Source organism: Pseudoalteromonas sp. 1_2015MBL_MicDiv, assembly GCF_002407505.1.
In the GTDB taxonomy this organism is placed as follows: Bacteria; Pseudomonadota; Gammaproteobacteria; order Enterobacterales; family Alteromonadaceae; genus Pseudoalteromonas; species Pseudoalteromonas fuliginea.
This window is the reverse complement of sequence record NZ_CP012738.1, coordinates 57,672-173,014: the sequence shown is the minus strand read 5'-3', so window position 1 is coordinate 173,014 and position 115,343 is coordinate 57,672. Positions and strand designations below refer to the sequence as shown.

Annotated in this window: 90 protein-coding genes and 1 pseudogene (2 of these 91 cut by a window edge); 34 read left to right on the top strand and 57 right to left on the bottom strand. The window is 39.1% G+C overall.

Annotated elements, in window-relative coordinates:
* The 3 genes from AOR04_RS18305 to AOR04_RS18295 form a co-directional block, all read left to right on the top strand.
* Positions 1 to 134 carry the final stretch of an NADP-dependent oxidoreductase gene (locus AOR04_RS18305; protein WP_007377416.1) on the top strand. Its footprint begins 895 nt before the window's first position, so the window shows 134 of its 1,029 coding nt (coding positions 896–1,029); its start codon lies beyond the left edge, outside the window; the stop codon is at positions 132 to 134.
* A gap of 50 nt (positions 135 to 184) precedes the next feature.
* The gene (locus AOR04_RS18300; RefSeq protein ID WP_096794241.1) at positions 185 to 802 is read left to right on the top strand and encodes a glutathione S-transferase family protein; all 618 of its coding nucleotides are present in this window, start codon (positions 185 to 187) and stop codon (positions 800 to 802) included.
* A gap of 212 nt (positions 803 to 1,014) precedes the next feature.
* Positions 1,015 to 2,634, top strand: coding sequence for a methyl-accepting chemotaxis protein (locus tag AOR04_RS18295; protein ID WP_096794240.1), 1,620 nt, complete (start codon positions 1,015 to 1,017; stop codon positions 2,632 to 2,634).
* A 104-nt stretch (positions 2,635 to 2,738) separates the two neighbouring features.
* Here AOR04_RS18295 and AOR04_RS18290 read toward each other — a convergent pair whose 3' ends face one another.
* The 3 genes from AOR04_RS18290 to AOR04_RS18280 form a co-directional block, all read right to left on the bottom strand.
* A complete protein-coding gene (locus AOR04_RS18290) occupies positions 2,739 to 3,047 on the bottom strand; it encodes a YkgJ family cysteine cluster protein (protein ID WP_007377413.1) in 309 nt (102 codons plus the stop codon).
* A gap of 344 nt (positions 3,048 to 3,391) precedes the next feature.
* Entirely contained in the window at positions 3,392 to 3,799 is a 408-nt protein-coding gene (locus AOR04_RS18285; RefSeq protein ID WP_007377412.1) for a phosphate ABC transporter substrate-binding protein, read from the bottom strand.
* A 253-nt stretch (positions 3,800 to 4,052) separates the two neighbouring features.
* Complete coding sequence (locus AOR04_RS18280; protein WP_096794239.1) at positions 4,053 to 5,981, bottom strand: RecQ family ATP-dependent DNA helicase; 1,929 nt, start codon at positions 5,979 to 5,981, stop codon at positions 4,053 to 4,055.
* A 247-nt stretch (positions 5,982 to 6,228) separates the two neighbouring features.
* Here AOR04_RS18280 and AOR04_RS18275 point away from each other — a divergent pair, with 247 nt between their 5' ends.
* Positions 6,229 to 7,533 carry an NAD(P)/FAD-dependent oxidoreductase gene (locus AOR04_RS18275; protein ID WP_096794238.1) on the top strand — a complete coding sequence of 435 codons (1,305 nt, stop codon included), beginning with the start codon at positions 6,229 to 6,231 and terminating at the stop codon, positions 7,531 to 7,533.
* Positions 7,534 to 7,628: 95 nt separating this feature from the next.
* Complete coding sequence (locus AOR04_RS18270; protein WP_096794237.1) at positions 7,629 to 9,128, top strand: phospholipase effector Tle1 domain-containing protein; 1,500 nt, start codon at positions 7,629 to 7,631, stop codon at positions 9,126 to 9,128.
* 687 nt (positions 9,129 to 9,815) lie between these two features.
* Here the strand turns inward: AOR04_RS18270 and arfA are convergent.
* Entirely contained in the window at positions 9,816 to 10,016 is a 201-nt protein-coding gene (gene arfA, locus AOR04_RS18265) for a ribosome alternative rescue factor ArfA (protein ID WP_033028674.1), read from the bottom strand.
* A gap of 193 nt (positions 10,017 to 10,209) precedes the next feature.
* A pseudogene (locus AOR04_RS18260) lies at positions 10,210 to 12,749 on the bottom strand (TonB-dependent receptor plug domain-containing protein).
* A gap of 671 nt (positions 12,750 to 13,420) precedes the next feature.
* Here AOR04_RS18260 and AOR04_RS18255 point away from each other — a divergent pair.
* Together AOR04_RS18255 and hemH are read left to right on the top strand one after the other, a co-directional pair.
* Positions 13,421 to 14,749, top strand: coding sequence for an HD domain-containing phosphohydrolase (locus AOR04_RS18255; RefSeq protein WP_007377405.1), 1,329 nt, complete (start codon positions 13,421 to 13,423; stop codon positions 14,747 to 14,749).
* 74 nt (positions 14,750 to 14,823) lie between these two features.
* The gene (gene hemH / locus AOR04_RS18250) at positions 14,824 to 15,843 is read left to right on the top strand and encodes a ferrochelatase (protein WP_096794236.1); all 1,020 of its coding nucleotides are present in this window, start codon (positions 14,824 to 14,826) and stop codon (positions 15,841 to 15,843) included.
* 443 nt (positions 15,844 to 16,286) lie between these two features.
* Here the strand turns inward: hemH and AOR04_RS18245 are convergent, their stop codons facing one another.
* Positions 16,287 to 17,444, bottom strand: a complete 1,158-nt coding sequence (locus AOR04_RS18245) for a benzoate/H(+) symporter BenE family transporter (RefSeq protein WP_096794235.1) — start codon at positions 17,442 to 17,444, stop codon at positions 16,287 to 16,289.
* A 376-nt stretch (positions 17,445 to 17,820) separates the two neighbouring features.
* On the opposite strand from AOR04_RS18245, the gene AOR04_RS18240 reads away from it, so the two are divergent.
* Positions 17,821 to 18,525: a hypothetical protein gene (locus AOR04_RS18240; RefSeq protein ID WP_096794234.1), complete on the top strand. Its 705-nt coding sequence runs from the start codon at positions 17,821 to 17,823 to the stop codon at positions 18,523 to 18,525.
* Between the two features lie 88 nt (positions 18,526 to 18,613).
* Positions 18,614 to 19,357 (top strand): reprolysin-like metallopeptidase, encoded by a 744-nt coding sequence (locus AOR04_RS18235; RefSeq protein WP_007378991.1) that lies wholly within the window; start codon positions 18,614 to 18,616, stop codon positions 19,355 to 19,357.
* A 94-nt stretch (positions 19,358 to 19,451) separates the two neighbouring features.
* Here AOR04_RS18235 and AOR04_RS18230 read toward each other — a convergent pair whose 3' ends face one another.
* Complete coding sequence (locus AOR04_RS18230; RefSeq protein ID WP_096794233.1) at positions 19,452 to 20,675, bottom strand: alkaline phosphatase family protein; 1,224 nt, start codon at positions 20,673 to 20,675, stop codon at positions 19,452 to 19,454.
* Positions 20,676 to 20,865: 190 nt separating this feature from the next.
* On the opposite strand from AOR04_RS18230, the gene dgt reads away from it, so the two are divergent.
* Positions 20,866 to 22,332, top strand: a complete 1,467-nt coding sequence (gene dgt / locus AOR04_RS18225; RefSeq protein WP_096794232.1) for a dGTPase — start codon at positions 20,866 to 20,868, stop codon at positions 22,330 to 22,332.
* A gap of 238 nt (positions 22,333 to 22,570) precedes the next feature.
* A complete protein-coding gene (locus AOR04_RS18215) occupies positions 22,571 to 24,079 on the top strand; it encodes a cell wall anchor protein (protein WP_096794231.1) in 1,509 nt (502 codons plus the stop codon).
* Positions 24,080 to 24,202: 123 nt separating this feature from the next.
* Here AOR04_RS18215 and AOR04_RS18210 read toward each other — a convergent pair whose 3' ends face one another.
* From AOR04_RS18210 to AOR04_RS18200, 3 genes are all read right to left on the bottom strand, one after another.
* Complete coding sequence (locus AOR04_RS18210; protein ID WP_096794230.1) at positions 24,203 to 25,336, bottom strand: DUF1570 domain-containing protein; 1,134 nt, start codon at positions 25,334 to 25,336, stop codon at positions 24,203 to 24,205.
* 2 nt (positions 25,337 to 25,338) lie between these two features.
* The gene (locus AOR04_RS18205; protein ID WP_096794229.1) at positions 25,339 to 25,824 is read right to left on the bottom strand and encodes a hypothetical protein; all 486 of its coding nucleotides are present in this window, start codon (positions 25,822 to 25,824) and stop codon (positions 25,339 to 25,341) included.
* A 321-nt stretch (positions 25,825 to 26,145) separates the two neighbouring features.
* Positions 26,146 to 27,243 carry a Fic family protein gene (locus tag AOR04_RS18200; protein WP_096794228.1) on the bottom strand — a complete coding sequence of 366 codons (1,098 nt, stop codon included), beginning with the start codon at positions 27,241 to 27,243 and terminating at the stop codon, positions 26,146 to 26,148.
* Positions 27,244 to 28,903: 1,660 nt separating this feature from the next.
* On the opposite strand from AOR04_RS18200, the gene mntA reads away from it, so the two are divergent.
* The 5 genes from mntA to AOR04_RS18175 all read left to right on the top strand — a co-directional run bounded on the left by mntA (position 28,904) and on the right by AOR04_RS18175 (position 32,064).
* Positions 28,904 to 29,293, top strand: a complete 390-nt coding sequence (gene mntA / locus AOR04_RS18195) for a type VII toxin-antitoxin system MntA family adenylyltransferase antitoxin (protein WP_033037881.1) — start codon at positions 28,904 to 28,906, stop codon at positions 29,291 to 29,293.
* Complete coding sequence (hepT, locus tag AOR04_RS18190) at positions 29,286 to 29,711, top strand: type VII toxin-antitoxin system HepT family RNase toxin (protein ID WP_033037879.1); 426 nt, start codon at positions 29,286 to 29,288, stop codon at positions 29,709 to 29,711. Before mntA ends, hepT begins: the two co-directional genes overlap by 8 nt.
* A 992-nt stretch (positions 29,712 to 30,703) precedes the next feature.
* Positions 30,704 to 31,066, top strand: a complete 363-nt coding sequence (locus AOR04_RS18185; RefSeq protein WP_096794227.1) for a hypothetical protein — start codon at positions 30,704 to 30,706, stop codon at positions 31,064 to 31,066.
* 83 nt (positions 31,067 to 31,149) lie between these two features.
* Positions 31,150 to 31,722, top strand: a complete 573-nt coding sequence (locus AOR04_RS18180) for a hypothetical protein (RefSeq protein ID WP_096794226.1) — start codon at positions 31,150 to 31,152, stop codon at positions 31,720 to 31,722.
* On the top strand, positions 31,723 to 32,064 hold the full coding sequence (locus tag AOR04_RS18175; protein ID WP_096794225.1) for a hypothetical protein: 342 nt from the start codon (positions 31,723 to 31,725) through the stop codon (positions 32,062 to 32,064).
* A 393-nt stretch (positions 32,065 to 32,457) separates the two neighbouring features.
* Here AOR04_RS18175 and AOR04_RS18170 read toward each other — a convergent pair whose 3' ends face one another.
* The 12 genes from AOR04_RS18170 to AOR04_RS18115 form a co-directional block, all read right to left on the bottom strand.
* Positions 32,458 to 33,333 (bottom strand): nuclease-related domain-containing protein, encoded by an 876-nt coding sequence (locus tag AOR04_RS18170; RefSeq protein ID WP_096794224.1) that lies wholly within the window; start codon positions 33,331 to 33,333, stop codon positions 32,458 to 32,460.
* A gap of 996 nt (positions 33,334 to 34,329) precedes the next feature.
* Positions 34,330 to 35,067 (bottom strand): restriction endonuclease, encoded by a 738-nt coding sequence (locus tag AOR04_RS18165; RefSeq protein WP_096794223.1) that lies wholly within the window; start codon positions 35,065 to 35,067, stop codon positions 34,330 to 34,332.
* Positions 35,068 to 35,092: 25 nt separating this feature from the next.
* On the bottom strand, positions 35,093 to 35,542 hold the full coding sequence (locus tag AOR04_RS18160) for a phosphatase domain-containing protein (protein WP_096794222.1): 450 nt from the start codon (positions 35,540 to 35,542) through the stop codon (positions 35,093 to 35,095).
* Positions 35,543 to 35,548: 6 nt separating this feature from the next.
* The gene (locus AOR04_RS18155) at positions 35,549 to 36,451 is read right to left on the bottom strand and encodes a hypothetical protein (protein ID WP_096794221.1); all 903 of its coding nucleotides are present in this window, start codon (positions 36,449 to 36,451) and stop codon (positions 35,549 to 35,551) included.
* The gene (locus tag AOR04_RS18150; RefSeq protein WP_096794220.1) at positions 36,448 to 38,835 is read right to left on the bottom strand and encodes a sensor histidine kinase; all 2,388 of its coding nucleotides are present in this window, start codon (positions 38,833 to 38,835) and stop codon (positions 36,448 to 36,450) included. The genes AOR04_RS18155 and AOR04_RS18150 overlap by 4 nt, the downstream gene beginning before the upstream one ends.
* Before the next feature lie 7 nt (positions 38,836 to 38,842).
* On the bottom strand, positions 38,843 to 40,093 hold the full coding sequence (locus tag AOR04_RS18145; RefSeq protein ID WP_096794219.1) for a DNA cytosine methyltransferase: 1,251 nt from the start codon (positions 40,091 to 40,093) through the stop codon (positions 38,843 to 38,845).
* Between the two features lie 348 nt (positions 40,094 to 40,441).
* Complete coding sequence (locus AOR04_RS18140) at positions 40,442 to 40,960, bottom strand: HNH endonuclease (protein WP_198403037.1); 519 nt, start codon at positions 40,958 to 40,960, stop codon at positions 40,442 to 40,444.
* A gap of 203 nt (positions 40,961 to 41,163) precedes the next feature.
* Positions 41,164 to 41,889, bottom strand: a complete 726-nt coding sequence (locus AOR04_RS18135; RefSeq protein WP_096794218.1) for a hypothetical protein — start codon at positions 41,887 to 41,889, stop codon at positions 41,164 to 41,166.
* A 223-nt stretch (positions 41,890 to 42,112) separates the two neighbouring features.
* Positions 42,113 to 42,592, bottom strand: coding sequence for a hypothetical protein (locus tag AOR04_RS18130; RefSeq protein ID WP_096794217.1), 480 nt, complete (start codon positions 42,590 to 42,592; stop codon positions 42,113 to 42,115).
* Positions 42,593 to 43,782: 1,190 nt separating this feature from the next.
* Positions 43,783 to 44,883 carry an HNH endonuclease gene (locus AOR04_RS18125; RefSeq protein WP_096794216.1) on the bottom strand — a complete coding sequence of 367 codons (1,101 nt, stop codon included), beginning with the start codon at positions 44,881 to 44,883 and terminating at the stop codon, positions 43,783 to 43,785.
* Positions 44,880 to 45,476, bottom strand: coding sequence for a class I SAM-dependent methyltransferase (locus AOR04_RS18120; protein WP_008136844.1), 597 nt, complete (start codon positions 45,474 to 45,476; stop codon positions 44,880 to 44,882). Before AOR04_RS18120 ends, AOR04_RS18125 begins: the two co-directional genes overlap by 4 nt.
* Positions 45,477 to 45,683: 207 nt before the next feature.
* Entirely contained in the window at positions 45,684 to 46,928 is a 1,245-nt protein-coding gene (locus AOR04_RS18115; RefSeq protein WP_096794215.1) for a UPF0149 family protein, read from the bottom strand.
* A gap of 229 nt (positions 46,929 to 47,157) precedes the next feature.
* Here AOR04_RS18115 and AOR04_RS18110 point away from each other — a divergent pair, with 229 nt between their 5' ends.
* The 4 genes from AOR04_RS18110 to AOR04_RS18095 all read left to right on the top strand — a co-directional run bounded on the left by AOR04_RS18110 (position 47,158) and on the right by AOR04_RS18095 (position 51,636).
* Positions 47,158 to 47,895 (top strand): substrate-binding periplasmic protein, encoded by a 738-nt coding sequence (locus AOR04_RS18110; protein ID WP_033030064.1) that lies wholly within the window; start codon positions 47,158 to 47,160, stop codon positions 47,893 to 47,895.
* Between the two features lie 46 nt (positions 47,896 to 47,941).
* Positions 47,942 to 48,679, top strand: a complete 738-nt coding sequence (locus AOR04_RS18105) for a substrate-binding periplasmic protein (protein WP_096794650.1) — start codon at positions 47,942 to 47,944, stop codon at positions 48,677 to 48,679.
* 184 nt (positions 48,680 to 48,863) lie between these two features.
* Positions 48,864 to 50,462, top strand: coding sequence for an ABC-F family ATPase (locus AOR04_RS18100; RefSeq protein ID WP_081824564.1), 1,599 nt, complete (start codon positions 48,864 to 48,866; stop codon positions 50,460 to 50,462).
* Between the two features lie 730 nt (positions 50,463 to 51,192).
* Positions 51,193 to 51,636 carry an REP-associated tyrosine transposase gene (locus tag AOR04_RS18095; RefSeq protein WP_081824565.1) on the top strand — a complete coding sequence of 148 codons (444 nt, stop codon included), beginning with the start codon at positions 51,193 to 51,195 and terminating at the stop codon, positions 51,634 to 51,636.
* A 265-nt stretch (positions 51,637 to 51,901) separates the two neighbouring features.
* Here AOR04_RS18095 and katG read toward each other — a convergent pair whose 3' ends face one another.
* The gene (gene katG / locus AOR04_RS18090) at positions 51,902 to 54,082 is read right to left on the bottom strand and encodes a catalase/peroxidase HPI (RefSeq protein WP_096794214.1); all 2,181 of its coding nucleotides are present in this window, start codon (positions 54,080 to 54,082) and stop codon (positions 51,902 to 51,904) included.
* Between the two features lie 656 nt (positions 54,083 to 54,738).
* Between katG and AOR04_RS18085 the strand changes: the two genes are divergently transcribed.
* Positions 54,739 to 55,647: a tetratricopeptide repeat protein gene (locus tag AOR04_RS18085; RefSeq protein ID WP_033016400.1), complete on the top strand. Its 909-nt coding sequence runs from the start codon at positions 54,739 to 54,741 to the stop codon at positions 55,645 to 55,647.
* Positions 55,648 to 55,667: 20 nt separating this feature from the next.
* Here the strand turns inward: AOR04_RS18085 and AOR04_RS18080 are convergent, their stop codons facing one another.
* The 5 genes from AOR04_RS18080 to AOR04_RS18060 form a co-directional block, all read right to left on the bottom strand.
* Positions 55,668 to 55,988, bottom strand: a complete 321-nt coding sequence (locus AOR04_RS18080; protein ID WP_007379036.1) for a hypothetical protein — start codon at positions 55,986 to 55,988, stop codon at positions 55,668 to 55,670.
* A 9-nt stretch (positions 55,989 to 55,997) separates the two neighbouring features.
* Entirely contained in the window at positions 55,998 to 56,759 is a 762-nt protein-coding gene (locus tag AOR04_RS18075; protein ID WP_096794213.1) for a nuclear transport factor 2 family protein, read from the bottom strand.
* Positions 56,760 to 56,840: 81 nt separating this feature from the next.
* A complete protein-coding gene (locus tag AOR04_RS18070) occupies positions 56,841 to 57,584 on the bottom strand; it encodes a ferredoxin--NADP reductase (RefSeq protein WP_096794212.1) in 744 nt (247 codons plus the stop codon).
* 896 nt (positions 57,585 to 58,480) lie between these two features.
* Complete coding sequence (gene deoD / locus AOR04_RS18065) at positions 58,481 to 59,185, bottom strand: purine-nucleoside phosphorylase (protein WP_007376638.1); 705 nt, start codon at positions 59,183 to 59,185, stop codon at positions 58,481 to 58,483.
* The gene (locus tag AOR04_RS18060) at positions 59,185 to 60,417 is read right to left on the bottom strand and encodes a phosphopentomutase (RefSeq protein WP_033028666.1); all 1,233 of its coding nucleotides are present in this window, start codon (positions 60,415 to 60,417) and stop codon (positions 59,185 to 59,187) included. Before AOR04_RS18060 ends, deoD begins: the two co-directional genes overlap by 1 nt.
* Before the next feature lie 192 nt (positions 60,418 to 60,609).
* Between AOR04_RS18060 and udk the strand changes: the two genes are divergently transcribed.
* From udk to AOR04_RS18045, 3 genes are all read left to right on the top strand, one after another.
* Positions 60,610 to 61,242 (top strand): uridine kinase, encoded by a 633-nt coding sequence (udk, locus tag AOR04_RS18055; protein ID WP_096794211.1) that lies wholly within the window; start codon positions 60,610 to 60,612, stop codon positions 61,240 to 61,242.
* A gap of 17 nt (positions 61,243 to 61,259) precedes the next feature.
* Positions 61,260 to 62,486 carry a NupC/NupG family nucleoside CNT transporter gene (locus AOR04_RS18050; RefSeq protein ID WP_007376641.1) on the top strand — a complete coding sequence of 409 codons (1,227 nt, stop codon included), beginning with the start codon at positions 61,260 to 61,262 and terminating at the stop codon, positions 62,484 to 62,486.
* Positions 62,487 to 62,882: 396 nt separating this feature from the next.
* On the top strand, positions 62,883 to 63,602 hold the full coding sequence (locus AOR04_RS18045) for a substrate-binding periplasmic protein (RefSeq protein WP_232525560.1): 720 nt from the start codon (positions 62,883 to 62,885) through the stop codon (positions 63,600 to 63,602).
* Between the two features lie 262 nt (positions 63,603 to 63,864).
* Here the strand turns inward: AOR04_RS18045 and AOR04_RS18040 are convergent, their stop codons facing one another.
* The 12 genes from AOR04_RS18040 to AOR04_RS17985 form a co-directional block, all read right to left on the bottom strand.
* Entirely contained in the window at positions 63,865 to 64,074 is a 210-nt protein-coding gene (locus tag AOR04_RS18040; RefSeq protein ID WP_002959120.1) for a cold-shock protein, read from the bottom strand.
* 240 nt (positions 64,075 to 64,314) lie between these two features.
* The gene (locus AOR04_RS18035) at positions 64,315 to 65,031 is read right to left on the bottom strand and encodes a hypothetical protein (protein ID WP_096794210.1); all 717 of its coding nucleotides are present in this window, start codon (positions 65,029 to 65,031) and stop codon (positions 64,315 to 64,317) included.
* Positions 65,028 to 65,768: an iron transporter gene (locus tag AOR04_RS18030; protein WP_096794209.1), complete on the bottom strand. Its 741-nt coding sequence runs from the start codon at positions 65,766 to 65,768 to the stop codon at positions 65,028 to 65,030. Before AOR04_RS18030 ends, AOR04_RS18035 begins: the two co-directional genes overlap by 4 nt.
* Positions 65,755 to 66,108: a cupredoxin domain-containing protein gene (locus tag AOR04_RS18025; protein ID WP_096794208.1), complete on the bottom strand. Its 354-nt coding sequence runs from the start codon at positions 66,106 to 66,108 to the stop codon at positions 65,755 to 65,757. Before AOR04_RS18025 ends, AOR04_RS18030 begins: the two co-directional genes overlap by 14 nt.
* Positions 66,101 to 67,414: an ATP-binding protein gene (locus AOR04_RS18020; protein WP_096794207.1), complete on the bottom strand. Its 1,314-nt coding sequence runs from the start codon at positions 67,412 to 67,414 to the stop codon at positions 66,101 to 66,103. The genes AOR04_RS18025 and AOR04_RS18020 overlap by 8 nt, the downstream gene beginning before the upstream one ends.
* 26 nt (positions 67,415 to 67,440) lie before the next feature.
* Entirely contained in the window at positions 67,441 to 68,100 is a 660-nt protein-coding gene (locus AOR04_RS18015) for a response regulator (protein WP_024605199.1), read from the bottom strand.
* A 7-nt stretch (positions 68,101 to 68,107) separates the two neighbouring features.
* A complete protein-coding gene (locus tag AOR04_RS18010; protein ID WP_096794206.1) occupies positions 68,108 to 68,755 on the bottom strand; it encodes a tetratricopeptide repeat protein in 648 nt (215 codons plus the stop codon).
* A gap of 21 nt (positions 68,756 to 68,776) precedes the next feature.
* Positions 68,777 to 69,547, bottom strand: coding sequence for an SDR family oxidoreductase (locus AOR04_RS18005; RefSeq protein WP_096794205.1), 771 nt, complete (start codon positions 69,545 to 69,547; stop codon positions 68,777 to 68,779).
* Positions 69,544 to 70,233: a TenA family transcriptional regulator gene (locus tag AOR04_RS18000; RefSeq protein WP_096794204.1), complete on the bottom strand. Its 690-nt coding sequence runs from the start codon at positions 70,231 to 70,233 to the stop codon at positions 69,544 to 69,546. The genes AOR04_RS18005 and AOR04_RS18000 overlap by 4 nt, the downstream gene beginning before the upstream one ends.
* Positions 70,226 to 71,695, bottom strand: a complete 1,470-nt coding sequence (locus AOR04_RS17995) for an AMP-binding protein (RefSeq protein WP_096794203.1) — start codon at positions 71,693 to 71,695, stop codon at positions 70,226 to 70,228. The genes AOR04_RS18000 and AOR04_RS17995 overlap by 8 nt, the downstream gene beginning before the upstream one ends.
* Positions 71,692 to 72,357, bottom strand: a complete 666-nt coding sequence (locus AOR04_RS17990; RefSeq protein WP_096794202.1) for a thermostable hemolysin — start codon at positions 72,355 to 72,357, stop codon at positions 71,692 to 71,694. The genes AOR04_RS17995 and AOR04_RS17990 overlap by 4 nt, the downstream gene beginning before the upstream one ends.
* A 295-nt stretch (positions 72,358 to 72,652) precedes the next feature.
* Positions 72,653 to 76,672, bottom strand: a complete 4,020-nt coding sequence (locus AOR04_RS17985; RefSeq protein WP_096794201.1) for a rhombosortase-dependent M36 family metallopeptidase — start codon at positions 76,670 to 76,672, stop codon at positions 72,653 to 72,655.
* Positions 76,673 to 76,805: 133 nt separating this feature from the next.
* Here AOR04_RS17985 and AOR04_RS17980 point away from each other — a divergent pair, with 133 nt between their 5' ends.
* A complete protein-coding gene (locus AOR04_RS17980) occupies positions 76,806 to 77,306 on the top strand; it encodes a hypothetical protein (protein ID WP_096794200.1) in 501 nt (166 codons plus the stop codon).
* 22 nt (positions 77,307 to 77,328) lie between these two features.
* Here the strand turns inward: AOR04_RS17980 and AOR04_RS17975 are convergent, their stop codons facing one another.
* Positions 77,329 to 78,771 carry a sensor domain-containing diguanylate cyclase gene (locus AOR04_RS17975; protein WP_096794199.1) on the bottom strand — a complete coding sequence of 481 codons (1,443 nt, stop codon included), beginning with the start codon at positions 78,769 to 78,771 and terminating at the stop codon, positions 77,329 to 77,331.
* 453 nt (positions 78,772 to 79,224) lie between these two features.
* On the opposite strand from AOR04_RS17975, the gene AOR04_RS17970 reads away from it, so the two are divergent.
* The 5 genes from AOR04_RS17970 (at position 79,225) to AOR04_RS17950 (ending at position 85,811) form a co-directional block, all read left to right on the top strand.
* Complete coding sequence (locus AOR04_RS17970) at positions 79,225 to 81,036, top strand: glycoside hydrolase family 3 protein (RefSeq protein WP_096794198.1); 1,812 nt, start codon at positions 79,225 to 79,227, stop codon at positions 81,034 to 81,036.
* A gap of 1 nt (position 81,037) precedes the next feature.
* Positions 81,038 to 81,769: a 5-oxoprolinase subunit PxpA gene (locus AOR04_RS17965; RefSeq protein WP_007376657.1), complete on the top strand. Its 732-nt coding sequence runs from the start codon at positions 81,038 to 81,040 to the stop codon at positions 81,767 to 81,769.
* A gap of 299 nt (positions 81,770 to 82,068) precedes the next feature.
* Positions 82,069 to 82,755 carry a 4'-phosphopantetheinyl transferase family protein gene (locus tag AOR04_RS17960; RefSeq protein WP_007376658.1) on the top strand — a complete coding sequence of 229 codons (687 nt, stop codon included), beginning with the start codon at positions 82,069 to 82,071 and terminating at the stop codon, positions 82,753 to 82,755.
* 449 nt (positions 82,756 to 83,204) lie between these two features.
* The gene (locus AOR04_RS17955; protein WP_008139340.1) at positions 83,205 to 85,271 is read left to right on the top strand and encodes a TonB-dependent receptor; all 2,067 of its coding nucleotides are present in this window, start codon (positions 83,205 to 83,207) and stop codon (positions 85,269 to 85,271) included.
* A gap of 78 nt (positions 85,272 to 85,349) precedes the next feature.
* Positions 85,350 to 85,811 carry a hypothetical protein gene (locus AOR04_RS17950; protein ID WP_096794197.1) on the top strand — a complete coding sequence of 154 codons (462 nt, stop codon included), beginning with the start codon at positions 85,350 to 85,352 and terminating at the stop codon, positions 85,809 to 85,811.
* Between the two features lie 260 nt (positions 85,812 to 86,071).
* Here AOR04_RS17950 and AOR04_RS17945 read toward each other — a convergent pair whose 3' ends face one another.
* From AOR04_RS17945 to AOR04_RS17905, 11 genes are all read right to left on the bottom strand, one after another.
* On the bottom strand, positions 86,072 to 86,875 hold the full coding sequence (locus AOR04_RS17945) for a heme ABC transporter ATP-binding protein (protein ID WP_096794196.1): 804 nt from the start codon (positions 86,873 to 86,875) through the stop codon (positions 86,072 to 86,074).
* Between the two features lie 3 nt (positions 86,876 to 86,878).
* Complete coding sequence (locus AOR04_RS17940; protein WP_198403036.1) at positions 86,879 to 87,931, bottom strand: FecCD family ABC transporter permease; 1,053 nt, start codon at positions 87,929 to 87,931, stop codon at positions 86,879 to 86,881.
* 2 nt (positions 87,932 to 87,933) lie between these two features.
* Positions 87,934 to 88,899, bottom strand: coding sequence for a heme/hemin ABC transporter substrate-binding protein (locus tag AOR04_RS17935; protein WP_096794195.1), 966 nt, complete (start codon positions 88,897 to 88,899; stop codon positions 87,934 to 87,936).
* 570 nt (positions 88,900 to 89,469) lie between these two features.
* Positions 89,470 to 90,684, bottom strand: coding sequence for a succinyl-diaminopimelate desuccinylase (gene dapE, locus AOR04_RS17930; protein WP_096794194.1), 1,215 nt, complete (start codon positions 90,682 to 90,684; stop codon positions 89,470 to 89,472).
* 195 nt (positions 90,685 to 90,879) lie between these two features.
* Positions 90,880 to 92,592, bottom strand: a complete 1,713-nt coding sequence (locus tag AOR04_RS17925) for a (2,3-dihydroxybenzoyl)adenylate synthase (RefSeq protein ID WP_096794193.1) — start codon at positions 92,590 to 92,592, stop codon at positions 90,880 to 90,882.
* Complete coding sequence (locus AOR04_RS21925; protein ID WP_232525558.1) at positions 92,589 to 92,753, bottom strand: hypothetical protein; 165 nt, start codon at positions 92,751 to 92,753, stop codon at positions 92,589 to 92,591. Before AOR04_RS21925 ends, AOR04_RS17925 begins: the two co-directional genes overlap by 4 nt.
* 53 nt (positions 92,754 to 92,806) lie before the next feature.
* On the bottom strand, positions 92,807 to 94,207 hold the full coding sequence (locus tag AOR04_RS17920) for a condensation domain-containing protein (RefSeq protein ID WP_232525557.1): 1,401 nt from the start codon (positions 94,205 to 94,207) through the stop codon (positions 92,807 to 92,809).
* A complete protein-coding gene (locus AOR04_RS21915) occupies positions 94,174 to 94,623 on the bottom strand; it encodes a phosphopantetheine-binding protein (protein ID WP_232525556.1) in 450 nt (149 codons plus the stop codon). The genes AOR04_RS17920 and AOR04_RS21915 overlap by 34 nt, the downstream gene beginning before the upstream one ends.
* Before the next feature lie 38 nt (positions 94,624 to 94,661).
* The gene (locus AOR04_RS17915) at positions 94,662 to 96,332 is read right to left on the bottom strand and encodes an amino acid adenylation domain-containing protein (protein WP_157770565.1); all 1,671 of its coding nucleotides are present in this window, start codon (positions 96,330 to 96,332) and stop codon (positions 94,662 to 94,664) included.
* A 1-nt stretch (position 96,333) separates the two neighbouring features.
* Positions 96,334 to 96,546 (bottom strand): MbtH family protein, encoded by a 213-nt coding sequence (locus AOR04_RS17910; RefSeq protein WP_008139329.1) that lies wholly within the window; start codon positions 96,544 to 96,546, stop codon positions 96,334 to 96,336.
* The gene (locus AOR04_RS17905) at positions 96,539 to 102,745 is read right to left on the bottom strand and encodes a non-ribosomal peptide synthetase (protein ID WP_096794191.1); all 6,207 of its coding nucleotides are present in this window, start codon (positions 102,743 to 102,745) and stop codon (positions 96,539 to 96,541) included. The genes AOR04_RS17910 and AOR04_RS17905 overlap by 8 nt, the downstream gene beginning before the upstream one ends.
* A 130-nt stretch (positions 102,746 to 102,875) precedes the next feature.
* On the opposite strand from AOR04_RS17905, the gene AOR04_RS17900 reads away from it, so the two are divergent.
* From AOR04_RS17900 to AOR04_RS17890, 3 genes are all read left to right on the top strand, one after another.
* On the top strand, positions 102,876 to 104,213 hold the full coding sequence (locus tag AOR04_RS17900; RefSeq protein WP_033028646.1) for a salicylate synthase: 1,338 nt from the start codon (positions 102,876 to 102,878) through the stop codon (positions 104,211 to 104,213).
* A 130-nt stretch (positions 104,214 to 104,343) separates the two neighbouring features.
* Entirely contained in the window at positions 104,344 to 105,654 is a 1,311-nt protein-coding gene (locus AOR04_RS17895) for a lysine N(6)-hydroxylase/L-ornithine N(5)-oxygenase family protein (protein WP_096794190.1), read from the top strand.
* Between the two features lie 127 nt (positions 105,655 to 105,781).
* Positions 105,782 to 107,806 carry a S9 family peptidase gene (locus tag AOR04_RS17890; protein WP_096794189.1) on the top strand — a complete coding sequence of 675 codons (2,025 nt, stop codon included), beginning with the start codon at positions 105,782 to 105,784 and terminating at the stop codon, positions 107,804 to 107,806.
* Between the two features lie 805 nt (positions 107,807 to 108,611).
* On the opposite strand, the gene AOR04_RS17885 is transcribed toward AOR04_RS17890, so the two are convergent.
* Positions 108,612 to 110,213 carry an isocitrate lyase gene (locus AOR04_RS17885; RefSeq protein ID WP_096794188.1) on the bottom strand — a complete coding sequence of 534 codons (1,602 nt, stop codon included), beginning with the start codon at positions 110,211 to 110,213 and terminating at the stop codon, positions 108,612 to 108,614.
* 242 nt (positions 110,214 to 110,455) lie between these two features.
* On the opposite strand from AOR04_RS17885, the gene AOR04_RS17880 reads away from it, so the two are divergent.
* Complete coding sequence (locus AOR04_RS17880) at positions 110,456 to 112,636, top strand: malate synthase G (RefSeq protein WP_096794187.1); 2,181 nt, start codon at positions 110,456 to 110,458, stop codon at positions 112,634 to 112,636.
* Between the two features lie 226 nt (positions 112,637 to 112,862).
* Here the strand turns inward: AOR04_RS17880 and AOR04_RS17875 are convergent, their stop codons facing one another.
* The 4 genes from AOR04_RS17875 to AOR04_RS17860 all read right to left on the bottom strand — a co-directional run.
* Positions 112,863 to 113,588 (bottom strand): YebC/PmpR family DNA-binding transcriptional regulator, encoded by a 726-nt coding sequence (locus AOR04_RS17875; RefSeq protein WP_007376676.1) that lies wholly within the window; start codon positions 113,586 to 113,588, stop codon positions 112,863 to 112,865.
* A gap of 144 nt (positions 113,589 to 113,732) precedes the next feature.
* Positions 113,733 to 114,350: an HAD family hydrolase gene (locus tag AOR04_RS17870; protein WP_096794186.1), complete on the bottom strand. Its 618-nt coding sequence runs from the start codon at positions 114,348 to 114,350 to the stop codon at positions 113,733 to 113,735.
* A gap of 272 nt (positions 114,351 to 114,622) precedes the next feature.
* Complete coding sequence (locus AOR04_RS17865) at positions 114,623 to 115,117, bottom strand: DUF6702 family protein (protein ID WP_007376678.1); 495 nt, start codon at positions 115,115 to 115,117, stop codon at positions 114,623 to 114,625.
* Positions 115,117 to 115,343, bottom strand: the final stretch of a protein-coding gene (locus AOR04_RS17860) for a M1 family metallopeptidase (RefSeq protein ID WP_096794185.1). It continues 2,221 nt past the right edge of the window; the window shows 227 of its 2,448 coding nt (coding positions 2,222–2,448); its start codon lies off the right edge, out of view; the stop codon is at positions 115,117 to 115,119. The genes AOR04_RS17865 and AOR04_RS17860 overlap by 1 nt, the downstream gene beginning before the upstream one ends.

The following is a 115,343-nucleotide window of genomic DNA, read 5'->3' as shown; positions in this document are numbered from 1 at the left end:
GGCTACAAGACGGAAAAATTCAATACCGTGAGCACATGGTAGAAGGCATCGAAAATACAGTAGGCGCGTTCAACGATATGATTTGCGGCAAAAACTTTGGTAAAACAGTGGTTAAAATTAATAACCCACTTTAATTTTAAACGGCTTGTAAGGCCAAGCCCTTACAAGCTATAAAAGGACTGACATGATTAAACTACACCATTTAAATAAATCCCGTTCTAAACGTATAATTTGGCTTTTAGAAGAGCTAGATGTTGACTACGAAATTGTGGCTTATCAGCGCAATAAAGACACCTTCCTAGCCCCTGACGAATTAAAACATATTCATCAACTTGGTAAGTCGCCGGTAATTGAAGACGGCGGTTTAATTATTGCTGAATCAGGCGCTATTACCGACTACCTTATTTCTAAATACGGCAACGGTAAATTTGCTCCAAAAGTAGATACCGCTGAATATGTTGACTACCAGCAATGGCTGCACTTTGCAGAAAGTTCAGCAATTTTACCGCTTTTACTTAAAATGTTTGTACTAAAAGATGGCGCTAAAACACAGTTTTTAGAAGGCTATGCCGACGCTGAAACAGCTAAAGTAATTAGCTACTTTAACGACCGCCTTGAAAGTAAACGTTATTTAGTGGGCGATACCCTAACGGGCGCTGATTTTATGATGTCGTTTATTGTTGAAATTGTTAAAAACTCAGGCCAATTAGCGCACTTTAAAAACCTCGTTAAATACGACGAGCAATTACAAAGCCATGAAAAGTTTCATACAGCTAATGAGCTAGAAGCAAAGTACGACTAATAAATGATTTAATATAGATAAACTCAAGAGGCCTTAGGCCTCTTTTTTAGCTTTATAGCTTAACCATAAATTTTATATACATATTTTTTACAAAAAAAACTTATTATTGTGCTAAAACTAGTAGTCATGGTGCATAATGCATTCATTATTCTAAAATTTCTTAATTGTACTGGTAAGCTTAAAACGAGTACTTTTCATATTTGGGACAAACCATGACAATAAATATGCGCTTAGCTACTGGTTTCGGCGTGATCTTATCAATGATGCTTATTTTAACCATTATCGGAATTTCACGTGTTAGCCTCATTAACTCTAATATTACTCACATAACAGACGTAAATTCGGTAAAACAGCGATACGCTATTAATTTTAGAGGCAGTGTACACGACAGGGCTATTGCAGTTCGCGATGTTGTGTTAATAACAAGCCAGAGCGATTTAAATACTGTTTTTAATAATATAAAAGAACTCGACGCATTTTATCAAACATCGAGCCGCGCTATGGCCGAGTTAACTACAGATATGTCGAGTACAGAGCGCTCTCTTATAAATAAAATTAACCAAATAGAACGACGTACCCTCCCTTTTATACAAAATGTAATAAGCGCTAAAAATGCGGGTAATTTAAACGAGGCTTCGAATATTTTATTAAACGATGCCCGCCCTGCTTTTACTGAGTGGCTTAATACCATAAATCAATTTATAAACTTGCAAGAGCAAGCAAATCAAATAACAACTATCGATACCCGCGAAGTAGCCAGCTCATTTAAAATATGGATGATTTCGTTAACGGCACTCGCTATTATCATTGGTGCAAGCGTCGCTTATATTATTAGCCAGCTGATCAGAAACTCAGTCGGTGGAGAACCGCAAGAAGCCGCTGAAGTAATTGCACTTATCGCACAAGGCGATTTAAGAGGCGATGTACACTCGTGTTGCCCCAACAGCATGATGGCATCAGTAGGAGTAATGCAAACTAAGCTAAAAGCCATAGTAGATAGCATTATTAATTCATCTAAAGAGCTCTCAACACATTCGGCAAGTGTGGCATCAGGCTCACAACAAGCACTAAGCGCAGCCGATACACAAGTGACATATACCAATTCTGCTGTCAGTAGTTTAGAAGAAATGAGTCGCAGTATTCACTCTGTTGCCGATGCAGTAAGGCAAACTGAAGACAATTCAAAAATTACGGCCCAGTTATCGCAGCAAGGCAGTACGGCAGTGCAAAAAGTAGCAGCCGAAATTGAACAAATATCGGTAACAGTAAAAGCGACGGTTACTCAAGTAAATGTACTTCAAGAACATGTAAAGCACATTGGCGATATTTTAAGTGTGATACGCGGTATTTCTGATCAAACAAACTTGCTTGCACTAAATGCTGCAATAGAAGCCGCAAGAGCAGGCGAAACAGGCCGAGGGTTTGCCGTTGTTGCTGATGAGGTAAGACAACTTGCCCAGCGTACCGGTGATGCAACAGGCGATATTGAAAAGATGATTTTGCAAGTACAAGAAAACACGCAAGCATCGGTAACAGCAATGGAAACCACTGTACCGCAAGTCGAAAACGGCTTAACGCTTACTCACGAGGCAAACGAGTTACTACACCAAATACAGCAACAAGCTAACGACTCATTAAGTAACGTACTTGAAATTGTTGAAGCAACATCAAACCAAGTAGCCACCGTGGCGCAAATTAGTACCGGCGTTGAAGAAATTGCCAGTATGTCGAAAGAAACCAGTATGTCACTTAATAGTAACGCACAAGAAGCCGTTGCATTAGCTGACCTTTCAAACACACTTAAGAAATATATTAGTTACTTTAAAGTTTAAGTGTTTAGCGTTTTACAGTAATTAAAAAAGGGGCTTTAAGCCCCTTTGTTGTAGGTAGTAATAAGTTGTATGTAGGTATAATCTAGTTAACTAACTTGCTATCACTATATACCCGCTAAATCGCGCTCAGTAATACACTCACCCGACGCCATTTCAAACTCGCGGCATACCAATGGGCGGTTTTCGTAAATAGAGCACATAAGCGTATTTCTATCGAGCGCTTCGCACCAACCATCGTCTGCGCGCTTCATTACCTCGCTCCCCCATTTGTCGTATTCAATATAGTTAAAGGGCACGCCGGTATCGGTTACTATGCGCACTTCTAATTGGCAACAACAGGCTTGGCAGTTAGCACATGTAACTGGCTCTGAGATAGTAGAAATATTTTCAACGGGGATAACAATATGCGGCATAGTGGCTTAAATAAGAGAAACTCGTCAATTAGGATACACGAGCGGTCAAAACGTGCTAGTAAATTTTATTGTAGTTGATAAATATAATACTAATCCGAAATAATACTTAATCAATTTGATTAGTTAATCTGATACTAAAATTTCTTATATACGACTGTATGGGTGCAGGAGGTAGAGCAATGCAGGGAGCAATTATCGATAAAAACTAAATAACAAAATTTTTGTCTTGTTATAAACAATACTTTTTTATCTTAAAGTAGCTCATTTAATTAAACGAGCGGGTATGCCAATTAAAAATATTAAGCGTGCTATTACTTAGCACGCTTGTTTGGTGTTTTTTAATATTAAAAGTTTAAAACCACTTTAACATCGCCCGATACCGCAGAGGTAGAAACAAAACCAATGGTATTTGGGTTAGTTGCAACCATTTTAATGACCTCAGCGTCATTTTCGAGCGCTTTAGGTGGCGTGCCTTTGCCTGTAAAAATAAGTTTTGACCAATATGCTCTCAACTGTGAAGCGCTTTTATTGAGTAACTTGCTGTTAAACTGCTCTGTAGCGGTATTTTTTTCTTCTTGAGATACAGGAATAATTGTATTGCCATTACTAAACGACTTTTCTTTTCCGGTGTAAATTCGAGTAATAACAGACTCGTCAAAGCTGCTATCATTCGAGGGATGCACAATAATGGCAAAATCTGCAAAGGCAACATTACTAAACAAAAACAGAACACATAACACTAATTTTTTCATCTCTATCCCCTTAAAAAACAATACCAAACGTGGTTACTTTACTATTACTCATTACTGCTGATGAAAACGAGCCACTTTGTCTCTTTCTTGCAGCAGTTTTAAACACATCTAAAACAATCAATTTTGAAGTCTCGATGCTCACATCATCTATGTATGAACGAAATATCCACGTTGAGTATAGTTAAACCACGAGAAAATAAACAAAAATTTAACATTTTTTATCGTTATTCTGGTTTGGTAATTATTTAAATACCTATCTAGCAAGAAGTGTTGCTTTAATTTCGCTATAACGCATCTGCTCGCACAGTGCAAAACCACTCAGCTGGCGCACTTTATTACGCGCAAATAACGGCACACTCATCCCCGCTAAAAAGCGGCATTGGGTTTCAATACCCACATTATGATTACCCTTACCTGCCATATGCGCTAAAAACTCATCTACCTTTTGATAAATAAGTTGCTCGTCAATATAGGCAGGCTCTATAGAGTATTCAAGCTTAACCGCATGGCCTCTACACACACTACAATGCCCGCATTGCTCAGGTGCATTTTGATCGTCAAAATAGCGCGCTAAGTTATAGCTTAAGCAACTTTGTAGCTCAAAAAAGCGAACCAGTGCAGCAATACGTTTAATTTCGGCCTGTTCTTTATCGCTAAAGTAGTCGTGCAGTTGCTGGGCAAGTTCAGGGTTGTTTATAACCTCTCCATGCACTTTGTATACTTGGGTAATACGTTTAGTTTCAAGCGTTATTAGGTTTTTTTCGGCTAGGTAGTCAAGAGCAGCCACTACACGTTTTCGATCAACCTGCGCGGCTTGTGTAAGGGAGTCAAAATTTAGCGTACCCCATATTTTTTTAAAATCGGTATGGCTAAATATTTGTGTTAAAAATGCTTGGCGCTGCTGGTCAAACTGGCTTAGTAGCTCGTTTTTATCAACCAAAAATTTGTATTTAAAATCGGCATAGTAGGCATATTGTGGCGTTATTGCGCCTTGCATTTCTAGTTGTACTAGCAAGGTTTTAAGGGCCAGTTGCCTAATATTGCTTTCGCTTGAAAGGCTGTACTCTTGCATTTCCCATTGCTGGTGGCTTTGGCGAATATCGTTAATTACATATTCAATACCGCTAAGCTCTGGGGTGTCGCCATATACAAAGTTTTCAACCGTATTTAGCCCATCTAAATTGGCAAGGGTGTAGCAATTTGATGGATTGCCATCGCGCCCTGCACGGCCAATTTCTTGGCTGTAGTTTTCTATCGATTTAGGTAAGTCATAGTGTATAACAAAGCGAATGTCCGACTTATCAACGCCCATACCAAAGGCAATGGTAGCCACCACTACGTTAATTTTACCCGCCATAAAGTCATCTTGAATTTGCCAGCGTAGCGTATCTTCAAGCCCTGCATGGTAAGCAACAGCGTGAATACCTTGCGCGCTTAGCACATTAGCGACTTGCTCTGCGCTTTGCTGTAGCGTTACATACACAATACCAGGGCCACTTTGCGCGCGCACAATGTTGGTAAGCTCGGTATTTTTATCGGCTGTTTTAACACTCAACACGCTTAAATCTAAATTAGCGCGGTAAAAGCCCGTTTGTACAATGCACTCAGGCGATATAGCAAATCGCTCTGCCATATCGCGCTTTACTTTTTTTGTGGCCGTTGCAGTAAGCAACAACACTAAAGGAATATTAAGCTCTTCGCGGTAACGTGGCAGTTTAAGGTAGTCGGGTCTAAAGTTATGGCCCCATTCTGATATACAGTGCGCTTCGTCTACCACTAACATCGAAAGCGCCACTTGGCTTATAAATTCTCTAAAGCGTTCGTTTTTAAATCGCTCAACCGAGACCATTAATACTCTAATTTTACCGTTTCGCACGTCGTTCATTACAGTGCTGCTTTGCATTTGATCTTGGCTCGAATCAAGGCTGGCAGCATAAATGCCTTTGCTATTTAAAAAGCTAATTTGATCTTTCATCAACGCAAGTAAAGGCGAAACCACTAAGGTTAAATTAGGTAAGTGCAAAGCAGTGAGTTGGTAACACAACGATTTACCCGAGCCGGTCGGAAATATAGCCAACGACGATTGACCATTTAAAAGCTGCTCTATAGTTTGTTGCTGCCCTGTTCTAAATTGGCTAAAACCAAAATGTTGTTCAAGTGACTGAATTAATGGCGTGGTCATAAATACCCTTTTCGTTGTTTTTCAAACAGCGATTTAACTGCACAGCTAAGCGATAAAAAAGTGAGTATAACTTATATGCCTTTAATCATCATTTTTTGCTGACATATCCTTTATTTAAGCGCAAAATAACCTCACTAAAGAGTATGTTATTACGTTTGCCAAAAATAATTTTCATAATACCCAAATAACCTCAAAACACTAAAAATAATACAGATTATTTGGGTATATTATTTTTAAGGGCAACGTTATGAGTATTACAATACCTAAAATAGTCGTTATTGGCGGTGGTGCTGGCGGGCTAGAGCTTGCAACCCAACTAGGGCATAAACTAGGGAAAAAAAACCAAGCAGATATACTGTTAATAGACAAAAACCGTACCCACATATGGAAGCCGTTACTGCACGAAGTAGCGACAGGCTCTATTGACCCCGATTTAGATGGCGTTGTGTACTCAGCCCATGCCGCAAAACATCATTACCGTTTTCAACTTGGTACTTTTTGCAATATAGACCAAAGCAATAAAACAATTACTCTCTCCCCGCTCAACGACGAGTTAGGCCACACCATTTTACCTGGGCGCACGGTACGCTACGATCACCTTGTTATTGCCATTGGCAGCGTAAGTAACGACTTTAATACCCCAGGTATAAAAGAGCATTGTTACTTTTTAGACTCAAGCCAACAAGCAGAACGCTTTCAGCATTCATTACTCGACAGCTTTACGCGCCTTCATCAGGACGACAATCAACAACAATCGCTTAATATCGCCATTGTAGGCGGCGGTGCTACCGGTGTTGAGCTATCTGCCGAGCTTTACCATGTGTCTGAGCTATTAAAGCTATACGGCTTAACAAATATGTCCTCTAAACGTTTACATATACATTTAATAGAGGCAGGCCCGCGTATTCTACCTGCATTACCAGAGCGCATAGCCACCAGCGCCAAACGCGAACTATTAAAGCTTGGCGTAAACGTACGTGAGCAAACGCAAGTAAAAGAAGGCACCGCACAAGGCTTTATCACCAAAGATGAAGAACACATTGATGCCGATATTATGGTGTGGGCAGCAGGCGTAAAAGCGCCTGATTTTATAAAAGATTTAGGTGTTTTTGAGTTGACCCGCAGCAACCAAATTCAAGTAAACGAGTTTTTACAAAGCACCGTTGATGAAAGCATTTTTGTGTTAGGCGATTGCTGCGCATTTACGCAAGCAGATGGTAAGCAAGTACCACCACGCGCACAATCGGCGCACCAAATGGCGCAGTGCGTCGAAAAAAACCTTATCGCCACGCTAAAACAGCAACCACTACGCGGCTTTAAGTATAGCGACCATGGCTCACTTGTTAATTTATCAAGCTACAGTACTGTGGGTAATTTAATGGGTAACCTCACCAGTAATACCTTTTTTATTGAAGGTAAAATTGCCCGCTTTATGTATATATCGCTTTATAGAATGCATCAACGCGCTATTCACGGCAGTGCAAAAACCTTTGCATTATGGATAAGCGAAAAAGTACTGCGTGTAGTGCGCCCAAAAATGAAGTTACATTAAAGGCGATTTAAATTAAAGGCAGTGAGCGTTATCACTGTCTTTAATTTTTAACATTGTCTGTGTAGAGTATTTAAAACAACTAAGGAAATTGGGTTATGACGGGCAAAACGCTAATTTTCAACTTTGATGGCACAGGGAATGAGCCCCGTGACGCAGAGCAATTTAGCTCAGAACACTTTAAAGAAGACGCCAGTATTTCTAATATTCTAAAATTACACTTACTGCTTGGCGGTAAATTAGAAGACTCCCCCATTACCCCACAGTCAAACCAACTCAGTTTTTATTATCAAGGGATAGGCACTAAAGGTAGTCGCTTAAAGCGTGTATTAAACCAAACATTTGCACCTCGTGGTGACGATGTAGCCAGTATTTTAAATCAGGCTTTAACCGATTTTAAAACTCATTACCAACTAGGCGATTCACTACTTTTAGCAGGCTTTAGTCGAGGTGCAGCACTTGCCAGGCGCTTTGCAAAATGTTTGGAGTTATTAATATGTGAGCGAGTCTACCTTTGTGTATTTGATACAGTAGCCTCAATTGGCTTATCAAAAGTAAGTAAAGCAACGCGCGGCGCTGAACATGTTATTTTTGAAAACCACACCATAGCCACAAACGTATCTCAAGCTCTGCACTGTGTATCGCTTGACGAAAAACGCCGCGCCTTTGAACCCACACTAATGAACCATCAAAATAATATTACCGAGCTGTGGTTTGCTGGCGCGCATTCAGACATTGGCGGTGGTTACTACCGCGATGGCCTAGCCGATATTAGCTTACGTTATGCACTTGAGTGGTTAATAGAGCAACCGCTTAATATTTCGTTATTAACTAGCCGCGATATAGATTACACAACACTACTACCCGATAACAACTTAGTTGCGCAAGATGATGTGACGGTTATTCCTGATCCGCTCGCATTAAGCCATCAGCAAAATTACTTTTGGTTTAACCCCTTATTTAAACTGGTAGACAGAGAATGCTATGTACTTATAGATAACGAAGCTAGCAATCTTAAACCTTTAGTGCATCACAGCGTTGCAGAGCGTATTAACAAGCTAACCAGTTACCGCCCAGAATCGCTTAAAAAACTGCATTACAAAATTAGCTATAACGACAACACCACGCTTAGCTTTATTGGTTTAAGCCAACATATAGAACTGGCTAATCAAAACATGAATGTGCTGAGCGTTAACCAAAGCCAAGATGTAATAGTATTTGCTAGTGAGCAATACAATGCAACTGGCCTTATGCTAGAGCAAGGCGCTACTTACCGTTTTACCCCATATCCAAATCAATACTGGTTTGACGATGGTATAAAGTGCACACCAATAGGTTGGCATCGCGATAATGTGAAGCTTGGCGTAAAAGAAATCCCAATGGCAGTGCTTGAGCCATTTAGACGATTGCCTCATGCACAATGGTTTTCGTTGATAGGAGCGATTAATAAAAACGACGAGCACCTATTTAAAATAGCTAACGGCGCTGATATTAAAATTACTAAATCTGGTGAGTTTTGCCCATTTGCAAACGACTTAAGCCGCTTTTATGGTGCGAACGCAGGAAAAATAAAAGTAAAAGTAACAAGACTGGAATAGCCTGTAGACGCGCAGCTTGCTGGCGTGTAAAAACGCAGTTTTTAGGATATTAAGTAATGAGAAGCTTTGCTTCTAACGTGAGCAAGCTCTACGCCTACAAAAATCGTAACCACAGCTCAATGATCATTCCCTTGTAGACGCGCAGCTTGCTGGCGTAACGAGTGAAGCACGTCATATTTAAAATGAAAAACAGACTTTAGATTAGAAGCTGCGCTTCTCGCGTGAGCAAGCTCTACGCCTACAAGAAATCGTAACCGCAGCTCAATGATCATTACCTTGTAGACCCGCAGCTTGCTGGCGTAACGAGTGCAGCTCGTCATATTTTAAATGAAAAACAGACTTTAGATTAGAAGCTGCGCTTCTCGCGTGAGCAAGCTCTACGCCTACAAGAAATCATAACCGCAGCTCAATGATCATTCCCTTGTAGACGCGCAGCTTGCTGGCGTAACGAGTGAAGCACGTCATATTTAAAATGAAAAACAGACTTTAGATTAGAAGCTGCGCTTCTCGCGTGAGCAAGCTCTACGCCTACAAGAAATCGTAACCGCAGCTCAACAATCATTACCTTATAGCGTAACGAGTGCAGCTCGTCATATTTAAAATGGAAAACAGACTTTAAAATTAAAAACGATGCTTCTCGCGTGAGTTAGTTCTGCGCTGGCGAAAGCCCTATTTGATCGGTGCTATTTAAGCCGCGATTAAATAGGACTCTTGTCCTGAATGCTTGTTGCTACGTTTAAACGAACCTTTGCCTTTTTTAGCTTTAACTACTTGTGGTTTAAATAATTTAGAGGTTACCAACGCTGCTAGTGCATTGTGGTTTATAACGCCTCGTCCTGTGTCTACCGCGCTGGTGTTTGCGGTTTTTGCTTTAGATTTTTTAGTCATATATTTCCTATCAACTAAAGTTAAATAATAAAGAGGCTTTTATATTGGCCTATTTAAGAGATGGCGATTGTAGGCTTAATTTTCAACCGCGCAAGTATTTTTAATGCCCAACAGGTGCTTTTTTATAATCAAAAAGCATAAAAAAAGCGCAGTTAATAACTGCGCTTAATATTACTTTAGTTTACTTTATAAATTAAAAACTAAAGCTTACTTTTGCATAATACGTTCTGCCGTCAAAACCGTATGGCAATGCGCGTACAGGGTATTTAAATGCGCCGTTGGTGATAAAATTAAGTACTTCGTCATCACCTAATTCATCTGGCGTTTCGTCAAATACGTTATCGGCACCAACCGAAAGCGCAAACATGTCGTTAATTTGGTAGCTAACATTTAAATCAACTAACACTGCAGACTCAACTGTACTTGTTGGTTTAAATGAACCCGTAGGCGAAAGCTCACCTGGTAATGAAATATGGTCGTTACCAAAGTATTTTACGTCTGTTTCGCCAAAGTAGTTAAAGCGAATGGTTGATGTGTAGGCATCGCGTTCGTAGTCAAACGTAAGCGTTGCACGTTCGCTCGGTTGTCCGTCGGTAAAAAAGCTACGTTGTAAATCATCAAAAGCAACCGCTTCAGGAATACCGTCTTCTGCATTTACGCTGTCAATTTTAGTATCGTTTAGGTTACCTGCAAAGGTTACTCCTAAATTGCCGCCTTCAACTTCAGTGCGGTACGATGCAATAATATCAACACCTTGCGTAGTAGAATCAACCGAGTTTGAGAAGTAGTTAGCTTGCACAGCTCCCGTTGCTTGTAGCGCTGCAACCGCTTCAGAGCTAAACGATACGTCGTCAGCCGAAAGTAAGCTGCCAAGCGTAATACGGTCTTCAATTTCTACACGGTAAAAATCAACCGTTAACGAAAGCTCGCTTGTTACATCGTAAACAAAACCTGCACTGTAGTTTGTTGATGTTTCAAGCTCTAAGCTATCGACGCCTAACGCACTTGGGAAAGCGGTCCCAGTGTTTGCCGTGAACGACTGCGTTAAGGTACCGTCTGAGCCTAAGTTAGTTGTAAAAGCTGTATAACCACTTTGTTGAAGTGATGGCGCTCTAAAACCAGTAGACAGTGCACCACGTACTGCAAAGTCATCTGAAAATTCATAACGTGTTGCTAATTTACCAATTAAATCATCCCCAGCATCTGAGAAATCTTCATAGCGTAGTGCACCACTTACGTTCCATGCGTCGGTGATCATAGTTTCTACGTCTACATAAACTGCGTAGCTGTTACGGTCGCTGTCGTTAGCCGCTTCAGGGCGAAGGCCGTTATAAGCCTGAAAACCACACTGTGCAAATTGATCCGGATCGTTTACTGATGGGTACGAAGTATCCATATTTGCTAACCCACACGCGTATGATGCTTCATCGCCAGGCACTATTTCGTAGTTTTCTTTACGGTATTCGGCGCCTACTGTTACATATAAAGGCTCACTACGGCCAATATCTACAATACCGTTTACATCAAGGTTAACCGTTGTTTGATCAAATCTAAAACCACCTGAGTAACCGCCAGTAGGGCCTGAGTTTGCTGCAATATCGGCATCGCTTGCACTTGGGTTGTTAAATAAATACTCAGCCGCGTAAGAAGCATTTAATGTATTGCGTGATGTAAAATCGTATTGGTTTTCACCATAAACAGCCGATACATCGTAAGTCCAGTCTGTGTTTATATCGCCTTTAAAGCCAAGCGCGACTGAAATATCTTGTGCTTCGTTATATATGCGCGGTAAAAAACCATCACTATATACTTGGGTTACGTTTTTAGAGGCTTCGTTAAAGTTACGGTAAAAACCATTACCTAGTGCAGTGCGCTCAGAGTAGCCACCAAACGAGTAAAGCTCGCCGTCGCCCATTGGTAATGCCATGTTGTAAAATAACGACGTAAATTCACTTTCTGAGTTACCTTGGCCCCAACGTACATCTTCACTTAGCGTACCGGGTTCAACATTAAGCGAACCCCCGTATCGCGCTCGGCGCGGTTAGTGCCGTCGGCATCACGGTACTCAAGCGATAGGTTAATAAAGCCGCCTTCGTTACCTAATTCAAAACCACGATTTAAACCTGCTGAAATAGTGTCGCCGTCACCTTCACTTGTGCCGCCGTATTGTACAAAACCCGTTGTAATACCGGTTGAGTTATTAAGAGATAAGTTAATAACACCTGCAATCGCGTCAGAGCCATACTGCGCTGCAGCGCCGTCGCGTAATACTTCAACGCCTTTAAGCGCCGTTAACGGAATGGCATTCATATCAGTACCCGCAGCGCCTGCACCTACTGTACCGTTAAGGCCAAAAATTGATTGGTTATGACGACGTTTACCATTTACTAATACAAGGGTTTGATCTGGTTGTAAGCCACGAAGTGTTGCGGGTCTAAATAAATCTGAACCGTCTGATACTTGTGTACGCGAAAAGTTAAATGAAGGCGCTGTCGCTTGAAGGCTTTGGCCTAATTCGGTAAAACCACCTTTAGTTAAATCATCCGCGTCAATTAAATCAATAGGAGAAGAAGACTCTGTAGAGGTACGGTTAGATACACGCGATCCTAATACAGATATTTGCTCTATGTTTTTAGCAGCTTGCACTGGTGCTTCTTCAGCGTTAACAATGCTTGGTGCGCTAAACGCGAAAGCAACGGCTACAGCAAGTGTATTTAAACGGTATGTTGACATAGTGACGACCCTGTTTTTTTGTGTGTTCTTATAAATTATTTAAACCACTTTATTAGCAGCCTGTGCAAACATCCTAGCAACATATACAAATAAAAAGAAACAAAAAATGGTCTAATTATGCAAATATTTTATAACATAAGAAAAAAACACTTAAAAGTGTGTTAAATACATACAAAACAGGTATTAATTTTCAAACTGCTTATTTTAACGTTTTGTTTACAATGTAAATTATAATGGTTATTGTCTGTTTTGACGGGTAATGAACAAAAAATACTCGCAACTTAGTCTAAGGCACTATTTACTTTTATTTCTTCGTCGAAAATAGCATATAGCGTAAACAAGCATTTTTAACTTGCCGACTACTCAGCAATTAACTTTAAGCATAAACATTTAGGGCGTGTTGCTCTTTGGTGTTTGAATTTGCAGTAGGCTGCTTGGTTTTTAGGCAAGGCCATGTAGTGTGGTTATTATCCATAAGTAGGCGATAACGCAGCATAAATACCAAACATGCGCTGCCCGAAAGGTTCTTTCTAGGGACTAATTTTAATCCACAAAGATCAACGCGCCCTAATCATCTTTGACAATTATGTAACTGGAGTGATTTTTTGAGCTACGCTTTAATAAAGTAATCTTAAATAAAAAATACATTATTGACTTGTAAGGATAAAGCTATGACAGACACAGCTAAAAAAGCTGCCATGACTCACATTGATGTACTATGCGTTGACGATGATGAAATAGTATTGCGTTCACTCACCCGTTTACTAAAAACAAACAAACTAACGGCGATCGCGTGCAGTAACCCCGAAACAGCTTTAACACATTTAAAAAGCCACGAGTTTGGCTTAATCATCAGCGATATGCGCATGCCAAAAATGAATGGCGCACAGTTTTTAGAGCAAGCCCGTAAGCTTGCGCCTGACACACAGCGTATTTTATTAACAGGGTATGCCGACATAGAAACGACCTTAGCCGCAGTTAACCAAGGTCAAATAAGCGGTTATATCCAAAAGCCTTGGCAAAACGATCTGCTACTTGGCAGCATTAATAATAGCCTTGAAAAATTTCAGCTAAAAAAACAAAATCAAATACTTGAAGAACAAGTAAAAACTCAAAACTTGGAACTTATCGAATTAAACAATGATCTTGAACAACGTGTAGAAAAACGAACTAAACAAATCAAACAAGTTTTAAAACAATTAGAAGAAGCAAGTGAACGAGAAAAGATAGAGCATAAATCAACCGTCGAGCTTTTATATAACTTTATAAATGCAAACCCTTATCTCGATGGAAATAGGGCACAAAACATTGCCAATACCTGCACCCAAATAGCGCTTTATTTAAATTTATCGCAGAAAAGTATCGATCTTGCGCCGATGGCTGGCTACTTAGCGCAAATAGGGTTACTTGCCATGGATCCTGATCTTTATAAAAAACCAGTCAATAAATTAAGCGAGTCGCAGCGTAAAACATTTTATACGCACCCAAGCACAGCGCAATTAATGCTAATGCCAGCAACACATTTACATGATGTTTCTGACGCTATTTACCATCAGTTTGAGCGTTATAACGGGAATGGCATGCCAAAAGGCTTAGCCGGCAACGATATACCGATTGGCGCAATGGTGTTGGGTTTAGCGCGTGATTACTGGGATGCTTTTGAACAAAGTAATGCCGCAAATGAGCAAGACCGCCATGTACATGCGCTCGATACTGTAAAGCTTTATAGCGGTACATTTTATCACCCTAAAATTGTACGTGCTCTTGAGGCTAGTCAAACAAAAATGCGTGAGCAAAAAAGCTCAGCTGGTTCAATACTTATTTGTAATGCTAGCGAACTTAAAGAGAACATGATTTTAGGACACGCTCTGCATAGCCACACAGGCATAATGCTATTACCAAAAGGCCATATATTTAGCCGCAAATCAATCGAAAAACTGCAACAGCTTGAAGCCAAAAAGCCGACTCCATTTAGAATAATGGTTAAAACCGCTAAATGATTGATCTAAATCGCAGTTTTTTTCGTTACAATGTGTCTAAAATAAATTAATGACTTTGCTTGAAGGAGCACACCGTGTCGCGATTTTCTGCCGTTACCGACAATCCCCACGATCAGCGTTTTAACCAAAAAACGGGAATATTGCTTACCAACTTAGGTAGTCCTGATGCGCCGACGGCTGCAGCACTGCGTATTTACTTACGAGAGTTTTTATCAGACCCCCGTATTGTAGAAATACCACGCCTAATATGGATGATTATTTTGCATGGTATTATTTTACGAGTCCGCCCTAAGCGTTCAGCCAAATTATATGAAAGTATATGGACCGAAAACGGATCACCACTAACCCATATTACACGCCAGCAAAGTATTAAGTTAAATACCCTACTAAAAGAAAAAGGCTACACCAATACCGAAGTTGTTATGGCAATGCGCTACGGCAATCCATCTATTGAAGCTGGCCTTGAAGCCTTACGTGAAAAGGGGTTAACACGTATTGTTATAATGCCAATGTATCCACAATATTCGAGCCCAACTACGGGTTCTACGTTTGATGCTGTATCAAACGTACTCCGTAAATGGCGCTGGGTACCAGAGCTACATTTTATAAACGGCTATCATAAAAATACACGCTATATTGAATCGCTTGCAAACAGCATCAGTGAAGATTTAGAAGCCAACGGCGTGCCACAAAAATTGGTTTTTTCGTACCACGGCATGCCTAAACTATTCTTAGAACGAGGCGATCCGTATCATTGTTTGTGTTTACAAACGACCCGCTTAGTAGTAGAAAAGTTAGGCTTGGATAAAGATAAAGTAATTAGTACGTTTCAGAGCCGCTTTGGCAAAGCTGAATGGTTAAAACCTTATACCGATGCAACACTTCAAAGCCTACCAAGTGAGGGGATTAAAGACATAGCGATTATAAGCCCTGCTTTTAGTGCTGACTGCCTCGAAACACTTGAAGAACTTGAAGGCGAAAATCGTGAAATTTTTGAAGAGGCTGGTGGCGAAAAATACCGTTACATTGCGGCACTCAATGACCGGGACGACCACATTGAAGCCATATATGATGTACTAAAACCGATGTTATAAACGTTCATAACTGCGCGTAAATAGTGACTTTTAAGCGGTGTTAGCATTAACACCGCTTTTTATTTTATAAAACCTCACCTACAACAATTAAGCACCCAACTTATAGGTGCAAATTTACTTCGCGCTTGTAAAAAGTTAAAAATTAGCGAGGTATAAAACCTCACCTGCAACAATTAAGCACCCAACTTGTAGGTGCGAATTTACTTCGCGCTCGTAAAAATTTAAAAATTAGTGAGGTATAAAACCTCACCTACAACAATTAAGCACCCAACTTGTAGGTGCGAATTTACTTCGCGCATGTAAAAGCTTAAAAATTAGCGAGGTGTAAAACCTCACCTACAACAATTAAGCACCCAACTTGTAGGTGCGAATTTACTTCGCGCTTGTAAAAACTTAAAAATTAGCGAGGTATAAAACCTCACCTACAACAATTAAGTATTAACTCAATCCTTTCGGGTAATCATTACCGTGCACACACCTGCGATAATTCCCCAAAAAGCAGATCCGACCGAGAGCAGCGTTAAATCTGACGCTGTAACTAAAAATGTTACAATGGCAGCTTCAGTATATTGCGAGCCATTCAATGCTTGCTGCAAACTATTCGCAATAGTGCCAAACAGTGCAATACCTGCAAGTGCCAAAATAAGTGCTTGTGGTAAAGTTGCAACTAGCCCAACTAACGTTGCTGCACATAACGCCATTATTATATAAAAAACACCACCAGCAATACTTGCCCAATAACGCTTATCAGGGTTTTTATCCGCTTCTTCGCTCATGCAAATAGCGGCGGTTATTGCAGCTAAATTTATAGAATATGCCCCAAATGGTGCAGTTATAATATTAATGAAGCCTGTCACATTAAGTGATGCAGAAATAGGTGCTTTATAATTATGTGCTTTGAGGACGGCTATACCGGGCAAATTTTGCGACGTCATGGTGACAATATAAAGTGGTAAACCAATGCTAATACATGCTTGTAAGTTAAACATGGGAGCGGTGTAAGTAAATTGGCTCATTTTCCAATGCAATGCAGTCGTATCAATATTTCCCATACTCCACGCCAGTAACACACCCACAATAAGTACACTAAGCATTGCAAAGCGGGCAAAAAATCGCTTACCTACAAAGTACATAAGTACCATTAAGCCAATCACTAAAGGCATGTCGTTCATAAAATTAAACACGTCAATGCCAAACGTAACAAGTACACCAGCAAGCATGGCACATGCTAGTTCACTGGGAATACGGTTCATTATTTTTTCAAACCAGCCCGTTATGCCTGACAAAAAAACTAACAACGCCGATAACATAAATGCACCAATCGCTTCGTTCAAGTTATACCCTTGAGCGCTTGAAATAAGTAATGCAGCCCCAGTAGTAGACCATGCAATTAATACCGGCACTTTATAATAATACGATAAACCAATGGAACTAAGCCCCATAACCAAACCAAGCATTAAAATCCAGCTGGCAACTAAATCAGGAGTGCCCCCTAGGGTAATTACGACTTGATAAATCAACGCAATTGAACTCGAAAAACCAATAATAACCGCTACGAGTCCTGCTGTAATTCGATTAAGCAACTGATCAGAAACCGCCATAAATCCCTCTAATATTTATTTTTATGTACACAACATACGTGGCTAATATTTTCTTTGCAATTAACTATTACGCTACAAAAAGTGAAATAAATTCATTTTTATTTTTTACCTAAATTAATGACCAAACCAACATAAAACTATTGTATTAAACAGAATAAAAAAGTTATCACAAACAATCTAAAGCCCGCTAAAACACTGACAAAACCAGTACATAACCACTCAACATTTGTACCTATAAAAAATAACCATAAGTTTAATAAGGGATTTAAAAATAAAGTGCTTAACACTTTTTGATTACATTTATTCGCTTGATCTAATCTAATTTATGCTATAAAACGTAACAAATAGTTAACTTAAAACACCAAAAGAGAAACAGATGAAAAAAGTTGCAGCCTTAATTATTGCCATTCCCTTGTCGGCATTTGCACTTTATGAACTATTTATTCATACCGACCACACTGCAGAACCAATTGCACCTGTAGCAATTGACTTAGTGCCGGTTAGTACTCTTCGTACACAAAATACACATGCGCCAGCCCCTATTGATATGAGTAAAGATCCTATTAATGTCAAAGCGGTTTCAGCCCCAAAACAAAATATGACATTTAATGAATTCGATGCTGTAAACCGCATCTCAAATAAAGCAAAACAAGTACTTATAAATGCAAAAGTGTTACCAACTGACTTACATAATGAAGCTTACATTGAATTTGACTTAGCTTCATTGCAGGCATTAAAAGCGGGCGAAAACTTCGACTTAGCAATTCCTCAAACAGCCGAAACGTTCACAGCTGAGATCACTAATGTTATTGAATCAAGCAACGGTGATAAAAGTATATTTGGCCGCGTAGTTGGCGTAGATGGCGCAATGCACAACACAGTATTAACCGTAGGAAAAGACGCCGTATACGGGCAATTTACGGCACCTTCGGGGAATTACGTATTTGAAAGTAAAGGTAAGTATGGCTGGATAGCTGCAAAACGTGATTTATATAAAAATCATATAGAGCATGACGTAACGGCACCTAAACCTAAAATTGAAAAAGGTGTAGACATATTTGCACCAAAAATAGATGGCTAATTAACCAAATTAAAAATTTGAGCGCACCCGTTGCGACAATATTTTAAACACCAAAAATCAACCGCACTAAGAGTAAGGAAATACAATAATGAAAAAAGTAATCACTACAACCGCTGTTGCAGCAGCACTATGTGTAGCAAGTGTTGCACAAGCAGAGACTATTGATATCGGTATTTTATATACAGATCAGTCAGCAGCGGCTACTAGTAATATCAACACTAAAATCAATCAGCTAATTGCCTTCACAAATCAGGTTTATAGCCAAAATGGTGTAGGTATTACGCTGCGTTTAGCGGGTACACAAAACCTAGGTGACTATGCCATTACACCATCAGAGCAGTGGCTTGATTCGGTAACCGAAAGCAGCTATGTAGATGGTTTACGCAGCGATTGGAAAGCCGATATGATTGCCGTACTAGGTACTGGCGAAAGTGCTGGAAATGGACTTATTTCATGTGGTTTAGCATGGGTTGGACAAGGTACTAACGGCAACCTATACAACTCAATGAGCGACCGCATGTATTCAATTACAGCTATTGATTGTGGTGCAACTACGTTTGTACATGAACTTGGCCATAACCAAGGCTTAGCACATTCACGTAAACAGGGTGATACTTCTGGTGGTGTATACACTGACGGTATGGGTCACGGTGTACAAAATGAGTTTGCAAGTATTATGGCCTATCCACATGTATATGGAAGTGCAACACAATACGACTACTTCTCTAATCCTAATTGGAGTGTAAATAACATACCATTTGGTGTAACTAACCAGTCGTATGCTATTCGCACTGTAACAGCAACTAAAACAAGCATTGCCAATTTTAAATAAATGCTTATAAAAGTGGGTTATCCATTACCCACTTTTAAAAAATAAACATTATAACCTTCCCCCAAGAGCGCTTAGCGCTCTTTTTTGGTAAAGCTTAATGTACAACCATTTTTTGCTTTATAGCGGGCATTAACGTTTTACCGTCACCATCAACTTTGCTTAATAATTTAAGACCCATTACTTTTGCAAGCACAGGGTAAATATCAAGATTACTTACTTTATCTAAGCTAATTCCTTCTTTAAAAGCAGGGCCACTAGCTATAAACGTAGCAGCCATGTCATCGGTATAGGCATAGCCATGCGTACCTAAATACATCGGCTTTTTAGTATTAGTAAACACCGCAGGTGCTGTGGTTTGTACAACGATATCGCCCACACGCGTACCTTTATTATAATGATAGCCTGCTAATTGTTCATCAGTTAAAACGGTATAACGTCCTTTAGCCGCTTTTTCTAAACGCGCTTTATAGCCTGCTATATCAGCATATTTAGCATTCGGTTGTGTATAAATAAGTAAACGAGGGCCTGTATTTTTAACTAAAAAGTTTTCATCTTGAGGCAATGTTGTTACATCAATACTTTTATCTGGGTTTACGCTCGTCATACCGTGATCTGATACAATTACTAGGTTTACGTCTTGCTCTAATTTGCGTAGGCGAGTTTGTAATTGCCCCATCAACTCATCAAGCTGTTTAACTGCATCTCGAGTTTGTGGTGCGTCTGGCCCAAATTCATGACCCATGCTATCAACCAACGAAAAGTAACTTGCAATAAAACGCGGGCGCTGTGCTTTTGGTAAACTTAACCACTGAATAATTTGATCTACACGGCTTTGGTAATCGCTATATTTAGAATAATGGTAAAAGTAATCGGGGGTCATGCCGTTAAATAACGCATCCGACTCAGGCCAAAAGTACGTTGCTGATTTAAGCCCCTGCATTTTTGCTAAATTCCAAAGAGGGATACCTTTTACCCAAGTGCTATCGCCAAGTGCTTTACCCATACTGTAACACTCATTTTTGCGGGCTTTATCGCAAAAGTTATTATCAACAATACCGTGATTGACAGGAAGTAAGCCCGTAATAATAGAAATATGATTAGGAAACGTTTTAGTAGGATAAACAGGTATTAACTTTTGAGCGCGAACGCCGCGATCGGCCATTGCCTTTAAGTTTGGCGCACCGTGCTTTTCAATGTAATCCCAACGCAGACCATCAATTGATACAAGCACCACCGTTTGCTCTTTTGCTGCAAGTGCAACATTACTCATTCCTGTTAATAGGCAAATTGATATTACCTTTAAGATCCACTGCTGCATTATAAATACCCGCCTAGTTAAAAGTGCGCTAAATACTGAAAATAATGATTTGATAATACAATTGACTGCCCGCAAATGATACAAGCGCCTGTACCTAACTCATCTAGGTGTATATATTAACGTAAGTATATTAAAAAAGAATGACACCGCGCACTCACTTTGCCAGTCATCAACAATAAAAAGGACAACGATGACTATTGATTTTAGTAAAAAAATAACCCCTGCGCGCATGTATCGCACAACATCTAACTTGCAAATGGCGCTTGAAAGCGACCGAGGTCGTATAATAAACAGTGCTGCTATTCGTCGTTTGCAACAAAAAACACAAGTATTTCCACTTGAGCGTAATGCAGCCGTTCGTTCGCGCCTTACTCATTCGCTTGAAGTACAACAAGTTGGTCGTTTTATAGTGCAGCGTATTTTTGCTAATTTAAGCTACCAACAACAAAAAGACTACGGCCTAACAGGACTAGAACGCCCACTAGAAAGCCTAGTGGAAATGGCCTGCCTCATGCACGACATAGGCAATCCGCCATTTGGACATTTTGGCGAAGCAGCTATAAATCATTGGTTTAATAATAATTTGCTAAGCGTTACACCCGAACGTTGTAAAGAGCCAAATACAGGCATTGCCGTTGTTTTTAAACACCTTGCACTGGATATTTGTAACTTTGAAGGTAATGCGCAAGGCATACGTATTATTCACTCTTTGCAAACACTCAATCTAACCTACAGTCAAAGTGCGGGGATTTTAAAGTACACCCGCCCAGCAGGCCTTGATACAAAAGACATACCACAAAATAAAAACTACTTAATGAAAAAAGTTGGGTATTACTACAGCGAAAAAAGCTTCGTAGAAACACTACAAAAGGAATTAACCATAGAGCCTTATTGCCGTCATCCTGCCAGTTATATAATGGAAGCTGCTGATGATATTTCATATTGTCTTGCCGACATTGAAGACGCTGTAGAAAAAGATATTATAAGCACTGAGCTATTATGCATTCAGCTTAAAAGTCACTATAAAAAAGCACTTATAAATCTCACCATTGACGATTCTGAACACCTAGATTTTGTAGATAAAGCCGTAGACTACGCACTCGAACGCGCCAAAGCACAACCATATAACTTTAACAGTGAATTTTTTATATACTTGCGCGTTTCACTCCTGCACCCGCTGGTGAGTCATGCGGCAAAACGCTTTATCGAAAACATAGAGCCGATTTATCATGGCGACTTTAATCATGCCCTTTTAGAGGACAGAAGCCACCTGCATGCTGTTACCAAAGCATTAAAAAATGTAGCGCTTAAATATGTGTTTTCAAACAAAGAAGTCGAAAAGCTCGAACTGCAAGGCTATAGAATCATTAACGGCCTACTTGATTGCTATAAACCATTACTATTATTAAATAGCGACGATTTTAAACGTGCGCTCAATGGCGATTCACGATTGTTAATCGAGTCAAGATTAGTTAAAAAACTATCTAAAAAGCACTTAAACAGCTACTCACATGCCATTAACGCCATGCAAGAGGAACCTAATCACTTTGCCGCATACGAGTTTTATTACCGTTGTAGATTGATTCAAGATTACATAAGCGGCATGACCGACCAATTTGCCTACGACGAGTATCGTAGCTTAATGGTAATAGACTAATAACGCGGTAAGTTTTAGGCTCTGTCGCCTTTCAGGATTAAAATTTATTCAATTTAGGGGCAGCGCATGTTTGGCATTTATGCTGTGTTATTGCCTATTTATGGGGAGCAACCACACTGCATAGACTCTGCCTTGCCTAAATACCAGACATACAACCTCGAAAGATAACCAGCCCCTAGATAAATTTTAGTTTTGCGCTTAAAATCGAACTATTAATGTTTAAGCGCTATTTACCTTTATGATCACTTTACTAACACGCCTTACCTTTTGTTTTGCCCTATTTTATAGCGTTAACAGCGCAGCATATAACGAAGCCATGTGCATACTTATAAAACAAGAAATACAGCAAAATAGTGGTGATAAAACAAGTCGAAAATACAGAAACGCAATACGCGACTACAACAATAACTGTAACAAACCCAAACAAGCCCAAACATACCCAAAGCCGCCAATAGAAACAGCTCCGGTTATAACACCAGTGCAATCTCAAGTTGTGGAGCCAACACTTAACACGCCACAAAATCCAGCAACACTACAAACGCCACTGCCTGTTAGTATTGAAAATGAGCAAAAACAAAACACGATTGAACAGCCAAATATTAATAATGAAGTAATAATAAATGCAGAGCCTCAAGCCAAATCAGTTATTGATCAACAAAGTACACAGCCACTAAAAAGCAGTGTACCTGTAAAGGTTAAAACACCAGCAAATATAACTGCTCCCGTAGCAAAACCAGCACCGGTTATTGTACCTGTACCAATAGATCAAAGTTCGCTGCTTTTACCTAGCTTATTATTTGTAATAGTAATACTTATTGCTGTGATGGTATTAATACGTTTACGTCGCACTAAACAAAGTAAAACCGAAATTATTGCACCTGTGGTAGCTGAAACACAGGTACTTAAATCACAAAAAATAGCCCCACCATTAAACGTAACTACGAAAGATGCGCCAACCAAGCAAACACCAATCAATGCGCCTGAAATAATAGATGAAAATAAAACAATAAAGAGCAACCAGCCACAATTAAAAGCCAATAAAACACAAAAAATAAACGCCGACCACAACAATATTGACGAAGTCTTGCCTACAACATTAGCGCAAACAAACGAAGCAACGTTTACTGAAATAAAACCAAAATCAGAACCAAACTACACCGAATTTGCAGCAGCCGCTAAAACCACTGAAGCGCAAGTTAACAAGGCCAATCGCTTCACTGAGCCACAAGTACAAGAACTTGACCCCCATGCCCAGCCTATAAAAAAACAACCTAAACAAACAACACAATCTTCTGCAACCGTGCACAGTAATACACTCATAAATAATGAGATAAAACCGGTTATCGCAAGCCCAGAACCGTTAAAACCTAGCGAAACTACTGACGATTTACATACACCTAAAAAAGTAGCGACCCCAGAGTTTACCAACTTTAGTTCCGCGCACAATTTTAAAGAACCAGAAATACGCACCTTCGATCCAAATGCTCCGCTACCAGGCGAAAAAGTAATGCCTAAAGCAGCACCAAGGCCTATAAACGCAGAGCATGAAACAACAAAGAGTGCAGCTGAAAAAAAAGAAACAGTAAACAAAGCAAGCAGCAATCCATTTGCAAACTTATCGCTTGATGAAAGCTGGGATCCAAATTCGGCAGAAAAGCCAACTATAGAAGAAAAAAAACGCGCACCTAAATCACAAGCACTCATTGACGCAGAAGAACGCGCTAAAAAAATGCAAACCAAAGAATGATCTGCCTGCGATAAAAACGTAAGTGCGATTTTACATCGCGCTTTTGGTTTTAGTTTCAAATTACTATGAATAACGCATAAATAACCGTAATCCGCTCATTAACCTCATCAATATACAGACAGGTTAAAAATTATGAGCCCTGAAAGGCATTTTTAACCACTGAGAATACTCACGTTTAAGATTTGGTAATTGCGTATACAGCATTTTTTTTAACTTTTTTGCAGACAACTTACTACACGGTGATTGTTGCTCAGTAAGCATTATATTTTTTAGTAAAGCTCTACCTGCTTGTGTATCCATTAAAAAATAAATAGCAGCCCAACTACTTGCATAAAGTTTGCTGTTATCGCCTTTTTTCCACGTATCCTCTAAGCCGATTAACCAATTAATTGTAAATACACTTTTAGTAATATTGTTATTCTTTGTCCACGATCTATTTGGTTCAACAATACCTGTTTGCATATTATTTTTAGTCAGCTCAAAGTACTCCGCAAACCCTTCATTTAGCCATCTTGGTGTGTAGCCCAATACAGCCTTATTTATGGCGTGCACCGCTTCATGAACCGACGTACGCATTGCACTTTGTGCATTATCATAATGAATAAAAGCAGAATTACTCCCGTGAAAATACATACCCGCAGTGTTTTTAGGATCACCACCGCGATGCTTTATTACCGACTCGTAAGCACTGCGAGTAGCCAAAACCGTTAGGTTTAGTTTCACCTTTTTAAGCGCATGCACACCAATTACTTGGCCATACGCCTTAAATACCGTATTGATCTTAATGCGCAACTCTTGATTAAATGACGACGGTAAATTAGGTGTATTTAAAGTAAGATCAAAATAATCTAGCGATTCAACAAAACCAGGATTGTAAGTTGCTACTGCAAAGTCAGGCTTTTTATCACTAAAATGAGGAACGCCCTCACTGTCGGTCCACGTAAATATATCGCCATTACGTTTATATTTAACCTCACCTAACGATACATCTACGCAACGCGTATTGTTAACTTGTGATAAGTGATTATCGGCAGACACTAACGTATGTTGCAACGTCGTTGTGCTTACTTTTTCGGGCCGTTTTGTACTTAAAGGCTCAGTAACTATTTGCGATGCTAGATAGTTATATATGCGTTTAACCTCACCAATTGGGTCATTATAATTAAATACCCGTCCAGTAAAATGATTAGCAATAAGTGCCGACGCAATTAGCAGCACAAAAAATACAAACACCACGCGTAATTTAGTTTTAAACATATTTATGGGTGCTCTTTCCACTGTGCTTCAAAAAGATCTTTTTGCTTACCCCTATATTCGCTGCACCACACAAAGTCGGCCGACCCTATCCCTTTTTTACGGCAACGTTTAGGTAGTTTATAAAATGTTGACCAAGCATCAAGCTTAGCAGCATCTTTATAGCTATCGCTGTGCAAAGACATGTTTGATACTTTTTGATTGAGTAGCCAATTGCTATTAGGCGTACGAGTTGAGGTAGAAGAAGTAGCCTGATAAGCGCTACCACTCTTTTTAGGCTTACAGCAGTGATTAGCAAGTAATGTAAATAGCGCTTTATCGCGTGCAGTTAAACGCTCACCTTCTTTATTACTGTAGCCACTTCTAAATTGAGACCGAATAGCTTCGCGCTGCTTTTTAATGCTATCGCATTGGGCTTGTGTGTAAGCCTCACCAGCTTGAGGCAAAGTTGTAGATACGCTAATAAGTACCAGTAAAATCCATTTGATCATTATTCATTCCCTGAATTAAAACTTTAAAAGAGTGTACCTATAAATGTGAAAAAACACATCAACATTACTAATCCAAAAAGCAAAAATTAAAGCTATGGGTGGGAGTTCACATTAGCCTTGGCTTTAATAAAGCGCTCACGAGGTAAAAAACCTCACCTACAATAATTAAACCACCATATTCAACAAAACCGTAGGTGCGATTTTACATCGCGCTTTGGTCTTGGCTTTTACAAAAACACCATGCGAGGTATAAAACCGCACCTACAACAATTAAAACCCTTATTCGCCTCACATGGCGAGGTGAATAGGTATTTAATTGCCTCATTGGACAACCTTGTAACGTGTACTACGCCCACCTGCGGCAGTTTTTTTAATGAATCCAAGCGTTTGCAAGTCGGCTAAATGGCGTGTTGCGGTTGCACGGCTAACCTTAGCTACCTTTTGATACTGACTCGCACTAATACCCTGTTCAAATTGGCCATCAAGTAACTTATTAAGCACTTTTACTTGCTGCTCACCTAACTTTGTTTGATCTTTGCTTGCCCAGTAATTGGTTTTAAAAATTGTTTGCTCAATATTATTAAGCGTATGGTGTATCGCATTATTGAGCGTACGTAAAAACCACTTAATCCACTTTGTAATACAAAGCTCTCCACGCTGAGTTGCTTCAAGCACTTCGTAGTAGCTTTTTCTGTCTTCTAAAATAGCCACCGACATAGCGTAAAACCGAATTGACTCAGCATGTTCTTGCGCTAATGCCAGATCGGTTATAAGCCGTGTAATACGCCCATTACCATCCTCAAGTGGATGTATTGTTACAAACCATAAGTGTGCGATAGCTGCCCGAATAAAAGGGTCTATTTGAGGTTCATTTTGCGCTTTGTTAAACCAGTTAAAAAATAGCGAAAGCTCTTTATTTACTCGCTCTTTAGGAGGCGCTGTAAAATGTAATATCGGTTTATCTAAGCGCCCCGACACTACTTGCATAGGCTCGTCACCACGCAATTGCCCGCCTTCAATTTTAGTAAACAAGCTTTGCTCACCTGAAAACAATAAGCGATGCCAATTAAGCACTCGCTCTAAATTAAGCGCTGAGTCTGTGTTATTTATCGCATCAAGCATAATCTCTGCAAGATTATCGCTTTGCACAGTTGTTGGGTAAGGCTGCTCATCAATATTGAGCTTTTTTGCAAGTGAAGAGCGAACCGAAAATGCATTAAGTTTTTCTCCCTCAATCGCACTGGAGTGAATAATATTTGCAAGTAAGGTATCAAGGGCCTGCTGCTTTTGATGAGCAGTTTGCACGCCCATACGCCCTACTAATAAACCTTGATTATATGAAAGCTCCCTTAGTAAAGGAGCAAGCGCCGCATCATCCCACGTAAAGTTTGGCCAGTTTTGCTGTTGCCATATCCACATAGTCTTTATGTCCTAAAATTGATTAGCTTCAGTCTACGTCAATTATTCGCCTCATACAATGAGGCGAATAATTGAGTTAATTGCCTCATTACTTTTAAGCGCTACACAGAGAAGAAATAAACAAGCGATTTTACATCGCGCTTTGGCTTATATAACCTTAACGCTCACCTAACACCAGTAGACGCAAAGCTTGCTTGCGTGAAAAGCGCAGCTTTTAATTTATAAATGAGCTTTATCGCCACAACCTTGTACATGCCTAAACACAATGCGAGGTATAAAACCTCACCTACAACAATGCAAACACCGCGCTCAACAAAGCGTAGGTGCGATTTTACATCGCGCTTTGGCTTATATAACCTTAACGCTCACCTAACTCCTGTAGACGCAAAGCTTGCTTGCGTGAAAAGCACAGCTTTTAATTTGTAGATGGGTTTATTCGCTACAACCTTGTGCATGCCTAAACACCATGCAAGGTATAAAACCTCACCTACAACAATACAAACACCACTCTCAACAAAAGCGTAGGTGCGATTTTACATCGCGCTTTGGTTTATATAACCTTAACGCTCACCTAACACCTGTAGACGCAAAGCTTGCTTGCGTGAAAAGCGCAGCTTTTAATTTATAAATGGGCTTTATCGCCATAACCTTGTACATGCCTAAACACAATGCGAGGTATAAAACCTCACCTACAATAATGTAAACACCACATTAAACAAAACCGTAGGTGCGATTTTACATCGTGCTTTGGTCTTGGCTTTTACAAAAACACCATGCGAGGTATAAAACCGCACCTACAACAATACAAACACCACTCTCAACGAAACCGTAGGTGCGATTTTACATCGCGCTTTGGTCTTGGCTTTTACAAAAACACCATGCGAGGTATAAAACCTCACCTACAATAATTAAACCACCATATTCAACAAAACCGTAGGTGCGATTTTACATCGCGCTTTTGGTTTTAATTTATTTTTCGAACCTAAATAAACGCATCCATATTTGGTAATTATATTATTTGCTCACTTAGCTTATTTGCAACTTTATTAATTATTTTTATGCATAAATGAATGTGGGATAATTCAGAAGTAAATAAGTTATTTTTGAGTTTAAATGTATATTTATCGTCCACAAGTTAACTTTACCTTATTTATAAATAATAGAATCGAATCTAAAATATAAATTACTTAAGCTAAGTTAATGACACTTTGAGATTGATAGCTCACTTAAGCAACTGCAGAAGCCCAGCTTGCTATTAGGGCGTGTGACCTTTCGTGATTAATTTTGCAGCAGACTGTTTGGTATTCAGGCAAGGCAGAGTCTATGTGGTGTGGTGTGGTGTGGTTATTCCCCATAAATAGGCGATAACGCAGCATAAATACCAAACATGCACTGCCTTTTGGGTTTTTTTAGGGACAATTAACTCTTTGTTGCTCGGCTTTTACTTATTCTTGCATGGATGTAAGCCAGTAGGGTAAAGCAGAAGCAGTCACCGAGCCCACTAGGTTACAAACCTCGCGGCGCGATTTAATAGCCCCTAGATTGAACAAATTTCACCCCACAAAGGTCAACACGCCCTAAATAAAACAAATATCAATTTTAATGTTCACTAGAAAACTGATAGGTTATTATTACAGTTTTTATCAATGGTTAGTTTTTCGTGGCAAATGAAGTTATACAGAAAATAATTAAGTACTTGCAGCAAAACACCGACATTGACGTGGTTTGGTTATATGGCTCCCACGCAAAAGGGACAGCCCAACCCCATAGTGACATTGACTTAGCCGTAGCATTTAAAAACTTTGATCTGGAGTTCTTTGATAAGCGCCTTAGACCAAAAGAGCTTGAGCTTGAAATAAGTAATGCACTTAATCTTAACGAACAACTTATTTCGATTGTTGATATAAATATTATTCCAAGTTATTTAGCTTTCAACGTTATTGAGTATGGAAAAATAATTATAAGCAATAATAGTGTTAGAGCGATGAAAGAGCAGCAGCGTATATATAGCCAGTTCGAATTTGAAACCATAGCGAGTAAACATGACTGATACCGGAATTACACTTTATTTAAGTGAAGTAACACGCCATATTGACGAATATATGCAAGAACTCGACGAACTCAGTCAAATCGATTCACTTAATAGCAGAGATTACCGAGCTGCAGAGCGATTACTACAGTTAATGACCGAGGTGTGTATTGGTTTATCAAAGCATTGGCTTAAGCAGCACAAAAGTAGTACCAGTAGCAACGCCTATCAAACATTTAGCGAACTTACTAATTTAGGCTTTTTGAGCGAGGCAGAACTACTGTCATGGCGTAAAATTATAGGCTTACGAAATGCTCTTGTTCACGATTACTTAAATATTGATCAAAGTATCGTTAAAACAATCATTAAAAAGCAACACTACATAACTATGCACGCATTTAGTATTAAAGCGATTACAGAGCTAAACAAAGATTCATAGATAAAACCTCACCTACAATAATGTAAACACCGCACTCAACAAAAGCGTAGGTGCGATTTTACATCGCGCTTTGTTCTTGGTTTTAATAAAGCACCATGCGAGGTATAAAACCTCACCTACATTAATTTAAACACCACACTCAACAAAACCGTAGATGAGATTTTACATCGCGCTTTGTTCTTGGTTTTAATAAAATACCATGCGAGGTATAAAACCTCACCTACATTAATTTAAACACCACACTCAACAAAACCGTAGGTGCGATTTTACATCGCGCTTTGTTCTTGGTTTAAATAAAACACCATGCGAGGTATAAAGCCTCACCTACAACAATACAAACACCACACTCAACAAAGCGTAGGTGCGATTTTACATCGCGCTTTGGCTTTTAAACAAAGCTCACTCATACATCTGTAGGCGCAAAGCTTGCTCGCGCGAAAAGCGAAGCTTTTAAAATAATTTACTTATATCGCATTGGCGACGGCAACCAAAAAAAGACAAGCGCCGGTCTCTCTTTGGAATCACACAGCCCCCTCAATTTCACTTATCTTTAAACACAAAATTATTATGAGCGTAAACGCCATGAAAGCATCACTTTCACATCCCTGTACGCTGCCCAGTTCGGATATCTCTACCCTCTCGTTCAAAACTACGTTTTTCACCCATTTGCAAGCATCGCTTTCCTCGCATTGCCTAAAGGGATTTAGGCACTTGGAATTTGTCGGGAACAAAATTCCGCCATGCGAGGTAATTACTCATTAATTATGTGTTTGCAGGTGAAGTTGAAGGGGATGATTACCAGGGCATCAGTCTTTAAATATTTGCTGTAGGCACCCTACTTGCTCTCGTAGGAAGGGTAGCTTATTGAATTTCATATAACATTAGCAACCACAATTGCTTTACTCTTACTAAGTGAAAAGCAATTATGTATTGACTACTTAATTAAAAATCATTAGTCTTTTTTAAACAATTGAAAAGTAAGGATACTGATCATGGCTCTAGAAATTAGAATCTGCTTGGATGCAGTTACTGCAGAAGTAGTAAAATGTAAAACTGATAAAAACAATACTTTCTCACAAGATAACAATCACATAAAAAGTAAAGTAATCACCTCAGGTACACCATATATTTGGCGCAAAGAATACACTGACTCTTTAACCGCTCCTACAACAGAACAAAAAAATATAGTCAATCAATTTGCGCTTTTATCAGCACAATCAAGAAGAAACATAGCTGGAATGCTGCGAGATTTTGGCAGCGAAACATTACTTGCTATTTCTGACTTTCAAGCTCAAGTTATACTATTTTTAGCAAACAACACACATGGTATTGTTGGTTCAGGCCCACATCAATAGAAGCTCGCAGTTCAAAATTTGTTACTTTAGCGGGTAAATATGAAGCATCTTTAAAAGATATACGGGCCGCACATAAGTCAGGCATGCCTAAATACCATATGGTCGCTTTAGAGCAAAAAGCTCTTGGACTATTTAAAGAGCTTCAAGTTAAATATCAAGCTGAACTACAACGCTTTATGAATACTAACCGTGCAAGTCGCAGAGGTACGGTTTGGTCTAATCCTAATCGTGGTGTTCACATAGCTAAAAGTGCCAGACACTCCACTAAATTAGATATAAGTAGCACCGCAGAATTTAGAAAAATTAAATATATTGAAAACACAGGGCGTTGGCTTGGTAATGGAATGATCTTACTCGATGGCGCTTTTAGAGCAAACTCGGTTTACAACAATTACAAAAATGGTGGCGACTGGCAAAGAAGTCTATCAACTGAATTGGCCAGCTTTGGAGCTTCTACTGCATCTGGTATTTTTGTCGGTTCAATTACTACCACAGCACTAAGCTCTTTACTTATGTTAACTCCTTATGGATGGGTTATTGCTATAAGTGTAGGGTTATATGTCGGTTTTACAGCAAGTATTAAAATGAATAATTTTATGAAAAAAACTTCTGAAAACATATACGACAGAAAACCTATATTTGAAGGGACTTTTTAAATGCCCGCAGCTCATTTAGCTGGATATTCTCTGATCGTATTTATGATAGGTACTTTTGCCTCCGGCATTTTATTTTCGAGAATTTCAATCAAACATATTAATAAAAATATGGAAAAAGATGGTGTGCTTCCCCCCAGTTGGGATAAAGGCATTGGCGCTAGTGTGTCATTTTATATATTTTCGATGTTTTTTGAACGCTCCCGTATACCAACTCCGATGTTTGATGGACGTTTTGTAGCCAAGTACTCACGTCCAATTGACAAAGTAATAGGCGCAGTCCACTTGATTTCAGTCACAGGAATGATGCTTTGCCTTTGTATTGTTTCTTATTTTTCAAAGTAATTAATAGTAAGTTAAATTTACATATCCTAATGTTTTTGGGCATAAAAGCGTAGTCTTTAAATTATCGACAGAAACTTATCTCGCACCTTGATTTTTACTTACAAAATTGTAAATAATTCATTCGAGTGTTTGCCTGATTGCTAGCGGCAACCAAAAAAAGACAAGCGCCAGTCCCCCCTTGGAATCACACGCCCCCTCAATTTCACTTATCTTTAAACAAATAATTAATATGAACGTAAACGCCATGAAAGCATCACTTCCCTCGAATCCATGCGAGGTAATTACTCATTAATTATGTGTTTGCAGGTGAAGTCGAAAGGGGGAGAATTGCCTAAGCAGCAGCCTTAAAATTTGCTGTAGGCGCCCAACTTGCTCGCGCGAAAAGCGTAGCTTTTAAATTGCCTTACTATCGTTTAAGGCTCGCTGCACCACTTGATAGCAAATAGCACGCTGCTGCTCTTGATTTAAGCTAACTTGTCGCATTGAAAGGATCGTTTTAACTATTTGTTTATGAGAAACGATTGGAAAGATTGGTCTCTGCTTTAGTTCCACAAACCAACCAGGAAAGCATAAAACAGGTAAAACCGGAGTATTAAAACCGGTTGATTCATAAAGCCATTTATTCACCCAATTAGCTTGATTTTGAGCTTGCTCTAATGGCTTGCTTTCAAACCAAGAAGGAAATGCTAAATGATTATTCTCAAATTTAACTTTGTAATTTGTATCGTCTTTTATTCGTTTATGTCTGCCTTTGGTTTCAATAGCAAATATCCCATTTGGCCCAACAACTAAATGGTCAATATTAAAACCATCTGTTTGTATATCATGAAATACCTGATAACCGTGTGACTGTAATTCTATAAGCTCTGAAGCAACTGCTAATTCTGCATCACGTCCTAGTTTTAGCTTTATTAAGTCGTTAGATTTAACCCAAAGCTTTCGTGCCACATACGTTAGTCCCAATGCAATCACGATAATTAAAAAGTAATTGAGCTTGCCGCTGGCAAACATTTCAGCAATTCCTTTCAAAGCAAAAGGCATGGTGACTATCAAAGCAGACAAAAAGACTAAGCCTATTACATCTAAAACTTTATCATTAACTTGTTCATTGAGTGTTTGCGCTGCAACACGTTTAAGCTTTTTACGATCTACTGGTAGTTTTGCATTCTTCTGATGAAGCCATATTTTGATAAACAAAACACCTAATAGTGAATAAACACTACCAATAACAAATAAAAGGCTTAAACCTTGGTTTAATAAATCATCCATGATGAGTTCCTATAATCACAATGTTTACTTTATACCTTAAAAAAAGGTACATGTCGCATTATTCAAACTCACGCTACAAAGCTCACCCAAACACCTGTAGGCGCCCAGCTTGCTCGCGCGAAAAGCGTAGCTTTTAAAATAATTTACTTATATCGCGTTGGCGATGGCAACCAAAGAGAAGTAATCGCCGACTTCTCTTTGGAATCTCTCGGCGCCCCTCAATTTCACTTATCCTTAAACAAATAATTAATATGAACGTAAACGCGATGAACGCACATCCATGTGCAAGCATCCCTTTCCTCGAATCCATGCGAGATAATTACTCATTAATTATGTGTTTACAGGTGAAGTTGAAGGGGGTAATTTCTTAGCAGCGTTCTTAAAATTTGCTGTAGGCGCTAAGCTTGTTCGCGCGAAAAGCGAAGCTTTTAAAATAATTTACTTATATCGCGTTGGCGATGGCAACCAAGGGGCGGTCTTCTTCAAATAAGCTCTGCTGCTAATAATTCATCCCTGAAGTCGGGTTCCTGTCAGCATCCATGCTTCCACTTCCTCAAGCTGCAAAGCTAAGCTTTGGTCATTCGTCACCCACGGCGCCCCGAGGATCACACTACCTCCTCAATTTAAATTAATGATATGAACGTAACCAGCGTAGATAGGCCATCCATGACCAAGCTACGCTTTTAACAGCATCCATGCTGTTAATTACTCACCATAAATTAAATTTCGGATGTGATCACGCGGGAAGGTTAACTTACAACTGAGTCAATTATAAACCTGATTCCTTTAATGCAGTAAACGCTATTTAGTCCTTATAATTAATAGTAATTTTTGTTCATTTAAACTGACTTAATGCTTTTAAAATGCCTTTACTAGCTAATTGGGAAAAGTAGGTAGTGCTAAAGTTTAATCGGATCTGACAAAAAAATCATCACAGTCAAAATTTAGATTGACCGCTAACAAAACTATCAGCGGAATAACGATGTGTGGCTATGATTAAATACTCATCCTACTAACTGTAGTTATTAGCTCTTTCCCATAAACTGAGTGCAATTCAGCAGACTTTTTGTTGAAACTATCCTGTTCAACTGAAGTAATCCAGAACCAGGGGAGCTTGCATTGGCATTGTTTTCCGTAATCCTCACAGCTTGCATTTGGATCGAAAGAAAGAGTAGTTTTACAATTTAAGCAATATACGTGAAAGTAATAACATACATCGCACTTTCCTACATAATGTATATTTTGTTTAAACTCCAACTTACCACTATCAAGATTTTTCAAAGTTAAATTAAATGATGGAAAACCATCCCAAAATACGTACCCATTACAATTGTGTTTACCATTACATTTTGGCCAATCAGCTAAACTAAAACTCTTCAAATATTCGATTGGTAAGATTCTTAAGCTTACCAACTCTTCAGCTCTAACTTTTGCTCCTTTTGTAAAACCACTAGTAGCTATGAGATAACCATGCTTTGCTTCAACGTCATCCATCATTCCACGAAATGATTCAACATCATTAATATCAATTTTTCGGTTTCTTACTTTTGAATCAATTATAATTCTGTTTGTATTGACTGTATCAAACCTATAATCAATTAAAACGTCAACTTGTCTCCTAATACCACTAATAACTCCCGTAACTTTAGCGTTTGCTGATACAACATATGCAGTCGAAAGCTGCTCGCTTACGAGCCTCGCAATGAACCTCTCGTATAACCTCCATGTTTCCATTGATAACTATGCCCTAAAAAATGTCTTAGAAGTTACCTTCAGCAACTTGAAAACAAGCCAATCCAAGTGAACGCCACATTTTTACAACTTTATCCCTATCGTCAAAAACGCATAGTATATCTTTCTTATAATCAGGGTAATATTGCAATAACCAACTTTTCTTTAATTCTTCATCTGGTGTAAATGAATCCATATCTCTCATAGTCAATCGATCATAAGGCACTGAATGTGTTTCTAGCCAATTTATTGTCTTAGCCTTAACTATATCACCGCGCGCAGAAAATATATGAACTTGGTGACCTTGCTCCCTTAAAGCCCTAATAGTTTCAATTACAGATTTATTAGGTTGGTCTTTGTCACAAGCCTCAAAATAAGAAACCCAATCTACCTTTTTATTTAAGGACTTATCAATAAAGTGATAGCGGTGCAAATTTAGAGCTAAAGTACCATCTAGATCAACAATTATTTTTTTCAACCAACCTCACTCCCCTGTAGCCAATCTTTTAAAAAGTGCAGCGTATTTTGTTAATGAAACTCTGATAAGTTCACTTTCAACATCATCAAAAATATATTCTTTTCCCATATGATTGAACTTAAGAGATTTATCATCTTGTTTTATGGGGATACCATGAGCTAAAAAATTCCTCTTTTGCAAAACATCAGCCATATAATCCCCTTGGTCCTTAATCTTCAGGTCTGGGACGACCTTTGCGAGAGATTGACAAAAATTCCATTTTTTAGCACTATCAAACAGACAAAATAGTTCATCAAAATTTGATTTATTAACAGCATTTTCTAGCTTTTTTAGGTGATTATCACTTTGCTCTGAAATTTTATTAACGTAGCTTTGAAAAAGTTCCTTCTGACCTATTTCTGGAAGTCCTTCAAAGCTGTTTTTTGCTATTTTCTTTAAATACTCATCATTGTTACCTACTTCAGCCATAACAATTCCTCTTAAATTCTCTAAATCTAGAATTTTATGAATTGATTGTTTTGCAACTCTTAGTAACTTATCGTTTATTCCATTATTTCTACTGGCTATAAATATACCTTCGAGTTTTTCTTTACGAATTGCATCCCACAAATGGCTAATAGCATGTGAAGAGTAAAAAATCACATCTGTTAAAAGTTGCTGCTCCCTAACTTTTTTTATAAAATCCTGACCGTACAAACCATCTTCAACACTTTCTAAACTATAGTCGACCAAAATAAGGTCATAATCTTGGTATGGTGCGGCGTTATCAAACTCACCTTTATCATGAACCAAATTTAATTCGCAATTAAACCCCCACTTAGAGAATTCTGTACGAATATAGTCTAAATCGACAGATTCTAAATATTCTTCATCATCATCAAACCATAAAATTGAATATGTTAGTCTCATTTCCTAAATTCCATCCTAATTTCTAATCCATTATTCAAACTAGCATTTACCTCAATATCAGAGTGAATAGAATTCATAAACTCTTTAGCATGGTATAGTCCTAGACCAGAACCATTTGTTGTAGTGACTCCAAAATCGAATATATTCTCTTTATCAACTTCGTTTGATAAACCTTTTCCATCATCTGAAAAAGATATTTCAAGAACATTTTCAGATAATAAATGCATCGTTATATTCATCTTATTAGCTTCAGCTTTACTTGCATTACTGACTAAATTATCGATTAATATCGATAGCTCAATACGTTTAATAGGCATTTCAAAAGGAGAGCTAACTTTATTTAGTATGCTAACCTGTAGCCCTGAAGCGGAAAACTCTGAGGCAACATTATTAAGGTATTGCTCAAAGTAATTAGTTATATCAGTCATCTCCTTTTTTGTACCTGACTTAAAATTAGCTTTTGTCGCGTATTGAGCTGTAGCAACAATTTTTTTATTTGATTTGGAGATTTTTTCTAAAAATTTTAATGCTTGCTTAATATTCCCATCATTTTTTAATGCTCTAACAGCTCTGCCAATATAATTCTCTATTGTAGCCGCATCGTTACATATCTGATGATGGTAATTTAAAAGAGACTTAGCGTCTTGTGATGTAATTGACTTCAAAAATAAAGATTGAGCTTGAATTGTTTCATTTTGGCTTTCTAAAGAAGATATAACTTCTTTTTTATCCTCTAAATCAAGCTCGAGTAAGCTTAGAGTCTCTTCATTTTCCGTAATATTTTCTTTTAATTTTAAAACTTCAGTCGCAGCTTCCTGTAATTTTCTTTCTTTATCTTTTATAAGAGAGGTTATCTTGTCTAGATTAATTCTAAAGCTATCATCAACTATATCCCCATCAAAGTTGCTAATATCTTGAATTATTTTTTTAATTTCTTCACTTTTTTCATCTGCAAGTTCTGCTAAGTATTCAGTATTGAACCAAAACTTGGATAAGTTTTTTTTAGAAAGACCTATTAATGAAAGTATCCCTAGCGAAAACCTTCTTTTTTTCTTTTCGTTTGATTCTGAGTACTGCTCTCTAGTTTTATCCCAATCTAGATTATCTTTTATTGTTTTCCTTATTTCCTCAGGAACACTATCCCAAGACAACCCTTCAACCACAAATTTTTCTAATCGCCTCAGAGTCTCATAAAAAAAATATTCTTTTATGTATGAAAAAGCATCATTTTCTTTCAACCCTTCTCGACTAGATATAGGTTCAAAAAAATCATCGTCATCATTTATTTCTATTCTACCAACTAGATCTCGGCTACCAAAGTACCTAGATTTACCTTGCCCTTGTCTTATATCAAGTTTTAACCAGTCATTACCTCTATCACCATAAGGAGCTACTCTAAAACCGTTTAAAAAAAGAAAAATAGAGCCAAAGTCAATCGATCTAATACCTGTTTGTCTCTTAAAATATGATTTTTTATATGCGTTTAAAAAGTAAATGGTAGTCGAAACTTTTTTAACGAAGTTATAATATTTATTTTTTTCCTCGATCCAATAAACCTTATTACCATCATGAAAAAGCGTTGTTCTGATGTTTTTACCACCATCTATCGTTACCGATTCTATATAAGTAGATTTAAACTTCAAATTTTCAAAAATTAAGTTTTTAATTTCACCATTAGCAACCATCTTCCCTTTTTGGTTTTCTTCTTTGTCGAGCTCTAGATATTCTTCTGCGATTAATTCGATCTTAAACTCATTCTTTGAAAAAAGCTGGTTGGGGTTAATAAATTTTTGTAAGTGTCTTTTTAATTCTAATAACTTATCTCTGCTCCAGTGAGATCTTAACTTTGAGATCAGAAGAATTGTTCCAGAATCACCAATATTTAACCCGCAACATTCCAACACGAAGCTATCATCTACAGTATTTAAAAAAACGTCTATCTCTTGGATTGTCAGGTCTTTTTTACCCTCAATTTCAAAATTGTTCCAGTCAATTGAAAGGTGCAAAAGTTGACCTCCTTTAACCCGAGTAAAAATATCTAATTTTTCACCTAAACGATCACATGAAAACCTTCCAACTCCTTTGTTGCCTGCGAGGTAAGCCCCCTCATTTTGTTTAATAGCTTTTTTTTCAGAGTAAGCAACATTCAACCACTTATCATTGATATCAGATTCACTCATACCACTTCCGTGATCAGCGATAATTAATTCTGACGACGTAAGATCCGTATTTAAATAATTGAATTTAATAATCGTGTTAGGTGAGCTTGCATCGTAAGCATTCTTTACAAGCTCAATAACTCCTATGTTGTCATCATTAATTAAGTCTTTACCTATTAAATTTTTAAGTAAAGTATTTGTTTTAAAGTGGCGAATCTTTCTCATAAAAGTATCATTCCTTAATATTCATTATCAAAGTCCCTAAAGCCTCACCTAACAAAGGAGGAACTGCATTTCCTACTTGAGTATATCGAGGGCACTCTTGTGTCCTTCGATTTCCACCAGTTGTGTACTTCCCTAAGATCTCAAAACGGTCTGGAAAAGATTGAATTCTAGCCATTTCTCTTACTGTAAGAATCCGAGGCTCTGAATAGTGCAGAAGGTCGTCAGGCAACGTAGTCAATGTTTTAGAAGGTTGTTCTGGATTAAGTACTGTTATTGCTTGTTTTCGAGTACCAACTAGAGCTCGCATCTCATCATTTAGAGTAATACCTGGTTTGCAGATTTTTTGTATGAACTTAAATTTAACAATAGTATCGGGTTTATGGCGTGCAATTCGTAAACTATTAGGTGCTTTCTTACCCATGCCTTTTCTCATTAATTTCAAGTAAGCATTTGGTTTAGCTTTCGGAGCATATTTGAGTTTTTTAAACCCTGACAACTCATTTCCTGAATGGAAACTCAATTCATTATTTTCAATTAATAGATCATTTATTGCATCTTTGACTCTTATTTTAGTATCAGGCAATCCTTTACTTTTTAAGAAATCGCTACGCATAGTTAACAGTTTTTCGAATGGGTTTAGTAACTCATTTTTTAAATGCTCTTTTTTAATCCCAATCATAATAAAACGAGTACGTTTTTGCGGCACACCAAAATCAGCACTACATAAGAAGTCATGAAAAATAGCATAACCGAGATTTTCTAATTTTTTCTTCACTACCATCGCATATGGAAGCTTAGCCTTTTTGCCTGTAGCCGACTTAAATGATGACGCGAAACCTCTCACATTTTCGAGTAAAATATATTTTGGAGAAACAAGTTCAACCATTTTTATATATTCTTCCGAAAGTTTGTTACGTGGATCTTTTTCGTTGCGCTGCCCAGCCAATGAAAAACCTTGGCAGGGGGGACCTCCAGCGATTAAATCTACTTTGCCTCGTAACGAAGTAAGTTCTTGTGGATACTTTTCAAGAAGCTCTTGAATGGTCGTTTCTTTCTTAGGCAAAAACGATGGCCATTCAAAGTGTGAGTTCTTCCCATCAATTAGGTTATGTTTAAAAGTATTAAATGCCATCGAATCTTTTTCAACAGCAAAAAGCCCCTTCCAGCCTGCGTTCCCAAGTCCTAAAGACAAGCCGCCGCAACCTGAAAAAAGGTCGATATAAACTCCCTGTTTGTTTTGATCCATTCTTGTAGACATTTTTTACTCTTAATACAACTTAATTTAATGCAGCTATTTTAATGTCTGTCATTGAAAACAACAGCTTTAAATCACTTAGTCGCAAATAAAGTTTAGGCTTAATTTATTTTTATTATTAAATACAAACTTAGCATGGGTCTTCACTAAATAAAATGCTAAGAACCAATCCACCCCAACTACCGGTGCTCACACCCGAAAGTTATAAATTGATGGGTAATGACTTGAAAGTCAAAAGAGTTAAACCTTCACTTCAATCATCATAACTCGTGACTGTCTCAAGTTCGCTAACAGTGGAACTTTACAAGTTGCCGTTTGTGGGCGTTGCAATTTTAATAGCCTATTACATATTTATTCATGAACAAGCCTTGCTATTTTTTTATACAGCGAATTGGCTAATGTAGTTTTATTAACGCCATAATGTATTTCTCGATGGCAGTTTGGACACAAAGCTATAGCATTCGAAACAGTATCAGAACCACCATCAGCAAGGCGTCGCAGGTGATGAACCTCTAAAAAAGGCTCACGTTCTGCGGTTGTAAATGGTGCACCAACTTCGCAGCACTCACATCGCCCATTCGCTTCTTTAAGCACCCAAGCTTTGACCTTGGGGTCCCTGACGTAATTTGTGACGATGGTATAAGTTTTTTCCGGTTCTTTAATGCCACAAGGCTTGGAAAGTATTTTCTTTGATTTATAAGAAATAACCTGACTTTCAAATTCTGCTACCTGTACTAAAGTCTTACCTTCGGTCTCTGATATAAGCCTTTCAATAATTGCAGCAGTTTTAGAGCCAACATTTTTCGCGGGCTTAAGACCGGAAACCCAATTACGACCCATAAGTGAATATACATATGAAATATTCTGCATTCGATACTCAAAGGACTTTTCTGTTCTGCAAAACTCCTGAGCAAGCCCTGCATAATTTTTTTTTTTACAAAAGAGTTACCGTTGGCTTCGTCGGTATGCATTTTTACGTAAGCTTTTACTGCGGCCTTAAGTTCTTCTTCCGTCCAATTATCGCTCAATGCTAATTCCTATTGTCCAATCCGTTGTTTGCTAGTTTATCTTCTTTACATGATACGTAAGGGCTCATATATGACCTTTGAAAAATCTACTGTTAACTCATTAGTAAAAGGAGTCTCATATGCTTTTGCATCAAAACCTTTAAACTCAACTCCTTTTTCTTTAAGTGCAGTGAATACTCTGCAAACAGCTGATATAAAAATAGGCATGACATTTATATAAACCTGCTTTATTGGATAGCGTTCAGTCTCTGCCTTTTGTTTTATAACTTGAAAATTTAGCTCCGATTCAAGCTGATTTAATAGTTTCTTTCGATTCTTACTCCCCATCCGTGACTCAATATAGGGAGACTGAAGACTTTCATCTATTCGGAGGTAAAAATCTTCAAGCTTATAAAAATATCTCATCCTAACTGGCGAGTCTAAAACAGCATAACCAGCTAGGAGAAATTCAGCCCCAAGGTGATTTTTATAACCTTGATCCAGAGCCATGTTATGATTCCAACTTTGAAATAGAAGATGGTCACGGTGATGTATAGCATTACGCATTAAAATTAATGAGGCTGTATCAGCATAAGAAAAATAATCAAAATCACCTTTAGTCACATCATATAGGCTATGGAATGCCTCTAACTTTGACTCAAAAGCACGATCTAGATTATCAACTGCTTCTTCAATATCAATGCTCTTTAACCTTTGAAAATCTATGTGTGTTTCAACATAAATTCTCATTGAGTTGGCTAGCTTTTTTATTGCTTGCTCTTTAATATTCATAAACCCCTCTTGGAAACTAGCTGCTTATTGAGCACCACTTTGCTGGTTTTTAACACACAAAAACGGCGGTTGATAATATATCGTACAAAATTGGTAGCCTACTTATCAAAAGAGGACTAAGTTTAACTTTTACCAATTTACGCTTATCACTCTTTGTCGCAAATCAAGGCTAAGTATTTTCCTAATATTTAAAGCCATTTGAATTCGTGTATTCTCCCAAAATCTACCCTTTACGCTCTATTGTTAAACTATATTTAGGCGATTTGGCGTAGTCATTAAACTCAGGAAGATAACCAAATGATTCTGTAAAGCGTGCAAAGCAATCATATTCGAACTTTGCTACTTTACCCATAGTTCGTAAGTCTTCAGGACTGTTTGATTTAACATTACATGTAAATGTTGCTACAGCTACATATAACTTGTTTACTAACTCATTATAATTCTGATATTTGTATCGTATGCGATCAGCGCCACCATGACCGCTTTTGCCTTTTATTGTATTATCAAATTGCTTTAGCCTTCCTGTAAGCCCTTTTAAGGAATTAGTCATACCTACATAGACAATATCTTTAGTCCATGAAAAATTTTTACCAGATATATCTTCTTCTGAAATCGCACAGATATAAATACCTGGATAATTAATTCCCTGAGGTGTATCTCTATCACACCAGCGCATCCATTTAGTGAAACGATTTTCGTACATAACTTTTTTGCCAAACCTTATACAATTTAAAAGCTTCGCTTTTCGCGCGAGCAAGCTCTGCGCTTACAACCCAAAGCACGACGTAAAATCGTGACTTCATTCATAAACACCAATCGACCAGCACACACCAATTCCCCGTGATCACACCTGAAACTTAGTTAATGATGAGTAATTTACAGCATGGATGCTGTACAAAGCGTAGTTTGGCCATGGATGGCCTATCTACGCTGGTTACGTTCACATCATTAACGTAAGTTGAAGATAAAGTGTGATCCTCGGGTGCGCCGTGGGATTCCAAAGGGCGGTCGGCGGCAGCCGCCCTTTGGTTGCCATCGCCAACGCGATATAACCTCGAATAGAGGTTTTGAATCCCTTGAATCCCACGAAAAAAACAACTTATGAGCGCGATATAAAATCGCACCTACACATTAATTACACCGAAGTTTAAAAGCTTCGCTTTTCGCGCGAGCAAGCTCTGCGCCTACAACCCAAAAGCACGATGTAAACTCCCGCCTGCATTTATAAACACCAATCTACCAACACACTCCTATTCCCCGTGATCACACCTGAAACGATCGTAATGATTAGTAATTTACAGCATGGCGGAATTTTGTTCCCGACAAATTCCAAGTACCTAAATCCCTTTAGGCAATGCTGTACAAAGCGTAGCTTGGCTATGGATGGCCTATCTACGCTGGTTACGTTCACATCATTCACGTAAGTTGAAGATAAAGTGTGATCCTCGGGTGCGCCGTGGGTGACGAGTGACCGAAGCGAAGCTTCGCAGCACGAGGAAGTGGAAGCATGGATGCTGACAGGAACCCAGCTTCATGGACGAGTTACCTCGTACAATGTCAAATATTTCTCAAATGCCGCCCTTTGGCTGCCATCGCCAACGCGATATAACCTCGAATAGAGGTTTTTGAATCCCTTGAAGCCCCACGATAAAACACCAATTTATGAGCGCGATATAAAATCGCACCTACATATTAATTACGTCGAAATTTAAAAGCTTCGCTTTTAACGCCAGCAAGCTGAGCGTCTACAATACACAGCGCGATATAAAATCGCACCTACATATTAATTACATCGAAATTTAAAAGCTTCGCTTTTCGCGCGAGCAAGCTCAGCGCCTACAAGCCAAAGCGCGAGGTAAACTCACGCCTACAGCACGAACTACAAATTCTGCCTTACACGTCATACCTTGGCTTTTCTTCCGCTACTAAACCCAGCCCAGCATTTGGTTGCTGATATTTAAAACTAGCTGCTTCTTCAAAACTGCCTTTCGCTACCCATAACTTTGCACTATTTGCCTGTGCAACCTGATACGCCCAATCACTAACCGAAAGCGACTTATCTGAATCGCAATTAAAGTAATCACTAAGTTCAGTTGTTAAATGCTGGCTATTAATCACTAAATTTTGTTCTTGCCAGCGTTCGCGGTGAAGTTGCGCAGCTAAGAAGTCACTTTTACTGTTATTACAGGTGCTATGTGCTGCCACAAAGTTATGACCTAAATCATTTGCGTAGCGAGCAAACGGTATAAAGTGATCAACCTCGGTTTTACTGTTCAATGGTTTTTCGCAATAAAAACAATTACCGTGCTGAAGCTCTATCAACACAGGCTTTGCCTTACTCAGTGCATTGCGATCAAAGCCGAATAAAAATTCGTGTAGTTGGCTTTGCGGGCCAATAAGCGCTTGGTTGTGTTTTATACTTTGAATTTTTTGCAGCCATGCGTTTTTTGCTAAATAAACAACTAGGTCGTAAAAACGCCTAAAGCAGCTAGCAATACCTGCATTTAACGTGATGTATGATTGGCCTTTTATATGGGGATACAAAAAACACTCTTCTTTGCCATTTAATTTTTGTAATAACCATAGCGGGCCCTCTTTAATGGTTTTTAATGTTGAGCTGCGTATATTTTTCCAACCTTGGCTCTTTTTTAATTGGCTAATTGAATTTATATTATTTAATTTTGCATCATGAAGCGTAGTTATAATTTTGGCTTGTTTACTGGAGTCGGTATTTTGTAAAAGTAGTTGCTCTGTATTGTTACCAGTTGCGCCAAATGGCGATGCTTGGTGCCAATATAAAGTAATAAATTTATCGACTAATTCATCAAATTTTATTTGTAACTGTGCTTGTGGATCAGCGTGATGTTTTTCGATACTAATATCAGCCAGTGCATGTAAAAGTGCAAACTTATAAGTAGCACTAAAATCACCTTCAACTAATAAGCGCTGAATATAAGCAATAAAGTCGAGCTGTTGCTGCATTGCTCCAATCATAAAACGTGCACTACTTTTATAAGCGCATTTAGCCACACTTCACTTTCGCGCTCTGGGCGCTTGTCAACACTTTGCCATTGTTTAATAGCTTTTAACTGCGTATGACTAAGTAAATGCGTTAAAGCATTTTCGTTTAAATCGGTAAATTCACGACCATTATGCACACGCTCTGACTCGCCATATTTAAACGATACATACAAAACACCATTGGGTTTAAGCGCATTTTGTAGGTTTAAAAACACCTGCGGTAACTCAGCTTTTGGAACGTGCAATAAACTAGCGCAGCACCAAATACCGTCGTATTGATTTACACAATTTAGCTGTTGGAATGTTTTAACCGCTACAAGTTGTTGTAAATAACTGCTTGCCAACTCTGCCAGCTCTGGGCTTGCATCAAACGCACTTACAGTGAAACCCTGCGCTTTAAAAAATGCGGCATCGCGTGCACTGCCACAACCGGCATCTAAAATACTCCCGTGTTGTGCAACGTGCGGTAAAAACTCAGCATAAAGCGCCGACATATCAACGTTTAGTGTTGAGTCGCTAAAGGCTTTGGCATTTTGGTCGTAATAAGTAAGTGTGGCGTTTGACACGAGACTCACCGCTCCTTGGCTAATCGTCTAACAGCTAAGGCACTGTTAATACTGCATTCATTATTTGCTCAATCTACAGGAACAAGTGCATTAAATACAGGTTTAATAAGTAGAAATTTTTAAATTAATACGCTGTTATTATTAAGCGCTGATGTGAGTACTAAGCGCGACATAAATCACGCTTAGCACTTTTTACGCGTTTAGTTATTACTTTTTTCTTAGCCAAAAAAGACTCGCGGGAACCGAAATCCATGCCTGTTTACCTAACGACTCAAGGTAAACACCCACCTCTTCTTTACTGCCTGGGCTGTAATATGGTGGCTGTTGTTCTTTTAGTTTTTCTTGCCCGGTGAGTATTTTGGTAAAGTGTTTATTTTGCTGCTGGAGCATTTTTTTGTAATCGTTTGCGGGTTTTGAATCGCCATGCATTACAAAAGCACTTAGCGCACGGCTTGCTGTTGCGTGTAGTTCTTGAAAATCAAAGTCGGCTAATAAAGCCTCTAACTTCTCCCACTCTTTATTTATAATTAGGCAGTTCATTAATAAAAAGCGGTTTGCTTGATTATCGTTTGGGTTTAGCTTTAGTAACTCTTCGAGTTCTGATTGTGCTTTTACGGTATAACCATGCAGTGCGTGTATTTTTGCTCGATGCGCGCGAAGCATCATATAGGGGCGAGTTTCTTGTAGTCCCCAAAAATGCCCTGTGTTGTCTTTAATAAATTGCTTAGTTATAAGCCCACCTTCCATGATTTCTAGCAACATTTGCATTGGCTCAAGTGCTTTTAGCTCTGTATCGGCGAGTACAAGTCCAAGTAATTCATCAAGCTCATCTAATTCATTTGGTTCTTCGTCTAAAAAGCTGTTGTTAAATACAGCCTCATCTTCGTCACTTAAAGTTAGGTCGTTACTAAATCGAAGTTCAAAAATAGCGTCGGCCATAAAATAAACATAATTACGTTTATATTCTTGGGCGTTATATTGGGCAAATTCACCAAATTCTTTTGCTGCTGCTTTTTCACTAGAAAATGCTTTTAAAACGCTGTTTAGGTTATTAAGGGCCTGTTTTTGCTCTGCATCGAGCATGCGTTTATTTATATGTTTAAGCGCCTGTAAAACCCCTTTACAGTAACTTGGTAGAGGCATATTCGGTTTAAGTGAATCACGGTAATCTTGTTTAGATAGGCTACACTTAGCAGGCATTTTTAATTCGTTTTGAATTACTTTTTCCATGCACTGGTTATACAGAGCCATTAAGCTTTCTAAGTATTTTAGTTCAGTCGCATTTTGAACATTAAGATCTCCAAATAGATCTGGTTGCCACTCACTAGGGTTAAGCATTTGTGGTAATACACCCAACCCCATTAAATAACCCTGAATAAAGTAATAATCTGGTTTTTTAGTGCTCAATTCACTGAGTTTTACAACATCGTTACGTATTTTGGTTGGCGACATAACTTGCTCTACTATTCATAAATTTATTTGTAGTGTACCGATTGATAAAGTTAGCAACAATATTTTTTCTTAAGTTTATAAAATAAGTGCAATTGTTAAACTTAAACGCTCAGCTACCTTTCTCTGCTTAGTGAGCTATTTACATTTTTACACAACCCCAGCACTAAAATGCTCAAGCTAGTTTATACTGTATTAAAAACAAACAATAATTAATTGTATTAGAGGCGTAATGAATAAACTAATAACCCTATTTATTTGCTTAATTTTTAACGTGTCGCCTACTGTGTTTGCTTGCGAAAGAACTTTAAGTGTTGCATCGCACGATGCATTTTGGCCGCCATATGTGTTAGGTATTAATGGTGAATTACAAGGCGCAGAGGTAGATGCACTTAACATTATATTTGCCGGCTCGCCTTTTTGTTTTAAGGTTGAATTACTGCCTAATTCAAAGCGCGCTTTTGTTGAGCTTAAACATGGCCGAATTGATTTAGGCTGGGCGGCTAGCTATACCGATAATCGTGCTAAATATGTTCATTTTAGTGAAAGTTACCGTACGGAGGTAATGCGTTTATACGAAAACAAAAACAACCAGCACAATGTTGATAGCTTAGAAGATATTTTTAAACAAGGCCTTACTGTAGGCGCTAACTTTGGTAGTTATTACGGTGAAGAATTTGAACAATATAAAACAACGTATAAAAAACAAATTGAGTACACCAGCGCAGTGAGCAAGCGCTTCGAAATGCTTAATAAGCAACGTATTGATTTTGCAATTGAAGATGAGCTAGCGAGTGCTTATTTTATTAAACGAAGCTCAAACTTAGCACCGGTTAAAAATATCAAATTTATAAATAAAGACGCAATACATTTAATGCTAAGCAAAGATACGGTGTCGGTTGAAGAGCTTGAAGTAATAAATAAACACATAAAAAACAATCAAACGGCACTTAAGGCGCTATTTGAGTAATGTTTAATTGCCAGCTATAACCGCAAGCGCAATTAATTGGAGTGTAATGAAAACTATAATAGTCGTTTTTGCTGTATTACTGTTAAGTACCTTTAATACGCACGCATGTAATAAAACTTTTGAAGTTGGCACAAATGAAAATTACTGGCCACCTTATGTTGAGCTAAAAAACGGGGTGTTGTCGGGTATTGAAATTAACGTTATAAAAACGTTGTTTAAAGGCTCCCCTTTTTGCTTGAAATTTAGCGTATTACCTAGCTCTTTACGCGCACAAGAAGAGTTAAAGCAAGGCCGTATAGATATTATGTTTGCGGCAACTAAAACTAAAAAACGAAGCGAATTTGCGTATTTTAGCCAAAGCTACCGTGACGAGGTTATGCTGCTTTATAAAAATACGCTTTCCCCTAATTTAAGTTCAATTGAACAACTATTTAGCCAAGGCTTTAGTATTGCCGTTAATCGAGGTAGTTATTATGGCGCGCAGTTCGAGCAACTTAAAAAAGCATATCCTAAGCAAGTTGTGCTTATTTCGACCGCCGATAAGCGCTTTGAAATGCTCAATAAACAGCGGGTAGATTTTGTGATTGAAGACGCTTTGTCGGGGCTGTTTTTTTTAAAACAATCATTAAATATTGAACCGGTTACTAATATGGTATTTTTTAATAAAGCCCCTGTGCATTTAATGCTGAGTAAAAAAACGGTTACGCTTGATGAACTATCGGTTATTAATCAATTAATTCAAAAAAATAAAAAGGCCACAGAACGTATTTACCAAACTTATTAACTGTTTTGAGCTGTAAAATCACTTATCGCTATCTGTTTTTGCTTTAATTTAAAGCGCCTTTTATCTTCCCTTCCTCTTGGCTGATCTGTATAATTCGCCAGCTAATTTACCCTATTGTCTGGTTCTTGTTTGTGGCGTGTTGCTGCAGCGTACTCCTGTCAGTACTTATCTAGGATTACCTTTTTTGATCTCCACCGCAAATATTACGATGCAGTTTGGCGCAGAGCCGTTGTTTGAAAACATTTCAGCTAAATTTGGTAACGGCAACCGTTACGGTTTAATTGGCGCTAACGGTTGCGGCAAGTCGACTTTCATGAAGATTTTAAGCGGGGCGCTTGTGCCAAGCGCGGGTAATGTATCTATTACTCCAGGGTTAAAAGTAGGTAACCTAAGCCAAGACCAGTTTGCCTTTGAAGAGTATAGCGTTGTAGACGCTGTAATTATGGGTGACGTTGAGCTTTGGAAAGTAAAGCAAGAACGCGAACGTATTTACTCTTTGCCAGAAATGAGCGAAGACGATGGTATGAAAGTAGCTGAACTTGAAAGCGTATTTGCTGAAATGGACGGTTACACGGCAGAAAGCCGCGCTGAAGAAATTTTGCTAGAAGCGGGTATCGATAAAGAATTTCATTATGGATTAATGGCAAACGTTGCACCTGGTTGGAAGTTACGTGTGCTTTTAGCACAAGCGTTATTTGCAAACCCTGATATTTTGCTACTCGATGAGCCTACCAATAACTTGGATATTCATACAATTACGTGGCTTGCCAACGAGCTTAACAAGCGTAAATGTACGATGATTATTATTTCGCATGACCGTCACTTTTTAAACTCTGTATGTACACATATGGCCGATATAGATTATGGCGAGCTGCGTATTTATCCTGGTAACTACGAGAAGTTTTTAGAAGCGGCAGGGCTGCAGCGCGAGCAACTTTTAGCTGAAAATGCTAAAAAGAGCGCTGAAATTGACGAGCTACAAGACTTTGTTAACCGTTTTGGTGCTAATGCTTCAAAAGCAAAACAAGCAAGTTCACGCGCTAAAAAAATGGATAAAATTAAACTTGATGAAGTTAAATCGTCGAGTCGTATGAGTCCATCGCTTTCGTTTGACGAAGGTAAAAAAATGTATCGTCAAGCGCTTGAAGTTAACAAGCTTGGCCATGGTTTTGATGGCGAAAAGTTATTCACTGGCGGCGATCTACTACTAGAAGCTGGCGCTAAGCTTGCTGTTATTGGCGAAAACGGGGTAGGTAAAACTACTTTTTTACGTTGTTTAGTTAACGAGCTTAAAAGTTTAGAGGGCGAAATTAAATGGTCTGAAAATGCGACCTTTGGTTATTGCCCGCAAGACAGCACTAAAGATTTTGATAACGATTTAACCTTGTTTGATTGGATGTCGCAGTGGCGCACAGTTAATCATAACGATTTAATGGTACGCGGCATGCTGGGTCGTTTGTTGTTTACAGCTGACGATTCAAATAAAAAAGCGCGCAACTGTTCGGGTGGTGAAAAAAACCGTTTGTTATTCGGTAAGTTAATGATGCAAGACGTTAACGTACTGGTAATGGACGAACCGACTAACCACATGGATATGGAAGCCATTGAAGCGCTTAACAATGCGCTTAAAGACTTTGAAGGCACGCTAATTTTTGTAAGCCATGACCGTGAGTTTGTATCGTCATTAGCGACGCGTATCATTGATATTAAAGATAAAAAAGTAATCGACTTCCAGGGTACGTTTGACGAATACCTTTCAAGTTGTGAAGAGAAAAAAGCGTAAATTTTTCTCATTACTTTTAAAAACGGTGCTAAATTTAGCGCCGTTTTTTTATGGGTGGTAAATAGTGAATTTGGGCATTTTTGCATAAACCCTGTAGACGCACAGCTTGCTGGCGTGTAAAAACGTAGTTTTTAGGGTATTAAGTAATTAGAAGCCTTGCTTCTCACGTGAGCAAGCTCAACGTCTACAAAACATATTCTGAAACTTGGGTATAAACCCTGTAGACACACAGCTTGCTGGCGTGTAAAAACGCAGTTTTTAGGGTATTAAGTAATGAGAAGCTACGCTTCTAACGTGAGCAAGCTCAACGTCTACAAATCATATTCTGAAACCTGGGTATAAACCCTGTAGACGCGCAGCTTGCTGGCGTGTAAAAACGTAGTTTTTAGGGTATTAAGTAATGAGAAGCTTTGCTTCTCGCGTGAGCAAGCTCAACGTCTACAAATCATATTCTGAAACCTGGGTATAAACCCTGTAGACGCACAGCTTGCTGGCGTGTAAAAACGCAGTTTTTAGGGTATTAAGTAATGAGAAGCTACGCTTCTAACGTGAGCAAGCTCAACGTCTACAAATCATATTCTGAAACCTGGGTATAAACCCTGTAGACGCGCAGCTTGCTGGCGTTTAAAACGTAGTGAGCAAGCTCACGTTTACTTCAAGGTACACCATATAACTTGTTGAACAGTGTGTTTTATCTATATTTATAAAAACCCAATAAATTAAAATCTTTATGTATTCATCTAAAAAACTATTAACTGGGCGCTACACCTGCGAAAACCAATTTTACTCTGTCACAATATGTACTAGAAAAAGAACTCAGATATTCAAAAATTTTGAAAGTGCATGTATAGCAATAAGAGGATTGGTTTATATGCAAAACAAGGTAAATACTATTTGCTATACGTTAATGCCAGATCATTTACATTGGTTGTTTCAATTAAAAGATTTACCTCTTAATGATGTTGTGAGGCAATATAAAAGTATTACCACAGTGAATATTAATAAGTTTAATTATTCTAATGGGTCAATTTGGCAGCAAAACTATTTTGAGCATCAACTTAGAACTGAAGAGGATTTAATTAACCAGGCACGTTATATTGTTGCAAACCCTTTACGTGCTAAGCTTGTAAATGAGGTTGGAGAATATCCATTTTGGGACTGTGTATATTTATAATGGCATATTTAAGTAATGAGAAGCTACGCTTCTAACGTGAGCAAGCTCGACGTCTACAAGTCATATTCTGAAACTTGGGTATAAACCCTTTAGACGCACAGCTTGCTGGCGTATAAAAACGTAGTTTTTAGGGTATTAAGTAATGAGAAGCTTTGCTTCTAACGTGAGCAAGCTCAACGTCTACAAATATATGTTTGCCACTGCGTTATAAATAAAAAAGGGGGAGTAATTAATTACTCCCCCTTTTTTATTTATAACGCACAGATTATTTAATATCAAACCTGTCGGTATTCATTACTTTTACCCATGCATTTACGAAGTCGTGAACAAAGCGTTCTTTGTTGTCGTCTTGCGCATAAAACTCAGCAAGTGCACGTAAAACCGAGTTTGAGCCAAATACTAAATCAACACGTGTTGCAGTCCATTTAGTTACGCCGCTTGTACGCTCTACAATATTGTACAACCCTTTTTCAGTAGGCTCCCAGCGGTACGCCATATCCGTTAAGTTTACAAAAAAGTCATTACTTAAGGTGCCGACATTACTTGTAAATACGCCATGCTGACTGCCATTGTGGTTAGTGCCTAACACGCGCATGCCACCAAGTAATACTGACATTTCTGGTGCACTTAAACCCATCAACTGGCTACGCTCTAGTAAAAGCTCTTCCGCGGATACTACATAGTCTTTTTTCAGCCAGTTTCTAAAGCCGTCATGAATGGGTTCAAGCACATCAAACGATTCGGCATCGGTCATGTCGTCTGTTGCGTCCCCTCGTCCTGGCGCGAACGGTACGGTTACATCAACACCAGCGCTTTTAGCAGCTTGCTCTACAGCAGCAGTACCGCCTAAAACAATTAAGTCGGCAATACTAATAGGCTTACTCAAACCTGCTTGTACTTTTTCAAGTGCACTTAGTACTGTTGCTAAACGCGCTGGCTCATTACCTTGCCAATCTTTTTGCGGTGCTAAGCGAATACGTGCGCCATTTGCGCCACCACGGTGATCAGAACCACGATAGGTACGAGCACTGTCCCATGCAGTGCTAATTAAATCAGCAGCACTAATACCGCTATTAAGTAAGGTTGTTTTTAAATCACTAATTTCGGCGTTTGTGAGTGTGTAGTCAACGGTAGGTACTGGGTCTTGCCAAATAAGATCCTCGCTTGGCACATCGGCACCTAAATAACGTGATTTAGGACCTAAATCGCGGTGAGTTAATTTAAACCAAGCGCGAGCAAATACGTCTGAGAAGTAATCAAAGTCGTTATAAAAACGCTCAATAATTTTACGATACGCTGGATCCATTTTCATGGCCATATCGGCATCAGTCATTATTGGGTTTAAACGAATTGATGGATCTTCTACATCAACAGGCTTGTCTTCTTCTTTAATATTAACCGGTTCCCACTGATGAGCGCCTGCTGGGCTTTTTGTTAATTCCCATTCGTAGCTTAACAGTAGTTTACAGTAGTCGTTATCCCATTTAGTTGGGTGGGTAGTCCATGCCCCTTCAATACCAGAAGTTACTGTATCGCGACCAATACCACGTGTTGTGGTGTTGTTCCAACCAAGACCTTGCTCGTGTACATCAGCAGCCTCTGGCTCTGGCCCTAGGTTTTCGGCTTTACCGTTACCATGCGTTTTACCTACGGTATGCCCACCTACGGTAAGTGCTGCTGTTTCTTCATCGTCCATTGCCATACGCGCAAACGTTTCGCGAACTTGTGCTGCTGTTTTAAGTGGATCGGGTACACCATTAACACCTTCTGGGTTAACGTAAATTAAGCCCATTTGTACTGCGGCTAACGGGTTTTCCATTGTGTCTGGCTTGTCTACATTGGCGTAGCGTCCGTCGCTTGGTGCGAGCCATTCTTTTTCAGCTCCCCAATATACGTCTTTTTCAGGATGCCAAATATCTTCGCGCCCGCCTGCAAACCCAAAGGTTTTTAAACCCATTGATTCGTATGCCATGTTGCCCGCTAAAATAATTAAGTCGGCCCATGAAAGTTTATTGCCGTATTTTTTCTTAATTGGCCATAATAAACGACGCGCTTTATCGAGATTGCCATTATCAGGCCATGAATTTAGCGGAGCAAAACGCTGATTAGCTGTACCGCCACCACCACGCCCGTCAGCTAGTCTGTATGATCCTGCTGAGTGCCATGCCATGCGAATCATTAAACCACCGTAATGGCCCCAATCGGCTGGCCACCACTGCTGGCTTTGCCTCATTAAGTGTTTTAAATCGGTTTTTAAGGCTTCTAAATCTAGTGTTTTAAATGCTTCAGCGTAGTTGAAATCGCTGTCATATGGAGTCGTTTTTGTATCGTGTTGATGAAGTATGTCTAAGTTAAGGGCGTTTGGCCACCAATCGGTATTTGGATTAGACGTTTTAGTATTACTACCATGCATGACCGGACATTGGCCTGCTTTAGGGTTGCTCATTCTGAAATCCTTATAGTACAAAAGTAACGGTTATTTTATTTAGTTGGTTTATGACTTAGTACACCTGCCTAAATACTTATGTGCATTTAATATAGGCTTATAAATTATGCTATACCAGCACCGAACGGCTGTTTAAAACGATTGTTGTCATTTATAATTTTGATGGATAGTTAGTTGTGTATATTTTTTACTGCACTTTGTAATTGTATTTAAAATACGAGATTAAAATATTTATCTTAACTTTTTTAGAAGACCTGTGATCGCACTGAAAAATTTCGGCGTATTGATAAGTGAAGGGCTCAAAAGTGGCTTTGATTTACTTAAGCGCACATTGGAATATCCCCTTCACCATGAAATTATAGTTATAACGATAAAGGTGTATTACCTAAGCCCAATACACCTTTACTTTATAAACCAGATACCTTGTGTATCTTCTTATTTTAACTAACTGAATTGAGTTAAGTAATTGTTCAGCTAAATTCAGTTAGTATGCAATTTATCTCCTGTATTTCCCTGCAACTTTTGTTGTTTTAGCAGTTTTGGCCAGTTCACCTTGAACTGGCTTTTTTTTGTAAAATTTTTGGCTTCACTAGCTTTGTGCCTTTTAGCTGTGCGTGTTAAAGTTACACTCGTAATTAATTTAACTAGGCATACCAATGCGTTATTACATATCCTTACTTTTTGTTTGTTTTACATTTTTTTTGGCTACTGTGAACGCAGCAGAACAAAGGCCAGAAGTGCTCACTGCGCAAGAACAACAACATGCCCTTAGCCAACTAAAGGAGCCTATGTATAAACCACTTTTAGAACGCTACGTTTTAGATGAACTAAAAGCAGTACGACAAGATCAACAAAAGCTACGTGAAGATGTAACTAAACAAGTTACCCACGCCCAACTAGATACCGCTGATCGTGCGCTCACATACACAACCGATACCATTAATAATGTGTTTTTTATTATTACTGCCACGGCATCTATTTTGGTTTTAGTGGGTTGGAACTCGCTACGTGATGTTAAAAATAAAGTAGAAGATATTGTAAATACACGCGTAAGTGTAATTACGGATGAATACGAAGACAGATTAAAAATTCTTGAAGAAAAACTGCGTGTACGCTCTGAAGAAATACTCAGTAACCAAGAACGTATATCGGTTACCAACGAGGTTCATTCACTATGGATGCGCGCCAATTTAGAAAGTGATTTTGCAAATAAAATTGAAATATTTGATGAAATTTTAAAACGTAAACCAGAAGATGTAGAAGCAATAGCTTATAAAGCTGACGCACTACTGGAAATTAACGAAACAGCGCAAGCAATTGAACTATGCAATCAAGCCATTGATATAGATAGTGATTATGGCTACGCATACTGGCAAAGAGCCTGTGCTTTTGCCCTAATACATGAGCATGCAGATGCCCTAGCCGATATTAAAATGGCACTAGATTACTCGCCTAATTTACGTAATGAACTATTACACGAAAGTGCATTTGCAAGCTTACACGATAACGAGAGCTTTAATACAATTGTGGCTGGTGAAGCGTCTGGAATACAATTAAATTTATAGTATGCTGCATGCAGTGCATTTTAACGTTTAAAATATAAATCTATTGCTTTAGCGAGCAGCTCGTCGAGCTGCTCTTCAAAATTATCTATATCAATATCAAAATGATTTAAGTACGCCTTAGCTTGTACTTGCGATAAGTTACGGCTATTTACACTGTATTGACGCTCATCTTTTTGTTTATCGTAACGAGGTAAAAAGACAAACAAGCCGTAATAAGGCGATTTAATATGCTTGTTAGCAAAACGGCAAAAATCTTCTATATGGTTAGCACCATCAGGCCCTAAGCAGCCTGGCTCAACTCGGTACATTAAGCGAATTTTTCTTTCGTCACTTATTTGCATAACAGTCCTTTAACGGAAAAATAAGACGCGTATTATTTTGCCGTCTTTAATTTGATAGCTCGAAATTAACTCTGAACGTTTATCTACAACGTTTTTATCAGTAGAGCATGTTTCTGATAACTCATGATCTATTACTATGTCACCGTGCACTATGCGCTTAATTGGCGATGAGTGAATACATTTTAGTTTTTTAAACATTAGCCCATAACGTGCGATTAGTTTTTCTTTACCTTTAAATAATAGCTCATTTGGGAAAATATAAAACTCTACATCTTCAGAGTACACGCGAATAAACTCTTCAATGTTACGTGCGTTGTAAGCGTTGACCAATTGCTCAACCACGGCAAGTGACTCTCGTGACTGCTTTGCCTTAGTTTGCTGCTTAGTAGTAAGTGCCTCTTTAGCTTGCGTAACTGCTTTTTCGGCCTCGGCAACAGCCACTGCTTTCTCTACTTTATTTTTTGGCTTTTCTACTGGCTGTGGTGCTTCGTTACCAAATACTTTTGAATCATCTGTTTTAGCGGTGTCGATTACCGGTTTTTTAAGTTCGGGCGCTTTGTATTCAAGAGTATTAATTTTATCGTTAGTTTCTATTTCAGTTGCAAAGTTATCTGTGTTGGTATTTTTTGAGACTGAGTCACCTTTATTTGTAACAACTTGCTCTGCACTTTTGAGTTTTGGCTCGGTTACTTTAGGTTGTTGATCTGAGGCATAACTAATCAATGCAACTGTGGTGATTAATGAAGCTAAAATAATGGATAACGGTTTCATAACTTTCCTAATATGAACACTAAACGCGTAATGTGGTGCAACATAACAAATTTTAGAGTTTGCGGGTAGTCATTCAGCCACTTACCAGTACTGTTCGACTGTTATATGTCCAGGCTCTCTGCGCCTGTTACGCTTAAAGCTTTTCCCTATAAGAAGTTCGGTTGTGTCTTTTACCATTTGTGGATTGCCACAAATCATAAATTGGGCATTATTTGGTGCTGGATCTAACTTTACTTTATCAAATAGGCGACTACTTTGAATTGCATCAGTAATACGCCCATGTAAGCCCTCTAACGGCTCTTCTCGGCTCACAACAGGTATATAATTAAGTTGTGCTGGGTAAGCTTTTAAAAGCTCATTTATAAGCGGCTGGTAACTTAAATCACTATTAAAACGTACGCCATGCACTAAGTTTATATGCTGATACTTTTGCCATACCTCAGGTTGTTGCAATATTGATAAAAATGGCCCGATGGCTGTGCCAGTGCCTAACATCCACAACTGCTCACTTTGTGGAATTTCGTCAAGCGTAAAAAAACCTGTTGCACGGCGCTCAATTAATATGTTGTCGCCTGGCTGTAGTTTTGCTAAGCGCGGTGATAAAAGCCCATCAGCTACGTTGATAAGATAAAACTCTAGAGCTGAGCTATCGGGTGAATTAACGTATGAATATGCACGCGCTATGCGTTTATCATCCTCAATTATTGAAAGCTTAGTAAACTGCCCTGCTTTAAATGGCTCTACATCGGCATTAACCGTTAAGCTAAAAAGCGTTTCGTTCCACCATGTTACTTTTTTTACAGTTGCATCAACCCAATTAGACATATTTGACTCCACAATTTAGCGGTTAATCCAGTAAATTATAAAAATGTATGTGCTTTAAACACTAGCATTAACTAGGTAATAGTTATACAAAGCGCTGATGATTTTTATACAAAACAATATGCACCTTGTAGACGTGCAGCTTGCTGGCGTTTAAAAGCAACACTTTTAGAATGATAGCTTGAGTATGTTAAGTAATGAGAAGCTGCGCTTCTTACGTGAGCAAGCTCTACGTCTACAACAATAAGCCAAGCTTCCTCTGTAGACGCGCAGCTTGCTGGCGTTTAAAAGCAACACTTTTAGAGTGATAGCTTGAGTACGTTAAGTAATGAGAAGCTGCGCTTCTAACGTGAGCAAGCTCTACGTCTACAACAATAAGCCAAGTTTACCTTGTAGACGCGCAGCTTGCTGGCGTTTAAGAGCAAAGCTTTTAATGTGATAGCTTGAGTATATTAAGTAATGAGAAGCTGCGCTTCTAACGTGAGCAAGCTCTACGTCTACCACACCAAGCCAAGTTTACCTTGTAGACGCGCAGCTTGCTGGCGTTTAAAAGCAACGCTTTTAGAATGATAGCTTGAGTATATTAAGTCATGAGAAGCTGCGCTTCTAACGTGAGCAAGCTCTACGTCTACAACAACAAGCCAAGTTTACCTTGTAGCGCGCAGCTTGCTGGCGTTTAAAAGCAGCGCTTTTAGAGTGATAGTTTGAGTAAATTAAGTCATAGAAGCTGCGCTTCTAACGTGAGCAAGCTCTACGTCTACAGCACCAAGCCAAATTTACCTTGTAGACGCGCATAAAAAAAGCCGCATTAGATGCGGCTTTGGAGGTTAGTCTCACTTCACTTTGGGCGTGTCTCCAAAACTTAGTGAATACGTTACCAAGGAACTGTTATGTATTATTTAAGCTATTGACTCTAATGCAATTTTAACCATTTCGTTAAACGTGCTTTGACGCTCATCAGCAGGTGTTGCTTCACCAGTAATTACGTGGTCGCTTACTGTAAATAATGCCATTGCGTTTGCGCCGTATTCAGCTGCAACGCCATATAAACCCGCCGTTTCCATATCTACTGCTAGCATGCCTAACTTGTCTAAATCTTTATAGAACGAGTCGTCTGCTTGATAGAAAGTGTCGGTTGTAAATACGTTACCTACTTTTGCTTCAATTCCTAGCTCTTTTGCAGCGTTTACGCCGTTTAAAAGTAAATCAAAGTTAGCAATTGCAGAAAAATCGTAGCCACGTACACGTGCACGATTTACGTTAGAATCAGTGCTTGCACCTTGTGCAAAAATTACGTCACGGATTTTGATATCTGTGCCAATACCGCCACACGTACCAATACGTATAATATTTTTAACGCCAAAGCTTACAATTAGCTCACGAGCATAAATAGACATTGATGGAATGCCCATACCTGAACCCATGATGCTTACTGGCTTACCTTTGTAAGTACCAGTGAAACCGTACATGTTACGAACGCCTGTAACTTGTACTGCATCATCTAAAAAGTTTTCAGCAATATATTGCGCACGTAGCGGATCGCCTGGCATTAATACTGTTTCGGCGAAATCACCAACGTTTGCACTGATATGCGGAGTACTCATTAATTGTTTTCCTTTTTATTTGGCATTGTTAGCTCATTTAAAAAGCTGTCGCCGTAATCAAGTGCAGGTAAACTAAACCACTGTGCTAGGGTTTGGCCTATATCTGCAAAACTGTTGCGTTCACCTAACGGTGTATTAATCATACCTGGTTTATATGCAATAACAGGTACGTATTCACGAGTATGCTCAGAACCTGGAAAGGTCGGGTCACAACCGTGATCTGCAGTGATCATTAATATGTCATCTGCGTCTAACTGATTTAGTATAGTTGGTAAATAGTCATCAAACTCTTTTAATGCTTTTGCGTAACCTACTGGGTTACGGCGATGACCAAATTTTTCATCAAAATCAACTAGGTTAGTAAAAATTAAGCTGCGATCTGGCGCGCTTTTCATTACTTCGCTGGTTTTTTCTAGCAAGTTCATAAGCCCAGGTGCTTTATGCTTTTGGGTTATGCCCTGATGCGCGTAAATATCTGAAATTTTACCAATACTAATTACTTCGCCGCCGTCTTTTGCTAATACGTCTAGCAATGTGGGTGCTGGCGGAAGTACTGAGTAGTCACGACGATTACCCGTTCGAGCAAAGTCTTGGCTATTTGAACCCAAAAATGGCCGCGCAATCACTCGTCCTATATTCATTTCATCAAGTAGCGCCCGTGCGATTTCGCAAACTTGATAAAGCTTCTCTAGGCCGAATGATTTTTCATGCGCGGCTATTTGAAACACGCTATCAGCTGAGGTGTAACAGATTGGTTTACCTGTTTTTACGTGTTCTTCACCTAGCTGTTCTAAAATGGTCGTTCCCGATGCATGGCAGTTGCCTAAAATACCAGGAATACCTGTGCGAGCTATAAACTCGTCAATAAACTCTTGTGGAAAACTCGGCTGTGTTTTTGGAAAATATCCCCAATCAAACAACACAGGTACGCCTGCCATTTCCCAATGACCTGATGGTGTATCTTTTCCGCTAGAAAGTTCTTTAGCGTAACCCCATGCACCTTGTGGTGTTTGGCGATCAGATATTAAACAGGTTTCTCCACCTGCAGCTTCACATGCGTCTATTAATCCTAATTTAGATAAATTAGGAAGCGACAGTGCACTGCCAGTTTCGTCATAATATGCTTTTAGTAAGTGAGCAAATGTGTTAGCGCCAAGATCACCAAATTTATCTGCATCTGGTGCTGCACCGATTCCTAGGCTATCTGCCATTAAGATAATTGCTTTTGCCATTTTGACCTCACTTTGTTTCTAGGTGGTTACTTTATCCGCTCTTTGAATTTTCCGTACAGGACAAAAGTCCTGTTTCATAAAACCTAAACATTATAAATTTGCATTCTTGAGCGAAGCAAAAGAGATTAATCGTGTCTTTTTTGCTATTGTGATCTACCAACAATATATCCTTCTGTGTGGGTGAGAACTTTAGTGACACGAACTACTATTATAGCTATTGCAGGCGCGTCTGCGTCGGGCAAATCTCTTTTTAGCCAAACGATATACAATGAATTGGTTAACGAGCTTGAACCAGGCGCTATCGCCATTATTGAAGAAGATGCTTATTACAAGGATCAGTCGCATTTGCCGATGGCTCATCGTACGCAAACGAATTACGACCATCCTGATGCATTTGAACATGCGTTGATGCTTGAGCATTTAACGCAACTTCGTTGTGGTAACTCAGTTGAAGTACCAACCTATGACTATGCACAGCATACACGCAGCGAAAAAACTCGCCGAGTGCCTGCTGCAAAAACACTCATTGTTGAAGGTATTTTATTATTGAGTGACAAAGCGCTTAATAAAGAATTTGATATTAAGGTGTTTATAGATACACCTTTAGATATTTGCTTAATGCGCCGTATGCAGCGTGATATGGAACAACGAGGCAGAACTTTACAATCTGTTGTTGAGCAATATCAAGCAACTGTTAGACCGATGTTTTATCAATTTATTGAGCCTTCGAAACATAACGCCGATTTAGTTGTGACTCGAGGCGGTATGAACCGTGTTGCGATTGATATAATTAAAAGTAAGATAAAATATTTACTACAAGAATAACAACGGGAAACATTTGTATGACAACATTTATGAGCTTAGTTGGCATGTGCGTGCTGCTAAGCATTGCCTTTGCTGCGTCAACTAATCGCAAGGCAATTAATTTAAGAACCGTTGGCATAGCATTTGCGATGCAAATTGTTATTGGCGGTTTTGTTCTGTTTTTTGAAGCAGGAAAAAATGTATTAACGAGCATGTCAGCGGCCGTTTCATCGGTAATTGGTTATGCGAATGATGGTATTGGATTTTTATTTGGTCCACTTGCCTCACAAGATACATTAGGTTTTATTTTTGCAATTCAAGTTTTGCCCGTTATCGTGTTTTTCTCAGCATTAGTTGCTGTGCTATATCACCTTGGCATTATGGATTGGATTATTAAGATATTAGGCGGTGGTTTACAAAAATTATTGAAAACCTCACGTACTGAATCACTTTCAGCAACGGCGAATATTTTTGTTGGCCAAACTGAAGCCCCTCTTATTGTTAAACCGTTTATTGCAACGATGACTAAATCGGAATTATTTGCAGTTATGGTAGGTGGCTTAGCCACGGTAGCAGGCTCTGTAATGGCCGGTTACGTTATTATTGGTATTGAGCTTAAGTATTTAATAGCAGCGAGCTTTATGGCAGCTCCAGGTGGTTTTTTAATGGCCAAGATGATTGTGCCAGAAACTGAAACGCCTAAAGATAACTTAGCTGATTTAGATTTAGATGATGAAGATAAGCCAGTAAATGTAATTGATGCAGCTGCATCAGGTGCGGCAAACGGCATGCATTTAGCACTTAATGTAGGTGCAATGTTACTTGCTTTTGTAGCGCTAATTGCACTGTTAAACGGTTTATTAGGCGGTATTGGCGGGTGGTTTGATTACCCAACATTAACGCTTCAAGAAATATTAGGTTATGTATTTGCTCCTGTTGCATGGTTACTAGGTGTGCCATGGGATGAAGCAATTATAGCCGGCAGCTTTATTGGTCAAAAGATAGTAGTGAACGAGTTTGTTGCTTACTTAGACTTTATAAATTATCGCGATACGTTAAGCGCGCACACACAAGCAATTGTTACTTTTGCTTTATGTGGGTTTGCTAACTTATCATCGATAGCCATTTTACTAGGTGGATTAGGCGGTATGGCGCCTAGTCGGCGAAAGGATATCGCGCGCTTAGGGCTCAGAGCAGTGTTAGCAGGATCTATGGCTAACCTAATGAGCGCAGCAATTGCTGGGTTTTTCCTCTCGCTAGCTTAGAAACTTATTGAGATGAAACCGGTGTTGCAAAACAAGAAGATAGCTGCTTTAAGGGGTTAAAGTACTATCTAACTTGAACGATACTTCACCAAGGGCCGCAAGGCCCTTTTATCGTTTTAGTACTTTATATTTCAAGTTATCAATCCCTTAATACTTCATACCAAGTTCAATTGGCATAAAAATCATGCGGGTTAAATCATTTTAGAACGTCGTTACACAGCCTCCTAGGCTGATTGCTACAACGTGGAAACATAACTCAGCACGCAATTTATATTTACACTCAAATTTAAATAAACCAATATCTTAGTCACTAATTTTTATGATTAATTTTTTGTATTTTCAATATTTTAAGCCACACTTATATCACTATATTTAACTGAATGACGATTCGCTATTGTGAAATATATTATTTATTTTCTTTTTTTTATTTACTCTGTGCATATTCAAGCAACAGAAACACTGCTTGTTGTTACAGAATTAGCACCACCGAATCAGGTATTGGTTGATGGTGAAGTAACAGGAGAAGGCACTCAATTAATTCGAGATATATTTGCAGAGGCTAAGCTAACACCTAATATACAAATGTATCCGTGGGCGCGTGCTTATAAGTTAGCAACCGAGCAAAGCAACGTTTTTATTTACAGCCTAGCAAGAACACCAGAGCGAGAAGAACAATTTTATTGGATTGCACAAGTGGGACGATTTGATTTGGGGTTTATAGCTCTTTCAGAGCGTACTGATATAGTTATTGAAGGTACCGAGCAAGCTAAAAACTACAAAATAGCGATGCAACGCAATGACTTCTCTACACAGACTCTTTTAAAACTAGGTTTTGAAGCAGTATTCACTAGCGACATTCAAAAGTCATATGATTTATTGCTCGCTAAAAAAGTAGACTTAGTTGTAGACGATCCACTTTATATGCAACAGCTAAGTGATTATTTAAAACTTGAACCCAACCATTTAAAGTTTGTATATAGAATAAACGAACTCACTGTAGGTGCTTACTTAGCAGCGAATAAAAAAACAGACGTTAATGTTGTTAATGCACTTCAGAAGGCGTTCACTGAAATGGAAAAAACAAGTGCGTTACCTTATGGAATTCAGGGTAATTAATTTCTATATGGGATCTATTTAACGTTAAGAAAATTACGCTAGAACTAGGCAAAAATTTTTGTATCTAGTTGCTCTAAATAAAAATTTAACGACGTTATAATGCAGTTTAATTCGTTAAATTGCTCAAAGATTTATACAGGTTGGTATAGTGAGTAAATAAGTGGAGTTGATCTAATCTAATAAACGCAGGTAACTTTCATCAAAATTTAGACACAAAAAAAGCGCCTTAAGCGCTTTTTTTCATTTTACTTAAAAAGTAAAATTATACAGCTGTGATGTTATCAGCTTGTGGACCTTTTTGACCTTGTGAAAGAGTAAACTCTACACGTTGGCCTTCAGCTAAAGTTTTGAAACCTTCGCTTTTGATTGCTGAGAAATGTGCGAAAACGTCTGGGCCATTTTCTTGCTCGATGAAACCAAAACCTTTAGACTCGTTGAACCACTTAACTGTACCTGATACGATGTTAGACATTGTAATATCCTGATATAAAATAAAAAATATGCTCATAAGAGCGGGTGTAGCAAAAAATGAGATGGTACTTTAAAAACTTCAGGACGGTACTACAAGTATTACTTATACAACATCGAAATGGAGATTTATAGCTTACATGCTTTCTTTCTAGCTGCAGCCCACTATATAGATTTTTTAAAACATGTCAAGTACCTATCTATAATCAGAGTAATAAACAACCAAAGTCGCTTTTATTCGTTATTAAAATTCAAACTCTAATGCGAGCCTAAAGCTATGATTTTTTTTTGATTGGCTTATCTCAGTGATAAAACCCGCTTCCCATTTTAACTGTTTTTGTCCATCAAAACGCTGTAAACCTATAAAACCTGGCCCTATACCCACAAAGTCTTCACCTACGTAAACTTCAAGAGAAGGCTGAAAAGCAGAGCGATATCGATAGCGATATTGTGCTCTAAACTCACTTTCCCATTCATTTTTAATGTCTTGCCCCCACTCGTATACTAAAAAGGCATTCATAGTTAAGCTTGTTTTGCCAAACTCTTTTTCGATCACAAAACCCGTAGTTGCTTCATATACGTCTTCATTATGTTTTTTTTCAAACTCAAATAATGCCCCCCAATCGGCCCATAATTTACCTTGCTCAATCAATTGCCAGCGTAACTCAAGCTCATAAGCTTCTAAACCAAAGTCGCCGTTGTCATCTCGCTCACCAACTATGTAACCTTCTAGTGCCATTGTATCGTTAATAGCACCGCCACCACCCAAACGCTGCGCTAATATGTTGCCACTATCTGTTTGGTGCGACACCAACCGCCATTCAAACTCTCGCTCAAAAGGTAAAACATAGGGGTGATATACCTTATCAACAACAATACCATCGGCCTTTGCTGGGATTGAAAGTACCAACAAACAAAAAACGGTAAAGCTAAGCGCTAAATATAGGTTGAGTGCTTTCATACACGTTCCTTAGTTATTGAAGCTGGAATAACGTAACAAAGTAATAAAAATAATACGCTGCTTGTACTATATATAAGTACACTCATTAAATCAGGAGTGGCCTCGTAACCAACCAGAGCACGCAGTACGCGGCCTAGCTCAGAGTTTTCGCTTAACAAATCACGTAAATCCCACACGGTGGCGGTGTTTGTAATTAAATCTATTTGACTTGCCAAATCCAGTGCAACTAATAACTTAGCCGCGCTGTTAAAAGCAAGCAAAGTAAAAAGCGGATACATACCAAAGCGGTACTTAATTGCATTCATTAAAAAGTACAGCAATACACTAAAACTTAAGCAAATCCCACTGCCTAATAAAGTGCCAATAAATAAGCTTTGCCCTGCATCACTATTTTGCCAAAAACTGGTGAGGTAAATAATATAATGGCTTAAATACAATGTTACTGTACTGATAACTGCGATATAAAATGCCGCTGACTTTTGCTTTAGTGCAAATACCAACACAGCAATAAATATAGTAATACAGAGCCCTATTTGTGAGTACTCTAACCCTTGGTGTTCAAACCACTGACTCACCCACGACGCACTTTGCATGTACAAAAACGACATAAGCGCGCCTATTACTAAAGCAGATCCTATTTTTAAAGCGCTTTGTTTTTTAACTACTTGTAGTAGCACTAATAAAATAGCCACAGGTAGCAATTGATTAAGACTCATGACTAAACTAGTTATTAGCATGCTGCGCCTCCTCATCACCAACTATTACAACGCCCCTTGCTGTATTGGGCGAAAACTCACCAAAAAATTCGTAATACCCTTTACTAAGCGGCCCTATATAAATAATGCTTTTACGGTTTGGGTAGAGTACTTTTTCTCTGTTTAGATCAAAGCTATCAAACTCTTCTGGTGTGCTATCTTGGTTTTCTATCAATAGTTTTACTTTTTTATTCGCGGGAATGGTAATTTGTGAGGGATAGAACAAGTGATCTTTCAAAACAATAAGGTACTCTTTACTCGCCGCGTTAAGCGACAAAAATAACAAACAACAAAGGCACTGATTAAATAAACGTTTAGTCACTTTTTACTCCTGTAAAAGTAACCTTAACAGTTAGTCCACCTAAATGACTATTCGCTAAATGAATACTTGCGCCATAAATTGCAATTATATGTTGAACAATCGCCATACCTAAACCGGCACCTTGCTCGCCTGATGGATGCTGATCGCCACCTACTCGATAAAAACGATTGAATATTCGCTCTTTTTGCTCTTCAGTCATGCCCGCACCAGAATCATCAATTTGCCAACTATAGCCGCTATTACTTGATGCTAATTTAATTATAATTTGACCATTATTAGGTGTGTACTTTATGGCATTGCTAAGTAAATTAGCGATGAGTGTGGTTAGTGTAAACTCATCACCATTAATAACAAAATCATCACCTTCAAGACTAATGGTTTGGTTTTTTTCGTCTATCTTGTCGTATTGCTCCGATACGGCTTGCTGAGTAATCGCTAGCAATGATTGGTCGCTAAACTGCCTCTGCCATTGCTCAGGCTGAGTGCGCCCTAAAATTAGCATTTGTTCAACAATATTACTTAAGCGATTAATGCCCTGCGACATAGCTTGTAATTCTTGATGGTCTTGCAGATTACTTTGTTTATTAGCCAAATTATGTACATTAATTTTTAAACTACTAAGTGGAGTACGTAATTCGTGAGCTGCATCTGAGGCAAAAAAGCGCTCCCGTAAGTAGGCCGTTTCTACGCGTTTAAATAAGTCGTTTAAACGATTAATAACCGGTTTAATTTCCTCGTCGGTTACTTGCCAGTTAATTGGCGTAAAATCGTTAGCTTGGCGAGACGCTAACTGCTTAGATAATCGGGTAAGAGGGGCTAATGCGTATTTAACAAAAAAGCTAATAAAAATAGCAAGCAGAGGGACTGCCCAAAGCATAGGTAACATTGCAGATAAAATAACGGCTTCAGCTAATTCAAAACGCTTTGCCATAGGTTCAGCAACGATGACTTTACGGGTGTTTTTACTCATCACAAATACCCGCATACGCTGCCCTGCTACATTGGCCGTTTGAAAGCCCTCGCTAAAACTAATTTGGTTATTTGATAAACTCGATGAGCCACTAAGTAAATTACTATTTTGCCAAATTTGATACAACAACTGAGCGCTATTATTACTTACTTGTACTGCATCTGTGCTTAGTACCAATGGTTGCTCAATTAAAACGCCAGCCACTATTTTAAGTTCATCATCAAGCAAACTTTCACCGTGGTGCATACTTTTTTGATAGCCTTTTACTAATGCTAAAAAGCAAGTTAGCACCATCATTGAAAGTAAAATTAAGGTCAGACGTTTACGAATTGACATTTTCAACCTCGAAAGATAAACACGCTCTAGCGCTTGCCAACCACGTAGCCAATGCCACGTAAGGTTTTAATAAAATCACTAGGGAATTTTTTACGAAGATGATGAATATGCACCTCTATAGCATTAGAGCCAACTTCTTCACCCCATTGGTAAAGTTTGTTTTCGAGTTGTTGTTTTGATTGTACCCTTCCCTGATTTTCCATCAGCGCTTTTAAAAGCATGTATTCTTTTCGCGGCAGTGTAAGTGACTGCCCACTTAGTTTAACTGTATGAGCAGAAGTATCCATTACTACATCACCACAGCGTAATAAGCTTGATTGTGTTTGATTAATACGCCGACTTGCTACACGTAAACGGGCAAATAGCTCAGCGGGGTCAAACGGCTTTGCAAGGTAATCATCTGCTCCCATATCTAGCCCCTGGACTTTGTCATCAATACTGCCGCGAGCAGTTAAAATAACCACCGGAATTACTTTTTTTTGCGCTTTAATATGCTTTAAAACTTGCGAGCCATCGCCATCAGGCAATCCTAAATCGAGAATAACAAGCTCAATCTCACCACTAGAAAGGCACTCTAGGGCGTGTTTTACTGTGCCACTGTGCTCTACGCTGTAGCCCTCTTGGCGCAAAGAGCGAATAAGCCCTTGCGCCACTAAATGATCGTCCTCAACGAGTAATAAATGCATTATGTGTTTATCTTTTTAATTTTTTATCTACTTTTGCCAATAACTGACTTATTGCTTGTTGACGATATTTATCTGCTTTTGCACGAGTATCACGAATCCCAGCAGCTTGTGCTACAAGTAGTCGCGCTTTAGCTTGTTTATAATCGCCTTCGTCATACAAGTATTCACCGTATAAGTAATTAGTATCAATGCCTTCGAGATTAAAAGCGAGCGCTTGTTTAAATAATTTTTCAGCTTTGTCGTCATCACCAAAACCAATTGGCCAGCCAGGTACTTTGCTATAAAGCGTTGCAAGGCTTGCGTAAGCGGAGCCATTTAATGCAGTGCCATCAATCGAGAGTGCATTTTCGAGTGACGCTTTTGCTTCTTTTGCTAAACCAAGTGCGCCCAAGCCCCCTTTTGCGCCAGCAAAGCTGGCTAACACAATGCCATTCCAAATATGTGTTTGCGCCGAGCTCGGGTAGTTTTTAACAAATAATGCGCTTTGCTCACTTAGTTGTGTAAACGCGTCTATTTGCGCATCGTCTTCAAGTTCGTAATTAGCAATTGCCCACTTTTGTTGAATATCGGTTAAGTCTTGTGTTTCATCTGCGTGTACTGCAGTTGCAAATACAGAAGTTAGTATTAAATAAAATGCGAGTGTAAATTTATACATAATTTTGCCCTTGTGTGTTTGTTAACTTAAAAAACGTTTAATTTTAGGAAGTTGCTTTGCAATAGCGTTATCAACAACGCTTGGAAATACGCCATTTATGCGTGCAAATAATTTTTCAGGAAAACCAATAAAGCGCCTTGTTTGGTTTGAACTTATAAGTGCTAATAACTCTTGAGCAACTAATTCTGGCGAGTCCATTTTATTGCCGAGCTCTTTATTCATTGCCCGCGCTTTACTGCTATTAATAGATGTATCTGTTGCTCTTGGTGCTAAATAGGTCACTTTAACGCCTGAACTATTCAACTCACGTGATAACGCTTCTGTAAAGCCACGTAAACCAAATTTACTGGCGCAATAAAGCGTTTGAAACGGGTAGCCAATACTGCCAAACGATGATCCCACGTTAACAATGGTGCCTTTGGTATACGCTAACTGTCCTAAAAATAGTTGGCATAATTTAATAGGCACCGACAGATTGGTAATGAGCATATTATCTATTTGCTCATTACTTGTGTGCTCAAGGCTTTGCATCGTATTTATACCTGCGTTATTAATAAGTAATTTAACGCCGCCGAGTTGCTTGGCTTTTATTGCTAGGTTAATACGTGCTGTATCGTCGGTTAAATCGCCCGTAAATATTTCACTGTCTGGGCATGCACGGCTCAGTTTTTCAAGGGCTTGGGGATTTCGCCCTACAAGCAGTAACTTCCACCCTTTTGCATATAGGGCTTTAGCAATCGCTTGCCCTATTCCGCCTGTTGCGCCAGTTAGCACACATAAAGAGCTACTCATGCCAATTTGCCTTGTGCACTTGCTTTAAAAAACGGTTCGTCATCGAGTCCACGAAATATATCGCCGTATAAACGATAAAAGCGCTTTGCACCATGAAGTATGGCTTGTTGATCCGCCTCGTCTGTTATTTGGTTCATAAGGTTTTCAAAAAACTTTACATGCTCTATATCAAGTGCGCCGTGAGAGGTTAAATAACTAAATGCTTTTTTAGGTAAGCCCACAGCATTCGCAATGTTTGAAGCCGCGCCATCAGCAAGCGCTATAGAAGTGCCTTCAAGCACATGCACCATGCCAAAAAAGCTCAACGGGTTTTTACGTGCAATGGAGTCGTACGCATACGACACCATCATTTCGGTAGCAAATTGCGGCTGACTGCACCGTACTGTTTCTTTGTCAAAACCACAGGCTGCAATATCATTAAGTACCCACTCTTGATGACCTATCTCTTCTTCAATGTATTCTGCGACCGCTTCGCGCAGCCATTCTTGATCGTCGGTTAATCGTGCACCAAGCGACATCATTAATGGCACAGTGTGCTTAACATGGTGATACGCTTGCGCTAAAAACGAGGCGTATTCCTCAAGTGATGCTTCGCCTTTAAAAACACGCTGTATAATCGGCGCTGCAAGTAAGTAATCTTGCTCTTGCGTCGTTTGCTCTTTAAGGATGTTAAAAAAATCACTCATTAATTACTTCTCCAAATTGATAAAATTGCTCAAAAACGTCATGATACTGTTGGCTAATTGCCATTCGTTTTGGGCGATTATTTGTAGTTAACAACCCTTGTTGCACACTCAACGGAGCCGCTAAACGATGCCATTTTTGAATGCGTGCATAATCGGGTAGTTGTTTATTAATTGCGTTAATATATTGCGCTAACACTGGGTTACTTAGCTTTATATCGGCGTAAATAATGGCTGTTAAAAAAGGCCTCCCTTCCCCAAATATAACGGCTTGTAATATGCCACTTTGGCTTAGTAATAGTGACTCAGGCCATTCGGCACTGATGTTGCGCCCCATGCTGGTAATAATTAGGTTTTTTAGGCGGCCCTTAATAAATAAAGTATTGTCACGTTGTTCGACTAGATCACCGGTGGCATACCAGTGGTTTTTATCATGCGGTGGGTGATTCAAATAACCTAAAAATATCTCACCTTTTATGAACAGCTGGCCGTCTTCAATTTTGGTTTGAAGGTGTGGAAGCACTGTTCCTGCACTGTGAAGATTATCGTTTGTTGGCGTGTTTAAGCTGACAACCGATGCGGCTTCAGATAGACCATACCCTTGGTATACCGGTAAATTTAAACGACGCGCTTTTGCGATTAGCATTTCACTAACAAGCGCACCACCAACGGCTATAAATTGTAATGAACTTGGTGGCTGCCAACCTTGCTCAGCAAAAGCAACCAAACATGTTAATAGCTCAGGCACTAAGATCAGCGTATTTGGCTTAACTTTATCAATCGCAGCTATAAGCTGTGCGGGCTGTTTTAATGCAGTACCAACAAATCCTAATTCATTTAACGGCATTAAATGCACTGTACCGCCACTTTTTAAAGGGGCATACACACCGGCTATATTTTCAAGCAATACAGCAAGCGGCAATAAACATAAATGCACAGGCTTTTTAATATTAATTAAAAAGCACAGAGATTGAGCTACCTGCATTTGGCTCTTTGCAGATAAACACACGCCCTTTGGTTGCCCAGTCGATCCTGACGTAAATGTTACTTTTTGAGTTTCTGGAAAATAACTGACGGGTTTAGCTGCAACGATTTCGTAAATATATAATGTGTAACACTCAAATAAAGTAATTGATGCAGCCGGCTCCCCAAATAAAGGGTTTAGTGTGTCGCTCATAAATATATTAGCGCCACATTGAGCTAGTACATATTGAGTTTGTTGTTCACTAAAAAAGTGAGCAATTGGCACAGCCACTTTATTAGAAACCGCAGTAGCGGCATCAATAACAAGCCAAGCTGGCGTATTATCGAGCTTATAAGCGATACATTTGCCGTTAAAGCTATGTAGTATTTTTACTACTTTTTGTATTTGCTGGTTAAACTCACCACCGTTAATTTCAAGTGTTTGCTCTTTATTATGGGCAATAATTAATGGCGATATTGCATGGGTATTATAGTAATTCATACATTCACCAACGCATTTACCAACGCATTTACCAAAGAATTGATACTTGAGTGGTTTTGCTGCATCAAACTATAAAGCATTGGGGTATTTAATACTTGTTGGTGAGCTTGCTCTAAACTCACAACGCATACGGTAGGCTGATTAGCGTAGTAACTTCCCCAACTTAGCGGATGCTCAACAACAAAACTGTTTGCCACAGCAATTTCAGTGCAGTTAACGCCTAGTAAGCGCAGCAGTGCACGTACTTTTTTAGTGGCGCAAAATACTAAATGTTTTGCTCCTACACTTTGCAGGGCTTCATTAACAACAATAAAATGCCCAAGCGTTGCTTTGCGATGTGTAGAGCATAGATTGCCAAGCTCAAATACTTTATTACGCTGTGTGTTCTCAGGTAAAAAATGCTCAATGGGCTGTGCTAAGTATTGCTCTATAAATAGATGAGATGTTGCTTGCCTTAAACCCAATGTGCATTGCCCTTCGTTTGTCGTGTATTGGCAAAGTAATGGCATAAAAGAGGTAAGCGTGGCGTTATAAGCGACTAAAAACCCTTCTTTAACTGTGTTTTCTAACGCACTTCTATGCTCATCATTAACGCGAGCACTAACAAAGCGTGAGTTATTTTGAATATAAACGGGTGATGAAGGTAGGTGTGCTAATTGCATAAACATCGCTCATATAAAGTGTATGTTTGTAACTTAGCGAGCGAAACTTAAAGAAAACTTAAGAAAATAAATATTATATCAACCTACATAAATCTTTGATCAATTTAACGAATTAAATTGCACTATAACGTCGTTAAAAATTTTTATTTAGAACAACTAGATACAAAAACTTTTGCCTAGTTCTAGCGTAATTTTCTTAACGTTAAATAGACCCCATATATAAGCAGATTGGTATTAATCAAATAAAAAAGCCCCTGAATAAATTCAGGGGCTTTTAAATAACGTTTATTTAAACTTATTTACTAACGTTTTTACGACGTCTGTTAAACCACACTAATGGGGTAAGTAATAAAGCAATAAAGCCAACACTACCACCGCTAGATTTCTTCTCGGTTACTGGTACTACAGGAACGGCTTCATTTTTTACCATTACTGTACTTTGCTGAGCTACAGTTGTCGTCCCATCACTTACCGCAACCTCAAATACAAGTTCTTCATCTGCATTTATAGAGCCAGGTGTGAAAGTCAATATTGCTGTATCTATACCCGACAGTGTTGCCGCTGTGCCACTAACTTGCGTCCAAGCATAAGTTAATGCATCACCATTTCTATCTGTGGCAGTCGCTGTAATAGTGCCAGTGCCAGACTCAGTTATTTCTGCTGAATCACTCTCAACAAGTAGCAATGGCATCGCGTTATCACATGATGTTACAGCGTCTCCTGCGACTACTTTAGAGAATACAGGCGATAACACGTTAGACATTGTTAGATTATCAATCCACCAACCAAAATCAGCAACAGCCGAATCAGATGAAATACGGAAACGAATTTTAGCTTGGTTACCATTTAAAGCATTGCCAAAATTAATTGTTTCGTAGTTGCCAAAAGCCCCATCGTCTTGAATATTACGTCCTGTAAATGTATTTCGCTCTTGGAGTGCTTGAGAGGTATTTTCAATTAGTGGGCCGTTATAACCAACACTAAATTCCCCACCCACTTGCGTTACATCCGTCCACTCGCCATCATTAACACTAATTTCTACAACACCACCATCCCAATTCTCTTCAATGAGGTAAAGGTGCCAAAATGATATTACAAAATCACCTGAGTAACCTATTTCAAACGATTTAGACTCAACCGCCACATCAGTTTGGAAGCTATTGTTATTTAAAAACATTGCCTGAGCGCCTAACCCAAAGCCCGCAGCATCAAAAGTGGTTATATTGCCACTGTTATCCATGCTCTGCGTACCGATAGCAGCATCCCCACCAAACATTACATTTTCGTTTAAATCAAATAATGAGGCAGCCGACACTTCCATATCATCTGAAACAGTAGCACTAACAGGTGCTTCATCTTCAAAATCTATATTTACAGTGAATGAAATTGAATCTTCTAGTGCTTCAACAATATCATCATCCGTTTCAAGCTCAGGGAAGGTTACTGCTATTTCTAGTGTTTCAGCGGTGCCTGCATCATTTAAAGTAATAGTGATAGCGTCACTTGTTGATACTGCAAATGGTGCTGTTTCAGCAAAGGTAACTAACCCATCATTTTCAAGTGTTACATCATGATCGCTGATTACCGTTAACTGCGCTTTAGTCCCAGTTAAGGTTTCACTACCACGGTTAACAATGCTTACACTAATAGAGCCTGTTTCACCTTTATCTAGAATATTATCGTTAGTACAATAACCAAGCTCAGCACCGTTATATGCGTTATTAACGATCACGTCGCTTAACGCGAATGTAGCAAGCTCAGATTTATCAGATTCAACAACCCCCGTTAAATCATTACTGAAACGCTCTGGCGCTTCAGCTCCTAATCCCATGCCACGCTTAGCAAATGCTCCTAAAATTAATTTATAATCAGCAGGTTCAACAGCATAAGCAGCGGCTAAAATGGCATCACGCGCTTCAGTGTAAAGCGGAGCTACTGGCGTTAATTTATAACCAGCAACAAGGTAGTCAGCCATGCGGTTTTGAGCTTCATCAAAACCATGTTCGTTAATTAATGCTACATAACTTTCCCATAACATCGTTGCCCATATTTCGCCTGCGGCATGTGGAGAAGCTACACTTGTTGGTGTAATACCAATATCAGCGCCTGCATTTTCTGTAATATGGCGGAATGATAATGCATTTACCTCGATATCAGTTGAGTAAGGTACGCGACGAATACCGTAATAAAAGTCCTCTACAAATGTACCGCTACCATATGCCTTTTGGAATTTATCATTGCCTGTAATGTTAATATCATCAGCTTTAGCAATAAACATTAGTGAATGGAAGTCCCCCCAACCCTCGCCCATTGCGCGACCTTGGAAGTTAATTAAACCAGATGAGTTACCCACTAAACGGTTACTGATATAGTGTCCCCATTCATGAGCAATAATACCATTATCAAACGTACCATCTTTTAATGTTGCTTTAGTAAACATATCTACAGAAACAGTATCGCCCGCAGCCATTAAGTCATACATAGCATGACCATCAGCGTAATTTAATCCCATATTTGGAATAGTAACTGCATCATCTTCACCGCCCATTGGCGCTGGCTCATCTGTGTCTGGGTCATTATTTACAACAATTGCTGCTATTGCGCCCGCATTTTGTGCATTTTTTACTTTAATTGTGAAAGAACATGAGCCGCGATCGACTAACGCTATTTTACCTGCAAGATCTGCGGCATTTATAGCGGGCTCACACCCATCATTAATACTTGTTGAATCGGCTGTATTACCATCGTCTAAGCGAACAACATCCCCTTTAATATCACTAAATTGATATTGACCAAAGCCTGACTCTTGTGTTGAATCTAATAAACCTAAAGTCGCATGCGAAGTAACTGTAATACCAAAATCAACACCGACTTGTGCATCTTTACTATTGTATAAATACATTTGCATACGAGGGCTTGCACCATCTGCAGGTGTCGACATATTAGCATTGTTACGTCCTGAATTATCCTGCGCTTGTGCTTCAATTGGATCGCCTTCTATGCCTCCACGTTCAAAATTAGATAGCTGCGCAACATTTGATGTTTCATCAAAGCCGTGATCGTAGAAAAAATCATGTAAAAAGTTATTCATATAAAATAAATTAACAATTGCGGCTTTTCGATTAGCGAAACTATTGGCAACTTGATCTACTTGGTACGGATAATCAAATGTCAGATCGGCTGTGGTATCAGCTGTAAAGTCGCCTTCACTAAAATCTTGTGGCGCAACAACATCAGCATAAGCAAATACATTGTTGCCCGATGTAGTTGTAGCATCATCAGCTAACCATGGATCCATTGTGCTTAATTTACTGTAATAAGATAACGCAACCATTGGCGCGTCTAAAATTTCAGTTTCATCAACTTGATTAGGCCCATCAGCTGGAATTACATCACCATGAGGGCTTTCCATTGGGTAGCCATCTTGATTGGCATACACGCGATAATTAAAGTCGGCTGCATGTGATTTCAAGTCTTTCTTAAAATAAACTTTGTTATTTTGAGTGCCAATTACATAGCTATAATAGTCGCTTTCAAGCGCATTTTTATCCGCAACTTCGACTTCAACATAATATGCTGACTCTAATTGTCCTGCGACTTCAAAAAATACTTTCTTCGCGCGGGGTTCACCTAATATAATTTTAGAATCATCACCTGAGGTGGCCTGATATTTAGCATATCCACCTTCTTCGCCAATCTTACGAAGCGATGCATTAATACCAGCCAATTCCATAAGTGCAGATTTAATGCTTTGCTCAGCATTTACAAAGCCACTCAAAGCCGCAAATGATTTTTCAGCTGACGACGTATCCGCAAAATAACCAGAGCCAGCCACAAGGTTAAACTCTTTATCCATTATTAAGTTGAATTCACGATTAAAAACATCAATACCATGAACCTGCTGTTTATACTTTGCGACTATTGAGCCTCGCTTTTGCTCATGCAAATCAGTCATTACTGCTGATGATATTGTGCTTTTCTGACTGCTAATACCAGTTAGAGATTCTAAATAAAGATCCGCTGCATATTGGTTTCGTTTTGCAGGCTCAATAAGCGACATATTTGGCGCCTTTTGCCCCACCGCTTGCCATAAAAATGTGGCTTTACCCAATTGTTTGTCATAAATAGAACGATGACCAGATACTGTCGTTCGCTCAGCTAGTGCGCGTTGCTGCATTGCCGCTGGTGCTATTGCTTGAGTTTGAGAGTTTGCAGTTACATCAAAGTATTGCGCTGATTCAGCTGCGGTTAGTTGTCCTGCGTATAAAGTAGCTGCAACAATTGTTGCTACTGTGGTTAGTTTGAAATTAGACATAAAACACCCTGTTTATATTTTGTAATTTTTGTTTATTAAATGTATTTTAAATGTAATACCAAATGACAGTAGCAATAAGTCGTGTAAAAAAAAAGCTAAAAAACTCTATCTTGTATAATAAAAAGGTAAAAATATGAAACCGCCGTATTTAATAATTGCATTGATATTTACTGCTTCAGGCACTTTGACTGCCTGTAATAACAGCAAAGAGCCAGCTGCTGCAGCCGTACAACAGTCTGAGCCTCAAACTCCAACACAGGTCAGCATAAAAAATAAAACGGCAGTAGAAGATGTTAGCCAAAAAAGACATCTGCAAGCAAATAGCATTATGTCATCAGGCGATAAATTGATTTTTAACTCAAAGGTATTGAAAAAGGGGGATATTGTTTTTAACCAAACGATGCAACAAAAAGGGGTCGTTACAGGAACACTTGTTCTTACGCTTGCATCTGATTTTGTACCAAAGGATTTAGCCAACAACTTTAATTTAATACGCTCGACTGCGCATAACTATATGTTACTAGTCACTCAAGACGATAATATTAAAGCCGTTGCTAAATCATTAAGTGCTTATTCTGATGTAAAAAATGTCGAAGTATCCGTAAATTACTCACCTATAGAAACCCAATTTTAAATACTGATGGTTCTATAAGTCGTTAATTTTTGTCAGCTATTACACAGCAGTTTCGGCCGTGCTCTTTAGCGTAATAAAGTGCTTTATCCGCATATTTGTACACTTGGTCTATATCGTTACTGTGCTCAGGCCAGGTTGCAATACCTATAGAAATAGTAATAAATCCAATAACGTCCATGCTTGTTGAGGCAACGGTTGTTCGTAGTCGTTCAGCTATTTTAAAAGCACTTTCGCTGTCTTCATTTGGTAATATGAGTACAAACTCTTCACCACCAATACGCGCTACAACATCATCCTTTCTGGATAGTTTTTTTATAATATCGGTGAGTGTTTTTAGTGCTTCATCACCTTTATGGTGGCCAAAGGTATCATTTACACGCTTGAAAAAATCGATATCAATTTCCAATATTGCAAATGGAATTTGCTTAAGCATAAGTTGATTAAGTAATCCGTTTAAACTTCTGCGGTTATGCGCCCCTGTAAGTGGGTCTGTTTGTGCATCATGGCGTAATTGGCCTATTTGAGTTTGTAAAATACTCACACCTTTTAACATGGCAAGCTTTAACCTCTGGCTTTCAAAATACCATGCTTTTATATTCTCAAAATTTTCAAAACTAGCCGGGTTATCAAGTGTATTTACTTTGTTTGCGAGTTGTTTAAGCGGCCTAGAAATAAAATGAGCAAAAAAGCCTATAAGTATAAAAGTAATAACCGCCATTGGTAACGTACGTTTGATAACTTCTATAATCAATGTATCAAGTGAGGCTAAGGTATTTTTAACTGGACGTTGCGCAATAACTCCCCAATGTGCTTTTTTTACTGGGGCGTAGCCTGCTAGCATCTCAATGTTTTGGCTGCTTTTAACATTCGCAATCCCCCCTTTTCCATTAATAACATCATCTATAATTGCGTTATTATTTACATAGGTGCCGATACGAATATGATCCGGATGATAGAGTATGCGTTTATAAGAATCGACCACATATATATGTGTCCCTTCATCGTAATAATGATGATCCAGTAAATCATTCAAAATGCTGCGTTCTTTTAAATAAAGAGATCCACCAAGATAGCCTAAATAGTTCCCTGTATTGTCAAATAACGGATGGGAAATAAAAATTATCAAATTACCTGCGGCTGACATGTAAGGTTTACTAATGAGCGGGCGCTTTTCTTTCAATGCTTGTATTGCGCCTGGAGAGGAAATTGTTTGCTCCATTATTTGCGGTAAAACAGGAGACGTTGCTGCAATAATACCGTTCTTGTTAATTACAACAGAATTAAAACTATTTGTTTGTAAATTTAATCTGGTTACTTCTTCTTTCAATAATTTTTCATTATTTATTTCTTGCTCTATTATTTTTGCTGAATAAGTAAGTTGCTGCATTGCAGCTTCTAAAAAATTATCGGTTGCCGAAGCCAACTTATTTGCATAAGCATAGTTACTTTTTAGTGTGTAATTCATTAACTGTTCTTTTTGCACTTGATAAGTAGAATGAAAACTACTTACTAGAGTGCTCAACGAAGCAGAAAATGCTAAAAGCAGAATGAGTAACCTTAGATTAAGTGCAGGTAGTAATTTGTACAGCAAATGTATATCGTCCACAGTACAAGGCTGTTAAAGCTTGCACTTATTATTGTATATAAAGCCTACAATTATACCCTCTTGAAAACTTATAATCTAATGTTTAAAAAGACAGAAAAATATATGTAATTACTGATTTTCATTAAATTTAACGATATAAATTTTATCTATTCGTTACAATACGTTAATGGCTTTAGTAAAGAAAAACCATGTTTTGCAGTTGCACTAAAAAGTAGATAAGCTACATACACTCATCTATTTTATTTAGCTTTGGAGTGTATTTTGCTAAATAAGTATATTGTGTCGTCTATCGTTTTTTTATCTGGGTGCTTCATGCAAATACAATCCTCGTTCGCACAACCTGTACTTTCTCTTGAACAACAGCTTGGTCAAAAGCTCATGCTTGATTTTCGCTATTTTTGCGAACAAGGTACGAATAAACAATGCAGAACACCATTAACTCAATTACCAGACAAGCTTGCACACATAATTGCAAAGCATAACATTGGGGGGGTTATCTTATTTTCTGAAAATACCCAATCAATAGAGCAAACTATTACACTGAATGCTCAACTGCAAAATGCAGCAAGTAAATCGAGTAGTAAACTACCGTTATTTATATCCATAGATCAAGAAGGTGGACGAGTAGCTAGGTTACCGCGTGATCTAGCTACTTCATTTACTGGCAACATGTCGATTGGTGCAACATATAAAAAACACGGAACAAGCTTCGCTACAAAAACGGCAACGGTTATTGCTAAAGAGCTAAGTTCTTTGGGTATTAATGTAAACTACGCGCCCACTATCGATGTAAATATGAACCCAGATAATCCGGTAATAAACGTACGCTCTTTTGGAGAAGACCCTGTTTTAGTTGCCAAGCTTGGTGCTGAACAAGTTGCAGGATTTGAAAGCAATGGGGTTATTACGTCGTTAAAGCACTATCCTGGGCACGGCGATACCAGCGTCGATAGTCACACTGGTTTACCTATGGTAAGTCATGAAAAAGAGGTTATTTACGCTCAAGATTTAGCACCATTTAAATACATTATTGCAAAGCAAAATCCCGGTATGATCATGACGGCGCATATTCAGTATCCTGCGCTAGATAGTACAACGTTTGTAAGCGTTGATGGAAAAACCATGATAAAACCTGCAACGATGTCTCGTAAAATAGTAACCGACATTTTACGAGGAGAACTAAATTACCAAGGTGTTGTAATAACTGATGCGCTTGACATGGCTGGTATTAGCCATTTTTTTACACCCACTCAAGCGGTAATTAATACATTTTTAGCTGGTGTTGATATTGCACTAATGCCAATTGAAATTAGAACGCCAGACGATTTAATAACGTTGGATGAACTTATAAAATCACTTGCCGCAGCGGTTAAATCAGCGCAACTTGATGAGCAAGAAATAGCTAAATCAGCGCAACGTATAATATCACTTAAAAATAAGTTTAGATTAAACACTCATTTGGACCCTATCAGCGCACTTATAAATGCAAAACAAACAATTGGCAGTGCAGCACATCGTGAAATAGAAGCGCAACTAGCTGTGGAGGCTATAACGCTAGTTAAAAATAATAAAAACACTTTACCGCTTAGCCTTAAAACAGATCAGCATATTCATATTATTATGCCTGACACACGTAAGTGTATGGCAATGCAACAAGCCATTGAAGCTATAAGCACTCAAGTGCTTAACTATACTTGTAGCAGCCTGCAAGGTTTTAACCCGCAGCAAGCACATATCGATATAACCACTGCCGATATAATAATTGCAGGTAATGCGACACCAAACCAAAGTGCGGTAGAAATTGGCGGCATGGATGATTTAAAAGACGACGCTAATTTTGCACTCAATAATGCACAGCAGCCAAAAGCACTTAAATCATTACTCAGTTTTGCTAAAGCCAATAATAAAAATACCGTATTTATAAGCTTAAGAGCCCCTTACGATATTGCTGAATTTGGCAACTACGCACAAGCTGTACTTGCATCCTACGCATATAATATTGATGTCGATAAAAACGATGTTGTATCTGGCCCTGCTTTTACCGCGCTTGCAAAAGTACTACTTGGGCAGTCACCCGCCAATGGTGTATTACCTGTCACTATAAAGCAGCAAAAGGCGCACTAATATGAAACTTAACTGTGATTTAGGCGAAAGCTTTGGCGCATGGAAAATGGGCCTTGATAGCAGCGTAATGCCACATATTGATATGGCTAACATTGCCTGTGGTTTTCATGCCGGCGATGCCGATGTAATGGCAAGCACGCTCACTCTTGCAAAACAATATAACGTACAAATTGGCGCTCACCCGAGCTACCCAGATCTGCAAGGTTTTGGTAGGCGCTCAATGAATCTTAGTGCAAGCGAGCTAATAAACTGCCTACATTATCAAATTGCAGCGGTTGAAGGTATGGCAAAAGTGCAGGGATTAACACTTAGCTACGTAAAGCCACATGGTGCGCTTTATAACGACATGATGGCTGATGAAACAATATTAAACACTGTCATGCATGCCATTGCCATCTACCCAACCCCATTAAAGCTCATGCTACTTGCAACGGCTAAAGCACATAGCCATCAGCAACTTGCCAAAACATACCAATTAACATTAATTTTAGAAGCCTTCGCGGACCGTCAATATACCGATGCAGGACTGTTAGTGTCGCGAAATATTCCTGGTAGCGTGCATAATAAATCGGCACTGATTGCGCAAGTAAAACAACTGTTAACTACAGGCTGTGTAACAACTCAATCGGGAAAGGTATTACCTTTACATGCTGATAGTTTATGTGTGCATAGCGATAACGAAGCAAGCATTGCCCTTATTCAGGAGATCAAAGCTCTGTGCCAAACTCGTTAAACACTCAAAAACTAAGTAACCTGAACTCTGGTTAAGAGATTTACTACGTATTGAATCATGGTGATATTTAACTTTATTTTCTCTAGCCAGAGATTCTCAGTGAAAACAAGGCGAATTTACGCGTCAATAGCTACTCGATATAGATTTATTATCCAGAGTTCAGGTTAATTAATCATGCATATTGTACATTACGCAATGAGCTTAAGCTCAACACAGGTCATAAACTTTACTTTATTTATTATATTTTTAACGTACCATTAAAGCGCTACTCTTAATTTTAGGAAAAATGCAAATAGCATATGGAACTTTCCCCTTATACTCAGTTTACACCCTACCTTAGCCACAGCACTTTTTGTTGTAAATTTGATAGTAACCACTTTATTGATAGTGACTTTTCGAGTTATCAGATTTTTTCACCGCTGCAACTTCAAAAAGCAGTCACAAAACGAAAGGCCGAGTATTTGGCTGGCCGATTTTGTGCGAAAAAAGTACTAAACGCACTCGGTATTTTCTCTTTTGATATTCTTTCTGGCAATGATCGCGCGCCGATATGGCCTGATAAAGTTATCGGTAGTATTACCCACACTCAAGGGATTGCAATGGCAATGGCCTCTCAGCGCACAGATATCGCTGGCATTGGTATTGATATCGAACAGCTAATGAGCGCAAAACAAGAGCGAGAGCTACAAGAACAAATTTTACACCCTAATGACTATCCTCAGTTTAGATTGTTCGCAGAGCAGGTATCACACCCGTTAACCATTATCTTCTCAGCAAAAGAAAGTATTTTTAAAGCTTTGTACGCAAGTGTGAAACAATTTTTTGGCTTTGAAGCGGCTACGCTCATTGCCTTTAATGAACAACAACTGCAATTTAAAATAACCCAAGCACTTTCACCGCAAGTGCCTAAAGACACTTACTTAACCGTATTTTACCAATGTGACAAAAATATAGTGCTCACAGAGTGCGAATTCAAAAATTCCTAGTTATACCAACCTGCATAAATCTTTGAGCAATTTAACGAATTAAATTGCACTATACGTCGTTAAAATTTTTATTTGAAACAGCTAGATAAAAAATTTGTCTGGGACCTGTTTATCTTTCGAGGTTAAATTTTCAGCCGTATGCTTGGTATTTAGGCAAGGCTGAGCTTATGCAGTGTGGTTATTCCCCATAATATAGTCGATAACGTTGAATAAATGCCAAACATGCGCTGCCAGTAGGGTAACGCAGGAGCCGTTACCAAGCCCACTAGGTTACAAACCTCACGCCGCGATTAAATCGCCCCTAGATTGAAATAACAGCCAAACCACCTCTTTACTGATTAACAATTAAGTTAAAAATACAACATTAATTAACTTTAGTGTTGTATTTTAATACAACCAAATGTAGTATTGAAAACAATTATCATTTACATTTACAAAAAGGAATACCTGTGAAATTTAAGGATGTTTTAATCCCCCTCGCAGCACTTACATCTACTACAGCTTTAGCTAATTCTGATAACAATGACACAGTGGATCAAATGACCGTGATTGAAGTTACTGGAGAGTTATTATCAAGAAGTCTACTACAAAGTGGTAATAGCGTTGTTGTTTTCGATAGTAAAGAACTTGAAAGCCGCCCCGAATTAAGAACAGTAAGAGACGTATTAAGCGAAATTCCAAACATCACAATGGTCACTGGTACTGGTAAAGCTCCAACAGTAAGGGGTATTGATGGTACTGGAGCCGCAGAAAACGCGAATGCATTTTTTGCAGGCAGCAGAGCACGCTTAAACTGGCAAATTGATGGTCGTTCAGCGACTTATAACGAAATAGTTTTTGGCGATTTAGGTATTTGGGATCTAGAACAAATTGAAGTTCTCAGAGGGCCACAAAGTACTTTAGCTGGGCGTAATGCAATAGCAGGTACAATACGGGTAGAAACACAAGATCCGACGTTTGAACAAGAGTTCACAATTCGTGCTGAAGGCGGGAATTTAGACCAAAAACGACTTTCAGCTATTTATAATCAACCTCTTTCGGAGCAGTTTTCCTTACGAATTGCAGCAGATCAATTTGAACGTAGTTCATCTGTTGATTATGAATCTTACCCTGGTGTTAAAGACCCAGCTGACATGGAAGGCCGTGCAATTAGAGGGAAATTACTTTATGAGGGCGATGACAAATACGGTACACGCGTTGTTGTCACACTAACCGATAACAAATACAGTGGTCCAAATAGTGAAATCATTGATTACCCATTTGATCAGCGTCGTTCTAACTTTCCGCAACAACCCGTTCATGTTACGCATACTAAAAGCTTAGGCATTGAATACAGCGCATCATTAACTCAACAACTACAGTTAGAAGTAACGGCTTCAGCAACAGACTTTAATTTTGAACGTAAATCTACGCCAGATGGTTCTAAAGCGAATATTGATAACAAAGAGTTTGTGATAGAACCTCGTTTACGCTATCAAGGTGATAACGGCGAACAATGGGTTATTGGTAGTCGCTACTACACTTCAAAACAAGATGATTGGATCCAATTCATTGTAAAACAAAGCTTTACTGATGATTCAGATAATTTTGCAATCTACTCTGAGGGTGCCCTCCCATTTAGTGACAAATTTGAGCTAACGGCAGGTTTACGCTACGAAAAAGAAAACCGCAAACGTGAAGGCGGTGATCCTGATAGAGCGATTGCAAAAATAGAATCCGATAACGACTACAGTGCCTTATTACCTAAGCTTGGGCTCAGCTACCAAGTAAGTGATACGCATATTGTCGGTTTACAATTATCTCGCGGGTATAATGCAGGCGGCGGCGGCATTTCCTTTGGCGCACCAATTGTTAACTATGAATATGATGAAGAGTACGTAAACTCTTTAGAAATCTATGGTCGTCAGCAATGGGCTAATAACAGTATAAGCACATCTCAAAACCTGTTTTATTCGCAATATACAGACATGCAACTACCTTTTGATTTAACACCTGAAAACTCACGTGATGAAGCTTATGTAGTTAGAAATGCAGACGAAGTAACTACTATTGGTTTTGAATTTAATGCCGATTGGCAGATTAATGATCAGTTCAATCTTTATGGTGGTTTTGCACTGTTAGATTCAGAGATCACTGATTATCCAAACTCAGGCCTAGAAGGAAACTCATTACTTACGGTTCCTTCTGCTTCTATGAAATTAGGGACCACATGGCAATCAAATAATTGGGTTGTTAACGTTAGTGGCCAGTACACTGATGGCTGGTATACCAGTATTTCAAACGATGAAGGCGGTAAAACAGACGCTTTTGCGACCTTTGATACAAGTTTGAACTACGTTATCTCTGAGCAAGCTAAAGTGTATCTTTCAGTACGTAATATTTTTGATGAAGATGCTCCTGTTGCATTGTATCCAGGTACAGCACCTGCTGATAGCAATGAACCTGATACTAACTTTGATACAGCAGTATTGACCCAACCAAGAACGATTAGTGCGGGCATACAGTATACATTCTAATCAATCAGATTTTTCCACGGCAAAGCTAAATTATTTGCTGTGGAAAATCTATAAAATCAATAACAAAGGTTATTAAGTATGACAACAATTAAATACGATAGCAGCCTCTGGCCATTAGCTGTAACAGTAGCAAAGGGGGAGTGCACGCTAGCAATGCACTTAGACTCTTTAATATCATGGGATCGTTGGTTTGATAGAGCTGAAGCATTTATTGTAGTGCGTGTTTATACAGATGAAGCATCCTTACAACACCCTAAAGGGGCGGGTCCTGCAACACAAGAATGGCTTAAAAATGGTGCGGCAGAGAAAATGCAACAACTTGTTCAAGCGATGCTTATCGTTGTTCCTGATGAGCAATATCAAAAATTGCAGAATATGAGCGTTCAAAAAGCCTTTGGTATACCTGGAGCCGTATTTAAATCACTTGATGATGCTAAAACATGGCTACAGGCATCAGCCAAAGAGATAGCGATACCTGAAAATATTGAATTACAAGATGTAGCTACACTTGTCCACTCTCATTGCGGTAATACCAATTAGCTTAATTAAGTGATCTATTTTTAGGTAAGAAAATCGTGTCGATAACAAGGCAACAAAGAGTTAATCGTCCCTCAAAGGGAAGCGCATGTTTGGTCTTTATACTGCATTATCGCCTATTTATGGGCAGTGACCACACTACATAGGCTCAGCCTTGCCTAAATACCAAACATACTGCTGCAAATTTAACCTCGAAAGATAAACAGGCCCTAGTTACCCCTTTATAAAAACACTCAATAATATGTAATCGATACAACTTAAAATCATATATTTGTGAGTGTTTTTTCCGCCACCATAATGTGGGGAAGTACATCTTCAATATCTGTTTGCAGCTTTGCATTAATATTATAAACATTACTTAAATGGCGCTGTGTTAGTACTTCTTCAGGCGAGCCATGAGCAACAACTTTTCCTTTATCAAGCATGTAAATTCGATCTGCAAAGCTCGCAGCAAGTGATAAATCATGAAGAACAGCAACAACTCCCGCGCCTTGTTTTGCCGTTGTAACGGCTTGGTTCATAACTTCATATTGATGATATAAATCTAAGCTAGCAGTTGGCTCATCAATTAATAAATAAGCATTTTTTTGCTGAGTTAAACTTGGCTGTAATTGGCACAATACACGCGCTAATTGAGTACGTTGCTTTTCACCACCAGAAAGCTGAGTAAAGCATTGCTGTGCTAGGTGAGTAATCCCTACTGCTTTCATTGCATCATTAGAGCACTGTTTCAAAGTAGCCTGCGTACACTGTTCTTGATGACTAAAATGCGCCATATCAACAACTTCATTAACGGTGAAAGGAAAATCTAACTCGTAGCTCTGGGTTAATACCGCCCTTAATTTAGCAAGCTCTAGCAAACTATACTCATTTAACTCTCGTTGATTAATATTTATCGTTCCGCCACTTAACGGAAAATCTCCTGATAATGCTTTCATTAATGATGATTTACCTGCGCCATTGGGACCAATGATAACTACAATTTCATGTGGTTTTACATAAAAATCAATATTATCCAGCAACGTTTTATGTTTAATTTTTACGCTAAGTTGATTGCCAATTAACATAGTTCACTTTGCTCCTTGGTAAGTTTTTAGCAGCATAATCAAAAAGAATGGACCGCCAATAGCACTGGTTATTAGACCAATGGGCACTTCTGCTGGTAGCATTATGGTACGGGCAAATAAATCAGCAAGGCTAAGCATTAATGCTCCCCCTAACATACAAGCTGGTAATAAATAACGGTGATCTGGGCCTAATATTAAGCGCATAATATGCGGCACTATTAAGCCAACAAAACCAATAACGCCCGTAATTGCGACGGCTGCGGCAGTGCAAAGTGCCGTATATATAAAAACCTGCTTTTTCAATTTAGTCACATTAATGCCGACATGCTTCGCTTGAGCCTCTCCTAATAAATACACGTTAAGAGGTTTAGATAAACGTAATAAACCAATACAACAACCAATAATAATACCGAGTGTTGGCATTATCATCGCAAGGTGATTCCCCGCCAAAGAGCCCATACTCCAAAATGTTAAATCACGCAATTGTTGCTCATTACTTACCAGTGTTAAGATACCGATAATAGCGTTTACAATCGCATTTACGGCAATCCCTGCCAGTAGTAGACTAACGATAGTAAAACGCCCATTTTGCGCGCCCAACCGATAGATAAACATGCATACCGCTATACAACTCAAAAATGCCCCTACAGGCACCGCATAGTAGCCTAAGTTGTCGCTAAAATTAGCAAACAAGCTTGTTCCTAATACAATAGTTGCTACTGCACCTAACGCTGCACCACTGGCAATGCCAATCAAGCCAGGATCTGCTAATGGATTTCTAAATAAAGCTTGCATTGCAGCACCGCTGGTTGCTAAACCAGCTCCAACAACCATCGAAAGTAGAATACGAGGAAGGCGGATCTGCCAAATTATAGCGTGTTTAAGCTGATCATCTACCGGCTGGGTTAGCATAAGCATCGTCTCGCGCAGCGTTATCACAACCCCTCCCTGACTTAGGGCAATAAAAAACACCAATATACAAATAATAAACAAAACAGGAATAGATAAAACCCGTATCCGTTGTTGCGCTAATAACCTATTTCCTAACGCCAGCATAACTATCGCTCGTCCTGTTGTTTTGTGCTGTTTTCAGCTAATTTTAAAAATCTATATTGATAGCCATCTGGCAAGCGTGTTTTAGGATAAAATGCATGCGCTAATTCTACGGCCGCTTGAGGCGTTCTAGGCCCCATACTTAACAAATAGAGCGCATCAAAATTGTAAATACGCCCATTTTTTATCGCATTTGAATATTTAAAAACAGATAATATTTCAGCGCTTGGTTGCTGATCATTGGCGCCAATTCCCATACTAATAATCACATCAGGATTTAGTGCCAATGCAGCCTCGCTTGAAATCGTCTGCCAGTTAACCATTGTTTGAGCCATCATATTCACTCCACCGGCAATAGTTACCAACTCATCAGCAGTCGTCTCTGCCCCTGCAACCATAAGTTGACTACTGCGGATAACCAAAACCTTAGGTTTAGTACTAGTTTGCTCTAAAATATATGACAAGGCCTTGCGGTCCGCTTGCAAAGAGTCTGCGAGCATATTGCCCTTACTCACAACATTTAATTGTTTGGCTATTTGCTCTATTTTATTTTCAATACGCCAAAAGTTGTCGTTTTCATGCAAGATAACCAAGTTAGCGCCAGTGAGCTTTAATTGCTCAACCATTTTTTTAGGACCAACATCTGATTCAGCGAGGATAAGATCTGGATTTAATGACAACACACCTTCAACGCTTATTTTGCGAACATAGCCAATTTGTGGCTTCTGAGTTGCAGCGGCTGGATAAACACTGGTGCTATCAACGCCAACAATGCGTTGTTGTTCACCAAGGGCGTAAATAACTTCTGTTATTGAGCCCCCTGCAACCACTATTCGCTGTGGATTAAGAGGCTGCGGACTTGCATGTACATAGCTATTAGCAAGTAAAGTAACAAACATAATAAATAAAATAGATAAGGGTTTCATTGATGTTAAATTTAATTTGAAAACAAAAATACTAACAGTTTTCATTTGCAACTTGTAGTTTTTATTATGATTGTTTTAATGACCTATAAAATTTAGTTTAGCCTCTTAGGTAATAAGGTATGTTAGCTTTTCAGAGTTAAATTATTTCAATTTAAAGGCCATTTAATCACGGCGTAAAATGTGTAACCAAGTCGCCCCATAACGGCCCGCGTTACTCTAATAGCTGTATCCTTGTGAGAATAATTAAAATAGTGGATGACAAAAGGGTTTCATCACCGAGTCAAACCTAAATAGCAGCGAGTGTCATCCATGTTTGTCATCGCCTACTTATGGTAAATAACCACACTACATAGGCGCTACCTTGCCTAAAAATCAAACACTCGGCTGCAAATTCAACATCGAGAAGTAAATTAAAGCTTATTTTTCCCCTATTTATTTAACCTGAACTCTGGATAATAAATCTATCTCGAGCAGCTATTTTCAGCGCTAACTGCGTTGAATTTACTTGCAATAGGCCAGCTATTGACGCGTAAATTCGCCTTGTTTTCACTGAAAATCTCTGGCTAGAGAAAATAAATTTAAATATCACCATGATTCAATATGTTAGTAAATCTCTTAACCCGTGTTCAGGTTACTTAGTAACTTTTTAAACACCGTAAAATAGATATTTGTTAAATTTCCAAGCTCGCTAATATGAACTCGTTCATTTTCTTGATGGATAGTGCCGTTAGTTAAACCAAGTTCAACTACTTGCGGACAAATATCGCTAAAAAAACGGCCATCAGAAGTCCCTCCTGCAGTTGAGGTTTGAGGAAGCAAACCAGTACATTGATTAATGGCTGTTTTACACTCTTTTATTAGCGAAAGTTTATTTTTACTATTCTCTGCAGAGTAATAAGGGTTGCAAGCATGCGATGTTGTTAGTGAGAAATCATTAGTAGTTCGCGTTACAATATGAGTGACTAAATGAATTAGATCATCTTCACTGTAAGCCGTGGTATAACGAATATTTAAATTAATTATTACAGCGTCAGGTATGACATTATCGCTGCACAGGCCTGAGTCGATATGAGTGACTTGCATTGTTGTACCAAGCTGATTGCTATCTCTATTATCCCAATCAAATTTCATTAAATCTTTTACAATGCTACAGGCATGATGGATAGCATTAATGCCTTGAGTCGGATAAGCAACGTGCGCACTTTTTCCATTAACTTGAATGGCAAAACTCAACGCCCCTCTGCGTCCAATTTTTAGCATGTCACCGCACTGCTTTATTGATGTCGGTTCTCCAACAATACAATAATCCAAGTCCTGTTTTGCATCTTTAAAGTGTTTTACAATTTCACATGAGCCGAATAAAGCATCGCCCTCTTCATCGCTGGTAATTAAAAACCATAGTCGCCCAACAAAGCTCCCTTCGAGTACTAGCATCTCAGCTGCAACTAAGGCTGCGGCAATACCGCCTTTCATATCTGCGATACCTCGACCGATCAGGTAATCATTTTTAATTTTACCTGCAAAAGGTGGGGCTTGCCATTTATTAAGATTACCTGCGGGCACAACATCCGTGTGCCCACAAAAACCTAAATCGGGTCCATCACCATTAGATATAACAGCAATTAGGTTACTCACCCCATGACTTTCAAATGTATCGATTTTTGCTCCCAGCATTGATAATTTTTTTGCAATCCATGCTTGGCAACCTGCGTCATCAGGTGTTACCGATTCAAATTGCAGTAATTCACGTGCATACTCAATTACTCGACTTTGGTATTCGCTCTTTAACTCAGCCGTTAAAGTAAATTGTTCATCGATGATAAGGCTCACCTCATAATTAAATAAAGGGTATTGAGGGAGTTTGTTTCATCAACAAGTTAAACAACAAACTCCCAGTAATAACTAATACTTTAAACGCACTACCAATCCACTATTAGCCACAATCAACATCATTAGCTTGCTTATATTCAGCAGCCAGCCATTGCGGTACATCCTCTGGTGGTGATTGCGCATCATTAATTTAATTCACACTGTTTGTATTGCTTGATGTTGCTTATTAAGCTCAAGGTGAATTTGTGCAGATAATTTTTTACGAGCAATTTTACCTATAACGGTTAATGGGATATGTTCAACGTACGCCACTGTATCTGGCAACATATAGCGTGCAACACCTTGTGCCGCTAAGTATTGCCTTACGTCTTTGAGTGCTAAGTTAGGCGAATTTGGGTCTTGCGAAACAATAACTGCGCATGTTCGCTCACCGAGTTGTTCGCAAGGTAGTCCCACAACAGCAACATCTTTTATGCCATGATGACAAGCTAAATGAGCTTCTAATGTTTCAACAGAAATAGTTTCTCCACCTCGGCGAAGAACCTCTTGGATTCGGCCTTCAACAATAAGGTGACCACTGCTTAGCCGCCTTACTTGATCCCCAGTACGGTAATAACCTTCAGTAGTAAATGATTTTTGATTGGCCTGCTCGTCTTTATAATAACCACGGATTGTATATGGACCTCTGGTCAACAGCTCGCCACACTTTCCCTTGGCAACATCCTGGCCTTGTTCGTCCACCACCCTAACTTCATCCAAATCAGATAATGGACGTCCTTGAGTCTTGAGTTTTAAAACACTAGGATCTGAATTACGAGTGAAATTAAGAAGTCCTTCAGCCATGCCAAACACTTGTTGTAAATTACAATTAAGTTCATTACCGATTCTGCGAGCTGTAGCTTCATCAAGTTTAGCACCGCCAACTTGTAATAAATCAAGACATGCCGCTGGAGGTGTTACTAATGCAGCATAATTAAGCCAAGTTTTCACTAAAGTCGGCACTAACGCTGTCACCGTAACCCCTGCTTTTTCAATATACTCAAATGCAATTTCAGGACTCGGCACTGGACACATAACGACACCAGCCCCCACTTCAATCGCACCTAAAATACCTGGGCAAGCTAATGGAAAATTATGCGCCGCTGGTAATGCTACAAGATAGCGGTCTTGTGAACTCAATTCACACAGCTTAGCACTGGCTTTTATATTGTAGAGGTAATCTCTATGTGTTCTTGGAATTAACTTCGGTATTCCTGTTGTACCGCCTGAGCATAATAATAAAGCCATTTCAGCAGGATCCGCTGCGAGACCAGGAAACTCAAGTGCTGTCATTTGAGCTTCAGTTGCCTTAGTAAATCCTAGTAAAGATAATATTGACTGATGCGGTTTTAAATCTAGGCCATCCACAACAACATGTTTAAGTGTTGGGACTGTATCAAGTAGCTCATTGGCAAATGCATGACAATCGAAGCTAATCGATTGTTCACTAACAAACCAAGCACGTGCTTGTGTTAATTTCACAAAATGCAAAATTTCACGTTGTCCATGTCCAGGTAACGCCATGACAGGAATAACGCCAAGCTGGAGTAAAGCGAAAAAGGTTAATACAAATGCATTATTATTACCCATTTGCATCACCACTTTATCACCTCGTCCAAGACCAATACTGTGGCAATGCTCTACTATATTATTCACGACAGCGCTTATTTCTTGGCCTGTCATCTGTTGCCATTCACCAGATTGAAGGTCGGGGCCGCTGAGCAAGATAACATCAGCATATTGCTTAAGTTTTGCAGTTAACCAATTTGCAAAGTTTTCATTTTTCCACACCCCCTGCTCTTTGTACTTTCTGCTTATTTCTTCTGGCCAAGCATATAACCCGGCTTCGGTAGGCACAAACTCAGTCACAGTGACCCCTCCATTTCCAATTCAGCACTGAGTGCGTCATCATCTAAATCTAAGATTTCACAATACACTTGAGCAATTTGTAATACTTCTTCAGCATCGCTCGAGTCAGTAATTGAAGCGGCAATGCCTGCAATAGAAGGTGAACTAAATAAGCTTTTCATGTCTATCGAATTGGATCCGAAGATTTCCCTAATTTGCGCGATTAACGAACTTGCTAAAACAGAATCCCCACCCGCAGCAAATAAGTTTTGATGAATATTACTACCATCCCCCCGATCACTTCATGCCAAATAGAAGCTACCACACGAACTATTGGCATACTTAACGAGGTTTCATCATGTTCCAAATTTTTAGTAATTACTGGCTCTTGAGTCTCAGCAACGGCTCTATTTTTGGGTAACGTATCACCAATATGCGTATCCCAATAATCCGGCTCAGTGACGAGGTTCACCACGGTATTACTGAAAAAATTAAACATTGCATCGAGCACACCATCAACAAAAGCATCTTCTCGACAATCCCAGTTAATTAAAATACCACCATCAAGTTCAGTTACTTGCGCATCAAGTAATACCTGTGGCCCTTGAGAAATAATCCAAATAGGATCCCCAAATACTCGGCGCACATTTGCATCAAATAACTCACCTAAATTCAATGCGCTTGTAAATACAACAGGCGCTGTTACTTGCTGCCCACGTGCACGCCCTAAATCTCTTAAAACATGAACTCCACCGTAGTCTGCGCGCGCTGCTCCCTCGTGCATACTAGATTGAACATCACGCGCTCGTGTCACAAAAGTTGCAGTCGGGCCAGTATCAACATCGAGGAGTATTGAACTACTAAAGTCGCCTACCACCTCTTTAATATTAGGGCCTGCGAGTGGACGTTGAAATAAAGGAACATTAAGAATAAAACGCGGATCTTTGCTCCATCCAGCCAGGGTTTCTGCCAGCACGGTTGCTAACACCACTGATGGGGTTAATCCGTACTGACGACATTGCGCATATAATTGTGCTTTACGCTGCGGATCAATATTAAAATGGCGTCGTGTTGTAATAGGGTGCTGCGATGAAGCTGCTTTTAAAGGTAGTAATGGGCCATTGGGTAAAGAAGCTAGCTGTGTTTGCCACCACATTCCTGAGCTTTCTTTTATTGACTCCCAATTATGCTCAATGGCCATTCGGCAATCTTTATAACTCATTGCTAAATCAGCAAGTTCTACATCGGGGTCATCGTATAACAGTGCAAGATCACGCAGTAGCGTGCGATAACTAACGGCGTCTGCAGCTATCATATCAATGTCTAAATGCAGGCGACTGCTACCATTTTCTAATAAGCTTAAAGCGACCGCAAATACTTCTCCTGACTCAATATCTAACATTTGTGATGAATAGGTCGAGCGATACTGCTCTAGTAACTGCTGCGCAACATCAATAGATTTATCTCGTAAATCATTAAAGATGACATGCACTGTATTATTACTTGGATTATGTATTTGCTGTCCGCTGGAACATACCTGTAAACGCAACGAGCTATGACGTTGAACAAGTTTCTCTATTGCTAGCGTCAAACGGGCTAAATCTAATGGCTGTGACTTATCATTGATTGCCGACAACTCAAATTCACAATACAGATGCGCTGATACCCCCCAAGCGGTTGATTAACATCACGTCCTAACCAATAGGCATACTGCATAGGCGCAAGTGAAAAAGGCGCATGAGGAAGTTTCCCGATTTTTATTTTTGGGACCCCAAAGATAGTGTTTTGTGTATTATCAGCGAGGCTGGCAGCCGATACCCTAAGATACTCAACCCATGCCCCCACGAATGGTTTTTTAGCTAAATCTGCAAAGTTAATATCATAACCAGCCGCTCGCCAAGTTGACACTAAGTTCATTAATGTGATCGAATCAAGTCCTGCTTCAATTAGGTTACATTCTGCTGATATAGCTCCAGGCTGTAAATTTAACGTATTACTAACGACAGCAAGTACATCTTCTAATAGCGAGGCTGAATTACTATTTTTATTCATTTGGGTAGTTTCCATTCTTAATGTTTGTCTTTACCAAATCATGTTGTTGACTTGGCGAGGATGTCTTGTTGCTTCAAACGCAGCAGCTCTAGCCGCTGTTGATGCAAAGAAGAAGTACTTTTTTGATTTGCTTGCCACTGCACAAGTAACGCTTTTTCATCCAGTTTTCCATTTACTGTTAGCGGGAATTTTTTAACAAATAGAAAGTCTGAAGGTAAATAGTGAACAGGGAGAAGCTGAGATAGATAATTTCTCAATGTTGCTATTGGTTGTGCGGTAAATGATTCCTCTGTCGCGATTAAAATAGCAATTAAGCCATCTGATAAACCACTGTCGAGGCATGGTTTTGCTATCACGGCTGCTCTTTGTATCTTTGCATGAGATTCTAAAACAACTTCTATTTCACTCGGCTCAATACGAAATCCCCTTACTTTTAATTGCCTGTCTGCGCGACCAAAATAAAAGAGTTGACCATCAATTCGCTTCGCTAAGTCACCCGAACGATACATCCGCTTCCCAGTGTGAAAAGGACTGGCAACAAATCGCATCGCGGTTAGATCAGGGCGATTGATGTAACCGAATGCCACTTGATCTCCTGCTACATAAATTTCACCAATTTCACCATCAGCCACTTTTTCTAAATTCTCATCAAGTAAAAGCACCTCCAAACTAGATAGTCCTTCACCTATTGGACTATTTTCAGTGCCACAAAGTGAATCACTTAGTGTTAGCCATGTTACGTGCACCGTTGTCTCTGTGATCCCGTACATGTTTATCAATTGCAATGTTTCGCAAGGGTAAAGCTGCCACCATTTTTTTACTTTATCCAAATTAAGTGCTTCACCACCAAAGACTACTTTGCGCAAGCATAGTGGTTGCTCACTCATTTTTAGAGCCTTACTTTCTGCGTCAATTAAGGCATAAAATGCTGAAGGCGTTTGATTAAGAATAGTGACCTTTTCTGCTCTCAAATATTGCACTAAGGCGTCTGGTGACCAAATTACACTTTTTGGAATAATCGTTAGCTTGGCTCCTGTGGTCAAAGCTCCCCACACTTCCCACACCGAAAAATCAAAAGCCAGTGAATGAAACAAAGCCCAAACATCAGTATGTGTTGCATCTAATAAAGGCATTGCCGCATTAATTAAGGCCAGAACTTGCTGATGCCCTACAACAACTCCCTTAGGGTTTCCCGTCGACCCTGAAGTAAAAATAATATAAGCGAAAGCACCTGCGGCTCTGTAAACTGGTTTCTCGTGCTCATCTGGAACAAAGTTAAATTGGTCCTCGACAAACAACAAATGACTCATAGCTTTAGTAAGTGAATCGTTACCCCAAAGTGTCTTACTCAACTCTCGCTGAGTAACAATTGCGCTAGGCTGACTACAAGCAATTATCCAATCGATCCTTTCTTTAGGGTAGTCGGGATCAATCGGCACATAGCACGCTCCAAGTTGCAATATTGCTAACACGTGAATAATTTGCTCACAGTTTCTAGGCAGTATTAAAGCCACGCAGTTTCCTGTACGAACACCACTTGCATAAAGTCGATGTGATGCCAAATCAGCTTTTTGTTTAAGCGCTTTATATGTCAAGGAGCTATGTTCATCACTAACGGCGATGCGATTAGGGTGCATAACGGCTTGTTCAGCAAAGGATTGATACAGGCATGCTGTACCTGCTGGCATCCCTTTGTTAATCTGCTCCATATTAATTCCCATCCATCTCTATGAGTGATTTAGGACGTAAATCTGTCCAATTATCATTTAGCCAACTCAAACAAGTATCACGTGTTTGAGGGCCAAAAACCTGCTCCCAACCAGAAGGAATAGTTAATACTTCAGGCCATAACGAATACTGTTTTTCATGATTGATAAGAACTACAAATGCCATTGATTCATCATCGAAAATATTTTCACTCATGATTTAACTCCAAAGAGACTGTTGATAGGGGGTTTAATTCGCTGTTATTAAGTTGCGCAGAATTTGCGGCTTCATGACTGAATTTGTTACAACTATCGACAACTTCTTGCAAATAGAACTCAAAATCAGTTAATAGCTGAACGCTACGTTTTTTGCCCACTGCATGCGGGTCAAAGCTCAAACGGATCTTGGTTGTTGCACCAGGGTAGATAAATAAAGCAGCGGCTTGGCCAACCGAATCTTGCCACTTAACATCCTTCAATCCTGCCAATGCAACTGGTAATGTAAGTCCTTGATATGAATCGACTTGTTTAATTGGATCTGCGGTTTGTGTATCCGCATCAAGGGCATTTTCAATAACTAATAAAGTATCAAAAAATTCACCAAAACGATGAGTCGCCTCCAAATTATCCAACCTAACCGGAGCTAACGCTTGCCATTCAAATTGTTCAGTTTGCAACTGCTGCAACAACGCAATTGGACTACTCAAAGGATCGGTCTTAATCCGTATTGGTACTAACTGAGTAACCAATCCAACAAGCGTTTCAATACCTGCTAACGACGCTGCACGACCAGAATCAAATAAACCAAATACGACATCGTCCTGATTAAGTGCATTACCCACTGTTTTAGCCCATGCCAATTGAAATAGCATGGCCGTAGATACATTAATCTTTGCAGCTAATGCTTTAACATCTGTGTTTACAGCAGCACAAAGCACACTAGATAATTCTTGTGAAGGAAATCGTTGCTGTCTTGTCGGGCACAATAATGAAGGGGCTTTGAAACCATTCAGCGCTTTATTCCAATATTGACAAGCTATTGTCGGGTCTTGTTTTTGTAACCAATCAAGATATTGACCCCAATGTAAATTTGGATAAGCTAAAGTGGCTTCAGCACTCATTCCTCCAAGCCACTCTTGCAAAATTCGAGGGGCTGACCAACCATCAAGCAGTAAGTGATGACAATGAATCAAAATTAGCCACTGACTATCACTTATACGTATAGATAAAAATCGCATGAGTGGCGGAGCATCAAATTCAAAGCGATATTGGTACCATGCTGTGCGATGCTGCACTAACAATGCTTCATATTGCTCACTTGGTTCACCACGTAAATCTAAAGTTTCCCATACAGGCTCGAGTATATCGGCAGTAAAGGTAGAAAATGTTTTCACAAAAAAGCCTGATCTTAGCGCGTCATGACGGCGCAGAAGATCCGCGGCCCCTGCTTTTAAAGCACTTTCAGATATTTCTGGGTTGTGTTGATTAGAAAGAGTTATTTCCATTTGTGTTGTCCATGGATCTGCTAGTCCATGACAGTGGCGAAGCATTTCAACTTGCAGTGGCGTAGCTGGCTTAATTGTCAAATTATTACTATCAACAAGACCTTGCGCTTGTAGCTGTTGTTGTTCTTCAATAAAACAGTCGTGTAGTTGATGAAAAAGCTTATTTAACTCAGCTTTAAATCGTAGTAGATCACTATGGTGCAATTCGCTACTAGGTGCTATCGCATTAAAGTGAAGTGTTTTTATCCCTTTTTGTTGGCTGTAATAGGCTGTTAAATCTAAAGAATTTAGTAACGGCCAGTGATCGGAGCAAGCTTCAGTGAGCTGCTCAAGAAGCGGAGTTACTGACCATAAATCTGAATTGGAGGATAAATTTAAATCACCAAGAAAATTAAAACCGACTAACCATCCATTTACACTTTGTTGAACAGGCGCGACACCACTTGATGATACAAAAGGAGAGTCTTGCTGAATAATTTGACCACACCATTTACGCAACACTGTTTCTATCAACTGGCTCGACATTTCGTCCGATTTAGTCTTTAAAACATCACTATTGAGAGCCACATAAACTTCACGGGCAAACCAGCCAATGGTCCTGCTTAAATCTTGTGTTGGTTCCTGTACTTCTCGACCATGCCGCTCTAGTACCAAGGTAGGGCAGCGATTATCTAGCGCTGGTTTTAATTTTGATGTAATAGCAGCTAAGCAACTTATAGCAGGTAATAAACTAGCCAGTGGAAGCCCTAACCTACGAGCGACAGTTAATGCAGGACATGTTTTATTATAAGGTTCCAAGCTCCAAGTTAATGTGTGAGCACTTGCCAACGTTCCCAAATTGGTTGAATTTGGCGCAGGTATATACTGCTGGCTTAATTTATTTATATGATTGGACCAACTACGCCATGATGTTGGTACGGGAGGTAATTCAAGTTTTTCATTACTCACTTGCTGATTTCGGACAATCGCAAGGTCTTCAGCCAAAATATGCCATGATGAGGCATCTATGACTAAATGGTTTATGGCAAACCAAGCTCTTTGGTTATTATTTTCATTTTCTTTAACTAACAATACGGCAACCATAACACCGTTTTTAGGACTTAAATTACTGCATAGTTGTTTTGCCAACTCAGCTGCTGATAATACACCTGAGTTTTCTAAAGTGGGTAAATCAGCATTTTCAGAATACACTCTATATTTATTATCATCACACTGTTGATAAGTTTGCTCACAATAAATAGTTTGGGTATTTTCAACCGGAACATTTAGGGATAACTCTCCCGTACCCGATTGCACCAATTGAGCTCGCAACAACCCATGGCGATTAAGTAAAGCATACACAAGCTCTTTTAGTTCACCAGCCGTCATACTTTCAGGCACTACTACACTTGCTAGTTGTGCAAATCGATCAAGCGGTGTCGCTGCATTAAGGTAGCGCTGCATTAATAAAGTTGAAGTAAGCTGACCTTTATCATTACTATCGTGGCTAACCGTTTTACTATTTTGACTGTCTCCGAGGGGATCAACTTCGTGTAATTCTTTAACCAAATTCGCAATGCATTTTGCATTAAATACTTGGCGAGGAGTAAGGTGGATCCCTTCTCGACGAGCGCGGCTGACTAATTTTACAACTGAAATACTATCGCCACCCACTGCAAAAAATCCATCGTCAATGCCTATTGTCTCAATCCCTAAAACGTCACACACTAAATTACATAGCTTTTTCTCCAGTTCATTACGAGGGGCTCTTTTGGCAATAACACCTAAATCTTCAGGTATCGACAGCGCTTTACGATTAATTTTTCCATTAGGTAACTTAGGTAGTTTTTTATTAATTACAAAATACTTGGGGACTAAGTGAGGGGGTAGAGCTTGCTCACATACATAGCGAAAGCGAGCTATTAAGTTTAAATTAGCCTCTTGATTATCGCTTAGTTGCTCTATTTCATTTTCAATATAACAAATTAACTCCATCGCACTTTGAGTAACTGCTCTGGCAATTACAGCGCAAGGACATTTAATTAACAGCTCAATGGTTGACTCAACTTCGAGCGGCTCAACACGAAAACCTCTAATTTTCACTTGCTCGTCTATACGGCCAATGTATTCAATATTTCCTTGAGTTGTCCATTTTACTCTATCACCACTTAGATAAAGTCTTTCACCTTGTTCAGCAAAAGGATTAGCAATAAACTTGCTTGCTGTTAAATCACTACGATCAAGGTATCCTCTTGCTAATCCAGCACCAGCAATTGCAAGCTCACCAGGCACCCCTAAAGGCGCTAATTGCAAGCAACTATCTAAAACATAAACTTGCCCTCCTGCAACCGGCCCACCTATTACCGGCTTTTCAGCGGCATTGGTTTTAGCAATCATCGCATCCACTGTTGCCTCTGTCGGGCCATATAAATTAAAGCCCAACGTACCAGGAAGGCTCTTTATACGTTGCCAAAGCTCTTGTTTTACCGATTCACCACCAAAACCCAATATTGCAGGTGTATGAGGTTCAATAAATTGCCCATTTGTATCTGTAAGTCCTGACTGTAACCACGGTAATACTTCATCTAGCATACTGGGAGTTAACTCAATAAAATCCATTTTTTTAAGCATTATCTCTTTGGCAAGAGTGACCGCGTCTTGCATCGTATTTGCATCAAATAAATAGACTTTATGGCCTTCAAACATCCACAGTGTAGGTTGCCATGAGGCATCAAAAGCCAAAGACCAAGCATGGCCAACTTTTAGCTGATTATGTTCTACAAGCGCAGAAGCTTCGCTATAGAGATCGTGTTTATGACTAGCAATAAGGTTAACCAGCGAAGCATGTTTTACAACCACACCTTTTGGCTGCCCTGTTGAGCCGGATGTAAACGTAATACAGGCTGGATGAGATGGGCGCAATGGCCGGCATCTCTCTTCGTTTGTAAGATTAAGATCACTATTTTTTATACTTAATGCTTCATTCTCAATAACTAACAGACTGACTGTTTTAGTTTGTAATTCAGCCGCTTTAGCTGATTCAAATGAATGTGCATCACCATTATTAATTACTATATTTGGCGCCGCCAATGTAAGTACTCGGTTAATGTAATCCTCTGGATAATTTGGATCTATAGGTACAATAGCGGCACCTGCCTTGAGTGTACCAAGCATCACAACGAACCATTCCAACTGGCGAGGCATTATTATGGCAACCCGATCTTCTGGCCCAATCCCTTGCGATACTAGCCACCTTGCGACTCTATTTGCTCTTGCATTGAGCGTTAAAAAACTGAGGTCATGCAGCACGTTTTGTTGTTGCAAAACACTCTTTATCGTTTCACTGCCAACTAACTCAACGGCAGTTCGATTTGGGTATTTACTCACGGTATTCTCAAACCAAGCAACGAGCGTTGTTATTGGGCTTGCAAAAGCATCGCGTTGACCCCATTTTATTAATTGATTTTCATCGGGTAATACAGTGGTAATGTTAGCTAGTGCTATATCTGGTTCTTGGACACAATGTTTAAGTAACTGTAGCAACCGTTTCAAATGATTTGGTATGGTTTTTGGTCGATATAATGAAGCACGCCAAGTGGCTTGAAACTGAAGGCAGTTATCTTTTAATAATGCGTCAAAAGAGAGATCTGTTTGCGTTGTACCATTAAAATACTTTTCCCAATGTACATCTAAGTCATCTATTATGGGTGGAGACATCCCATGGCTTAAGAAAGTCACCATAGTGTCTAATAATGGGTTTTGCGATTCCCCTCGTTTTATTTGTAATTTTTCAAGTAATAATTCAAAGGGTAAATCTGCATGTGAAAAAGCAGCACGACATTGTGTCGCACAATCACGGATCAGTTCACGAAAACAAAGTTTATTATCAACCTTAATCCGCAGTGGAATAACATTCCCAAAATTACCTATCAGGTCACTCAGCTCAGGTAAATTACGATGCGAAGCCACTGTCCCTATCGTCACTTCTGAGGCCCTAGAAAGCCGAGTCATTAATAAAGCAATCACCGCAATAATGGCTTCAAAAGTTGTAACTTGTTCTTCTCGTGCTAACGTAAGTAGGGTTTGTGTTGTTGCTTGATCAAGATTATCACTGTGCCAGCCACCATTTTCATTTTGCTTCACTCCCCGAGGAAAGTCAGTTGGAAAATCAATAGGCTCAGGTAGCGGTGTAAGCTGCTTTTGCCAGAACGCAACCTGCTCTTTGCTTTGCTCGGAATCTTGTTGCCATTTTTCACGATGCCATTGAGCAAAATCTAAATACTGGATGGGTAAAGGAGCCCGTTGTTTAGATTCGCCGCTCTTAATTAGCCTATAGTATGTTGATAATTCATTAGAAAAAATACCAAATGACGCCCCGTCCCAAACAATATGTTGCCCTACCATAACTAAAGTGTGATGACTGTCGGTCATTTTTACGAGAGCAAGTCGAAGTGTACTCTTAGTTGCAAGATCGAAAGGTTCTGTACTTGCATGTTGTGCTATTTCTTTAAGACGTACTTCTCGCGTCTGCTGATCTAAATCTTGTAAATCATATTCACACCACTGCAAAGGAAACTCATCAAGCACTTTTTGTCGAGCACCAACAATAGGGTCTGCATAATAGGAAGTTCGAAAAATACTGTGCCTGTTCACTAATTCAAAACAACTTTGCTGTAAAACACGCGCATCTAAACAACCTTTAAATTGCCACAAGACACAAACATTGTAAGCAGACGAAAGTGGGTCCAGTTGATTAAGTAACCACATCCTTTCTTGCGCATTAGAAAGTACATAACTGGTCTCATTTTTTGCTTTTGAAACTGTAAAGCTTTGATTTAATGTCGATAAAGAGTCCACATTATTATTCGGCATGATTATTTTTCGAGTTGCCGCCAATTTTCTCGCAAGCTTTAGCCTAAGTGCATTATCCATAAAACAGACCCTAAAATATAAACAATAATAATTTGCATTATTATTTACTGTAGTTATTATTGCAACACATTGATTGAAAATTAATCCCGTGTGTATGCAAAATGTATTTTGAAAAGGAGCATAAGATATTATGAAAACTAATTTTTCCAATGAAGGCACAACCCAAAGCGATGAGCAAAATTTAATCTTCGCACGAGCAGCCGCTCTAGCCGACAGTGGTATATTTAAAGAATATTTAATTTACGAAGATAACGGTGAATGTTGGTTTGCAGGGGGTATTGTTCGATCTATAACAGTATTTGCAACTCACATTGAATCTAATACCTCTGCAGGAAAAACTCAGCGCCAAGTTAACAGCGAAAACCTCTGCCAAGTCCTACAGCAAGAATTAAATACTTGGGATGGTGAGTGGCAAGCATGCGGATGGTCTAGTTTTGAATTCGCGTATGCCCTGAAATCACCAGAACTATTAACCGAAGAAGAAAAAGCAGGTCAAGAAGCGTTATTATTTATTTGTGAGCCAAAAATAACGGTATCCCTAGGGAAAAAACCAACACTCATTAAATCTAAATCCAGTGAACTTGAGCAGCAAGTACGCTTAATACTAGAAAATGCAGTTGTACGAGCACACGTTCCTTACAAAAATGTTGAAATACCAGACAATATTAATTATAAAAATGCAGTCAAAAAGTCTGTCGCCAATATTAAAAATGGTTTACTAGAAAAAGTCATACTCTCGCGTAAGGTTCCCCTACATTTTTCGCCCGATTACACTGCGACTTGGCTTCAAGGGCGTTCGATGAACACACCTGCTCGTTCATTTACAATGAATTTAGCTGGTTGGAAAATCACTGGGTTTAGTCCTGAAATTGTACTTTCAGTTGATGAAAACCGTAAAGTTACAACAGAGCCGTTAGCGGGTACTCGACGATTAGAAGGTAATCCAGAAACAGATCAAAAAATATTTGATGAGTTACTAAAAGATCCAAAAGAAACCCACGAACACGCAATATCTGTGAGACTTTCAGTTGACGAAATGAATGAAGTTTGTGAACCAGAATCTGTACATGTACCACAGTTCATGGTTCAAAAAAAGCGAGGTTCTGTGCAACATTTAGCTTCGAGAGTCTGTGGCACTCTAAAAACAGAATATAACGCTTGGCATGCATTCGAAAGCCTATTCCCTGCTGTTACAGCGTCTGGTATTCAAAAGCTGGCTGCTTTTTCAGAAATACGACGACACGAAGGCAGTAGCAGAGGGCTTTATGCAGGCGCAATTTTAAAACTAGATCACACAGGCGTTATTGACGCAGCATTAGTTTTACGCAGTGTTATGAGTAAAGGCGATCAGCACTGGTTACAGGCTGGAGCCGGAATTGTACTTGATTCAACACCAGAAAGAGAACTCACCGAAACCAGTGAAAAACTAGCAAGCATTTCACCTTGGGTTGTTGAAAAAAAAAGCTAAATTAACGTAATTCATTAAATAAGGATACTTAATGAATCCTTATTCAGCTAATACCCACTGCTACACATTTTTATAAACAAAAGTAAATTTATGTAGCAGATAAAAGTTGTTTTAAACGAGGAGTTTAAGCATGGCACAGCCACTAATACCTACATACGATATCATTGGTGTCGGATTTGGCCCATCAAATATAGCTTTGGCGATTGCCTTAGAAGAAATTAAAAGCAATTCTACCACACTAAATGCCTTATTTATTGATAAACAGCCAGAATATCAATGGCATGGTGATACTATTACTAACCAAAGTGGGCTACAAGTCTCATTTTTGAAAGATCTTGTCACATTGAGAAATCCAACCAGCCCTTACTCTTTCTTAAATTATTTACATTCACATAATCGTTTAGTGGACTTCATAAATTTAAGTACTTTCTACCCAAGCAGGTTAGAATTTAATGACTACCTTCGCTGGGTTGCGGGTCATTTTTCTTCTCAATGTCAATACGGCGAAGAGGTTACCTCTATTGAGCCGGTTATGGATAATCAAAAAGTAAAATTACTCAAAGTGACAACAGCAGATACAGGTGGGACAAGTAAGATCCGTTTTACTAAATCACTTGTTATGGGCACTGGCGGAACCCCTTTAATACCGGAAGTTTTTCAACCGCTAAAACAAACCCCGCTTGTATTTCATCATACTCACTACCTATCAAAAATGGCTAAACTTATTCCAGTAAAAACAAAAGATTTACGCATTGCTATAATCGGTGGTGGGCAAAGTGCTGCGGAAGCTTTTATTGATATTGATGATAATTATCCACACGCAAAAGTTGATTTAATTATGCGTGGTAATTCGATGAAGCCAGCAGATTCAAGTCCCTATGTGAATGAAATTTTTAACCCATCATCAACAGACTCTATATTCAGTAAAACGCAGCAAGAAAGAGAAGAGCTATTAAAAGAATATAAATACGCTAATTATTCAGCTGTTGACTCATCGATGATTGAGCAAATATATAATATTTTTTATCAACAAAAAGTTGCCATGATGGAGCAACATACATATTGCCCTAACAGTGAAGTTACTGAAGCATCTGAAAAAAATGGAAAAATAACGCTGTCTATACTTGATAGAAAATCAAATCAGCATGCTACGAATAATTACGATTTAGTAATTTTAGCAACAGGGTATCAACGACCTAAAATGGCGCCTATATTAGAACCGATTAAAGCCTATTTAGGAAACATTGATATTGATCGAAATTATCAAGTTAAAACGGACGAACGTTTTCTTCCATCGTTATTTTTGCAAGGACGTTCAGAATCATCCCATGGTTTAAGCGACACCTTACTCTCAATACTTTCAGTAAGGTCAGCAGAAATAGCACACTCATTACAGGCAGAGTTGCAAGAACAGGCTCAGCAAGCAGTTGCTTTAGCTTAACCACTTGAAATGCATATTACTCAAATAAGTCATTATCTAAGTAATGTGCATTCATCGCAATCGAGTTTATTTTCAATCATTATTGCCTTATAACAGATGTGATACTGTTTAATAACAAGGAATAAAAATGAAGTTTATTGCCCCTTTTGCGCTTTTGGCAACAGTCAGTTTTTCAGGTTTTACGAGTCAAACAGAGCAAACGCTACAACTTGAAAACGTATTCGACCTTGAATATGCGAATCAGATAGATATAACCGAAGACGGTAAAACCGTTTACTTTGTGCGTAATCGTATGGATATAAAAACAGATCGCAAAGTGGGTAATATTTGGTCTGTTGATTACAAAACTAAACAAATGCAACCATTAACCTCTGGCGTGCATATGGATTATTCGCCAGTACTCTCTCCTGATGGTCAACGCCTTGCGTTTATATCAACACGTGATGGCAGCAGCCAAATATATATAAAATGGCTTAAAACAGGTGCTATGGCAAAAATTAGTAATCTAACTAATAGCCCTCGTGCAATTACATGGAGCCCTGATTCTAGCCAATTAATATTTAGCATGTTTGTACCAAGTGCAACTTCAGCCCCCGTAAACCTGCCCGGTAAACCAAAAGGGGCAACGTGGGCAGAACCCGCTAAATTTATTGATGATGTTTATTACCGTTCAGATGGTGGCGGTTACACACAAAAAGGTTTTAGCCAATTATTTTCCATAGATGCTAACGGTGGTAATGCCAAGCGACTTACTCATGATGAGTTTGATAACGCCGGCGATGTAAGCTTTAGTAACGATGGTAAATCACTTTATTTTTCTGCGAACAGGCATAAAAACAACCAGCTAAAATTCACAAATAATGAAATTTATAAACTTGATTTGGCCTCGCAAACTATAACCGAAATTACTAACCGAGATGGCCCTGATGAACAACCTAAAGTATCGCCCGATGGCCGTTACTTAGCGTACACAGGTTATGACGATATACGCACTAATTACGAAAATGCTCAACTTTATATTCGTGATTTAAAAACAGGTAACACAACTAGTTTAACGCCAAATTTTGATCGAAGTGTTGGGCAAATAAAATGGAGTGCCAATTCAAAAGGTGTGTACTTTAGTTACGCCGATAAAGGCCAAACCGCCCTCGCCTATCAACCACGCAGTGGCAAGCGTAAAATAATAACAACTCAAATTGGCAGCGTTGCCTTTGGACGCCCTTATTCTGGTGGCAACTTTGATGTAAGCGAAGATGGAGAGGTAGCATTTACCCTTGCCGATACCCAGCGCCCTGCTGATATAGCAACAATTAAACGCAGTAAAGCCCAGCGTTTAACTACCCTTAATGCAGATGCATTGGGCGACAAAGCTTTGGCTAAAGTGGAAGAAATTTGGGTTAAATCAAGCCACGATGAACTTCCTATTCAGGGGTGGATTGCCTACCCGCCAGAATTTGATAGCAGCAAAAAATACCCGCTAATACTAGAAATTCACGGCGGCCCTGTCGCTAATTATGGCCCGCACTTTAGCGCTGAAATTCAACTGTTTGCAGCCAAAGGCAATGTCGTTTTATACATGAACCCACGTGGTAGTGATTCCTATGGTAAAGAGTTTGCACAAACTATTCATCATAATTACCCAAGTAACGATTTTGATGATTTAATGACAGGTGTTGATGCGCTAATAGCGAAAGGCTTTATTGACGAGTCTAAATTGTTTGTAACCGGTGGCTCTGGTGGCGGTGTATTAACTGCATGGATTGTGGGTCATACAGATCGCTTTGCTGCAGCTGTAGTTGCTAAGCCTGTTATCAATTGGATCAGTTTTGTACTAACAGCAGATTTTTACCCGTTTTTTGCTGATTATTGGTTCCCAGGTAAACCATGGGATCACATTGAGCACTACATGAAACGCTCGCCTATTAGCTATGTTGGAAACGTTAAAACTCCTACTATGTTGCTCACTGGTGAATCTGACTACCGTACACCAATTTCAGAAACTGAGCAGTTTTATCAGGCATTAAAATTACAAGGTGTTGATACTGCAATGGTGCGAATTCCTAATGCTTCACATGGCATTACAGCTCGGCCATCAAACTTAATGACAAAAGTTGCTTATATTCAATGGTGGTTTGATAAACACACTAAATAATAAATTTATAGCTCAAATAAAAGCCACTTCAAATAAGTGGCTTTTATATTTACCACTATAGTATTCAAACTGTAAACCCCCTTTACACTTCTGTGACAGTCAAATATCGGACTTAGCTAAAACTTCAGTTAGTAAAATTTCGGTTTATAACATTTTTTGTAACTTGAGTTGGTAAAAAATCGGTTTGAGTCACTGTTTATAGCCTTTCAGTTAGTAAAATTTTGTTTTATAGCACAAAGAAGTTAGTAAAAAATCGGTTTATAAATTCGTTTAGTTTGCCTATTGAAGCAAAAATCAGTCACTTACCCGCCTTTTAAAGTTGCCGTAAACGCTTTTTTCAGCAAAATCACCCCAAATATGCCGTTTTATGAAAGGTTAGTTAAACTCTGATCTGTAGATTGAGACAGGTAGTTAAATAGTGATCCAACATGATTTGGCAAGGCCGTGTTGAACTTTGGTTGGTGAATTTGCAGCAGTATGTTTGGTTTTTAGGCAAGGCGGAGCTTATGTAGTGTGGTTATTCCCCATGAATAGGCGATAACGTAGCATAAATACCAAACATGCGCTGCCCTTTGGGTTCTTTCTAGGGACGATAAACTCTTTGTTGCTCGGTTTTTACTTAGCCCACTAGGTTACAAACCTCGCGCCGCGATTTAATCGCCCCTAGATTGAACAAATTTCAATCCACAAAGATCAACACGCCCTAGTTAAAGTCTGATCTGTAATTGTGCTTCAATGTTCTAACTTTATTTAAAGCAATAAAAAAGGGCCTATCGGCCCTTGAGTAACACTATCTAGTTAGGAATTAAAACTGGTTCATGGTGTTATCTTCACCACCGGCTTTTAGCGCGTTATCACCAGAGAAGTATTCTTTGTGTGTATCGCCCATGTTAGAGCCAGCTAAGTCTTGATGCTTAACAGAAGCTTGCTCACGGCGAATTTCTTGGCGTTGTACGTCACGTACATAAGCCAGCATACCCATATCGCCAAAGTAACCCTCTGATAAAATATCAGTGCTTAGCGCAGCTGTATGGTATGTCGGCAAGGTTATTAAGTGATGGAAAATACCGGCTTCACGTGCGCCATCGCGCTGGAAGTTTTGCACTAGTAAATCGGCTGCTTGCGCAAGCTCTGTTGCATCCATTTCTGGTGCCATAAGGCCTTTATTATCGCCAAGACTTGGGTAAGCACTAAGGTCACGGCCTGCCTCTTCCCACTCTTGATACACTTGCTCACGAAACTTAAGCGTCCAGTTAAACGAAGGCGAGTTGTTGTATACCAGTTTTGCATTTGGCACGTGTTCTTTTACACGATTTACCAGTTCTGCAATTTGTTTAACATGTGGTTTTTCTGTTTCAATCCACAGTAAATCAGCGCCTGACTGCAAGCTAGTAATACAATCTAGTACTACACGATCTTTTTCCGTGCCTTCACGGAATTGGAATAAACCGTTATCTAGACGAGTTGGTTTACATAACTGGCCATTAATTTTCATTGCCGTATCGCCTTCATTTAAGTCATCAACACCGTTAATTGGCGTGGTTTCTAAAAATGCATTGTATTGGCTTGCTAAGTCACCTGGTGTTTGCGACACAGGTATTTTTTGAGTAAGGCTGGCGCCTAATGAATCTGTACGTGCCACAATAATGCCGTTATCAATACCTAGCTCTAAAAAGGCGTAACGTACTGCGTTAATTTTTGCTAAGAAGTCTTCGTGTGGAACGGTCACTTTACCCGCTTGGTGACCACATTGTTTAGCGTCAGATACTTGGTTTTCTATTTGAATGGCACACGCACCGGCTTCAATCATTTTTTTAGCCAGTAAGTAAGTTGCTTCTTCGTTACCAAAACCTGCGTCAATATCAGCAATAATTGGCACAACATGGGTTTCAAAGTTGTCTATTTTATCAATAACAGCTTGAACATCGCCGCCATTCGCTTTTGCTTCATCTAGGTCGTTAAACAAGTGATCGAGTTCACGTGCATCAGCTTGCTTTAAAAATGTGTAAATTTCTTCAATTAATGCAGGTACCGATGTTTTTTCGTGCATGCTTTGATCTGGCAGCGGACCAAATGCAGAGCGAAGCGCTGCAACCATCCAGCCACTTAAGTATACATAGCTGCGTTTAGTTGTTTTTTGATGGCGCTTAATAGCCATCATCATTTGTTGTGCAGTAAAACCATGCCAACAGCCTAAAGATTGTGTGTACTGGCTTGTATCGGCGTCATATGCTGCCATATCTTCACGCATTACGTCTGCTGTGTATTGTGCAATTTCAATCCCAGTACGGAAACGGTTTTGCAAGCGCATGCGGCTTGCATATTCAGGGTTGATTGCGTGCCATGCGCTACCTTGAGATTGGCAAAGAGTTGAGAGTGTGTCTGTTTCGCGTTGATATGTTGTCATAATAAAATCCTTCGAACGGGTGTGTAAATAATTTTAGTGTTGTGAGAGTGGCTACGTTGCTCGTGCTCCGTAGCGCTTAAATCAACATTAGGCTCATTTTTTAGATTTAGTAAATTTATAGTTGTTATTACGGCTATATATTTTATGAATGGCTAAAAAGCACTCAACATTGCTTTTTTGCGTTATTGTTGCCTTAACGCACAAGCGCACAACAACATCGCGACCGTTTAAGGAGGGCAATTATGTCCCACACTCTCACACACTCAGGACTCAGCGTAGACACACAACTCGCTGATTTTGTTAAAAGCCAATTACTCCCTGGCACTCACTTAAGTGAGCTGCAATTTTGGCAAAGCTTTGCACATATAGTTCAAACGCTTACCCCTATAAATAAGGCACTGCTTGAAAAGCGAGAGCTGCTTCAACAGCAAATAGATGACTATCATCTAGCTAATAAAACGTGGAATAGCGCCAAGTACCATGCCTTTTTACAAGATATTGGCTACTTGGTAAAAGAGCCTGCCAACTTTACAATTGAAACCCAAAATGTAGAGCCTGAAGTGGCCCTTACAGCAGGCCCTCAATTGGTTGTGCCTGTAAGTAACGCACGCTTTGCACTTAATGCCGCTAACGCGCGTTGGGGCTCGTTATACGACGCTTTATACGGTACTGATGTACTAAGCGAAGATGACGGGGCTGAAAAAGGTAATACCTACAATCCTGTTCGTGGTTTTAAAGTAATGGCCTACGCTCGCCAGTTTTTAGATAAAGCATTGCCGTTGACTAATGGCTCGCATATAGAAAGCACGAATTACTCAGTAGTAGATGGCGCACTTTTAATTACCTTGCGTGATAGCTCTCAAACCACATTAGCTGACCCAACTCAGCTTGTTGGCTATCAAGGAGAAGCGCAAAATCCAACTGTAGTGTTATTAAAAAACAATGGCTTACATATAGAGCTGCATATCGATCACCACCACATTATTGGCCAAGCTGATAAAGCAGGCTTAAAAGATGTAGTGCTAGAGGCCGCGCTTACCACCATTATGGATTGTGAAGATTCAGTAGCTGCGGTAGATGCAGAAGATAAAGTACAAGTTTATAAAAATTGGCTTGGGTTGATGCAAGGTAACTTAGTTAAATCGTTTAAAAAAGGCGATAAAACTGTAGAGCGCACTCTGCAAAGTGATAAAACATACACCGCACTTGATGGTGGCACAGTTACTTTAAAAGGCCGTAGCATGATGTTTGTAAGAAACGTTGGCCATTTAATGACGAACCCTGCTATTACCGATGTGTACAATCAACCGGTATTTGAAGGCATTATGGATGCGATGTTTACTGCTACTGCTGCCCTGCACGACCTAAATAAAAAAACAGGTATAAAAAATTCAAGCGCGCAAAGTATTAATATAGTTAAACCAAAAATGCATGGCCCTGAAGAGGTAGCGTTTACTAACACTTTATTTAGCTTAGTAGAGGAAGCGCTAAGCTTACCTAAAAACACGCTTAAAATGGGTATTATGGATGAAGAACGCCGCACTTCTGTAAACCTAAAAGCCTGTATTTGTGCAGCCAAAGAGCGTGTTGTATTTATAAATACTGGATTTTTAGACCGCACAGGCGATGAAATTCATACCTCTATGCAAGCGGGCGTTGTACTTCCAAAAGCACAGATTAAACAGCAACCATGGATACAAGCTTACGAGGATCGCAATGTCGATATTGGCCTTGCTTGTGGCTTGAGTCATAAAGCACAAATAGGTAAAGGCATGTGGCCAATGCCAGATAAAATGGCATTAATGATGGAGCAAAAACAAGCGCATCCTAAATCAGGCGCTAATACAGCATGGGTGCCCTCCCCTACAGCTGCTACCCTGCATGCAATGCATTATCACGATATAAACGTATTTAATGAGCAGCAAAGCATAGCTAAACGTACTATTGCTAGCCTTAATAACCTACTTACACCGCCGCTAATGACAGACCCTAAAACGCTTTCAAAAGAAGATATTCAAAGTGAGCTAGAAAACAACGCACAAGGTATTTTAGGTTACGTTGTACGTTGGATTAATCAAGGCGTAGGCTGTTCAAAAGTACCTGACATTAACCATATTGGGCTAATGGAAGACAGAGCCACACTGCGTATTTCAAGCCAGCATATGGCTAATTGGTTGCTAAATGGCGTGTGCTCACAGGCGCAAATAAAATCAACCATGGCTAAAATGGCCAAAGTGGTTGATGGTCAAAACGAGCATGACACTGCCTATACACCCATGGCAACAGACGAAGAAACCCTTAATAACAGCATTGCGTTTCAAGCCGCTACTGCATTAGTTTTAGAAGGCGTAACACAGCCTAGTGGTTACACTGAACCATTACTGCATAGCTACCGTATTAAATACAAAGCACAACATTGTTAATCACTCCAAATTTTTAACACGTGCTTGAATTGTTTTTTGAGTCAAACCAGCCTTCGGGCTGGTTTTTTATCGCCTAGAATTAAAATAGCAGCGCTTTTATGGCATTTTAAAAATATATATATTCAAATAAGCATAATACACATGAATATCTAACATTTATTCAAACGTAAAAAAGCGTGTTTTGCATACACAAAACACGCTTTTTAAAGCTTTTAACCGTTTACGTTTAATTTTTTACAATGGCATTGTGATAAATATTTTGTACATCGTCACAATCTTCAAGCATATTTATAAACTTATCGAAGTTAGCGATAACTTCTTCGTCTTCAATTTCAATATTAACTTGAGGAATAAACGTAATTTCATCTACTTCAAAGTTAATGCCTTCAAATGCGTCTTCAAGGGCTGTTTTAGCTTTAAAGTATTCTGTTGGCGGTGCAAATACCGATATTTTACCGTCCTCGGCTTCAACGTCGGTTACATCAACATCAGCCATCATTAATGCTTCTAATACGACCTCATCGTCATCGCCTGCAAAGCCAAGTACCGCATAATGATCAAACATATGCGCTACACAGCCAGGAGTACCAATTTTTGAGTCTGTTTTAGTAAATGGCAAACGTACATCTTTGATAGTACGGTTCGGATTATCGGTCAAACAGTCAACAATAACCATGCAATTACCAGGGCCATAGCCTTCGTAACGGGCAACTGAATAGTCTTCCCCTGCTCCACCGGCTGCTTTCTCAATTGCTTTTTCAATAACGTGTGCGGGAACTTGGTCTTTTTTAGCTTTTTCGATTAGGCGGCGTAATGTTTGATTTACTTCGGGATCGGGTTCACCACTTTTTGCTGCAACGTAAATCTCTTTACCATACCTTGAGTTTATTTTCGTTTTAGCATTAGCCGTTTTGATCATAGAACTTTGACGAACTACAAATGCTCTGCCCATTTTGTGCCTCTAATGAATACGTTACGTTTTGCAGTATTTTACCAATTCAAAACGTATTGAGCTAGCTCCACAATGGGCAAAAATCAATTAATAAAATTTGTATAACTAAAGACTAAACTTAAGAATAAAAAAACAATGCGCTATTTAACATAACGCTAATTTTTTGGAATAACTTTCTACTAGCCCTACCAACTCATAAAAATGATGCAATATGTAATCGGCTTGGTCGGCATAAGCAGGTGTTACATCTGGAGCATATAAACATGCACGCATATTAGCGTTATGCGCGGCTTGTATGTCATACAAGTAATCGCCTACATAGAGTATATTTGCAGGGCTAATATCCCAAAGTGTTGCAATGGCATTCAATGCACTTGGATCGGGCTTTGCTGGTGCATCACTTCTGGTTAAAACCGTGCTGATTGGCAGTGGATTATTTTGTAATTTAATTGCAGCAGCCTTGTCAAAATTACGCGTTACTATGGCCATCGGAATTTTTTTTGCGTCTAATTGTGCAATAGCTTCACTGACGCCGGGCAATATAGTCGCGTGCTGGGCATCGAGTAACTCGTGCTGATGCACAATGTTCATGGCTTCCTCGCGCATATAAGCCGAAGGGAGTTGCGCTATAAAGTCGAGCAGGTCTTGCTCACAAGGGCAGCCTATTTGTGCTTTTATAAGTGAAAAATCTAACTCGGATGATACTAACGTACCGTCTAAATCAAAAATAACACCGTTAATAGCCTCTACCTGAGTCATCATATCATTCCTTGGATGTGGTAATAATTAGTTAAACGTACTTTAAACATAAATGATCTACTGCTTATACTCAATATTTTGGATAAATGATGCTAAGTAACCTGAACTCTGGATAATAAATCTGCTAATAGATTGCGCAAAATAAAGTAAATATACAATATAACTTCACAAATTTTACGTAACTTTACACAGTAAAGATCAATTATGAGGGTATCTAAAATAATAGAGGGAAATACGCGCACATTAACTACAGTGCGCGTAAAAAGAAATATTAGCTAATTTTGCTCGAAGCGGGCTTCAAGCCACGTATCATCTTGGGCAAAGTTTAAGGTTTTAATCCTACCTTTCCCCTCAACATTAACCATATTCACCTGAGTTGGCCATAAATCACGCAGTGCACCATTACTCATTTTAATCCCTTCAATCCCTTTTGGTATAGGTGCTTCTTGGTAAACCCAAAAAAACTTTCCATCAACTTGTGCACCTACAAAGCTAAGCGGTATAGATTCACCACTTAGTGTTTGTAGCGCAACGTGCGATTCAACATACTTAGCAAAACGTTGTTGATCGGTTTTATTACTAATAATATCGATTTTGCCTTCAAATAATGTTCCTACGGCATGTTCGGTATCATGTAAATAAAAGCGATGCATTAACTCAACATTATGCGTTCGTTTGTTAAAAAGCACCGTTGTAACTGACGATTTTAGTTGATGCGCTATACTTGGCGCAGCAACTAAAAGGCAAACAATAATAAGCAAAAAGCGCATTATTGCGGCTCCCCACCGTCATCCTTTTCGTCTTTTTTCTCATCGCTTTTAAGCTCAGTTTTAATATCTTGCATGATATCGCGACTCACTTTAGCTTTACTCTTTTCCTTTTTAAACACTTCGATACGTGAAGGAATAATACGGCGAGGGTAATTGTTGTTTTCAACATCTACATCAGCTGTTTCCCAACCTGGATCGACAGTCACTGATACAAGCGGCTTGTTTT

Coding starts and splice junctions, on each gene's coding strand:
- AOR04_RS18295 (WP_096794240.1), top strand. CDS start 1,015: ATGACAATAAATATGCGCTTAGCTACTGGTTTCGGCGTGATCTTATCA.
- AOR04_RS18270 (WP_096794237.1), top strand. CDS start 7,629: ATGACGGGCAAAACGCTAATTTTCAACTTTGATGGCACAGGGAATGAG.
- AOR04_RS17990 (WP_096794202.1), bottom strand. CDS start 72,357: ATGCAATTAGCACACCTACCTTCATCACCCGTTTATATTCAAAATAAC.
- AOR04_RS21915 (WP_232525556.1), bottom strand. CDS start 94,623: ATGAATAAAAATAGTAATTCAGCCTCGCTATTAGAAGATGTACTTGCT.
- arfA (WP_033028674.1), bottom strand. CDS start 10,016: ATGACTAAAAAATCTAAAGCAAAAACCGCAAACACCAGCGCGGTAGAC.
- AOR04_RS18110 (WP_033030064.1), top strand. CDS start 47,158: ATGAATAAACTAATAACCCTATTTATTTGCTTAATTTTTAACGTGTCG.
- AOR04_RS18210 (WP_096794230.1), bottom strand. CDS start 25,336: ATGTTTAAAACTAAATTACGCGTGGTGTTTGTATTTTTTGTGCTGCTA.
- AOR04_RS18105 (WP_096794650.1), top strand. CDS start 47,942: ATGAAAACTATAATAGTCGTTTTTGCTGTATTACTGTTAAGTACCTTT.
- hepT (WP_033037879.1), top strand. CDS start 29,286: ATGACTGATACCGGAATTACACTTTATTTAAGTGAAGTAACACGCCAT.
- AOR04_RS17885 (WP_096794188.1), bottom strand. CDS start 110,213: ATGACAACATATCAACGCGAAACAGACACACTCTCAACTCTTTGCCAA.
- AOR04_RS18070 (WP_096794212.1), bottom strand. CDS start 57,584: ATGTCTAATTGGGTTGATGCAACTGTAAAAAAAGTAACATGGTGGAAC.
- AOR04_RS18245 (WP_096794235.1), bottom strand. CDS start 17,444: ATGGCGGTTTCTGATCAGTTGCTTAATCGAATTACAGCAGGACTCGTA.
- AOR04_RS17995 (WP_096794203.1), bottom strand. CDS start 71,695: ATGAATTACTATAATACCCATGCAATATCGCCATTAATTATTGCCCAT.
- AOR04_RS18035 (WP_096794210.1), bottom strand. CDS start 65,031: ATGAAAGCACTCAACCTATATTTAGCGCTTAGCTTTACCGTTTTTTGT.
- AOR04_RS18010 (WP_096794206.1), bottom strand. CDS start 68,755: ATGTATAAATTTACACTCGCATTTTATTTAATACTAACTTCTGTATTT.
- AOR04_RS18020 (WP_096794207.1), bottom strand. CDS start 67,414: ATGTCAATTCGTAAACGTCTGACCTTAATTTTACTTTCAATGATGGTG.
- AOR04_RS18050 (WP_007376641.1), top strand. CDS start 61,260: ATGACAACATTTATGAGCTTAGTTGGCATGTGCGTGCTGCTAAGCATT.
- AOR04_RS18005 (WP_096794205.1), bottom strand. CDS start 69,547: ATGAGTAGCTCTTTATGTGTGCTAACTGGCGCAACAGGCGGAATAGGG.
- AOR04_RS18125 (WP_096794216.1), bottom strand. CDS start 44,883: ATGATTGGAGCAATGCAGCAACAGCTCGACTTTATTGCTTATATTCAG.
- AOR04_RS18155 (WP_096794221.1), bottom strand. CDS start 36,451: ATGAGACTAACATATTCAATTTTATGGTTTGATGATGATGAAGAATAT.
- AOR04_RS18285 (WP_007377412.1), bottom strand. CDS start 3,799: ATGAAAAAATTAGTGTTATGTGTTCTGTTTTTGTTTAGTAATGTTGCC.
- AOR04_RS18275 (WP_096794238.1), top strand. CDS start 6,229: ATGAGTATTACAATACCTAAAATAGTCGTTATTGGCGGTGGTGCTGGC.
- AOR04_RS17965 (WP_007376657.1), top strand. CDS start 81,038: ATGAAACTTAACTGTGATTTAGGCGAAAGCTTTGGCGCATGGAAAATG.
- AOR04_RS18180 (WP_096794226.1), top strand. CDS start 31,150: ATGCCTAAATACCATATGGTCGCTTTAGAGCAAAAAGCTCTTGGACTA.
- AOR04_RS18280 (WP_096794239.1), bottom strand. CDS start 5,981: ATGACCACGCCATTAATTCAGTCACTTGAACAACATTTTGGTTTTAGC.
- AOR04_RS18015 (WP_024605199.1), bottom strand. CDS start 68,100: ATGCATTTATTACTCGTTGAGGACGATCATTTAGTGGCGCAAGGGCTT.
- AOR04_RS18140 (WP_198403037.1), bottom strand. CDS start 40,960: ATGCAGAATATTTCATATGTATATTCACTTATGGGTCGTAATTGGGTT.
- AOR04_RS18175 (WP_096794225.1), top strand. CDS start 31,723: ATGCCCGCAGCTCATTTAGCTGGATATTCTCTGATCGTATTTATGATA.
- AOR04_RS18030 (WP_096794209.1), bottom strand. CDS start 65,768: ATGCTAATAACTAGTTTAGTCATGAGTCTTAATCAATTGCTACCTGTG.
- AOR04_RS17935 (WP_096794195.1), bottom strand. CDS start 88,899: ATGAAAACTGTTAGTATTTTTGTTTTCAAATTAAATTTAACATCAATG.
- AOR04_RS17910 (WP_008139329.1), bottom strand. CDS start 96,546: ATGAGTGAAAATATTTTCGATGATGAATCAATGGCATTTGTAGTTCTT.
- AOR04_RS17880 (WP_096794187.1), top strand. CDS start 110,456: ATGTCCCACACTCTCACACACTCAGGACTCAGCGTAGACACACAACTC.
- AOR04_RS18255 (WP_007377405.1), top strand. CDS start 13,421: ATGACAGACACAGCTAAAAAAGCTGCCATGACTCACATTGATGTACTA.
- AOR04_RS17980 (WP_096794200.1), top strand. CDS start 76,806: ATGAAACCGCCGTATTTAATAATTGCATTGATATTTACTGCTTCAGGC.
- AOR04_RS18200 (WP_096794228.1), bottom strand. CDS start 27,243: ATGTGGATATGGCAACAGCAAAACTGGCCAAACTTTACGTGGGATGAT.
- AOR04_RS18300 (WP_096794241.1), top strand. CDS start 185: ATGATTAAACTACACCATTTAAATAAATCCCGTTCTAAACGTATAATT.
- AOR04_RS17870 (WP_096794186.1), bottom strand. CDS start 114,350: ATGATGACTCAGGTAGAGGCTATTAACGGTGTTATTTTTGATTTAGAC.
- AOR04_RS17985 (WP_096794201.1), bottom strand. CDS start 76,672: ATGTCTAATTTCAAACTAACCACAGTAGCAACAATTGTTGCAGCTACT.
- AOR04_RS17890 (WP_096794189.1), top strand. CDS start 105,782: ATGAAGTTTATTGCCCCTTTTGCGCTTTTGGCAACAGTCAGTTTTTCA.
- AOR04_RS18290 (WP_007377413.1), bottom strand. CDS start 3,047: ATGCCGCATATTGTTATCCCCGTTGAAAATATTTCTACTATCTCAGAG.
- AOR04_RS18000 (WP_096794204.1), bottom strand. CDS start 70,233: ATGAGTGATTTTTTTAACATCCTTAAAGAGCAAACGACGCAAGAGCAA.
- AOR04_RS17975 (WP_096794199.1), bottom strand. CDS start 78,771: ATGAATTACACACTAAAAAGTAACTATGCTTATGCAAATAAGTTGGCT.
- AOR04_RS18185 (WP_096794227.1), top strand. CDS start 30,704: ATGGCTCTAGAAATTAGAATCTGCTTGGATGCAGTTACTGCAGAAGTA.
- AOR04_RS17905 (WP_096794191.1), bottom strand. CDS start 102,745: ATGGATAATGCACTTAGGCTAAAGCTTGCGAGAAAATTGGCGGCAACT.
- AOR04_RS17895 (WP_096794190.1), top strand. CDS start 104,344: ATGGCACAGCCACTAATACCTACATACGATATCATTGGTGTCGGATTT.
- AOR04_RS17970 (WP_096794198.1), top strand. CDS start 79,225: ATGCAAATACAATCCTCGTTCGCACAACCTGTACTTTCTCTTGAACAA.
- AOR04_RS18150 (WP_096794220.1), bottom strand. CDS start 38,835: ATGAGAAAGATTCGCCACTTTAAAACAAATACTTTACTTAAAAATTTA.
- AOR04_RS18085 (WP_033016400.1), top strand. CDS start 54,739: ATGCGTTATTACATATCCTTACTTTTTGTTTGTTTTACATTTTTTTTG.
- AOR04_RS18240 (WP_096794234.1), top strand. CDS start 17,821: ATGAAAAAAGTTGCAGCCTTAATTATTGCCATTCCCTTGTCGGCATTT.
- AOR04_RS18040 (WP_002959120.1), bottom strand. CDS start 64,074: ATGTCTAACATCGTATCAGGTACAGTTAAGTGGTTCAACGAGTCTAAA.
- AOR04_RS18115 (WP_096794215.1), bottom strand. CDS start 46,928: ATGTCGCCAACCAAAATACGTAACGATGTTGTAAAACTCAGTGAATTG.
- AOR04_RS18215 (WP_096794231.1), top strand. CDS start 22,571: ATGATCACTTTACTAACACGCCTTACCTTTTGTTTTGCCCTATTTTAT.
- katG (WP_096794214.1), bottom strand. CDS start 54,082: ATGAGCAACCCTAAAGCAGGCCAATGTCCGGTCATGCATGGTAGTAAT.
- AOR04_RS17875 (WP_007376676.1), bottom strand. CDS start 113,588: ATGGGCAGAGCATTTGTAGTTCGTCAAAGTTCTATGATCAAAACGGCT.
- AOR04_RS18205 (WP_096794229.1), bottom strand. CDS start 25,824: ATGATCAAATGGATTTTACTGGTACTTATTAGCGTATCTACAACTTTG.
- AOR04_RS17915 (WP_157770565.1), bottom strand. CDS start 96,332: ATGGAGCAGATTAACAAAGGGATGCCAGCAGGTACAGCATGCCTGTAT.
- AOR04_RS18080 (WP_007379036.1), bottom strand. CDS start 55,988: ATGCAAATAAGTGACGAAAGAAAAATTCGCTTAATGTACCGAGTTGAG.
- deoD (WP_007376638.1), bottom strand. CDS start 59,185: ATGAGTACTCCGCATATCAGTGCAAACGTTGGTGATTTCGCCGAAACA.
- AOR04_RS18235 (WP_007378991.1), top strand. CDS start 18,614: ATGAAAAAAGTAATCACTACAACCGCTGTTGCAGCAGCACTATGTGTA.
- AOR04_RS18095 (WP_081824565.1), top strand. CDS start 51,193: ATGTATTCATCTAAAAAACTATTAACTGGGCGCTACACCTGCGAAAAC.
- AOR04_RS17960 (WP_007376658.1), top strand. CDS start 82,069: ATGGAACTTTCCCCTTATACTCAGTTTACACCCTACCTTAGCCACAGC.
- AOR04_RS18135 (WP_096794218.1), bottom strand. CDS start 41,889: ATGAATATTAAAGAGCAAGCAATAAAAAAGCTAGCCAACTCAATGAGA.
- AOR04_RS18075 (WP_096794213.1), bottom strand. CDS start 56,759: ATGAAACCGTTATCCATTATTTTAGCTTCATTAATCACCACAGTTGCA.
- AOR04_RS17865 (WP_007376678.1), bottom strand. CDS start 115,117: ATGCGCTTTTTGCTTATTATTGTTTGCCTTTTAGTTGCTGCGCCAAGT.
- dgt (WP_096794232.1), top strand. CDS start 20,866: ATGACTATTGATTTTAGTAAAAAAATAACCCCTGCGCGCATGTATCGC.
- AOR04_RS17945 (WP_096794196.1), bottom strand. CDS start 86,875: ATGTTAATTGGCAATCAACTTAGCGTAAAAATTAAACATAAAACGTTG.
- AOR04_RS17900 (WP_033028646.1), top strand. CDS start 102,876: ATGAAAACTAATTTTTCCAATGAAGGCACAACCCAAAGCGATGAGCAA.
- AOR04_RS17940 (WP_198403036.1), bottom strand. CDS start 87,931: ATGCTGGCGTTAGGAAATAGGTTATTAGCGCAACAACGGATACGGGTT.
- AOR04_RS18060 (WP_033028666.1), bottom strand. CDS start 60,417: ATGGCAAAAGCAATTATCTTAATGGCAGATAGCCTAGGAATCGGTGCA.
- AOR04_RS21925 (WP_232525558.1), bottom strand. CDS start 92,753: ATGAAAAGCTTATTTAGTTCACCTTCTATTGCAGGCATTGCCGCTTCA.
- AOR04_RS18130 (WP_096794217.1), bottom strand. CDS start 42,592: ATGTACGAAAATCGTTTCACTAAATGGATGCGCTGGTGTGATAGAGAT.
- AOR04_RS18165 (WP_096794223.1), bottom strand. CDS start 35,067: ATGGAAACATGGAGGTTATACGAGAGGTTCATTGCGAGGCTCGTAAGC.
- AOR04_RS18145 (WP_096794219.1), bottom strand. CDS start 40,093: ATGTCTACAAGAATGGATCAAAACAAACAGGGAGTTTATATCGACCTT.
- AOR04_RS17950 (WP_096794197.1), top strand. CDS start 85,350: ATGACAACAATTAAATACGATAGCAGCCTCTGGCCATTAGCTGTAACA.
- AOR04_RS18170 (WP_096794224.1), bottom strand. CDS start 33,333: ATGGATGATTTATTAAACCAAGGTTTAAGCCTTTTATTTGTTATTGGT.
- AOR04_RS18230 (WP_096794233.1), bottom strand. CDS start 20,675: ATGCAGCAGTGGATCTTAAAGGTAATATCAATTTGCCTATTAACAGGA.